Below are 115,343 nucleotides of genomic sequence, written 5' to 3' on the forward strand. Positions count from 1 at the left end.
AAACTTTAATGGATTCTAATAACGCTGCAATTCCCGCTTTATCGTCAGCTCCAAGAATCGTTGTGCCATCAGTTACGACATACCCGTCCTTAATAGAGGGCTTAATTCCTTTACCAGGAACAACTGTATCCATGTGACAAGTAAAATAAATAGGTGTTGCGCGCTTATTACCTTTTAAAGTACAAATAAGGTTACCCGCTCCATGCCCCGTTTTTTCCTTCGTATCATCTTCAATAACTTCCACTTCTAATTGTTGAAACTTTTCCTTCAATACTTTTGCAATTTCGGATTCATTCTTTGTCTCTGAGTCGATTTGTACTAATTCAAGAAATTCATCTAATAGTCTTTGGTCGTTAATCATCTAAGTGTCCTCCAATTTTTCATTGTTGTTTAATAAGAGGGTGTTCGAAAAGTCCGGGAAAAATTTATCCTCCTTTCTGAACACTCTCTATAAAGGAATATTACCGTGTTTTTTATGAGGTCTTTCTTCCGTTTTAGTACGAAGCATATCGAGAGCTTGGATTAATTTTATTCTTGTTTCGCGCGGATCAATAATATCATCTACCATTCCCCGAGCAGCCGCAACATATGGATTTGCAACCGTTTCTCGATATTCTTCCATTTTCTCCACTCTTGTTTTTTCAGGATCGTCACTATTTGAAATATCACGAGCGAAGATAATATTTGCTGCTCCATGAGGTCCCATGACAGCAATCTCTGCATTTGGCCAAGCGAATACAAGATCTGCACCAATTGCTTTACTATTAAGTGCTACATAAGCACCTCCGTATGCTTTCCGTAAAATGACCGTGATTTTAGGAACGGTTGCTTCTGAATAAGCATATAAAATTTTGGCTCCATGCCTTATGATACCGCCATGCTCCTGTTTAATACCAGGGAAAAAACCTGTAACATCTTCAAACGTAATAATCGGGATATTAAAAGCGTCACAAAAGCGGATGAATCGGGAAGCTTTATCCGATGAATCAATGTCAAGACTCCCAGCTATAAATTTTGGCTGATTACAAACGAGTCCAACTGATTCACCGCGAATTCTAGCAAATCCAACAACAATATTTCTGGCAAACTCCTTATGTATTTCCATAAAAGAATGCTCATCTACTATTTGGTTAATAACGATTCTTACGTCATACGGTCTTACAGGATCAAAAGGGATTAGATCCAATATTTCTGGCCGTAAGTCATCTTCGCCATCCCAGTCTCCAATAGCTGGTTTTTCCCGATAATTTTGCGGTAGATAGTCCAAAAGAGTACGAACCATTGTTAACACCTCTTGTTCACTACTCCCCCTAAAATGGGCATTCCCACTTATCGTATTATGTACTTTTGACCCACCTAAATTCTCAGACGAAATTTTTTCACCGGTTACCGTTTCAATCACTTTAGGTCCGGTAATAAACATTTGGCTAGTATGATCTACCATAAATACAAAATCTGTAATCGCAGGCGAATAGACGGCACCTCCAGCACAAGGTCCCATAATAACCGAAATTTGAGGAATGACTCCAGAATAAATAGCATTACGATAAAAAACATGCCCATATCCATCTAAGGACACAACGCCTTCTTGTATTCTTGCACCACCAGAATCATTAAGACCGATAAAAGGAGCACCGTTTTTTACAGCAAGATCCATCGTTTTTGCAATTTTTTCTGCATGCATTTCACCTAATGCACCGCCAAATACGGTAAAATCTTGTGAAAATAAAAAAATGAGCCTACCATTTATTTTACCATAACCGGTTACCACCCCATCTCCCGGATGCTTCACATTTTCTAAACCGAAATCTGTTGAGCGATGTTCAATAAATGGATTAAGTTCGACGAACGAGCCGGGATCTAACAGAAGATCTATCCGTTCCCTTGCAGTCAGCTTCCCTTTTTCATGTTGTTTACGAATCCTGTCATCCCCACCACCAAGCTCTGCTTTTCTTTTTCGATCGTATAGGTCATTGAGTTTTTCGTAAATATCAGTCACTGTCATTCTCCTTCAGTGGCTTTTTTTCACAAATCTCGTACAATACACCGTGTGTAGATTTTGGATGGATAAAAGCGATCATGGCACCGGCTGCTCCTTCTTTTGGTACATCATTTAGCATTTGAATGCCATTTTTTTTAAGATCGGAAATTCGTTTCTCAATAGAATCTACTTTTAATGCTAGATGATGAATACCTTCACCGCGTTTTTCAATAAATTTTGCTATGGAGCTATTTGAACTGGTCGCTTCTAATAATTCTATCCTAACATTAGATGCATCTAAAAAGGCAACATTAACATGTTCGGATGGGACGTTTTCAATTGCTGTACATGTAAAGCCAAGTATATTCTCATAGAAGGGAAGAGTTTCTTTTAATGACCGAACAGCTATACCAATGTGATCTACTTTTTTCATAAAAACCTCCAAAGTTTACAGTTTTGAAAGTCTATATTATCTTCGACATTTCCCCCCACCAATCCTGCTTATCCTTTTCTAACAATACAAGGATTGTATCAGGAGCGATTTCGAGATAAAATAATAGTAAATACGTTTGATCTAGGGGTGTATTTAATTGTCCAATAAAAAAATTCAACGAATTATCGTTTATGTTATGCTCTTCTCCATGATTGTCACTACTATTTTGGCCGGACTATCTTTTTTATAAGTAAAAAATCGCAATCCTTAGGAATTGATGAAAGATCAACAGTAAACTATTAAAGTTAAAATATAATACAAAGGTGAGGTTCCTCAAATTATTGGAGGAAGCCTCACCTTTTTTACATAACTCCTATTTCATATGCCAAGCTTTTAAAGGATTGGCCGGAATTAACAATAAGAATCTTTGTTCCGACTGGAATGTAATCATATAAAACTTCTAGTTGATTTTTCGGTAGTCGTATACAGCCCTCAGAAATATATTTTCCAATGGAGAAAGGATTATTGGTTCCATGCAATCCATAAATTCTTCCATCCGTCCCAAAAGCGTCAAATCCAATCCATCTTGTTCCTAACGGATTTTGCGGTTCCCCACCAGGTATATTCGCTTTACGATAGTATGGATTTTTCGCCTTCACTTTTACGGTGAATAAGCCTTCAGGCGTCATTTCATTCGTTTTTCCAGTTGCCACTTTTGTAACTAGTTGAACTTTCCCATCATTGATCCATGCAAGCTCATTTGTACTCTTGTTAATGATAACAAGAGTATCTCCTGGCAACACTTCTCTATCAAATGGCCAAAATGGTGAACCAACAATAAGAAGAAGGGTTAAAAATAGCTGCATTTGCATCTTCCTTTTCCTTTATTTTATGAAAAAGGATGAGTTTCATACAAAAATACCCTATAAGAGTCGAATGACTTCTTATAGGGTAAAAGGTTTTATACTTCTTCACAATATTGCTCAAAGTATTGCTGAAGCTTATTGACAACTGACATTGGATCATGTCCTTCAATTTCATGACGCTCAATCATCGTACAAATTTTCCCATCCTTTAATAGAGCAAACGATGGGGATGAAGGTGGATAATCAGTAAAAAAGCCGCGCGCCTTTGCAGTAGCTTCCTTATCTTGACCTGCAAAAACTGTGACAAGATTATCCGGACGCTTGTCATAATGGACCGAATGTGCAGCAGCAGGTCGTGCGATACCTCCTGCACAACCACAAACAGAATTAATCATAACGAGGGTTGTTCCTTTTTTATCAAAAGCTGCTTCCACTTCTTCCGGTGTAGTCAATTGCGTATAGCCAGCTCTTTCCATATCCTCGCGTGCTTGCTTTACAATATCATTCATATATAAATTAAAATCGATATTCATTTTTTCCACTCCTTTTTTATAGCTACCGATATCATAGCAATATTTCATACTGTATTTCAAATAATATATTTTTAAAAATTAATGGTTTAATTTTTTGAGAACTGGGTAAAATGAGACTACATCTAGATCCATACCCCTAAACTCCCTAGATGTTTTTGGACAGCAAGCTTAGCTGTCCTTTTTTTTATATTTTAAAAAGAGTGAATCCACAGCATCTGGTACTGTCTCAAGATCATTCATCACATTATATTCAATCTCAGGTAACATCTCTTGAACAATTTTATTTGAAAAAAAGTTAATTTCTAATCGTTCTCTTATTAAAGAAAATAGCCAATCTCTTATTTGCATTTGCCTGCGCTCTTTAAACACTGAAGAAGATTGTGTCTCTTCAATAAACTCCTGAATCTTCCTCCATACTTGATCAATACCATGACTGGTTATTGATGAACACATAATGGCTTTTGTCTTCCACCCAATCGTTGCAGGTTGAATAAAATGTAAAATTTGATTGTATTCACGCATCGTTTTTTTCGCTTCGTTAAGATTCTCACCATCCGCTTTATGAACTACAATCAAATCTACGAGCTCCAATATTCCTTTCTTCATTCCTTGCAATTCGTCTCCCGCACCGGTTAATACAAGCAATAAATAGAAATCGACCATGTCTCTAACAAAGGATTCACTTTGTCCAACACCTACAGTTTCAACGATGATGACATTAAATCCTGCCGCTTCACAAGCCAAGATCACTTCCCTTGTTTTCGAATGAACGCCACCGGGCACACCTCCTGAAGGAGAAGGACGGATAAACGCATTTGGATGTTTAGCTAGTTTTTCCATCCTTGTTTTATCCCCGAGAATACTTCCACCATTAATTGTCGAACTAGGATCCACTGCTAGGACCGCGACTCGGTAACCTTGCTCACACAATAAATGTCCAAATGTTTCTATGAATGTGCTTTTCCCTGCTCCAGGCACACCTGTCACACCGATTCTAATAGACTTTCCGGAAAGAGGTAAAAGTTCTTGTAAAATGGTCCGTGATTGTTCTTGATGGCGTATAGCACTACTCTCAAGTAATGTTATCACTTTAGCTAATACTGACCTATCTTTGTTCAATACTCCTTGAATCATTTCTTCAGAGATTCCTTCATTCCTTACCCGTTTGACAAACTTCCGCTTCTTTTTATCCATCGGTTATGGCCTCTTCTTCATATCCGAGTCGATCATATATTTCTTCTATTACTTTTTGAGCAGCTAATGGAATAACTGTACCTGGACCAAAAATCGCAGAAACACCTTTTTCCTTTAGAAATTCATAATCTTGAGCAGGAATGACTCCACCAACAACAACGATAATATCATCTCGATTAATAGCATTTAGTGCGTTCAATAATTTTGGGACAAGCTTTTTATGCCCCGCCGCCAGTGAACTTACACCAATTACGTGGACATCATTTTCAGCGGCTTGTTTTGCCGTTTCTTCAGGCTTTTGAAAAAGGGGGCCGATATCTACGTCAAAGCCTAAATCGGCAAAAGCGGTCGCAATTACTTTTGCACCTCGATCATGACCATCCTGCCCCATTTTCGCAATGAGAATCCTTGGACGTCTTCCTTCATTTTCTAAAAATTCATTTGTCATTTCTTTTACAATCAAAATTTCTTTATCATCCGTAAAATTAGAGCTATACACTCCATTTACAGTGCGAGTAAGCGCTTTATGCCTGCCGCTTATTTTCTCAATTGCTTCAGATATTTCTCCAAGCGTCGCACGACATTTCGCTGCTTTTATTGCAAGTTCTAATAAATTTTTTTCGGGACTTGCAGCTCCCACGGTCAATGCATCAAGTGCAGTACGTACTTCGCTTTCGTTGCGGTTTGCTTTAAGCATTTTTATACGCTCAATTTGTTTTTGACGAACCGCTTCATTGTCGATATCTAATATTTCAATTTGTGCGTCTTCATTAATTTTATAACGATTAACTCCAATAATCGTCTCTTTATTAGAATCAATATGTGCTTGTTTTCGCGCAGCGGCTTCTTCAATCCGCAGCTTAGGTAACCCTGTTTCAATTGCTTTAGCCATACCACCAATCTCTTCAATTTCCTTGATATGTTTCCAAGCACGGTCCATTATATCGTTGGTCAATGACTCTACATAATATGAACCGCCCCATGGATCAATTACATCTGTAATCCCCGTTTCCTCTTGCAAAAAAATTTGCGTGTTTCTAGCGATACGTGCAGAAAAATCCGTTGGCAAAGCAATGGCTTCATCAAGTGCATTCGTATGCAAGGATTGTGTATGTCCCATTGCCGCTGCATGTGCTTCTATTAAGGTTCGCACGATATTGTTGTATGGATCTTGTTCCGTCAAGCTCCATCCAGATGTTTGACTATGCGTTCGTAATGCAAGTGACTTAGGATTATTGGGTCCGAACTTACTTAATAGACTTGCCCACATTTTTCTAGCAGCACGAAGCTTCGCCACTTCCATAAAATAATTCATTCCAATTCCCCAAAAGAAAGAGAGCCTCGGCGCAAAATCATCAATTTTAATACCAGCCTTTAAACCTGTTCTGACGTATTCCAAACCGTTCGCTAGTGTATACGCAAGCTCCAAGTCAGCCGGTGCCCCAGCTTCTTGCATATGGTAGCCGGAAATTGAAATGCTGTTAAATTTCGGCATATAAGTGGACGTATATTGAAAAATATCTTTTATTATTCGCATCGACATATCCGGAGGATAAATATACGTATTACGTACCATATATTCTTTTAAAATATCATTTTGTATCGTTCCTGATAGCTGAGCTTGTTTTACACCTTGCTCTTCTGCAGCTACGATAAAAAAAGCCATAATTGGGATTACAGCACCATTCATCGTCATAGAAACAGACATTTGATCAAGGGGAATTCCTTCAAATAATATTTTCATATCCAATACTGAATCAATCGCAACACCAGCTTTTCCAACATCTCCATCAACTCTTGGATGATCAGAATCGTAACCTCTATGCGTAGCCAAATCAAATGCGACGGATAATCCTTTTTGCCCATTTGCAAGGTTGCGTCTATAAAAAGCATTGCTTTCTTCAGCAGTAGAATATCCTGCATATTGGCGGATTGTCCACGGTCTACTTACATACATAGTGGCATACGGACCTCGAGTAAATGGCGGGAGCCCAGGCATATCATTAAGATGATCCAATTTTTCTACATCAATTTTAGTATATAAAGATTTAACACGTATTTTTTCATTTGTTTCAAAGAATGATAAATGCTGCGGCTGATTTTTTTTAAAATGATCTTTAAAATCAAATGGATGAATCATTTGAAAATCGGGTTTATTTTCCATTAAAATCCCCCGCTTTCACTTTTTTCTGCAAGTCTAACCTGAACTAATGGTTCAATCTTCACTGTATCTTCCGGATTATCATATACAGGTTTAGATTTTTGCCAAGATGGTAAACTCGAATCTTGCTTAAACGCATTAACACCAATCATTACTTTTTTTCTTGTTTGAATATCTTCCAATCTTTTCGTCAAAACCTCTTTTACTATGTTCTGAAACCATCCACTTTGTAAAACGGAATATATTCCGCCTTTTTTATCAATCATCTGAAAAAGCTCCCAAGCCTTATCAACAAGATTAGTCGTTAGCACTTCAGTATAAAATGAGCCTCCGGAAGGATCGATTACTTTATCTAGATATGCTTCTTCACGAAGCAGTAATTGAGTGTTTCGGGCAATTCGCATCGCAAATTCATCTGTAGGATAGGAAACACTCTTAAATGGCTTTACATGTAAGAAGTTAACTCCACCAATCACGGCAGCAAAAGCTTCATTGCCTGATCGAAGAATATTCGTATATGCGTCTAATACAGATTTTGTAAAATTGGACGTTTCTGCACTGATCAAAGGAAAGCATAGTTCAAAAGGAACATTATAAGCAGAGGTAATGGTTTTCCATAATATTCGGAATGCTCTTAGTTTAGCAATTTCCATAAAAAAGTTGCTTCCTATCGAAAAATGGAAAATCATTTTTTGCATTGCTTTACGAGGTTCCCAGCCTATCTTTCGCAGTTCTTCAATAACCAATACTGCTTCTGACAATGAAGCAGCTAGTTCCTGAACAGCATTTGCCCCACTATTATGATAAGGAGTGCTATCGATTAATATGGTCCGCAAACTAGGAAATTTAGCTTCAAGCTTGGAAATCATTTGTTTCCACGCTTCCCATGATTGACCCTCTTGTTTATATAAATATCCTTGCTCCAGCTGTGATGAAATAATATCAAAAGCTACAGCTCCAGAAACATGATCAGCATTCATTTGTAAAAGTTGATGTGCAATTGATTGATAGTGGTAATTCGTAAAAATCATTATTGGAGTGCTACTTAAATTAAAAATCTTATTTATTTCGGCAAAATCCACTTTATGAATATCGTTTAAATGATCAGCATCAAAAGAAACTGTTTCTTGGCCGAGTTCTTTTGCTTCCAACATGAGACGTTTAAGATCATCCCAATTATGGCTACATAATTTTTGAGCAATTTTCCAATTGTTGTTTTCAAAAACTCCTCTAAAACACGAATCTTCTACTCTATTATCTATATCATTTTTTGTGTAAATGGGAGACAGCTTAATCTCTTCATACGTTTCTTTATAAAGCGCTTCCAAAGAATTGCTCTTTAATGTCTTTAAAGCAGCTTGTTCCCATGCTTCATAGCTAGCTTTTGGAAAAACTGCATTTTTAATATCATGAATGGACATGGAACTAACCAACCCCCAATCAATTTCGCCGATATCTTTATTTTAGTACAATAACTAATTCTGAGCAAAAACAAATTAAAAAGAAGCTGTTACCAGGTAACAAGCTTCTAATTGTTTAGCTATGATAAGTCAACTCTGTATAGCGAAGAAAATGGGCTAAGGGAGACTCCACAGGCGCTTCGGCGCTGAGGAGGTTCCCCGGCACGCCCGCGGAAAGCGAAGCCCCTGGAGCAACAAACCCTCTTTTAATATACAGATGTATTTTCTTTCGGAATATTTTCCAGTATTTCTTTTACACGTTGCAAGAAACGACCGCAAATGAGACCATCTAGGACTCTGTGGTCGAGTGAAAGACATAGATTCACCATATCCCGTATCGCGATTCCATCGTTGACGACGACTGGGCGCTTAATAATGGATTCAACTTGTAAAATCGCTGCTTGCGGATAATTAATTATCCCGATTGACTGAACCGAACCGAATGATCCGGTGTTATTAATCGTGAAGGTTCCTCCTTGCATCTCTTCACTTTTCAATGTTCCATTCCGAACTTTTTTTGCAAGATCTGTTATATCTCTTGCAATTCCTTTTATTGATTTTTCATCTGCGTGTTTAATGACAGGAACGAATAATTCTTCTTCTTTTGCAACTGCGATAGAAATATTGATATCTTTCTTCTGGATGATTTTATCCCCTGCCCACATCGAGTTGATCATTGGAAATTCCTTTAAAGCTTGGGCAACAGCTTTTACGAAGAATGCAAAATAAGTCAAACTGAAACCTTCACGCTCTTTAAATTCTGTTTTTAATTCATCTCGGTACTTGACTAAATTTGTTACGTCCACTTCCATCATCATCCACGCATGAGGAATTTCCGACTTACTGCGTAGCATTTTTGTTGCAATCGCTCTTCTAACACCTGATACAGGAATTTCAATATCTCCAGCCATCGTATGAACAGGTTCTGGTTTCTTGGCTGGGGCAATAGGTACCGCGCTTTCCTCTACTTTTGGAATCTCGTTCGCATCAATAAGTCTTTGCAAATCTTTTCTCGTAATACGACCTTCTTTGCCTGTTCCTTTGACTAAAGATAAATCGATGCCATGTTCTTGAGACATACTTAAAACGGCTGGTGAATACCTAGTTTTACCTATAGACTGCTGACCATTTATAGCGGTAATCGTGGAATGATCAACATTAGCTTCTTTATTTTCAACCGTCTTTTCATTTGTAGCATCTTCATCCGCTTCATCTGTTTGAATTGTACAAATTGTTTCTCCAACAGCAAGAGTGGTCCCTTCTTCGACTAACAACTGATCAATCGTTCCCGTAAAAGAGGACGGTATTTCTGCATTGACCTTGTCTGTCATTACTTCTGCTAATGGATCATATTTATTCACATGATCACCAGATTGAACGAGCCATCTGCTGATAGTTCCTTCCGTAACACTCTCACCGAGCTGGGGCATAGTAATGTTTTTTATTGACAATATGATTTCCTCCTTTTCGCCTCCAATGTACGGCTCAATATTCAGCTAACTCCCGCATGGCATTTTCAACTTTTTCAGGATTGACCATGAAAAACTTTTCTAATGGTGGAGAATACGGCATGGCAGGAATATTCGGACCAGCTAATCTCATGATAGGGGCATCGAGATCGAACAGGCAATGTTCTGCAATGATGGCAGAAACTTCACCCATGATGCTACCTTCTTTATTATCCTCTGTTAATAGCAATACTTTCCCTGTTTTTGACGCTGCTTCTATAATCGCTTCTTGATCTAGTGGATAGACAGTCCGTAAATCCAAAATGTGTGTTTCGATTCCATCTTGAGCAAGGCGCTCAGCAGCTTGTAAAGCAAAATGAACACAAAGCCCGTAGGTGATGACTGTGATATCATCTCCTTCACGTTTTACATCCGCTTTCCCAATTGGGAGTACATAATCCCCATCAGGTACTTCACCTTTTATTAGTCGATATGCCTTTTTATGCTCCAAGAATAGCACTGGATCATTATCACGAATGGCAGCTTTTAATAAGCCTTTTACATCATAAGGAGTGGATGGCATTACTATTTTAAGCCCTGGTTGATTGGCAAAAATAGCTTCCACTGATTGAGAATGATATAAAGCTCCATGAATTCCGCCACCATAAGGTGCTCTAATGACCATAGGGCAGCTCCAATCGTTATTTGAACGATATCTAATTCTGGCAGCCTCCGAAATTATTTGGTTGACCGCAGGCATGATAAAATCGGCAAATTGCATTTCTGCAATGGGACGATAACCATACATAGCTGCACCAATTCCCACACCCGCAATTGCTGATTCTGCCAGTGGAGTGTCTAAGACCCTTTGTTCGCCAAACTGTTCATAAAGCCCTTGGGTCGCTTTAAAAACCCCGCCTTTTTTGCCTACGTCTTCACCGAGAATAAAAACTTTTTCATCTCTTTCCATTTCTTCACGGATTGCCGCAGTGACAGCTTCAATATATGATATAACAGCCATTATTTATTCCCCCTATTACTCCGCAGCGTATACGAATGGTAAAGCATCCTCTGGATTTGGATATGGAGCTTTCTCCGCATAGTCCGTCGCTTCGTTTACTTGTTTCATGATACGATCATTAATTTCTTTTTTGCCTTGCTCATCTAATAATCCGTTATCACGAAGGTACGCTTCAAAAAGTAAAATCGGATCCTCTGATTTAGCCTTCGCCAATTCATCTTCAGTTCGATAGCTACGATCGTCATCATCTGAGGAGTGGGAGGTTAAGCGATGGCTTATCGTTTCGATAAGACTAGGACCTTCACCACGTCTTGCTCTCTCTACGGCTTCTTTCATAACCTTATAAACCTCTAGAGGGTCGTTCCCATCAACTGTTACTCCAGGCATGCCATATCCGATTGCACGATCAGATACTTTTTCACATGCAAGCTGTTTATGTACAGGCACGGAGATAGCATACTGATTATTTTCACATAAAAAGATTACAGGTAGTTTATGAACTCCTGCAAAATTTAATCCTTCATGAAAGTCCCCTTGGTTGGAAGAACCTTCACCAAATGATACAAACGACACAAGATCACTATTTTCCATTCGTGCAGCCAACGCAATACCAACTGCGTGTGGAACTTGAGTTGTTACAGGTGAAGAGCCCGTTACGATTCTATTTTTTCTTTGGCCAAAATGTCCGGGCATTTGACGTCCACCTGAATTTGGATCCTCTGCTTTTGCAAATCCCGAAAGCATAATCTCAGTAGGAGTCATCCCAAATGATAAAACAACACCTAAATCCCTATAATATGGGAGTATGTAATCTTTTTCCTTATCAAGAGCGAATGCTGCTCCGATTTGGGCTGCTTCTTGCCCTTGACATGAAATGACAAAAGGTATTTTTCCGGAACGGTTTAAAAGCCACATTCTCTCGTCTATCCGACGGGCTAGTAACATCATTTCATACATATCTAAAACTTGCTGATCGCTAAGGCCTAGTTCAGTGTGTCGATTTATTTGTCGATTTATTGCCATCATGATCCCTCCTTGTACACATTACAAACAAAAAATAACTTAATTATGAATGGACAATCCATCTACTGCCAATGCTGCTTCCCCAATAGCTTCACTTAATGTTGGATGTGGGTGGATGGTGTTACCTACTTCCCATGGAGTTGCGTCCAGTACACGGGCAAGTCCCGCTTCAGAAATCATATCCGTTACATGTGGTCCAATCATCTGAATTCCTAAAATATCATTCGTACGATCATCGGCTACAATTTTTACGAAACCTTCTGCATTTCCAACGACTAGTGCTTTACCTACAGCTTTAAAAGGAAATTTTCCTATTTTCACTTTATAGCCTTTTTCCTTCGCTTCTTTCTCAGTAATCCCGACACTGGCAACTTCCGGTGAACTATATATACATTTAGGGATGTTTTCATAAACAATAGAATCTGGATTCAAGCCAGCTATATGTTCCACTGCTTTTATTCCTTCTTGTGAAGCAACATGGGCTAATTGCAGACCACCGATTACGTCACCAATGGCATATATATGGGATTCCTTTGTTTGGAAAGAAGGATTCACTTTAATGGACCCATTTTTATTCAGTTCAATATCAGTATTTTGAAGCCCGATATTATCACTATTCGGTTTCCTGCCAACTGAAACTAGAATTTTTTCTGCTGAAAATGTTTGAATTTGTCCTTTTATTTCAGCATTGATTTGTACTTGCTCTTCTTTTATTTCAATGGATTCCGATAATACTTTCGCATTTGTCACTATATTTATACCCTTTTTTTGTAAAAGACGGGTAAGTTCCTTGATTATTTCCTCATCTTCATTAGGGATAATTTGCTCGGCATATTCAATAACCGTTACATTTACTCCAAAATCAGCAAGCATTGACGCCCACTCTATACCTATAACTCCCCCACCTATAATCGTGATAGATTGAGGTAGCTTCTCCATTTCGATTGCCTCATCTGAAGTTAACACGTAGGTCCCGTCAATCTCCAAACCCGGTAAAGAACTTGGTCGAGAGCCCGTCGCAATTATAATATTTTTTGGAATTAACATTTCATTTTCCGACCCATCTGCCATTTCGACAGAGATTGTACCAGGAATGGGAGAAAAAATAGATGGACCTAATATTCTTCCAAACCCATTATACGTATCTATTTTTCCTTGCTTCATCAAGTATTGAACGCCTTTGTATAGCTGATTAATAATACTCGATTTTCTTTCTTGAACCTTTTTAAAGTTAAGTTCAATACCAGTTGTGAATACTCCAAATTCCTCACTCTTTTTCGTTAAAGAGAAAACTTCTGCACTTCTAAGCAAAGCTTTACTTGGAATGCATCCTTTATGTAAGCATGTACCACCTATTTTTTCCTTCTCTACAATAGCTGTTTTCAACCCAAGCTGTGCTGCACGAATAGCGGCTACATAACCACCAGTTCCCCCACCTAGGATGACTAGATCATACTCTTGTGCCAATATTTATCCCTCCAATTACTTAAGACTAGCTAATGCTTAAAATGTTTTTCTCCATAGAAGAAGCTGTCCTTAAGCATTTTGCTTTTCTCCACCAATGTCAACGGGGAATTATCCAGCTTTCGGGACAGCTCTTTAATCAATCATCAAACATTCATTCGATTAGCCAATATATGCTTATTATTTAGAAGGAATTGACTTCTTGAACTTCTAATTTTTTCAATTCTTTCTTCTGCCATTCTGTCAGCAGCAACATATGTGGGAATACTATCCCGCTTTGATATTTCAATTACTTTTGCGACATTATTATAGATGGTTTCAACCTTTTTAAGTGCACGCTCTTTGTTATATCCATATAATTCATCAGCTACATTAATAACTCCACCCGCATTAATAACATAGTCGGGAGCATATACAATGCCCATTTCATGTATTTGGTCACCGTGCTTTGTATCTTTTAGCTGGTTATTAGCAGATCCCGCAATGACCTTCACCTTTAATTGTGGAATGGTTTGATCATTAATAATGGCACCAAGCGCACATGGTGAAAAAATATCGGCTTCGACTCCATAAATATCATTAGGGTCTACTGCTTTTGCTTGGAATGCTTCTACAGCACGATTGACGGCATCTTTATTAATATCAGTAACATAAAGGCGCGCTCCTTCTTCATGTAAATAACGGCAAAGCTCAAATGCAACATTTCCTACGCCTTGAACGGCAACAGTTTTACCTTCTAGAGAATCAGATCCAAACGCTTCTTTTGCAGCTGCCTTCATTCCAACATAACAACCATAAGCTGTTACTGGAGACGGATTGCCGGATGAGCCAAATGCTGGCGAAATCCCTGTAACAAAGTTTGTTTCTTCATGAATGATATCCATATCTTGAACAGTCGTTCCGACGTCTTCTGCCGTAATATATCGACCATTTAACCCTTGGATATAACGGCCGAAAGCACGAAACATTTCTTCATTCTTATCTTTCTTTGGATCACCAATAATAACGGTTTTTCCGCCGCCGAGGTTTAATCCTGCGGCAGCATTTTTATATGTCATCCCTCTTGCCAATCGAAGGGCATCTTCAATGGCTGCTTCTTCATTTTCATATGTCCACATCCGAGTGCCACCGAGTGCAGGGCCTAGAGTTGTATCGTGGATGGCAATAATTGCCTTCAAACCAGACTTTTCATCTTGGCAAAATAATAATTGTTCATAATCATACTTCACCATATATTCAAAGATTTTCATTTTTTACCTCCACTAATTTCTTATGACCTTATCATGATACCTAATCATAATTATATTGTAACGAAAAGGCAGTTCCTTGACAAATCTTACTGTTGTTATATGATTTTTTTAGTATGAGTTATAAGGAGTCGATATATCCGAATGGGAAGAGTTATTGCATTACTACTACTATTAATTCCCGGTATTTTTGCGGGCTACGGTATAAAATTAATGCGAGATATGCTTTTTGGGAAATTACAAGCCCCTTTTCCATATTTATGGATGCAGTTTCTCGCGGGACTTATTTTTTTTGTATTAGGTTTAGGTTTTATTGCAGGTTTTATTTTGCATCGTGACCGAAAAAGAAATCAAGTTCAGGAACGATTTAAACTGAAAAAACGCTAATTTTACAGAGGAGCATTGGCAATGGCCAAGCTCCTCTTAATTATTTTCCTCTTAGCTTTACTGCCCTTTCAGGATAGTCAGTAATAATGGCTGAACAATTTATTTGCAATAGTCGTTTGATATCACGTTCTTTATTAACTGTGTACGGGCGAACCGCAATTCCTTCATCCATTGTTGCTTTTATAATGGAATCTGAGACAGATTTATACTTTGGATGAATCCCTCTAGAACCTAAGCATTTTGCGTACTCCCAAGGCTTATATAAAAGATCGCTATAAAGAGGGGCCGTCTCAATTTCAGGCCAATTATTAACGATATAGACAAGTGAATAATGATTAAATGAAGAAATGATAATTCGGTCTTCATAATTAAACTCTTTAATTAACGCGATTACTTTTTCTTCCAATCCTTCATACGGTAGATCATTATTTTTCAGCTCGATGTTACAAATTAAATGATTTCCATCCATCCATTGAAATACTTCCCTTAATGATGGGATTCTAGCTGTTTTTTTGAAAAAATGCTTATAGTGATAATTCGCTTTTAATTTTTTTAATTCTTCCATTGTAAAATCAACTACTCTTCCGGTTCCATCAGTCGTCCGATCGACAGTAGTATCGTGAATAACCGCAATATCCCCATCTAGAGTTAAATGAACATCGAGTTCTATTCCATCAGCGCCAAAAGCTTCAGCTGCAATAAATGATTCCATTGTGTTTTCTGGATGTGTTCCAGCAGATCCTCGGTGTGCTAATATAATCGTCATCTTTGTCACCGCCTAATTGTGTATATTACCATCATACCCTGCATTCGCAAAAGTTGATAACAGTTTTTCAATAGAAATAAAAAAACCTGTCCAAGTGTATAAAGGACAGGTTTTTTATGTTGGAAACGTTTACGAAGCTTTATGTTCTAATCTTAGTTTATCAGCAACCATCGCAATGAATTCACTATTAGTAGGCTTCGCCTTCGACATACTTACTGTATAGCCAAATAAGGAAGATATGGAATCAACATTTCCTCTACTCCATGCCACTTCAATTGCGTGTCTAATCGCCCTTTCAACTCTGCTAGCTGTTGTATTGAATTTTTTTGCGATATCTGGATAAAGGACTTTAGTTATAGAGCCGAGCAGTTCAATATCATTATAAACCATTGAAATCGCTTCTCTTAAATATAAATACCCTTTAATGTGAGCCGGTACACCGATTTCGTGGATGACGGATGTAATACTTGCCTCTAAGTTTCTTGGCTTTGACTCTGAATGGCCTTTCGCAGAAGTTGAAGTTTTTCTTTTAACTTGTGTTGCTTTTCCACTTACTTGGCGAATATGATTTGCTAAGTGCTCCATATCAAAAGGTTTTAGAATAAAGTAAGAAGCGCCAAGTTCCACAGCTTTTGTAGTTACATCTTCTTGGCCAAAAGCCGTAAGCATAATTACATTTGGAAACGTTACGTTAGATTCACGTAGTTGTTCTAATACACCAAGCCCATCCAAATGAGGCATAATAATATCTAAAATTAACACATCAGGATTCGTATCTTCTACTAGTTGCAAGCAATCTTGTCCGTTGTGGGCTGTACCTACAACTTCCATATCTTCCTGAGATGAAATGTAATCATCTAATAATCCAACTAGTTCACGATTATCATCTACAATACAAACTTTGATTTTTTTCACAATCCATTTCCTCCTCAAATCCAAAAATAATTCAAAATAATGTCATTAATAGTTAAATACGCCAAAGATGATGAAATTCCTTTAAAATTTTTCAAAATAAATACAAAGTATTATAATATCTTAAATTTCCTTCCATTTGCTCCGTTTTTCGACAGCTTTTGATAAAAAGATATAGAATTGTCGAATAATCTTTATTTACCTCATTATGGCTCATTTAAACAATAAAAAAAAGAGGGTGAGCACCCTCAACTTGCTTTTTCAGATTTTTTATCGTAAATATTGATCCCTGCTTCATGAAGCATCCATTCAATGTGAACACCGTAACCAGAAGTTGGGTCATTTACAAATACATGTGTAACCGCTCCAATGATTTTTCCATTTTGAATGATCGGACTGCCACTCATCCCTTGGACGATGCCCCCAGTTTTGCTTAGTAATTTTGGATCCACTACTTTTATAACCATGCCTTTTGTAGCAGGAAACTTTTGTGGGATTGTGCTAACAACCTCAATGTCGTATTGCTCCACCTTATTTCCATCCACTACCGTTAATATTTTTGCAGGACCTTCTTGAACTTGATTCGATAATGCGATCGGCAGTGGCTTATCGATGATGCCATTTTTTATATTTTGTTTTAGTTCTCCAAAAATCCCAAATGGACTATTCGTCTTAATATTTCCGATTACATTTTTATTTGAAGAAAAACGAGCTAACTTCTCCCCAGGTGCTCCATTTTTTCCTTTTTCAATTGATGTAACGGTTGAATTGACAATTTGTCCATCGTCCACAACGATTGGTTTTTTCGTATCCATATCGGAAATGACATGTCCCAAAGCTCCATACTTTTTCGTTTTCGGATCATAAAAGGTCATCGTCCCTATACCAGCAGCTGAATCACGTATATACAAACCTAATTTATACGTTTTTTCTTTTTCATCCAGTAAAGGATCAAGAGATGCATCAAACGTTTCTTTACCTCTTTGAATTGTTATTTCGAGCTTTTTCCCTTGTTTCCCAGCCTCATTCACAAATGAAGCTATTTCAGCCATATGATTAATCTTTGTCCCGTTTATTTTCGTTATTATGTCTCCCACTTTAACCCCTGCTGCTTCACCAGGAGATAGTTTTTCATTATTCGCAGATACTAAATGGTGTCCGACTACGAGTACACCTAGAGTATTTAATTTTACTCCGATTGATTGACCGCCGGCATAAACTTTAAAGTCCTTTAAGACATTTACGTTGACTTGCTTGACAGGAAACCCAGCCATTTCTAAAAATATTTTATCTTTACCAGCTTGTTTCCCTTGAAGTGCAACAGCTTGCTTACTTTCTTCAAAATCAATATGTTCACTTGTTGAAGGTGCAGAAACATTTACTGCCTTTGTTTTTGAAATATGATATTTCTGTCCTTCAAACAAGGTAATTTGACTTGGAATTTGCAGATATTGTTGAAATGGCTTATAAACAATTAGCAATAAAAGTGAAACAAGGAGAATTCCACCTGTTATTTTTCTAATATTTTCAAACATCCTTTTGATCACTCTCCTCGCTTTCTAGCCCACAATTATAATTTAGCCTGCTTTAGGTTCATTTATAAGTGGAAGCAAGGAAAAAAGCTGTCCAATGAAGGATAGCTTTTCAAGTTAACTTTATAGTATAGGCAATATCTAGTAATTCTTTTGCATGTTTTTTTGTTAAATCCGTTATTTCGACCCCTGAAATCATTCGAGCAATTTCTGAGATTTTTTCATTCTTTCCTAAAATCGTCAAAGATGTTCTTGTTCTTCCTGAAATGGCTTCTTTTGAAATTAATAGATGAGTATCTGCCATTGCAGCTACTTGAGGGAGATGTGAAATACAAAGTACTTGAGAATGTTTTGATACTTGATAAATTTTCTCAGCAATTGCCTGTGCAACCCTTCCACTTACTCCTGTGTCAACTTCATCAAAAATGATGGATGTAATACCTTGATGTTTAGAAAAAATGGTTTTTAATGCAAGCATCATTCGAGATAATTCCCCACCTGAAGCTACCTTTGATAAAGGTTTTAACGGTTCTCCAGGATTAGTGGAAATGTAGAAGATGACATCATCCATTCCATCTTTGCCAAATTCCGAATTATTTACCGCATCCTTAATAAAAATTGGTTCAAAAATGGTTTTATCCATATACAGCTCTTTTAACTCCATATGGATTGCAGCTGTTAATTTATCAGCCCACTTTTTCCTTATATCACTTAACTGTTTTCCTTCAAGTGCCAAATCATCTTCAAGCGATGAAAGTTTTGATTCAAGTTCTCCAATTCGAGCATCTCGATTTACTAGCATTTCTATTTCTTCTTCTATTTTTGAACTATATTCAAGAATTTCTGAAACAGAGGATCCGTATTTTCTTTTCAACTGGTTAATTTCGTTTAATCTTCCTTCGATCACATTTAGTCGTTCTGGATCAAATTCTAAACGTTCTAGCTCACTTCTTAGTTTGTCTGCTGCATCCTCCAATAAATAATAACTATTAGCGACTGATTCCAAAACATCTTCATATTGCTTGTCTATGTCAGCTGCTGTCTCCAAATGACTCATTGTATGACTAATGAAATCAAGTCCATGCTGTTCCCCTTGGAGCCCTTCGTAACCAGCTTTTATCGCAGCAAATATTTTCTCAAAATTAGCTAGTTGTCTTCTTTCATCGTGTAAACTTTCATCTTCATTCATTTTCAAATCAGCTTGACGAATTTCTTGAAGTTGAAATTGTAATAAATCAAGCCGGTGTGCCATCTCTTGTTCATTGAGCTTAAGCTGTTTTATCTTTTTTAACGTTGTATCATATTGTCTATAAATTTCTCTATAATTTTTCAATGCTTGTCCTATTTCAGTACTTCCATATTGATCCAATAACGATAGATGGGAAGACTCGTCCATTAATTCCTGATGCTCGTGCTGACCATGAATATCAATTAAAGAACTTCCTATTTCTCGTAAAGTTGAAATAGTGATAAGTTTACCATTTACCCTACATACACTTTTTCCACTACTTGAGATTTCACGCCTTAAAATCATCATGCCTTCTTCAATTTCAATCCCAAATTCAGCTGCCTTTTTATTACAAGGGTGGTCTTTGTCAAGGAAAAATAGCCCTTCAATATCTGCTTTATGTTCACCGTGTCGGACAAATTCGGCTGAACCACGACCACCAACTAGTAAATGCAATGCGTCAATAATAATAGATTTTCCTGCACCGGTTTCACCTGTAAGGACGGTTAACCCTTTTTCAAAGGAGACGGTGACTTGGTCAATAATGGCAAAATTCTTGATAGATAGCTCTTGTAACAAGAGTGTTTCCCCTCACTTCCTACAGCATCTCTATAAACTTCTTGTTTATCGAAATCGCATCTTCATTTGTTCGACAAATAATCAGACATGTATCGTCTCCACAAATGCTTCCCATAATCTCATTCCAATCAAGATGATCAATCAATGCCCCAATTGCTTGAGCATTTCCAGGGAGAGTTTTCATAACGAGTAGGTTTTGTGCACAATCGATACCAACAAAAGAATCAGTAAGTGCACGCTTTAATTTTTGAAGTGGATTGAAGCGTTGATCCGCAGGTAAACTATATTTGTATCTACCATCAGGTAATGGAACTTTGACAAGGTGAAGTTCTTTTATATCTCTAGAAACGGTTGCTTGAGTGACGTTATAGCCATCATTTTTTAAGTTTTCGACTAACTCATCCTGTGTTTCAATTTCTTTAGTTCCAATCAATTCACGAATTTTAATATGACGTTGCCCTTTAGTCATCATTCATCCCATCCTTAAAATAATCACGTGCATTTTTATACTTATTTATTCATTATAAAAAATAAGATTAAAAAGGGCAATCCTTGTGGAGTGCCCTTTTTATGCTAGTTTTTTAATTGTAAATGTGCTTCTTGGACAATATCATGAATACTTACAGATAAACGATCTGTTCCTTGCTTTTCAATTTGATCGTTTTCAGACCATAGTAAATGCATTAAAAATTCGATATTTCCTTCTCCACCCGTTATCGGAGAATACGAAAGATTGAGGACATCGTAACCTTCTTGAAGAGAAAAATCCTTAATCTTACTAATCACTTCTTCATGTATTTTAGGGTCTCTTACAATTCCTTTTTTTCCAACTTGATCTTTCCCTGCTTCAAATTGTGGTTTAATTAAAGCAATGATATCACTTTCGTTACAGAGTAGTTGTTTTAATACTGGAAGAATTAGCTTTAAGGATATAAATGATACATCAATGGTAGCTAAGTTCGGCATTTCTTTAATAAAATCGGAAGGCTTTACATATCGGAAGTTTGTTCTTTCCATAACAACAACACGTGGATCGTTTCTTAACTTCCAAGCGAGCTGATTATAGCCAACATCAAGCGCATATGACGACTTAGCTCCATTTTGTAATGCACAGTCTGTAAAGCCGCCTGTAGAAGCTCCTATATCAAGCAAAATCTTGTTTTGAACATTAACATTAAATTCTTTTAATGCTTTTTCAAGCTTTAGTCCGCCTCTACTTACATAAGGTAAGATATTCCCTTTAATTTGTAAGGGAATATCTTCATTTACCTTTTCACCGGGCTTATCAAGTCTTGTTTCATTAGAAAAAACAATTCCGGCCATAATAGCCCTTTTAGCCTTTTCACGAGTCTCGCTTAAGCCTCTTTCGACTAATAAAATATCAAGTCTTTGTTTTTTAATTTTCATACGTTACGCCCTTTTTTTCTTCTCTGGCAACATAGAATGAAGCTTTAAAGCAATTTTATCAGTGGTCATGCCAATCTCATTCAAAAGTTCATTAACGTTGCCATGCTCGATGAATTTGTCTGGTATACCAACACGTTCAATCATTGCGTTATGGAATCCTTGATCGTGGGCATATTCCAATATGGCGCTTCCGAATCCACCTTGTAAAATCGCCTCTTCAATCGTTAATACTGGCATTCCTTTTTTAAAAATATTATAAAGCATCGCTTCATCAAGCGGCTTAATAAATCTAGCATTAACTACTTGGACAGATACTCCCTGCTTTTCCAATATTAAAGCTGCTTCCATTGCCATTGGGATTGTAGTTCCGAAAGTCAGGATTGTGGCATCCGTTCCTTTTCTAAGAATTTCCCACGTCCCAATTGGAATTTGTTTTAACTCGCTATCCATCGGAACCCCATAGCCATTTCCTCGAGGAAATCTTAAGGAAATAGGACCGTCGTCGTATTTCAAAGCGGTATACACCATATGTTGGCCCTCATTTTCATCCTTTGGCATCATTAACACCATATTAGGTAAATGCCTTAAAAATGAAATGTCAAATACACCTTGATGGGTTTCTCCATCCGCACCAACAAGACCAGCTCGATCAACTCCGATAAACACATTCAAATTTTGTCTGCATATATCGTGTAAGACTTGATCATAAGCTCTTTGCAGGAAAGTAGAATATATAGCAAGGAATGGTTTCATTTTTTGCGTAGCAAGTCCCGCTGCCATTGTGGCCGCATGTTGTTCGGCAATACCAACATCAAAAAAACGATCTGGAAATTCTTCTGCAAATTTCTCAAGTTTTGATCCAACAGGCATAGCTGGTGTGACTGCTACAATCCTCTTATCTTTACGAGCTAACTTTCGAACCGTTTCACTAACAAGCGAACTCCAAGAAGGTGCTGAATTAACGGACTTTATTATATCGCCTGTTTCAATTTTATATTGGCCAATTCCATGCCATGTACCAATTCGATCATCTTCCGCCGGACTATAACCTTTTCCTTTTTTCGTGATGACATGAAGAAGGACAGGTCCATCCGTTTTCTTAGCGTACTGGAAGTTTTCAAACAAATCGTTAAAATTATGACCGTCAATAGGACCAAAATACGTAAATCCCATTTCCTCAAAAAATACGCCTGAAGTAAGTAGGTACTTTAAGCTGTCTTTCACTTTTTCAGCAGTAGAAGCTAGCTTTCCTCCAACCGCAGGAATTTTCTTTAATAAATACTCAAGTTCATCTTTTGCCCATTTATATTTTCCTGCTGTTCTTAATTTCGATAATACGTTATGAAGGGCACCAACATTAGGAGCGATGGACATTTCATTATCATTCAGTATAACTGTAATATTTTTTTGACTATCCCCTATATGATTTAAAGCTTCAAGCGCCATACCACCAGTAAGCGCTCCATCTCCAATTACTGGGATCACGAAATTGGATTCGCCTTTAATATCGCGTGAAATCGCCATTCCCATAGCAGCGGAGAGCGATGTAGAGCTATGACCCGTTTCCCACACATCATGAATACTTTCAGACATCTTAGGAAATCCGCATAGACCTTTATATTGTCTAAGGCTATCAAATTGAGCTGCTCTTCCTGTTAATATTTTATGGACATACGATTGATGACCAACATCCCATAATATTTTATCTTGTGGGCTGCTAAAGCATTTATGAAGGGCAAGTGTCAATTCGACAACACCTAAGTTGGGGCCAATATGTCCACCAGTTTTTGATAATTTTTCTATGAGGAATTTCCTAATTTCTGAGCTTAATTCCTCAAGTTCTGCATTATTCATTTTTTTGAGAAATGAAGGGTCTTTAATTGATAAAAGATCCAAAAGGACCACTCACTTTCGTTTTTTGGAATTATTCTTTGTTTTTTTTCTCTTATTGTCCTTTATGATTGTGATATGAAATTTTTCTTCTAGAAATTGTAATAATTTCCCTACACGAAATATTATATCCCGGGAATATTTAATCGCAAATGATTTACCGAATGCTTTCCCACCTACTGTAACAGCTGCAATCAAACTCGTCAAACCAACGTTGATTCCATATTCTAAAGGCGAATTATTGGCTATTTCCATACTACTAGAAAGTTGAATAATAACGAGTGCTGCTGCTGTTCCACTGATGATTCCTGAAATATCTCCAATGACATCATTACAGAAGTTGGAGAATTTGTCAGCATTCCTTACAATCCTTATGGAATGTTTCGCTCCATAGACCTTCCTTGCAGCCATGGAGTGAAAAGGTGTTTCATCAGCAGCTGTGGAAGCTATTCCTATCATATCAAAAATAATTCCTATAAGGACAATGAAAAGAACAACAAGAAGTCCAAAGGTCCATGATACACCATGTAAGGCCCCAGTAGAAGCGATTGAAAAAATAGCCGCTAGCACAAATGTGATAACGGCTATACTAATACTCCATTTAATTGATTTATTTACCATTTCTTTCATAAAAGAATTTTTCACCATTTTCAGTAAGTATAGGTTAGATGGCCATAATAAGAGTAAAAATTACGGCTTAGGTCCAGTAGGTTTTCCCAGACAAGTACCAGATGTCGCCATCTTGGTGGTTTCCCATTAAACTCATCTTGACAGTGTCACCAGCTGTCAGACTGGATTGCCACTTAGTCCGCACTATAATCCTCATATTATGTCCGTAAGGAACAGTCTAGGAGATTTCCTCAACAATCTTTAACCTGATTCCTAGCCTCTTTTGCAAAACCGATTTCATATGGACGAAAGAAATCAGGACGATGGCCAACCGTTCCGAATTCCTATAACCATAATCCCCTCAAGCTTCACTCAAGGCAGGCTACGCTGCTTGTGATGCCCTCATCACGTCGCAGGTCTATACTTCGTTTTTCATGCATATGCATTTTAGCTAGCTGAAATGGACGAAGCCTCCGCGGTAAAGGGTCTACGCCCACATGCCTTTGTGGATCGCCCTTACACCTTTACTCCCAGCTCCGACCCAAGCCTGGGCGGCTCAAGCCGGAACAAGGAACTTCATCGATGTGCCCTTTAGTGAATTTTTAGGCCCACCTTCAGAACCGGTAGATTGACTAGAATACTGCACCATCCAACATTCTGCTCAAATTATATCATATTTTCAATTTATCTTCAATTTGACATGCGGTCAGTTTTATTAAGCTAAAACAATAAATACTCAAGAAGATATTAACTTTTTGAGAAGAAAAGAGCATACGTAAGATTATTACATTTCATGTAAATTATGTTTTGCAGGTTTTGTAAGAAGATATTTCTCCCCCATCATAAGATTGAACCAGTAATTGTGGTAGACAATTTTATTTATATTTGGACAAACGAATAAAACATCTCTTCAGCTTACGGACAAACTGTTGTATGTGACTTTGCCTTGCTTACATCATTTACACCGAGTAAATAAAGGTAATATTCAATTATCCATATATAGAAAGACTTTTTTTTAAAAAATACTATAAATTCTTTTGCTAAATCTGTTGACATTTTTTAGAATTTTAAGTAAATTAAAATTAAACTTACAGTTGTAATCCCTTGGAGGTGAAAAAGTGAAGGAAGAAGCTCCAAAAATTACTGAAGCAGAATGGTTTGTTATGCAGGTGTTTTGGAAATCCGATTCTTTAACGATGAGTGAAATTATTTATGAGCTCACGCAAAGCACGGACTGGAAACCGAAAACGATTCAAACGCTTGTCACCCGTTTAGTGAATAAAAAAGTAGTTGGTTATCAGCAAGAAGGAAGAAAACATCGATACTTTGCACTTGTTTCAGAAGAAGAGAGTATAAAAAACGAATCTGAATCTTTTTTGCATAGAATTTTCGGTGGATCGCTTCAACCTATGCTTGTTCATTTAGTTAAGACCAATAAACTGTCCCAAGATGATGTCGAAGAATTAAAGCGTTTACTTGACGAAAGGAGGGATTGAGATGGAACAGTTTCTTACCATACTCGTTCATTGTTTTAAATGGACGCTTGTTACTTCCTTACTATCGAGTATAATCGCTATATTTATTTTAATGATCCGTACTTTATTCAAGAAAAAACTTCAACCTAGATGGTTCGTCTCGCTTTGGCTCATCCTTGTCATACGGCTAATGCTACCTTGGATACCTGAGAGCTCCTTCAGTTTATTTAACTTATTTACGCCGAGTAAATCCGATGTATCTATACCCTTTCAATTAAATCATACCCTTTATTCTGAGCCATCATTTGTAACCCTTCAACCAAGAACAGAACTAGATACAAATACAACTTCCGGGAATCCCACTTCAAGTAATCTTCATCCTATAATTATAATTGCCGCTTTTATATGGCTGGCTGGCATGGTAATTGGAATCATTCAGCTTTATCGCTCTAATCGTCAATTCAGCAAATGTCTACATTCCGCTATATCAATTTCGGATACTTCTGTTCTAGAACTATTTAATATTTGTAAACAGAAATCAAAAACTAATTATGACATTCAACTTATGGCAAGCCCCGCAATATTTTCTCCTGCATTATACGGTTTGTGGAGGCCAAAGTTAATTCTGCCTTCCGAACAGTTGCAGGAGTATAGTAAGAAAGATTTAACCTGTATTTTTTATCATGAGTTGGCACATTTTAAGCATCGCGATATTGGTATCAATTGGTTAATGATGATTATGTTGCTGCTTCACTGGTTCAATCCTTTACTTTGGTATTGTTACTCTCGCATGCGTGAAGATCAGGAGCTTTCGAGCGATGCCTTTGCCCTATCAAAAATTGGGAGTGATGACCCAGTGGTGTATGGATACACCATATTAAAAGTAATTCAAAGTAATATGGATTTACCGCAATTTCCGAGAGTAGCAAATTTTATTTCCACCAAATCTCAAATGATGAGGAGAATGAAGATGATACGTTCATTTCGTAAAGAAAATCGTAGATGGTTTATAGTTGGTATTTTCCTTGTGGCGATAGTATCAGCTGTATCGTTATCAAACGCAAAAATATTTTCCAAATCTGTTACAGTGAGCATCCCTGCTGGATGGGAGGTTTTTCAACAAGCAGAAGCTGAAATGATTTATGTCCCGAAAGAACAGAGCGGCGAATATGGACCGTTGAACATAACTGTTGGGAATTATAAAGAACTAGAGAGAGAGACAGGAAATATGATAATGCAACTAGAACATTATAAACAGTCCGATAATCTAGAGTCCTGGCTAAAGAGGATGCGTGACTCTGCTGCCCGGGACGGAGTGGACCTTCAGCAGATAACTGACCCGGAAATAGGACCATTATTAATCCAGCAAGATGAGGACTATATTCATGTGCTTTCGTTTTTGTATGGATCGCAGCCTAAGGTCATCTCATTATTAGCTGGCGGAAAATATGCTGATTTAGATGTTATCAAGCAAGAAGGTGTTTATAAGATTTTTAAACAAATGGTATCTGAGGTACAGAAAGGCAGTAAATGATGAAAAAAGAATTATGGTTAATTATATTCTTTTACGCAGTACTATTAGCTGGATGCTCCCTTCTTTTCAATCACTTTTGGTATAATAAAAATGAAAAGGAATATAATTTGTCGGTTGGGCTAAATGAAACTCAAGAAACCAACGGTGTTAGATTGATATTATATCAAGTCAATTACAGCTATGAATGGAATTCACAACTACTTACAGTGTACTTCAAACTTGAAAATCAAGAGAACTCTCCTGCTATACTAACACTAAGGAAAAATGAAGATACATCGGAAAATGTTCTCCAATTGAGGAATCCGAAAGAGCACTTTCCCTTGTCAGGATATGGTTTGAATGATGATGTAGGAAAAAATGAAGATGAAACGGTTATTTTCTCTTTTTCAGCTGGAAAGGAATCCACTTTTGAAGCAACATACTTTTTAAAAGACATCAAGCTATTTGAGGATTTAGAATGTTACATCCCACTTTTTATAAACAATGAAAAAATAGAATTTAATTTTCCAATCCCTTCTCCTGAGCAAATTGAAGATTAAATACGGGAGAATGAATATGGACTAAACTGCCATGAAAACTTCTTTTATCAAGAATAAAATCCCCTAAAATCCACTTAGTTATGATATTGGGTGAATTTTAGGGGAAACCAATTAGAAAATATTACTATAAGAAAATTGGAATGAATCGAAATTATCGATCTCTCCCCGCTACAACATCCGTAAGGTATTGTAGTAAGTCTGTTTTTAGGTTTGTTTTAGAAAGCGTCTCTTTTGCTTCGTGAATATGATGAGCTAAATGTTCTTTTGCTCCTTCAAGAGAAAGTAAAGATGGGTATGTGCTTTTCTTTTTTTCAATATCACTGCCGATCCGTTTCCCTGTGATTTTTTCGTCACCGATCACATCTAGGATGTCGTCACTAATTTGAAAAGCGAGTCCAAGATGGCGAGAAAATTTCTCGAATAGATCCAGTTCATCTTCTGTTGCGCCGGCTATTTTCGCTCCTGCAATAATGCTGTAAGTGAGAAGGCGCCCTGTTTTATGATTATGGATGTATTCTAATTCCTTCAAATGCAATTCTTGATTTTCCGCTTGGATATCTGCAACCTGACCTCCAACCATTCCTTCTGGACCAGCACAAGTTGATAACATTTTCATCAGCCATATTTTTTGGTGATGATCTAAATGCTCATCTTCCGCAATAAGTTGAAAGCTATATGTCAAAAGTCCGTCTCCAGCTAATATAGCAAGGGCTTCCCCAAATATTTTATGATTGGTAGGTTTACCACGCCTTAAATCATCATCGTCCATACATGGGAGATCATCATGGATTAAAGAATATGTATGGATCATTTCCAATGCACAGGCCGTTGATAAGCCCTTTTCAGGATTTTTTTCATAAGCATCGATTGCAGCAAAAAGGAGAATCGGCCGAATCCTTTTTCCTCCTGCAGTTAATGAATACAACATTGCACCTTTTAATGCCTGTGGAGCGTTTAGCTTATGAATGGATGCAGATAGCTCCTTTTCAAGTATATCTTTATACTTGGATATGAATGTCTCGTGTTGGACTGTCAAGCTTAATCCTCCTCTTGAAGAAGAAAATCTTCCTCTCCATCATCGGTCAATATTTTCGTAAGCTGCTGTTCAGCTTTCTTCAGTTTATCGTGACAAAGCTTTGAATACTTGATCCCTTTTTTATATATTTCTAACGCTTCCTCTAATGGAATATCTCCTTCTTCAAGGCGCACGACAATTTTTTCTAGCTTGTTCATCGCTTCTTCAAATGTTAATTTTTCAGCCATCATTTTCACCTTTTTCTATATGATCAATTGTACAAAAAAACTCCCCATCTGTAACTTGTAAAGTAATCTTTTCACCTATATTGGCTTTATCGGTCTTATTCACAATATTTCCAGACTCTGTATAGGCAACACTATAGCCTCTTTTTAATATATTTAATGGACTTAACGCTTCCAATGTAGCAACTTTTGTAGAAAACTCACTTGATTTTTGATGCAAAACCATTTTTGCTTGTTGCAATAGTTGCTGCTTGATTCTAATAAACTTTTCTTTATGCATTTGCAGTTTCATTGCAGGGTGATGAGTGGCCAAAATTTTATGTAGTCGTTGAAATTGATCCATCTTTTGAAACAGAATTTTTTCTTGACCTCTTTGCAATCTATCGGTCATTCTGTCAACAGATTCCCATTTTTGCTCATATAACTTTCTTGGATTTCGTAATATATAGGAATTTTCTAATAGGTTTAGTTTACCTCTTTTTTCTTTCGTAATTTCAGCCATCCCACGATAAAGTCGATTTTTTCGATTAAGAAGTCGTTCCATTAGCTCCTCAATATGTGGCACAGCAAGCTCCGCAGCTCCTGTTGGCGTAGCAGCTCTTACATCGGCAACGAAATCAGCAATTGTAAAATCTGTTTCATGACCTACAGCCGAAATAATGGGAATACGTGATTTATATATTGCTCTTGCTACGTTTTCTTCGTTAAATGCCCATAATTCTTCAATGGAGCCTCCGCCCCTCCCTACGATTAGGACATCTGCCACTGATAGATCATTAGCTTTTTTTATTGCATCGGCAATCGATGCAGATGCCTGTTTACCTTGTACTAGTACAGGAAGAATAATAAGTTTCCCGATTGGATATCTTCGGTTAATGGTCGTAATGATATCTCTAATCGCAGCTCCAGTTGGTGATGTGATGATGCCAATCTTTTTTGGATACATAGGGATCGGTTTTTTTCTATCGGGATGAAATAAACCTTCTAGTTCCAGTTTGTTTTTTAACTGCTCATATGCAAGGAATAGTTCTCCAATACCATCTGGCAGCATTTCTTGAACGTATATTTGGTATTGTCCGCTCGACTCGTATACCGTTATGCTTCCACGAATTAATACATTCATCCCGTTTTCAGGAGTAAATTTCATAGACTGCGAGGAAGATGAAAACATAACAGCCATTATTCTTGCTGATTCATCCTTTAAAGTAAAATAAAGGTGCCCACTTGAATGTCTTTTAAAATTCGAAATTTCACCTTTTACATATACATTTGATAAATGTGGATCTACATCAAATTTTCGTTTTACATATTTTGTTAAAGCTTTTACGGATAAATATTGCCGTTCAGTCATATTCAACACCTCAGAAAGAAAAGCTGCATCCAATCTCTTTAGGATGTCAGCTTCTTTTGTAAGTTATCTTTATGTTACTATTTATTTACCTGAATTACGATTGGAAAGTACATTTTGAGCTGATTTTACAGTATTGTATAATAACATCGTAATGGTCATTGGCCCAACCCCACCTGGAACAGGAGTAATGTAGCCTGCCTTTTCAAAAACATCATTGTAATCAACGTCACCGCATAATTTACCATGATCGTCACGATTCATTCCTACATCGATGACTACGGCACCTTCTTTTACATAATCTGCGGTTAGCATTTTGGCTCGTCCGATAGCAGCTACCAAAATGTCTGCTTCCTTCGTAACAGAGGCAAGATTCGCCGTTTTTGAATGGCAATACGTAACAGTCGCATTTTCATTTAATAATAATTGGCCCGCAGGCTTTCCAACGATATTGCTTCTTCCGACAATGACAGCATTTTTCCCTTCGATTGGAAGTTCCATGTATTTTAACATTTCTAATACACCGAAAGGAGTGCAAGGCAGGAAAGTATCCTGTCCCGTCATCATTTTTCCAATATTAACGGGATGGAATCCATCAACATCTTTATTCGGAGAAATAGTTTCGATCACTTTGGTTTCCGAAATGTGAGCTGGAAGTGGTAGTTGAACTAATATTCCATGGATGTCATCTCGATTATTTAATGTCTCAATCTCATTCAATAATACTTGCTCTTCAACATCTTCAGAAAGCTCAATTAGCTCTGAATGCATACCAATTGCTTTACAACTCTTTTGTTTCGAAGTGACATAAGTTCTTGATGCTTGATTGTTTCCAACTAAAATAACAGCTAGTCCCGGCTTAATTCCATCTGCAGTTAGCTTGGTAACTTCTTGTTCTAGCCCTGTTCGGATATGATTTGATATTTCTCTTCCATCAATAATTGTTGCTGGCATCACGATTCCCCCTGTCTATTCTCCCTTTACCTTCGATAATATTCCATTAATAAACTTTCCAGATTTGTCATCACCAAATGTTTTTGCAATCTCAACAGCTTCATTGATCGCTACGTTATCAGGGACATCTTCGTTATATTTCATTTCATAAATGGCAAGCCTTAAAATATTTGCATCTACTTTAGATAGTCGATCGAATGACCAATTTTCTAAATGCTTGCTAATCTCCTGATCAATCTCATGAAGATGCTTCAATGTTCCTTCTACTAAATCTTGTAAAAATAAATCCGCTTTTTGGTCTTCTAAGACAAATTCGATTGCGTGAGAAGTTTCAGCTCCACTAATATCAATTTGATACAAGGCTTGCAAAGCTTTTTCACGAGCCATTCTTCTTTTCATGTATGTTGTACTCCTTTTAATGATTGAAAAAGCCAAAGGAATCTCCTCTGGCTTTTATTCTTACTTACGAAACTATAAAATGGGAACCTTGTCGATCATTTTTCAAGAAATAGGTCCCGACCAGCGAAAGCACCCTATCGACTAGCACACTTCTTGGCTTCCCCTGCCTTAAATCGCAAGGCTTTGGACAAGAATGGAACGTCGATTGGCAAGCTATTCCGCTGTCTAATTATTGCTCCTCAAATTCTTGGCTTTCCTGCTTTTGAGTCTCAAAAGCTACACCTACAATATGGACATTGACTTCTTCAGCTTCAAGTGCTGTCATATTATATAGCGTTTGACGGATATTGTCTTGAACCTTTTGAGCAACTGTAGGAATGGAAACACCAAAATTCATTAAGCAATACACATCTACTTTGATTCCTTCATCTGATAGCTCTACTCTGATCCCTTTACCGTGGTTTTTTTTGCCGAGTCTTTCAACAACTCCTGTCGCAAAATTTCCACGCATTTGAGCGACACCCTCAACTTCTGAAGCTGCTATTCCTGCGATTACTTCAATTACTTCCGGAGCAATTTCGATTTTCCCATGATTATGACCATTTTCCTGTGTCATTTCAAGCATGTTCAAATTCTCCTCCATTTAAAACACCTCCGCTTATTTTTGATGCATTACATCATGAATTTCAAGAAACTTTGTATTGAAATCTCCACCTACAAATGTTTCATTTTCAAGCAAATTCAAATGGAATGGAATCGTTGTTTTGATTCCTTCGATCACAAACTCTGAAAGGGCTCTTTTCATTCTAGCAATAGCTTCTTCACGCGTAGCCCCATATGATATAACCTTTGCTATCATTGAATCATAATATGGCGGAATTGTATAGCCAGGATATGCTCCAGAATCTACGCGAACTCCATACCCACCTGGCGGCAAGTACATTTCAATTTTTCCAGCTGAAGGGAGAAAGTTTTTCTCAGGGTTTTCTGCGTTAATTCTGCATTCAATTGACCAGCCACTGAATTCAACCTGTTCTTGTGTTAGAGATAATTTCTCACCTGATGCTACACGAATCATTTCTTTTATAAGATCGACTCCTGTCACCATTTCAGTAACGGGATGTTCAACTTGAATACGCGTATTCATCTCCATGAAATAAAACTTACGATTCCTATGGTCGTAAATAAATTCAATCGTTCCAGCACCTGAATATTCAACAGCCTTGGCAGCTTTAACTGCTGCTTCCCCCATCAATTCCCGTGTTTCAGAGTCTAGTGCTGGTGATGGCGTTTCTTCAAGTAATTTTTGTAGTCTTCTTTGAATTGAACAATCACGTTCACCCAGATGTATAACATTGCCAAAATTATCACCAATTACTTGGATTTCAACATGCCTAAAGTCTTCAATATACTTTTCTATGTATACACCTGGATTGCCGAATGCAGTTAACGCTTCCTGCTGGGTAATATTAATCCCTTTAATCAATTCTTCTTTGTCCTTAGCAACGCGGATTCCTTTCCCTCCGCCTCCTGCCGTAGCTTTGATAATGACTGGATACCCAATTTTTTCAGAAATTTCAAGGGCCTCATCAGAGTCATTAATAATTCCATTTGAACCAGGAACAATTGGTACACCGGCAGCTTTCATCGTTTCGCGGGCGACATCTTTAGTACCCATTTTTGAAATAGCTTCAGGACTCGGTCCAATGAAAATAATATTGCATAAACGGCAAAGATCAGCGAAGTCTGCGTTCTCAGCTAAAAATCCATACCCCGGATGTATCGCATCACAATTCGTTAGCTTTGCAACACTTATCACATTTGCCGTATTTAAATAGCTGTCTCTAGACAATTTTGGACCAATGCAATACGCTTCATCAGCTAATTGAACATGCAGTGCTTCACGATCTGCTTCTGAATAGACTGCAACAGTCTCAATATCTAATTCTTTACAAGCTCGAATAATTCGAACAGCTATTTCTCCTCTATTTGCGATTAATACTTTTTTTATCATAGGAAACGCTCCTTATCTTGGCTTTACTAAGTATAATGGTTGTCCATACTCAACAAGTTCGCCATTTTTTACAAGGACTTCCACAATCTCTCCATCTACTTCTGCCTCAATTTCATTAAATAACTTCATCGCTTCAACAATGCAAACAACCGTATCTGCTTTAACTTGAGATCCGATTTGCACATAAGCTGGACTATCTGGAGTTGGTGATTGATAGAACGTTCCAACCATTGGAGAAACAACTTGAAGATAGTTTTCGTTATTCGTAGTACCTTCTATTTTTGCTTCAACCTTCTCAGGAGCAGCAGCTGGCGTTTCAACTACAGCTTGTACTGGTGGTTGAACTGTTACTGGCTGTTGAACAATAGGTTGTTGCTGTGCAACAGGTACAAAACCTGTACGTTTCTTTAAGTTAATTTTTGAACCTTCATGCTCGAAACTGAATTCCTCAATATCAGATTGATCAATTAATTTTATGATTTCACGAATTTCTTGAATTTTTAACATAAGTGACACTCCTTCAAAATAATGAGTAGCTCCTAACATCATAATATAATACCTTATAAAAATTCAATGATGAAGACGGAATGTAATATTTTTTTATCATTTCGTGGTAATGTCTGGGAAATTATACCTTTGATTTCCGCTCCCATCATTCTCTTTTCTCATCGCCGATAAGCTTAGACGAATGAGGGAGTAAGAAGGCTCAACGAAGCCTCCGATGAGTAAATGTTTTGACGAATAAATCGCTTTTTGGGCTCTTGTTGCTTCTCGTTAATGACGTCTAGAGACTGGAGTATGCAGCTAAGACATAGCGAGATATATTAACTTACAGGTTATTTTTAGGGTAGCCTAAAATATAAAAAGAAAACGACGGATGGGTATATTCCCGTCCGCCATACACTTATTTCGTATCAAATTCAACCGTTGGAATAAATTGAGTTCCCATTTCATCTCTGACAAGTCTAAGGATTTCGACTGCATTAGCTTTCGAATGCTCGTCTGCTTTAACAGTAACGTATACTTGATTATCTTCAATTCTGACAAGAGAGTCGCTATACCCTAATGTTTTAATATAACTTTCTAGCGTTCTTTCCTTTACTCCCATTGTATCAATATCTTTCATCTGGTCATATAATTTATTTTTTTCATCAGCTGTTAAGTCAGGTGCTGCTACTTGTGTCGTTAATTCATCCTTCTCTTTACTTCGTTTGTCCATTAGATTTAGACGGACTGCTTCGTATGCTTCGTCGCCTGAAGCCTCTGTAATTACTTTCATATCTTCATCATTCATCTTTCCGCTCGTATCAGAAGCATTTTCCCCGTTTGTTGCTATATCCTTTACAGCTGGTTCGGATGTAACGTAGTAAACGGACAAGACGACAACGAGACTAAGCATTGTTAAGAGCCAAACAGTTTGCTTTTTTAAAAGCATTAAGAATCCCCCTTTGATTTTTTAGGCATGACTGCAACTTTATGGCTTGGAACATCTAAAACCCGTGTTACCGCTTCAATAATCCATTTTTTTACCTGTATGTTTTCGGCACCACCGGCAACTACTAGAACTCCCTTTATTTCAGGTTTCCTCGTTTCCATAACGAGAGGGATATCCTTTTCGCCTTCCCGGATTATGACGAGTTGATCTTCTTTTGATTGATCCTCTATTTGACGCTGTCCACCTTTTTCATCTTCTTCATGTGTCGTTTGATTTTTTAAAATGGTGTTTTTTTCATACACCTTTCTTTCTGTTGCTTGAACATTTACGATGACGGTTACACTATGAACACCTACAATCTCCTCGAGCGCTTCTTTAAGCTGGTTTTCATATTGCTCTTCAAAAACCTTCATGCCATCGTTATTGTCTGATTTCTTTACTCCAAATGTTTCTGAACTATTCTGATCTCCGTTGTTTTCGTTAAAAACAGCTTCATTAGGACGATCACCTGTCTCTTTCCAAATCGTACCCAACATCATAAATAGAGCGCCTAAAATAAGTAGAAAAAGCAGATAATATGGCTTTACTTTGTTTTTTTCGTTAGGAGTTTTATTAACGAATAATTTTTCTTTTAACCAATCAATCGGATTTGAATGTTTATTCTTCATTTCCTAGTTCCTCCCTCGAAACAAGTTCAATCAATGATTCTTGTATTTCCCAGTTGGAAGAGAACATTGATTTGATTGTTTCGTAGTCGGTTGTATCCACTTTTGCATCTGTTTCTTGAAAAGTAACATTTACTGGCTGAATGGCTTTGATCGACTTTTCTGAAGGCGTTAGATAAACGACCACATTATCTAATTCGTTGATTGTTCCATCACTATTTGGTTTGGCGAAAATCTGGATTTTATTAATATCTAAGCTATACTTCTCACTCAACTCCTTTTCTACCATTTTTTTCATTTGGACAGCCATTTGCTCTAATATATATGCATGCTGTGAAGCTTGTATCTCTTTTTTTTTCGTTTTCAATAAATTTTCAGTGGATGAATCTTCTATATCCATATTTGTACTAAAGGATGCAAGCACTTTTTCAAAATCGGTAGAAACTAATTTTAAGATTGGAGTTAAAATAATAGCCATTAGAAGCAGCCCGGTTGCGAGTTTTGTGTATTTTTTCATACTTGAATCAGGAAGAAGCATGTCAACAATCATGGCAAGAATTAAAAAAATAATGATGTTGAAAACCCACTCGTTCAAATACTCCAAGAAAGCTCCCCCCCTCTATCTATCTAACCATCATCGTTATATTTCCAGAAGTAATGATGATAGTTACGCTAATAAAGAACATAAAAGAAATGATTGCAAGGGATGCGAAAATATACATCACACTTTTACTTACTGCATCCAAACATGCAATGACAGGTCCATCTCCTAAAGGCTGCATGAGTGCTGCAGCCAGCTTATATATAAAAGAAATGACTAATATTTTTAATGCTGGGAATGCCGCAATTAATAAGATTATCGCCACACCAGCTATTCCTACAGTATTTTTTAATAGAAGGGATGCATTTAAAACAGTATCTGCAGCATCGGTAAACATTCGTCCAACTACAGGTACAAAATTACCTGCAACATATTTCGCAGTTCTAATCGCAACACCGTCTGCAACAGCAGAAGCTGCCCCTTGAATAGAAATAACACCGAGTATAATGGTGATTAATGCGCCAAGGATTCCAATACTAATCTTTTTCAATAAATTTGAAAGCTGGGATACTTTAAATTGAGCGTTTAATGTATTGGCAATACTCAATAAGGTTGCTAGAAATAGTAAGGGCAAGACAGTACTTTTAATTATAATGCTACTAATATTTACCAAAAATACGAGAACTGGGTGGAAGAATGCAGATGTCGCCACTCCCCCGGAGGAAGCGATTAATGCCAGCAATAATGGCAAAAGGGCAAGAATAAATTGACTCATTGCATCAATGGCTTCAATTGCATAATCAGCTGCCACTCTAAAGCTATTTAATGCAATCATGATTAACACCATAAAAATGATGGAATACGCGACTTTACTGACTGCACCTTGCTCAAAAGCTTGATGTAGCGACTGTAGAAACACACTAAGTATCGTCAATAATAAAAGTGAACCTAGCAATTTAATATTCAGGATGATTTCTTGCAAAATGAATGAAACAATTCCATTGAACCAATTTGAAAAAGAAAAGGACTTGTCTCCTTTTACAAAATCAAGCAATGTACCTCTTTTACTTTCAGGTAAATATCCACCATATTCATGTAAAATTTTCTCCCAATGTCCGGATAACTCATCTAGACCAAGATCTTCTATATACCGGTCCATTACTAAAGTATTTGTTTCATTATTATCATTTTCTAATTCTTCCGCTGCAACCGATGTATTTACGAAAAATGGAATGATACAAATAAAAAGAATCAGCAGCTTTTGTGACATGTATTCCACTCCGTTCAAATGCTTAGTCTAATGGACTGGCATAATATTGACGATCGTCTCAACCAACGCTGTCATAATGGGCACTGCTATTGCCAGTATTAAAATTTTTCCTGCTAATTCAACTTTCGCTGCCATCGACCCAAGTCCCGCATCCTTGCTAATTTGTGCCGTAAATTCAGCAATATAAGCAATACCGATTATTTTAAGAATTGTTTTTACGTATAGAGTGTTCACATTCGCAATGCCTGCAAGCTCCTCAATCATTAAAATGACTTTATGCACTTGATCTACGAGAAATAGAAAGATGCCCGCTCCTGCAAATAACACAAGCAAAAAGGCAAAATTCGGAGTCTGTTCCTTGATGGCCAGTACAAGAAAAGTGGTTATTAGGGCAATCCCCGCAATTTGTAAGATTGCAATAGCGATTTCCCCCTATCTATTGGAATAGAAAAACAGACTTGATTTTCTGAAATAATCCATCTACAATCGACACGACCATAAATAAAATATAAATAAACCCGAACAATGTAACCCATTGTGCATACTCTTTTTTTCCGACCTGATCCAGTATTGTATGGAGAAAAGCAACAACAATCCCTACTCCGGCTATTTTGAAGATGACATCCACTTCTATGCCCATATCATTTCCTCCTATCACTACAAAAGCAAAATGATGATAAGCAAACCGGTTAGGACTCCAAGGCTTTTCACCATTTTTTCATACTTTTTTTGCTTTTCGCGAGCAACCTCTTCTTCCCTTTCTAAGTTAGTAAGGGTCAACAATATTTGTTTCTGCTGCGTTTCGCGGTCATGTCTTCCTAAATTCTCACCAAATTGTAGCAACACTTCATATTCACTTTGTTTCAGAGAAGTAGATTCCCATATATCCTTTAAACTTTTCTCCCATGCAGATTTAACAATGGCATCTTCTTTTTTCAAGTAATTTGAAAATTTTTTGTAGTGTGTCGAAATAGGGTTAGGAATTTGTTTAGATATTTTTTCGGCTGCTTCTCCAAGAGGGGTATGACTATACATAATTTCCGCTTCCAATGTTTCAAGAGAATGTCGAAATAATCGTAAATTCTTTGGTCTCTCACTTAATTGTTTTGAAAACTCAAAGCCTGCCCACGTAGTAGTCCCAACAATAAAAATAGCTCCGATTATTTTAATCATGTAGGCCAGCTGCCCTTCTACTCATAACTACTGGAATCCCACTTGCATCCTTTATCGACATGATTGTTCCCGGGCCATCACTCCGGGATAATTCAATAAATCTCGCAAACACTCTTTGTTCAATAATTGGCTTTAGAAGAGGTCTTTTACTAACTTCCTCATAATTTTTCCCATGTGTTGTCATCATCAATATAATCCCTGCATTTACAGCCTCCATAATAGCCAAGCTGTCTTCTGCTCTTCCGATTTCATCTACAATAAGAACATTCGGACTCATTGAACGAATCATCATCATCATTCCTTCTGCTTTCGGGCAAGCGTCCAAAACATCTATCCTTGGTCCAAAATGGAGCTGAGGCACTCCATGTACACATCCAGCAATCTCTGACCGCTCATCTACAATTCCAGTTTTTAATGAAGGAATATTCCGGTCATGAACTCCGCTCGAAATGAGCCTCGCAATATCCCTTAACAAGGTTGTTTTCCCCGTTTGTGGCGGGCCAATAATCATCGTATTTTTCCAATCTTGATGAAACAAATACGGAATATACTTTTCGGCTGCGCCGACCTTTTCTCTTGCAATTCTAATATTGAATGAAGATAAATGTCTGATAGCTTTAACAAATCCATTTTCAAGAATAACTTTCCCTGCTAGACCAACTCGATGTCCTCCTTCAATCGTAATGTAGCCTTTTCTCAATTCCTCGTCTAAAGTGTAGAAAGAATGGTTGGCTAGCTTACTGATGAATTGATCTGCATCCTCTTTCGTAAAAAGATAAGGGAGAAAATAAGGATTACCATTGGATGCCACCTCCACTTGCCGATTAACCCTTAATCTAATTTCTTCGACTTCATCCAATTTCTTAGTAGGAATCTTCATTATTAATTCATTAATTCGAGCAGGCAACATTCGAAGCACTGATTTCAACGTGCACTCCTCCCTACACCTTCACTATCTAATATGTATTCAGCTTGTCTCTAAATATGAAAGTTAGATAAATAACCAATAAAAAAAACCAAGGAAAGTTATCCTTGGTTTTTTATTCATTATGCTCTTGATACATATGATCCTTCTGACGTATTAATGACTAACTTGTCTCCTGCATTTACAAAGAATGGTACTTGTACGATTAGGCCAGTTTCCATTTTTGCTGGTTTTGAACCACCAGAAGCTGTGTCACCTTTAATGCCTGGGTCAGTTTCAACGACTTCTAGTTCCACTGTATTCGGCAATTCTACGCCTAGTGTTTCACCATTATACATAATGATATGAACGATCATATTTTCTTGTAAAAATTTTAATTCATATTCAATTTGAGTAGCTGGTAATTCGATTTGTTCATATGTTTCATTATCCATAAATACATGCATATTTGCATTAGCATATAAATATTGCATTGTTTTATTATCAATTTGAGCTCTTTCTACTTTTTCTCCAGCTCTAAATGTTTTTTCTTGAATTGCACCAGTACGTAAGTTTCTTAATTTAGATCTAACGAATGCAGCACCTTTTCCCGGCTTAACGTGTTGGAAATCAATAACGCGCCAAATCCCTCCGTCAGTTTCAATCGTTAGTCCTGTTCTAAATTCGTTTACTGAAATCATCTATATTCCTCCTAAAAAGTACCTTATAAAATAATTAATTCTTTTGTCGAATGAGTCAATGTTTCATTGCCTGATGCCGTTATTAACGTATCATCCTCAATCCGAACGCCACCAATACCAGGTAAATAAATACCAGGTTCAACTGTAACAACCATTCCCGGTACAAGCTTTCCTTCAGAACGGTATGAAAGCCCAGGTCCTTCATGCACCTCAAGACCTATTCCATGACCTAAAGAATGACCAAAATGTTCGCCATATCCTTTTTCCGTAATATAATCCCTTGCAATGGCATCTGCTTCAATTCCACTCATCCCAGGTTTGATTTGCTCCATAGCTCTTAGTTGCGCTTCAAGAGTAATATTATATATTTCCTTTAATTTATCTGAAGGCTCTCCAATCGCTACAGTTCGGGTTATATCAGATACGTACCCCTTATGAAGGGCACCGTAATCCATCGTAACGAAATCACCTTTTTCTATGATCTTGTCGCTTGCTACCCCATGCGGTAAGGCTGCTCTCCAGCCTGATGCAACAATAATATCAAAGGATGACGAAGTAGCACCACATTTACGCATAAAAAATTCGAGCTCATTTGTGACTTCCAATTCTGTTTTACCTGGCTTGATAAAATCAAGAATATGTTTAAATGCCGCATCAGCTATATCTGCAGCTTCTTTTAAAATACTAATTTCATGAGAATCTTTAATCATACGAAGATTTTCAATGACATTTGAAATAGGGATAAGCTCTGCTTCTATGGCTTCCTCATATTGCTTCCATGCAGAAAAAGGCATATGATCCTGCTCAAATCCAAGCTTTTTAATTCCAAGCTCTTTAACTTTTTCAGCTACTTCTTGAGTAATTGGACCGGTATGCTTTACAATCTCATATCCTTCAGCTTGCTTAACAGCTTGCTCTGTATAACGGAAATCAGTAATAAATAGTGCTCGATCAAAAGATATTAGAGCCACACCCGCTGTACCCGTGAAATTACTCATATAGCGGCGATTATATGTACTAGTAATCAAAAAACCATCAATGTTAGATTGTTTAAATTGTTCCCGAAGTTTCTCCAGTTTCCCCACTATGCCTCTCTCCCTTTCACATATTCTTTCATCGCATTTAACGCCATTTCATAGCCATAAAATCCAAATCCTGCAATTTGCCCGATTGAAACAGGAGCGGTAACAGAATGCTTCCTAAACTCCTCTCTGGCATGAACATTAGAAATGTGGACTTCAATGACTGGAAGATCAATTGATGCGATCGCATCCCTTAGAGCTATGCTGTAATGGGTAAAAGCACCTGGATTTATTATAATCCCTACAAATCCATTATCAGCGGCTTGATGAATCTCATCCAGTAAAGCTCCTTCGTAGTTGGATTGGAAACATTTTATTTCTATCCCCAATTTTTCACTTGCATCCATAATACCTTTTTCAAGATCTGCTAAGGAATGGCTGCCATATATTCCCGGTTCACGCTTTCCAAGCATATTTAAATTCGGACCATTTAATACGAGAATTTTCACGAATGAATCACGCCCTAGTAAAGAATGATTACTAGAACATTCTACCATAAAATGAATAAATTCAACTAGCTATACTTTTTCAGTTTCATTGCTTTTCTCTACCTTGCTCCACATTAATTGTTCTTCATATTCATATGAGATAGAATAGCCGATAAAAAGCCCATAAAGAAGAAAAAAGCAAATCTCCGTGACGATAGTATTAAGATTATAACGGAACAACCATTCCACACCTGGAATCATTGGGTACAAAACGAGAAAAATGATGATAAAAATCAATATGCCATAAACCGCCCCCCATATTAGGGACTTTTGCTTTCTTAATGCCATATAGTATAACAAAGCCACCACAATAGATATTAATCCATTCAATATTGCCGTAACGACAAATCCGAGCCAGCCATCCGTCCATTTTCCAGTGAATGGTATTAAAATGACTTTAGGGCTCATTTCTGTAAAATTAAAGTAATGTACAAAAAAGGCAAATAGTGTACCTAGAACACCAGCTATAAAACCTGTTACACAAGCTAATTGTAAAACAGACATTTGATATTTTTTTATTGCTTCTTTTTCTTTTTCTTTTTCCATCATTTCCACCTCCATCATTATCATGTCCATGGACGGCCTCATTTGTGCATAAATTATTTTATCTGGTGAATTTCCTATTATTTTAGTAAGATAAATAGAGACATTTAAAATCTATAAGTTGGTGACAAGCTATGAAAAACACAAATAAACCTGCTTATGGTGGGCAGGCTGTAGTTGAAGGAGTCATGTTTGGCGGTAAACATCAAACCGTTACCGCAATTCGCCGTAAAGATCAATCGATTGAATATTTTTATTTGCCAAGAAAAACGAAGCCTATTCTTCAAACATTAAAAAAAATTCCGTTTCTTCGTGGAATTGTTGCCATTATTGAAGCAAGTGCAAATGGAGCCCAGCATCTGACATTTTCGACCGACCGATACGATGTAGACCCTAGTGATGACGGTAAGATCCAAGAAGAGAAGATGTCTAAAACGACATTAGTTTTGAGTGTCGCGGTACTTGGCGTTCTATCGTTTATTTTTTCTAAGTTTATTTTCACTCTAGTTCCCGTTTTCCTAGCAGCTCTTTTTAAACCGATTATTTCAGGCGATATGGCGCAAATATTGCTTGAAGGACTTTTTAAGCTAATTCTTTTGCTATCCTATATTTATTTTATCTCTATGACACCACTCATTAAGCGAGTGTTTCAATATCATGGAGCTGAGCATAAAGTTATCAATGCATATGAACATAATCTTGATTTAACCGTTGAAAATGTTCAATCCATGTCAAGACTTCATTACCGATGTGGAAGCAGTTTTATTCTCTTTACAGTTGTTGTCGGTGTATTCATATATATGTTTGTATCTGTAGATCCACTTTGGGTCCGTATATTGAATAGATTGGCACTCATTCCTGTTGTACTAGGTGTTTCATTTGAAGTTTTACAATTGACTAATAAAATGCGAAACATCCCAGTCCTTAAGTGGCTAGGTTATCCTGGGCTTTGGCTTCAGCTTATAACAACAAAAGAACCGACCGATGATCAAGTGGAAGTCGCGCTCGCTTCGTTTAATGAATTGCTAAAAGTGGAAAAGCAAAGTGAAGAAGATATAAAAATAGAGAAAATTATCTAAAAGAGTATATATCTAGTTCTTTTTGGGAAAAATGCACATTACTCCCGAGGAGGTGGCGCTCTTGAAAATACGTAATTGGTTGGTCGGAGTCATAACGGTAATTGCATTAATTGGACTGGGATCGTCTCTTATTCATAATCCACTCGGTCTAATTAAACAACTCTTTGTCATCGGGATAGTCGCTGTTGCTATTTATATTATTTATCGGGTATTGGTAGGAAGAAAACCCGAGCGAAGTGAAAGTAGATCATACGCAAGGGCTGCAAAACTTTCAAAAAAGCGGAAACGAGTATCCCAACAGACTAATAGTCAGATGCGTAAAAAACCGCTTCGAAAAAGAACGGCATCGCATTTGACTGTAATCGAAGGTAAAAAAAATAAGAAAAAAGACCGGGCTATTTTTTGAGATGCTAGTAGGACCATTTCTCTAAAAATTGTTTCGTGCGTATACGTCCTTTTTCGATAAGGGCGTGTTTTTTTTCTTCAGATAAAAAAAATTCAGACGAAAAACTTTCATCAATTGGGATAAAAATAATATCCTTCTCAAGTTTTCGAGATATATATCTTGCATCATGTGCATCCTTCATAGTACTAAATAAGGCTTCAAATAATGATAAACCATTCTTTATTACTCTTTTCGGCTGCTCCTCCAAATTGTAGCTAAGTTTTATACCTAATACTGGCCGTTCCTTTTTTGAGTAGTCATTTTGAAATAGCCACATAGGAAAATTACTTAGGATACCTCCATCTACTATAATATTTTCACCGGAAAGTGATCTTAATTTGACCGGCTCGAAAAAATATGGCACTCCACAGCTCATTCGTATGGCTCGTGCTACTGGAAAAGTCTCTTTAGGAATACCGTAATTATCTAAATCATCTGGTAACACGATTAGTCTTCCAGTAGAAAGATCTGAAGCAATTAGTCTTAGTCTTCCTTTAGGTAAATCCTTAAACGTATAAATACCTTTATCAGCCATTTTTTTACCAAGCCATTCTTCTAACTCATTTCCCACATACATACCCATTCTCCAATAAAGCAAAAGCCACTTTGCAAGCGCAAATGGAAGAATTGTTGTCCGCTGGTCTAAAAACTTTTTCATATCTGTTTCCGTTATAAGTACTTTTATTTCCTTGCTTGTGTATCCCGCGGCAATAAGCGCGGCCATTATCGCTCCTGCGCTTGTTCCGGCTAATCTTTTAAAGGTAAATCCTTTCTCTTCTAATACTTCATAAGCGCCTATTAAAGCAAGTCCCTTAATGCCTCCTCCAGAAAACACACCATCGATGTTCATCTGCACCCACCCCTTCAAAGGTCCTTATTTATCTTTAGGAAAAAGTGGGGGAAATTAGAACAAAAAACAGGCTCCCATAACTGGGATAGCCTGTTTTTTTAAAAAAATGTATTATAGACCACATTTCAATTGCGCATTACAGTTGTCGCATGTATTACAGCCGCCAATTTCTTTTACTTGGCCTTTTCTACATACAGGACAAGTGTTGCCAATTTCAGAACCAATTGTAACGCTTGTTGAACGTAAATCTTGGATTGTATCGACTAAAACAACTGGCTCATTAAAGGAAAGTTGTTCGCTCGTATCCAAATTATTTTCTTCGGCTTTTAATGTGAGAACTTGAGAATCACGGCTACCATCAACGTAAACTGTTCCGCCTTTAGCGCCACCTTTATATAAACGTTCATACACTTTTTCTACTTGTTCAACGGAATAGCCTTTAGGTGCATTAACTGTTTTAGATATGGAACTATCGATCCAGCGTTGGATTACACATTGAACATCAGCATGTGCTTCAGGAGATAGGCTCATTGCTGTTACAAACCAATGCGGCAAATTATCCGGATCTGCTTCTGGATGACGGCTCAAATATTCTTCAACAATATCTGCTTTTACTTCAATAAATTTACCTAAACGGCCACTGCGATAATACGTGAAGGAGAAATACGGCTCCAATCCAGTGGATACACCAACCATTGTTCCTGTTGATCCTGTTGGGGCAACAGTGAGTAAATGGGAATTACGGATTCCATATTTTAGGATTGATTCATTAATTTCCTCAGGCATTTTTTTCATGAAGCCTGTTTCTGTGAAAGCTTTACGAAGACGATTAATATCTTCTGTCGTTTCGCCTTCAAGGAATGGGAAGCTTCCTTTTTCTTTCGCTAGCTCTACTGAAGCTTCATAAGCTGTCGTAGCAATTGTCTCGAATACCTTGTCTACTAATTCATTACCTTCAGTAGATCCGTATTCTTTTTCACAGTAGATTAATAGATCCGATAGACCCATTACACCAAGTCCGACACGACGCTCTCCAAGGGCTTGCTTTTTATTTTCTTCAAGAAAATATGGTGTAGCATCGATTACATTATCTTGCATACGTACACCGATACGTACGGTTTCTTTTAACTTTTCGAAGTTAACGATTTTGTTTTCTTTATCAGCCATTTCAGCTAAGTTAACGGCAGCAAGATTACATACTGAAAATGGTGCAAGTGGCTGCTCTCCACACGGATTTGTTGCAACTACTTTTTGACCATACGCTTTCGCATTCGTCATCTCATTTGCATTATCAATGAAGAAAATACCTGGCTCAGCAGAATAAGTTGCACAAATATTAATGAGGTTCCAAAGCTCTTTCGCCTTGATTTTACGATATGTGCGTACTTTGTAACCGAGCTTTTCCCATTCGCGCACATCTCCAACCTTTTGCCACTCAGTATTATATGCATTCATTTCTTCAGGACTGTAAGTTTCTACATCTGGGAAGCGTAGTTCGTAGTCTCCATCGTTCTCAACTGCTTCCATAAATTCTTTTGTAAGACAGACAGAAATATTAGCCCCTGTTAGAAACTCAGGATTATGGACTGAATATGTACCGCCCTCAGACAATTTTTCCTCAGCTTCGCGGAATATTCTTTCGTTAAAGCCACCAAGACCTGGTATGTTTCGATAGTTGAGTACTCCTTGATACATCGAATCTTCTGTTTCTGTTAATGGTGTGAACTTCAACTTATCTTTCGCATGTTTCTTAATGACAGGATCCGTTGTATTGTCAATTAAGAATCTTAAAATACGCGGGTTTTGCATTTTAGAAATAATAAATTCAATAATATCAGGATGCCAGTCCGCGAGCATTATCATCTGCGCACCACGTCTAGATCCACCTTGCTCAACAAGGTGTGTTAGTTTCGCAATATCATCTAACCAAGATACGGAACCTGATGATTTACCATTTACCCCTCTTGCAAGTGTATTGCGAGGTCTTAATGTAGACCCATTCGTTCCTACTCCACCACCGCGGCTCATAATTTCCATCACTTGCTTGCGATGTTCAGATATTCCTTCACGTGAATCGGCAACAAATGGCATAACATAGCAGTTAAAATATGTTACATCCGTATCTGCACCTGCACCGTATAAAACCCGACCTGCTGGAATAAAGTTGAGACTTGATAGTTCTTTGTAAAATTTCTCGAACCATTCTTGTCTTTTTTCTTCTGTCTTTTCAACAGCTGCAAGTCCCGCTGCATTACGCTTTGCTATTTGTTCGTAGAAGATTTCCAGTGGCTTTTCGATAATATCAAGAGGGCGAACGATTAATCCTGTCTCTCTTTCTTTATCACTATCAAGGACACTACGGAATTCTTCTTCGACGATAACTTCTGCCGTCTTCTCTTCCCAGTCAATTGACTTTATAAAACCTAGCCCTCTTGCTGGAAACTTTGGATCTTCTTTAATGGTCAAAACGACAAAATCGCCTTCTGTTAAAGTAATCTTTTCTGTATCCTTAAAAGCATAACGGTCAATCATAACAAGCCTTGATACCCCTTTATGGGTTATCTTCATGTCAGGCGTAATTGGATGCACCGGCTTAAATAAACGGATATCTTGATTAAGTCTTTCTATATTGAGGCTTAGTTTCTGCGAAAATACTACAGACATTGCGTCAACTCCTTATACAAAATCATTCTATTAGTTACGTTACCATATGTTTAGCCACGAAATCAATGCTTAAACACTATATATTGTATTTTATTTTTCAACTCCCCTACTACATGTTGTGATGCAGTCGGGCTTTGTTTGATTTTGTCAAATTTAAAATAGGCAGTAAAAAATAGAATTTTAAAGATTTTATACGAAATTCCAACAAATAACACGATTTTTGAACAAAATTTGCATTTGCTCTTTTTATTTCCTCTTTCATTGTTTATATGATAAGGTTTAGTAGATAAAGTAATCAAAAAAATTTTTTCGCGATTTATATCTAATTCTAAAATTCCGTAAAAAAGATTTTGATTCATGACATCATGATGAATATAATAGAAATTAGGGCTATTTACTAGAAAGGGGAAGGAAGAATATTGGAGGCTTTATACACATTACTAATTTTACTGGGAGCAATCATCGCTTTTTCCCTATATAATTACTTCCATCAGAAAAAAATCTTAAAGACTTTGAAAGAAGATGAGTTTCGCGCTGGTTATCGGAAGGCACAACTGATCGATGTTCGTGAGCCAAATGAATTTGAAGGTGGACATATACTCGGAGCGCGTAATATTCCAATCTCTCAATTAAAAACACGTATGAAAGAAATTCGCCCTGATCAACCTGTCTATCTATATTGTCAATCTGGGTTGCGTAGCGGAAGAGCCGCTCAAACCCTTTATAGAAAAGGTTACAGAGAGTTGTATCATTTAGAAGGTGGATTTAAAAAATGGTCTGGAAGAATCAAAAAAAAGAAAACGTATAATAGCTAACAGGATGCCGCGGATTAACTCCGCGGTTTTTTGCAATCTAAAAAGGTGGTGGAAAGATGCTTTTAAAAGAAGTAAAGCTAATACAAAATCAAAATGATCGACAATTTCCTTTCACACTTCCAATATTAAGAGATTTTCATAAGCTTTCATTCAAGAAGCCTATTACTATTTTAGTAGGTGAAAACGGCAGTGGTAAATCTACCTTTCTTGAAGGCATTGCGGCATCATCTGATTTACCAGTCGCAGGTGGTGTTGAGTTATCACAAGATAAAGAAATGGATCATGCTCAAACATTAGCTAAAGCACTTAAATTAACATGGATGCAAAAAACAAAAAATGGTTTTTTCTTAAGAGCGGAAGATTTTATTTCCTTTGTGAGAAGAATCAAGCAAATGAAACAAGAGGCCGAAGAAGAATTAAGAAATATAGAGGAAGAATACAAAAATAAATCGGCATTTGCAAAAGGATTAGCTTCTATGCCTCATGCACGAACTATTGCAGAACTAAAACATTTATACGATGAAGGGTTGGATGTTCGTTCTCATGGTGAGAGCTATCTTGATTATTTCCAAGCACGTGTTAGACCAAATGGCCTTTATTTACTAGATGAGCCGGAAACGCCCTTATCTCCTATGAGACAATTAAGTTTAATAAGCATCATCTTAGATGCTGTCAAACAAGGTTCACAATTTATCATTATTACGCATTCACCGATTATCATGGCTCTTCCAGATGCAGATATATATAGTTTTGATGTTCATCCTCCTCAATTAATTCAATACGAAGAAATTGAACATGTACAGATTACGAAAAATTTCCTTGATTCACCTCAGTCTTTTTTAAGGCATTTATAAAAAACCTCTTTTAAAAATCATATTGTAAAAAATTGTTTTTTGCGTCTAGTTCCAGTGTCAATTGACTAGCAAAATTCTTGTCCTTTACATTAAATAAGTCATAGATCCCAAAGTTTGCTATTCGCTGAGGCGCTTTCCTTATCTTTTTGGGTTCCACCTTCCACCCCAATCAATAATTTCAAATACGGAAATAACTTTAACACATTCCTATAAAAAAGAGACAGGCTCATTGATTAAGCCTGCCTATTTTTCGTTATTCTTTTATATACCTTAATATTGGTTTTCTAGCCGCTTTCGTTTCGTCAAGTCGTTTGACTGTGGTCGTGTGCGGAGCTTCTTGAACGAGTTCAGGATTTTCTTCTGCTTCCTTCGCAATTTGAATCATTGCATCGATAAATGCATCAAGTGTTTCCTTTGACTCAGTTTCTGTCGGTTCAAACATCATACATTCTTCCACGTTAAGTGGGAAATAGATTGTTGGCGGATGATAGCCAAAGTCAAGCAATCTTTTCGCCATATCTAGTGTTCGTACTCCAAGCTTCTTCTGACGCTTACCGCTTAAAACAAATTCATGTTTACAATGGCGGTCATATGGAAGATCAAAATATGGAGCAAGCTTTCTCATCATATAGTTAGCATTAAGTACCGCATATTCTGTAACAGCTTTTAAGCCATCAGGTCCCATTGAACGTATATACGTATAGGCACGTACGTTAATGCCGAAGTTTCCATAAAAAGGTTTTACTCGGCCGATTGATTGAGGACGATCATAATCAATCACAAATTTTCCGTCTTTTTTCGTAATGACGGGCTTTGGCAAAAATGGAATTAAGTCTTCTTTCACGCCTACAGGTCCCGAACCCGGTCCGCCACCGCCGTGTGGTCCTGTAAAAGTTTTATGGAGATTTAAATGGACAACATCAAAGCCCATATCTCCAGGGCGTGCTTTTGACATAACAGCATTTAAATTTGCACCATCGTAGTATAGTTTACCACCAGCACTATGGACTATTTCTGCCATTTCAAGTATTTGTTCTTCAAATAAACCAAGTGTATTCGGGTTTGTCAGCATTAATGCCGCTGTGTCTGGTCCAACAAGTTCTCTTAAGTGATCCAAATCGACTAAGCCGTCCTCGCCAGATCTTACCGTTATCGTTTCCAAACCAGCTACAGTTGCGGATGCAGGATTAGTTCCGTGAGCAGAGTCAGGAACGATGACTTTCGTTCTTTCAGTATTACCATTCGCTTCGTGGAAAGCACGTATCATCATGAGTCCAGTCCATTCGCCATGGGCACCTGCTGCAGGTTGCAAAGTTACTTCATTCATCCCCGTAATTTCAATTAAATGCTGCTGCAAATCATACATTAATTCAAGAGCTCCTTGAACAGATGATTCTGGCTGTAGTGGGTGAATATGGGCAAAGCCTGGGAAACGTGCAACTTGTTCATTGATTTTTGGATTATATTTCATCGTGCAGGATCCAAGTGGATAAAAACCTGAATCAACACCGTGATTATGAGTAGAGAGTTCCGTGAAATGACGCATAATATCAAGCTCTGATACTTCAGGAAGCTCAGGTTCTGTTTCTCTTACATATCCTTCAGGCAAACATTCAGTGATATTGATTTCCGGTACATCCATTTCAGGCAAACTATAACCAATTCTCCCTGGTGTGGACATTTCGAAAATTAATTTTAAATCTTGATTACTCACAGCACTCCCCCACTTCCTTAACAAAGCTATCAATCTCATCCTTCGTTCTAAGCTCTGTAACCGCAACAAGCATATGGCTATCTAGTTCTGGATAATCTCGACCTAAATCATAGCCGCCAATCATTCCTTTTTGAAGTAATTTTTCATTAACTTCATTGACAGGTTTAGAAAGTTTCACGACAAATTCATTAAATTGGTAGCCATCGAACGGAATTTCGAATCCATTTTCTTTAAAAATGGTTTTTGCATAATGAGCCTTTTGAATATTTTGGACTGCCATTTCTTTTACACCCTTTTTACCTATAGCAGTCATAGCGACAGAAGATGCTAATGCATTTAACGCTTGGTTTGAACAAATATTCGATGTAGCTTTGTCACGACGAATATGCTGCTCCCTAGCTTGAAGCGTCAAAACAAATCCTCTTTTCCCGTTTTCATCAGTCGTTTGTCCAACTAAACGACCGGGAACTTTTCGCATTAATTTTGATGTTACTGCAAAATATCCGCAATGCGGTCCTCCAAAAGCGGCTGGTATCCCAAACGCTTGGACATCGCCAACAACGATATCAGCACCAAAATCGCCAGGAGGTGTTAGTGCTCCAAGTGCAAGAGGATTACTGGAAACAATAAACAATCCTTTTTGCTCGTGAATCAGTAGTTCTATTTCATTTAAAGGCTCAATTTGGCCAAAAAAGTTCGGATATTGAACGATGACAGCTGCTACATCATCGCCAAGTTCATTTTTAAGAGCAGCTACATCCGTTACACCATTTTGATAAGGAATTTCTATAACATCGATATACTGACCTTTTGCATATGTTTTTAACACATCTCTTGATTCAGGGTTGACTGTTTTAGATACAAGGATCTTTTTACGCTTTGTTTGACCTGCACTTAGCATGGCAGCTTCTGCAAGAGAAGTTCCCCCATCGTACATGGAAGAATTCGCCACATCCATTCCGGTTAGTTCACAAATCATCGTTTGAAACTGGAAAATAGCTTGCAGTTCTCCTTGCGAGATTTCCGGCTGATATGGGGTGTACGCTGTATAAAATTCAGATCTAGATATGACATGATCAACAATCGTCGGGATATAGTGGTCATATACACCTGCCCCTAGAAAAGAAACATTTTGTTTTAAATCGGCGTTTTTCCCTGCAAGGCTAGCAAGTTCCTTTAATAATGCTGGTTCCGATTTTGCCTTTTTAATATTGTACTCGCCTTTAAAACGAACTTTTTCCGGTATATCTGAAAATAAGTCTTCAATTGACTTTACACCTATCGCTGCAAGCATTTCATTTTGATCTTGCTCGGTCATCGGCAAATAGCGATGTTTAATCATATTTTTCTCCCCCAGCTTAATTTTTGTCTCTTTTATAAAAAGGAGTCGATACGACTACGGCTTTCAGTCGTTTTCCCCGAATCTCCACTGTAAGCTCATTTCCAAGTTCTTTATAGGCAGATTTTATAAGTGCGAGGCCGATATTTTTCTTCAAAGTGGGAGACTGAGTTCCCGATGTAATAAAGCCAATTTCCTCATCATCGACAAACACTTTATACCCATTTCTTGGAATCCCTCTATCAATCATTTCAATCCCAACAATGGATCGAGGTATACCGGCATCTTTTTGTTTTTGCAATGCTTTTTTACCGATAAAATCTTCTTCCTTATTCAGTTTTACAGCAAAGCCTATCCCTGCCTCCAGAGGGGTAATATGCTCAGATAGTTCCTGTCCGTATAATGCCAAGTTTGCTTCAAATCGAAGTGTATCCCTTGCACCTAGACCACAAGGCAACAACCCTTCTCCCGCTCCTGCTTGAAGGAGATCATTCCAAATCTTTTCTGCATTTGAGGCACTGCAATAAATTTCAAATCCATCCTCACCCGTATAACCTGTTCGAGAGATAAGAGTGCTTGAACCATTCACATCAACATTTTCTTTAAACTTAAATAATTTAATTTCTTTTAAATCTATACCATTTACTAATTTCTGTAAGATACTCTCTGCTTTTGGTCCTTGAATGGCGATGAGCCCATAATCATTTGATACATCTTGTATCTCAACATCGCCCTCATTATGATCATTTAACCATTTAACATCTGTCTCGGTATTTGCAGCATTTACTACAAGGAGGAAATCCTCTTCGGCTAATTTATAAATGAGTAAATCATCTACAACTCCTCCATCTTCATAACACATTGCTGTATATTGCGCACTTCCGATCTGTAGTTTAGAAACATCGTTAGTCATCATTTTTTGTAAAAAAGCTAGGCTGTCCTTTCCTTTTACCGATACCTCACCCATATGTGAAACATCAAAAATTCCAGCCTTCGTTCTTACAGCTTCATGTTCTTCTTTAATGCTAGAAAATTGGACTGGGAGATCCCATCCTCCAAAATCAATGGTTTTGGCACCCAATTCCTTATAAAGCGGATACAGCGGAGTTTTCTTTAATTCCGTCACGTATAAAACCTCCTTATATTTAGGTAATTATGTAGAAAAATGCAAAAAAGGACAGAGAAATCCCGTAGTCTAGGATTCTCTGTCCTGGCACCTGAGAGTTTCACCTTACGGCTTACCCCTTTGGTGGTTCTGAATAAATAAGAACACTCTCCAGAGTTGCGTCAAACAAGGGTCTTTTTGCCTGAGAGATTCACAACTTTGTTGCTTGCTCCTTCGGCGCTGCATTATGCAGTCTCTCCCCGTGTCATCATTCGCCAATATTATGTACATTTTATGGGCATACTAAAGATAGTTTTTCTTACCTTACACCGAGTCAACAACAACATCGTATCACCATTTCACTTAATTCTCAATGCTTTTCGTTATTTGGGAGGTAAATATGTCAATACGGGTAGTCTTTCAACAAGACTGGCAAAAAAACTTTTTGCAAAAGATAGATAAAGATGGGCCATGGGCAAATCGAGAATTATTTAAATTAGCGATACAAGCGGAGAAATATCTAAATGTACCCTCGTTTGAAGGATTAGTGGCACCAAAATTTCTTCCAAATTTAACGCCATTGCCACATCAGCTTGAAACCGCACGTCAGGTTGTTGAAAACATGAACGGAAAAGCAATTTTGGCTGATGAAGTAGGACTCGGAAAAACAATTGAAGCTGGCTTGATCATTAAAGAATATATGATACGTGGATTAGTAAAAAAAGTATTAATTCTTGTTCCTGCATCACTCGTCTCTCAATGGGTTTTTGAGCTCAATAATAAATTTTTTATCCCTGCTGTAGCTCAAAGAAAAAGCTATGTTTGGGAACAATATGATTGTGTTGTATCATCCATTGATACGGCTAAAAGAAGTCCACATAGGGAACTTATCGCCGAGCAAGATTATGATCTTATCATTATCGATGAAGCACATAAACTAAAAAATCATAAGACCAAAAACTATGAATTTGTTCAAGCACTTAAAAAGAAATTTTGCTTATTATTAACTGCTACACCGATCCAAAATAAAATTGAGGAAATTTTTTACCTTGTATCCCTCTTAAAACCTGGACATTTAGGAAGTCAAAGCGGCTTTTCAGATAAATATAAGGATAAAAATTTGTCCGTTCAGGAAGATGCTTTTTTAAAAGAACTAGTGAGTAAAGTGATGATAAGAAACAGGCGTGGAGACACAGGTATTGAGTGGCCAGAACGTCATGTAGAAACAATACCTATTGAGTTTACAAAAGAAGAACGAGAACTATATGACGCCATCGAAATGTTAAAAGGAACAAATTTTCCAGTTCACGGATTTTCGTTAATGACCTTGAAACGTGAGGCTTGTAGCAGCAGAGAAGCTGTCTATTTTACATTAAAAAATATGCTTGCAAAATATGAAAATCCTTCTGCACAGTTTATTGAATCTCTTCAATTCATTCAACAAAAAATTGATGCCATTTCGCTAAATTCAAAGGCAAATAAAGCATTGGAATTAATTAATTCGATTGATGACAAAGTCATTATTTTTACTGAATATCGAGCAACACAAATGTATTTACAATGGTTTTTAGGACAAAAAGGGATTCGTTCAGTCCCTTTTAGAGGTGGCTTTAAGCGGGGGAAAAAAGATTGGATGAGAGAGCTATTTAAAAATCATGCACAGGTTTTGATTGCTACAGAAGCTGGTGGAGAAGGCATTAACTTGCAATTTTGTTCCCATATCATCAACTATGATTTACCTTGGAACCCGATGAGACTTGAACAAAGAATCGGACGAATTCATAGACTAGGCCAAGAGAATAATGTTCATATATATAATTTTACGGTTTTAGACACCATTGAAGAGCATATTGTTAAACTACTTTATGGTAAAATCCAACTATTTGAACGTGTTGTCGGAGAATTGGATGAAATATTAGCAAGTCTCGATTTTAAGAATTTCGATGAGTATTTACGTGATATATTTGAGCAATCGAAATCTGAAGGTGAAATGAAAGTAAAAATGGGTAATCTATCCTCATTGATTCAATTTGCTGACAGCCTGCGAACGGAGGAAACAACCAATGTTGCAAAAGGAAATTCATCAATATCTTGAAACGTTTTTTACGGAAAATGATTGTTTAATTGAAGATAACGGTCCAGGACATCTAACTATACAATTAACCATTGATATGGATAAAGAATTGATGAATCGCCCCTTTTATTGGACGTATTTAGAGAAGACTGGTGGTATTCCTAATCCTATGAAAATTACCTTTATTACAGATCAAGAAAAAACACCAGAACATCTAAAGGGAGAAATCATCCATTTCGGGGCTCCTAGACTTCACCAAATTTTTAATGCAACAAAAAAATTATCAGCCTATATTCGATTATATGAAATCCCAAGTAAGGCAGATAGTACGCGACAAATCCCTCTTCATCCTTGGCTCATGCTAAATATAAAGCTCTCTTATCGCTGTGACAGGAAGAAGGACTTAATCAAATCAATCGGTCTAAATTTGATCAACGGCTCTCTGTTTGAAGATTTTTATGAAAAAGTAGAAGCCATACAGCTTCAACCAACAATACCGGACTATTGTTTTACCATTTCACCGATTATTAAACCGATAAGTGGACTAAAACGAATTGAAAATCATTTAAGCAATGAAGTAACAAGAGAAGAACATCATTGGGCTGATGAAGCAATAAAAAGATGGAGCGAGGATTTACAACTTTTAGATCATTTCTATGAGGATCATAGCGAGAAACCAGAAACATATGAGGTTGAAAAAGAAGCTTTAAAGGATCAATATGAGCCTGTAGTTCATATGGAGATCATTAATGGCGGGCTCTATTATTTGGCCACCCATCCATACAGCAACTAGACTAGGATTACAGGAGTGAAAGTAAATATCCAATAACGAATGTAAGAGGCTGCTATTAATCAGCCTCTTCTTTTCATTAGCATGCTTATAGAAATTGGAAGTAATCCAAACCAATTTGTCAAAACAGGAGGTCTCGCCATTTTCCTATTGAGTTTTAGTTGTTTTCGTTCGTCTTTAGGCATTTCAAAATGCTTTATAAATGCTTCCGTTATATATTTAACGTAATCATTTGTAGACATGGATACATTCCTTCTCTCCAATACTTATGTATTAGAGAGTATAGCCAATTTTTATAGATTCATTCTTTTCATAATGTAATCTGCCGCTTCTTCTATAGAAAAATCTGAAGTATCAATTGAAATGGCGGCACTCTCCAAGTATAAAGGCAATCTTTTTTCGTACATCTCACTAATTTCCGCTACTGTTTTATTCATAATAAGTGGCCTTGTTTGATCATCTTTCAGTCTATCTAAAAATACGTCTGGTCTACATTGTAAAAACACAACTCTTCCGGTTTCCTTTAGGAATTGGCGGTTTTTCTCCTTTAAAATGATCCCTCCACCAGTTGTAATGATGGATGGACGATTAGGGAGGCTAAGCAATATTTCTGTTTCCTTTTCCCGAAACCGTTCTTCCCCATATTGCTCAAAGAAGTCCCTTATCGCAATTCCTGTATATTCTTCAAATCGCTCATCCGTATCAATGACTGGAAGCCCCGTTTTTTCACCTAAAACTTGTCCAATTGACGTTTTTCCAGCCCCCATAAATCCTATTAAGTAGATTGTTTTTCTTTCCACTTTTGTCCACCTCTTTATCGTCTCCTTCCATTATATTATAGGTGGACCTTCATAACATCCTAATTTTCTATATAATCGTTAATAAGCAATTGGACAATCTTTTTCTCGTAATAATCTTTCATTTCTGTTATATACCCTATTTCTGTAATATAGATTTGCGTGATTTCATATATGACAAATAGAGAGAGGGTTGCCACCATGATAACTACTGGATAAGTGGCTCCTCTTTCATTTCTAATAATTGTAATTCCTCCTTTTCGGCTGGAATGATAAAACGTGCTTCTTCTTTTACACCATTCGTAAAGCTGACATTTACCAATAACATGTGATCTATTTTAGTAAAACTGACTGAAGAAACATGTTGTAGTACAATTTCATGTCCCTTTTCATTTACAGTCCTCCTAATCCTATTTCCGTGTGTTTCATATATGATCATAAGATTTTTTTCTATTAGGATTCTATTAGGATGGGTATTAACATAAACTTTTTCCGCATCCTCTAATTCATTCCGAAGCTGAATCAAAAATAAATTCCATTCAAAATCTTCATCAACTTTTATCGTTCGATCAATTACTGCAAACGAGTGAAAAAGTAATGGCATTAAAGACATGATAATAGTTAGAATGAGCATACAAAATATTGAATCCAGCAGTGTAAATCCCTTTTGATCATTCATAACATTTTTGACGTTTAGCATACTTCACACAAGCCTTCCAAAGATCATCTCCATTTTTTTCAATTGTTAATTCATATTGGATATTCCGAATTGTTCTTATTTCACTTAACGGACCATTGATGTGAAAATGTTGTTCAACATGTTCAAATAGCAGTCTACTTCCGATTAAATCTCTTTTTCCTTCACTCAAAATAAAAAGCATCTTAAAGAGCAATGGAAATAATAATACACAAATTAATATAGCGATACTTAGTGACAACAGTCCTTCCACCATCGTAAAACCCCCCTCATTGCTCCTCAACTAAGAACCGCCCCCTCCCTATATAAAACGTTATTTTCACTGTTTTTCCATTGACATTTAACATCATCGTACCAAAATTAGAAACATTCCCATCTGGGGTAATATAAAAGCTTGGAAGATTCGTTTCTTCTATCCTTATAGCAGCTGGGAGTTTTTTATTTATGAGCACTTTATTCGTATCTCTAGATACTGCCTCGTATTGATGGCTAATCCGTGAGAATCGAAAAAGAATGGTATCTTCACGATTGATGGCATAAGAATGTGCAAAATATATATCGGATTGTACTTGATTCAAAAACATATTTTTCTGCATCGTTGCCCAAAAGGATTTCAACGAGAAAAAGCTAATAGAAAGAATGATGGTCAATACAGAAAGGACAATTAATATTTCCAACAGTGTAAACCCATTTTGTTCTTTAGTTAACGATTCCATTTTCATCAATCGATAGAGTCACTCCATTGGGACATTTAAATTCAAAATCCTGATTTACATAATCACCTTTTAGCTCCTCTAAAGTTTCAGGGTATTTTTTCTTTTCCATATAATACGCCTGAACTTGTCCTTGGACCATTTGTGTCATCGCTTCACATCCTTTTTCGTTAATGCTTGAGCTATGCTTTGTCACATTTGGAAGCGCAACAAGAAGAATGATTGTAATGACTAATAGTACAATCATCATTTCTATTAGAGTGAATCCTTTTTCATTTTGATTAAAAAATTTATTCATTTTTACACATCTCCCTTATTATTATATGGCTCAGTTAAAGCTGATCTTATTGATTTTGCCGTTAAAGTTGATTGCAGTAGTAGGCCGCGAGACTCCTTCGGGAAATACGGTTAGGGAGACCTACATGCGCGTCAAGCGCCAAGGAGGCTCCCTAATCGCTAGCAGAAATGATAATAAACTTCCTTGTTAAAAAGAACTAATTAAATGGCATCCATCATCTGGAACATTGGGAAAAATATAGACATGTATATAACGACAATGACAATCCCAATGATAGAAAATATGACAGGCTGGATGATTAAAAAGATATTTTCCGTTTTCTCCTCTAGTTTTTGTAGACAGTGGTTACTGTAATAAAGTAGTTCCTTATCCATTCGACCGTTTTTATCACCGTGATTTACAATAAAGATCATTTCTCTTTCAATGAAACTTAAATTAGATAAAGCATCAGCAAATGAATGCCCTATGAGAAGCATTTTTTTCAATTGTTGAGCTGATTCATGCAATAGAGGTTTATACATTTGGCTCTCCATAATATTAATAATTTCATTAATGGAAAAACCGCTTCTAAGCAAATAGCCCCATTCCCTTGATATAAAAATGGTTTGGTATAGCTTATAAAAAGAACTGATAACAGGTAGGGATGAAAGAGTGGATGCAATTTCCAATGCAGATTTTTTTTGAAATATTTGTTTTACTATAAAATAAAGCACTGAACACAATATGAATAATAGTAGTAGATATGATGGAATGTTCTGCATTAGATGAAGGACTAGCTTTATCCCAACAGTAGGTTCATAACCCATTGACTGATAAAGATATTGAAATCGAGGCAACAACAACGTGTTAAGTAAAATAGCTACAAATAAGAGGATAAAGATTAAAATGAGTGGATACTGCATAAGCTTAATAAACTTTTTTCGTTCTTCGTCTTTTCTCTGTAAATACTCTCCGGACTCAAGAAGTGCTTCAGCTAAATATCCATGTTTTTCAGAAAAATACAATTGAATACAGGCACCTTGATCGAAATGATGCTTTAAAAATACTTCATGGATTTTGTGACCACTTTTCAAATCATCTATCATAGAAGCCATTAAATGGTAGTTCTTGTTATCAAGCTTACTGAAAAACTGCAGTACTTCTAATAAGGTAAAACCATTACTGAGCATATCGCTCGCTCTAGTTAAAAAGATCCCTTGCTCTTTAAATGTTAACTTTTTTATTTTCTTCAAAAATCCAACGGTCATATTCTTCTTGTGGCAAATAGCCCAGTGCAATCCCCTTTCTTATTAATTTTTGAAGTGTTTCATAATGGTACTCATCCTCTTCTTCTCTCGTTTCTTTAAGTGAATGCAATAGAGTTTTTCCGTGAAGAATCTCGTATACCCCCGTTCGTTTTGGACGATATTGGCTCTTGCAGTATTTAGAGCAATTCATTCCACAAAATGGGCAATTTATTGTCACTAGCCTTTGGGCAGTAATGGCTAATAATATTTGCTCTAATACTTGCCTTCCTATTCCAAATTCAAGGAGTCGATAGATCGCTCCCTTCGCATCTCTCGAATGCAGACTTGTCAAAACAAGATGGCCAGTCATAGCTGCCCTTGCTGCAATCATAGCTGTTTCAGCATCACGTATTTCACCAACAAGAATTACATCTGGGTCATGTCGTAAAATAGCCTTTAGACCGGTGCTGAAGCTAATTCCAGCTTTCTCGTTCACTTGGACTTGAAGAAGTTGATCATGAAGTTTTTCAACTGGATCTTCAAGCGATATAACGTGACGATCCAAATATTCGGTACAATACTGAGCCAGTGCATACATACTTGTTGATTTCCCTCCGCCGGTCGGCCCAGTGAAAATAATCATGCCAAAAGCTTGAACCATCAAAGATGTCAAAAGGTCAATACTATAAGGAAATAAAGATAAATTTTTAAGGGATAATATTTGTTGAGGTAATATGCGTATTGCCATGCTTTCTTTTGAGTGAGCGGAAGGTAAAGTCGAAATTCTGAGAGAAGTTTCTAATCCGGTGATAAGGGTTTGAAGGGAACCACTTTGTGGTTTTCTTGTTTCACCAATATCCATCGAGGCCATAAATTTAAAATGAGATATTAGTCTTTCCCCAACATCTAATGAAAAGTGTTTAATAGGACTCAACTTTCCATAAATCCGAAATTGAACGAGGTACTTTTCAGAGTTGGGTGTGATATGGATATCCGTTGCATAATCGTGTAATGCCTCTGAAAGAAGAAGATCTGCCTTACTTTTAATGTTCATACTTCATAAAACACCACCTTTATATTTTCGTTATGAGTTACATTCGACATAACTTTCCATTCTCCTGCAAAAAACTTAAATATTACATATTATTATTTTTATCTGTTATGAGGTATAATAATAAGGTGAAGAAATATGATAATATCACTCAATCGTCACAATCATTAGCGGCACATATATTTACATTATTAAGCTTATTCCTTTATAATAATGTATTGATGGACTTAAGACTGCAAAGGAGGGATACATATGGATCGTATGTACAGAGTTTTGGGTTTTTGGACTGGTATTTTTACAATTATGTTCTATCTTGGCGGCATGGAGAAAACCGCTTTGCTTTTCCTAGGACAAACGGGATTCTTTGTTCTTCTTAGTTATTTAAGATTATCTGAACGTATGTATATGTATGTGTTTGCCGCATATTTAACAGTATTTTTTGCTGGATTTACATACTATACATTGTTCCTAATGCCTCCAGGCGGTGGATTAGGTTAATCACAAAGTAAAAAGGCTGTACCTTATTTTTAAAGGTATAGCCTTTTTACTTTTTCAGCTATTGTAAAAACGGATTGCTATCTTTTTCTTCTTTAATAGTCGTAACGGGACCATGACCTGAAAGTACTTTAGTCGGTTCGGGACAATTAAATATCTTTGCTTTAATACTCGTAAGCAATTGTTCATGATTTCCGCCTGGTAGATCGGTTCTTCCTATACTTCCCGCAAAGAGAGTATCTCCTCCGAATAAAGCATTCGCCTCTTTTGAGTAATATGAAATACTGCCTGGAGAATGACCAGGAGTATGGAGAACTTGCAATAAAAATGGACCAATTTTAAGTGATTCTTCTTTTAAAATAAGATGATCTGCTGATCTTGCAGTGATATTGGCACCGTAGCGTGCTGATCCGTTTAAGGTTGAATTGGTTAACCATTCAGCCTCTTTTTCGTGAATATATACCGGGATTTCCCATCTATCTCTTACCTCATCAATCGCCCCAATATGATCGAAATGAGCATGCGTCATCAAAATAGCAAGTGGACTAAAGCCTTCATCCTGAATATAATTATTTAAATCCTTACCTTGATCGCCTGGATCGAATACGATACATTCCTTATCCGCATTATAAAGAATATAACAATTTGTTTGCAACGGCCCAAGTGGTATTTTCACCCATTTCATTTTTTCACCCTCGCTCTATTTTTGATATGTTAAAACCGATTGTTATTTTTGCCATAATGGTTGGACACGCAATTCCTTAAGGAAAAACGGGTCATGGCAGACCCCACACATATAAATTGCTAAGGAAGCTACTTCACTACCCGAGGATAGAAAGCGCCAAGTGTTGAAACCAACATACAGATTTTACAAATTCTATTTCATTATACATGAGCTGTTGTTTTTTTTTCACAAAAACGGACAATATAACTATACACATTCTTCACATTCATAGAAGTGTCACTTTTGAAACTCGACAAAGGCAGTTAAAAGTAATAAAATATGAAAGAGCACAACATATTCAAGTACATAGTATTTGCTGAATAATTTTTTCAGAAGGGAGCTTACAGTAAATATGGGTACAGCTATTATTTTCCTTTTAGTTGCTATACTTGCAGTCTTTAGTACTTTTAGTGCATTAAAAAACAAAAACGTTCTCGGAATCCTATTTGGAGGGGGTGCTATTGGTGTATTTGGCTTCTTTGCCATTATGACACTAATACATCTTCCAAAATCGCTTCCTCAATAAAAATGCAATAAAAAAGAGGTTATACCAATGCGGTATAACCTCTTTTTTATGTTCATGAATTAGTTAAGGGTAATATCTTCCCAGTATTTAAATCCAGAAGTTGTTCATATTGGTATCCATACAAACATAAATCTCCTTCTTTGGAACATAAAATTGGCTTATTCTCAATATTATTGAAAAGTACTGTTTTTTTATGTTCGTTTAAATCCACACTTATTAATTCGTAATCTTCGTTGTAAAGTTCTATACTGTCATGCTTTTTCGGTGCAAAAGTAAGAAAAGTTTTTGACTTTTCATTAAATGTATAATATGGAATGAGCCAATCTGAGTATTGTGTTATGTTGGGGAGTGTAATATCAAAGATTTTCTGCTGTTGCAAATCAAAAAATGTGTATTTTAATGCCTCAATATTATCTTCTTCCACTTTAATCGTCATTATGTTATTGGCAAAAATATCGAATCTGAATACGTCTTCGAAAACTTTCACAGGGTCTGTTGTTTCATATAAAGATTTTTTTAATACTGGAGCAAAAAAAGCTAAATCATCTACTTTCCAATCTTGTTCTAAAATTTGCTTATCATTATACCACTTTAAGAATGGCTGAACGTCTTCTACTTCTTCAACCTTACCAGTGTTAACATTAATCAGATGTACTTTATAAGACCAATCTTCAAAAAAGGCAGTGACAAGCATTAATGAAGGGTCCGTTTCATTCCATTCATAGACAAGCTCATACGAATCTATTTCTGTAGAAAACTCAATGTTCCCTTTAAAATCTGTAAAATATACGTTAGCAGAGTGAGAATATGGAGAGGTATGAATAAAAAGTTTCTTCGAATGTTTGTGGATTAAAACATTCATAATTGGAGCTTCTGAAGTAAAAATTACTTCATGGTGTTTAGAATAGAGTTGATCTGATTCTAAGACGTACTTTCCTTCATTTATATAGGAATAAAGTATCGTTTCATTATCTAACCAACCATATACTTTTTCAAAAGATCCATTTTGTATTTGGAGCGGCTCCGGGTGTTTGGTGCTTGCTTTCTCTTGCTTTTTATTTTCTTCAAAAGGATGCTCTACTTTAGGCGTATTAGAAGGGGGTGCATCTGTAACGGTTATGGAGCAACCTGAAACTAGTAAAGTAAAAACTAATCCTATCACAATATGAAAAATAACAAACTTACGCATTTGCACCCTCCTTTCAAATATTAACACACATACAATTATACGTTTTTTTTACTTAAATGTTTCATTTTCTTAACAAAAATTACAGATTTTTTACGGAAGTATTCATTTCCTTGACAAAAAAAAACCACAACTTTCGTTGTTGGTTTTTTTATTGAATTTGTTCCTCTCTATTTTCATAGAAACGAAGTAGGTCTCCGTAAATGATTTTATCAGAATAATCAAGTTCAACTTTTGATTTTTCTTTATATGGCTCACAAAATGATTCTTCGACGGGTTCCTCAGTTTCTTTTGAGTAGCAAGTATTATCTGTGTATACATAGTCTTTTGTAATAAAACTTCCATCTCTGAAAACGGCAAAGTCATGATGATTTTTTGAAAATAAGTCTTCACCAAATTGTATATCATTTTTAGTGTTTACTCCAAGGAGGTGAAGTAACGTTGGTTTCAAGTCAATTTGACCACTAACTTTTGAAATCGTCTTTCCTTTTCCATTGTCCGTTACGCCTGGGATATGAATGATTAAAGGGACTCTTTGCAGCTGTGTACTCACAAATGGCGTGACCTCTTTTCCTAAATATTGGGCCATAGCTTCATTATGATTTTCAGAAATCCCGTAGTGGTCTCCATACATGACGATGATGGAATTCTCATATAAACCTTCATCTTTCAGCTTTTGGAAAAACTCCTTTATGGCTTCATCCATATAGCGTACGGTTGTAAAGTACCTGTTTAATGTACCGCTTTTTGAATCATACTCTTGTATGAATTTATCCTCTTCGTCCAATTTAAATGGATGGTGGTTCGTCAACGTAATCATTTTTGTATAAAAAGGCTTATTCATTGTCTTCATGATCTCTACTGACTGATCAAAAAATGGAATGTCTTTCATTCCCCAGCCAACAGAAATTTCTGGGGTAATCTCATAATCTGTTGCCGAATAGAAATAGTCATAGCCTAATGCTTGGTACATAATATCCCGATTCCAGAAACTTTTATTGTTTGCATGCATCGTAGATGAGTAATAACCCTTTTCACTAAGCTTTTCGGCCATTGCATCATATTCATTTCCAGAATGGGTAAAAAAGACGGCTCCACGACTTAACGGATATAGGGAATTTTCAAGTATAAATTCGGAATCTGAAGTCTTCCCTTGTCCTGTTTGATGGTAAAACTCATCAAAGTAATAACTATCCTTTATTAAATCATTAAGAAACGGTGTAACTTCTTGACCGTACACATCATTATTAATAACAAAATTTTGTAGCGACTCCATCGAAACAACGATCAAGTTTTTATTTTCTGCAATCCCAAACATATTCTTATTTGGTTTAACATAATTCGCTTTAATATAGTTATCAATATCGATTAATTCACTGCCATCTGCCATCGCTCTTTGAGCAGAAGATTTAGACTGTAGAAAAATATCGTACAGATGATAATTATACGTTCCAATGTTTTTAACGAGCATTTCTCTATCAAATGTGCGAGTCAATAATTGAGGCCGTTCAGTTTCCGCTAGACCGATATTTAAAAATAGAATGGCCGCAGCAACAAGAAAATAGGCACGGCGATTAACCTTATTGATCGGTTTCATTTCTACATTTCTTTCTTTAAGCTTCATTATCAGGAATAATAAAACGACATCAATAAAATAAACGAAATCGAACCATTTGATTTCTGTAGCAGCACTATCTCCTAAATCTCCAAAATTACTAGTTTGGAATAAAACAGGTAGAGTCAAGAAATCAGTAAAAAAACGATAGAAAACAACATTTGCATATAAAACGAAACTTACTAGAAAACTTATGATTAATATATACCGATTTCGTGCTTTTCTTGATTTAAAAAATAGTGATAATCCAAAAATAAACAGCAAAAAGCTCAATGGGTTAATAAATAAAATAAGCTCTTGCATGAAGTTTTCAATTTTGATGTTAAAGCTTGTTTTGTAGACAATATAAGTTTTAATCCAGAGCATGACGACGGCTATTACTGGAAGAACTATATTGGCTTTCTTAAGCCTATTCACTTATATTAACCTCCTTACAAATAGAAAAGCTGAAGCGCCTTAGTCAACCTCGATATGTAAAAATTCTAGGGCAAAATGATCTCTTTTTTGACTTCTATTGCCGCGTTTTTGAACTCGAAGGGATAGGCGCCATAGCTATACATTAAATTAATTGATATTTCCATTTAATTGGAAAGGTCCTTAATAACTACCGACTATAATAATATGTTTCTTGCAAAAAATCAAATGCCCTACTTTTCAGTAAATATGAACAAAAGCGAAAGCGCCTGTCCATCGATCAGGTTCTGTGTCAGAACGAAGTGGATTTAGTCTACAATCTTAATAGCGCTAGACGTGAACTACCTATTAAAGATATCTACAATAATTTCAATTTATTAGCACCTGTAATGCAACCACAAAAGAATTTTATTCTTTATTCCTTATATATAGACGTCTAAAACATAAAAAAGTTTCATTTGTTGTCCAGAAACGGAAATTTCATACTTTTGACACATATAAAAAAAGGTGAGAAACTTGTTCTCACCTTTTTCCTTCATTAATTTTTATTTGCTGCTAGCCATGCAGCACCGGCTATACCAGCATCATTTCCTAATTGTGCTAAAACAATTTCAGTAGACTCTCCTACTGGTTTAAAAGCGTATTTCTTGAAGGCTTGTTCAATTTTACCTAGTAAAAAGTCACCGGCTTTTGATACTCCACCACCAATAACAATTCTCTCAGGATTAAATACACTTCCGATATTAGCAAGAGCGAGTCCAAGATGATCAGCCAACGTGTCTACAGTGCTTAACGCAAGTTCATCACCAGCTTGAGCAGAATCAAAAATATCTTTTGCTGTAATATCATTAAGTCCCTTTAATGGAGAATCTCCTGTGTAGTCTGCAAGCAATTCTTTCGCTGTACGTACGATACCTGTTGCAGATGCAACAGTTTCTAAGCAGCCAGCCTTTCCACAATTACACATATAACCGCCTTGAGGAACCGCTGTAATGTGGCCAATCTCACCAGCTGCGCCCTTTGCACCGTGGACGATATCTCCGCTAACAATAACTCCGCCACCAACGCCAGTTCCAAGTGTAATGGCAATTAAATCTTTTGCTCCTTTTCCAGCACCTTTCCACATTTCACCAAGTGCTGCTGAATTCGCATCATTTTCGATGGCAACAGGAACACCTACAGCTTCTTGCACTAAATCCCTAAGCGGGAAGTTATCTGGCCAGCCAAGATTAACAGCTTCAAACATTACACCTTTTTCTGTATCAATCGGTCCTGGTGCGCCAACACCTGCTGCTTTTAGGTTTTCATGCGGGATATTTAATTCCGCTAATTTTTTATGAACAGCTTCTCCAATATCTGGTATAATGCTACTTCCATTGTTTTCAATATTCGTTGGAATTTCCCAATTATGTACGATATCACCTTCTTCAGTTAAAAATGCCAATTTAACTGACGTACCTCCAATATCAATACCTAATAAAAACTTTTCATTAGCCATGTTATTCCCCACTTTTCTTTCTATTTTTTTCTATATTCATTTCATTTCTTATGATGTAGAGTGCATTATGCAAATCATTCTTATCAATAAGATTTGAAAAATATAAATCTTTCACTTCAGCTTCCATTAGTTCCAAATCCAACAATCTATTACCTAAATAAACAAATATCCCAAATCTTTTTAGTAATTGTTGTACATCGTATATCGTGTTCATTTTTTCACCACATTAAAAAAGTAGATAGCAAGTTAACTCTCTAGATATAAGAATATCTTCTTCCACATAATAGAGCAAGACTAATTATGATGATACCCTGTGTAAAATAATCCGCCTACGATCATGATAGCTGACAACAAAAATACTAATTGGTTTTTATGTTTTTGTTTTCGTGGAAAATGGACTGAACCTGTTGCTAAAAATCCCCCGATTAATCCTCCAATATGCCCAGCATTATCAATGCCTGTAGTGGTAAATCCGAATATTAGATTAATAATAATGACAGTGATTACATCCATACCCATTGTTCGAAAAAATATTTGCGGATAAGAAAACCCGAGATACAAAAGAGCACCGAAGCAACCAAAAATGGCACCGCTTGCACCGGCAGATAAAGAAGGGCTAAAAACAAAGCTTGCAAGCGTCCCCATAAATCCGGAAAAAAGATAAATAAAAACAAAACGCGAGTGACCAAACATTTTTTCTACTGCCGTACCTAAATAATATAGGGCAAGCGTATTCATTGCAAGATGAATAAATCCAATATGGATAAACATAGGTGTAACGAAACGCCACCATTCACCATTTAAAATAAGTGGATTGTATTTCGCTCCATATTTTATCAGTGTTTCCGTATTTGTGGTACCTCCACTCGCTTCCATCATCAAAAAAATTAGCACCTGAAAAACCATAAAGAAATAAGTGAAACGTGGTTTAGTAAACTCAAATAGCTTACGTTCGTCTTCTCCATCTTTGGAGGCTGCTTTCTTTATTGCACCTTGACGAATGACAAAAATTTCTGCTTCTTCGTATTCATCTTTTAGTAAAAAATCAATGTTTGTATTTAAGGTTTCAGCTACTTTCTTAATGGAACTATTATAATTTTCACGAGTTAATAAAATAGTTGAAACATTTGTCTTTCCCACTACTGAAACATTTTCTTCATGTGAAATTTGTTCTGCATCAATCGGAGCGTTTGCCGTAACGTAAATGTTTAAGGCGTTCAATGATCTACGAAATAACTGTTTTCTTAATTCTTCAGCCTGACTAGCCGCTCTTTGTTGATCTCTTATGAAAGGATTAGCCCAAGCTAAATCCGTTCTAATCAAACGAATGTACGTGGCATTTTTATTTTCCCTATTTTCTAGCCACATTCCAGTTTGTGCATCATTTAAATTGATTAATCGATATCCGCATTCGTCTATTAAAAAATACGCAAGACGCCAAAATAAAAAAGTTTCCCTTCCCACAATTCCTAATCCCCCTCAGGATCTCCATCTCCATACAAATTACTATAGCGAAAAAAACTGACTGTTGCAAAAATAAGTACAAAAGTCAACCGCCTTGCCCTTGACGTCAAAAATAGGTGTGGATATTTAATCAATATTCTTTTCGGGATAAGCGATATAGAAAACATAATGAGTCCGACAGTTCCTGACTTGAATTAACAAACGAAAAGGTCAAGAAGTTTACTAGCCGATAGCTGGTTACGGCGGACGAGAAAAAATATAAAAAAAGCTGGTCTATAATAGATCCAGCAATGTGATTTTTATTTTCTATTTTCGAAAGCTGTACCTATAAGTTTTGAACGTACACCTGGAATATTCATCATCGCATTTACACTTACACTTCGTAAAAATCGATTGCCAAAAAAAGTATTCAAAAGTTTATATCTAAAGCAATAAGCAGTTCCTAAGACAGCAAGTACTGAGAGCATTTTTATCATTAACCTAATCATATACTATCCCTCCTTGTCTTATGTTTACTTATCAGCTTATTTTTATGCGAACTTTCTCCTACTAAAATTCTACTGTGATCATCTCATTCTCCGTAATAATTTTATTTACAGGGATATCGTGATTTTCGATAGGAATATTTTCAGAAATTTGCATGGAAAAACAAAGTGAGATCGTATTTCCATTAAATTCGGTTAAAAACCGATCATAATACCCTCCGCCAAACCCTATACGATAACCCTGTCGATTGAAGACTAAACCTGGGACAAGTAATAAATCAATTTCCTTCTTCTCAGCCATCATTGTTTTCGTTTCAATTGGTTCAAATAAGCCGAAGAATACAGTTACCATTTGATCAAATGCAGTAATTTGTCTGAATTCCATTTTCTTATCAGATGGATAGCACTTCGGTATGACAATCTTTTTTCCCTCTTCCCATCCTCTCCTAATAAGCTGCCACGTATCGACTTCAGGAAAATGAGAAACGGTAATGCCAATCATTTCAGCATTTTTCCATTCATTGGTTTGAAAAAGCTTATTTGCTATCGTATACGATTGGTGTTCATATGTAATTCGATCGAGTGATTTTAACTTTTCTTTATACTTTTTACGAATTGATGTTTTATCCATATTCATTCAACTCCTTGCTTCATCATATCAAAAAAGCCAGAAACACTGTAAATTGAAGTGTTTCTGGCTTCTTGAATTAAGCTTTTAATGTTACTTTGTTTCGCGGTGCAAAGTAACTCGTTTTTCTCTAGGGCAATATTTTTTAAGCTCAAGACGGTCAGGGTTATTACGTTTATTTTTTGTAGAAATATAATTACGCTCACTGCAATCCGTGCAAGCTAATGTAATGTTAACGCGCATGTCTTTCCCTCCAAACTTCAATGCATTCTTCACTGTACATACGACTTTTTTATAATAGCACTATTTATTCCGAAATGCTAGTATCTATTTATTGTGCCAATTATTTTTTTATGAATAGAGGATATTTGAAAATTATGGTATAAATAGAATAAGTACAATACATCCGGGGTGGCATATGGAAACTATTATCGTTATTTTATTAGGTTTATCAATCGTATTATTCATCATTTCATTTTTCCAAACGGATAAGGTAAAGGTGTTAGAAAAAGAGATTGAGCAATTATCAATGAATGTTTTGCAAGACCATTACCTTTTGAAAAAAAGACTTAAAGTGCTTGAAGAGGAATTATTGATGGGGCAAAGTATAATTGATGATGTACCTAAGCGTGAGTTCGATCGAGAACCAAATGAAATATTAAAAAATCACGTATTAGCCTTATATAATCAAGGTCTCGAAATCAAACAAATTTCCAAACAGTCGTCTTTGTCTGTTGAAACAGTTCAAAACATTATAAATAGGCGGCAGGATGTTTTTGGAGGTATTTGAGGATGAATAAACAAACAACTAGGGCCTTCGCTTCTGGATTACTGATTTCTGCTTTGATTCTTTATGTGTATGTTCATTTTTTTCAAAAAAAACCTGAGCCTGTTCATGCTATCAAAGAAGGTTATATCGAAATGAAACAAAGTGATTATGATCAGTTAAAACAAGATACGGAAAAATGGCAAACTAAATATGAAACACTCGCTCAAAAGAAAGTAGAAAAACAAACACCAATCGTTACAGAAAAAACGGTTAATCACTATGAAATTGTTATTCCAGAAGGCATGTCTTCAAAAGACATTAGTATTGAGCTTGAAGATGCCGGCATTATTGATAATGCGGAAAACTTTAATAAATATTTAGCAAAAAAGAAATTGCAGCGATACATCCAATTCGGAACGTTCGAATTAAATGATACAATGTCTTATGAAGAAATATGTCATATCATTGCAAAAAAACCGTAAAAAAAGAAAGCAGATTACTGCTTTCTTTTTTATTCTTGTACATCCTCTTCTTCTTTAGAATTACCTTGTTTAGCTCTCTTTTCTTGAAGATCAAAATAAGCCTTCATAACCCTAGTACCAATCTCCATATTGACGTTATTCTCTGCCCCCCCTTTTACATATGCGGAAGGAACAACAACGGACATAGCTACTTGAGGCTTATCAAATGGAGCATATCCTACGAGTGATAAATTCCATACTCCCGTTCCTTGATCGACCGTTTCGGCAGTTCCAGTTTTACCTGCTGCATTAAAAGATCGATAATCAGGACCGTTAAATACTACGCCAGTCCCATATGATCTATGGAAAACGCCATAGAAAGCATTTTGAACATGTTGGATTTCATTATCACTCGCATCAATTCGATTTAATACTTTTGGCTTCATTTCTTGGACAACCGGACCGATATTCCCTTTCGCATCACCAGGGTCGCGAATTTCTTTTACGATATGGGCTTGCATTCGATAACCGCCATTTGCAATCGTTGACACATATTGGGCAAGCTGAAGTGGAGTAAAGGAATCGAATTGTCCAATCGCAAAGTCTAACGTTGTACCAGCGGGTGAAGTATCTACATTTCCTTTAAATCCAATTTGTTCTCCCGGTAAATCAAGACCCGTACGAACACCTAGTCCAAATTGGCTAAAATAATAGCGTAAATCATTAAAAACTTGGTATTTATCTATATTTAATTTTTGATAAGGTTGAGTATAAGTCATGCCACCCATCATCATAGCAACTTTAAACATATAAGCGTTTGATGAACGAACGATTGCATCATAATCCGATAACGTCATAGGACCTTTATAACTAAACCAAGATTTTTTAGGCGGCGTATCTTTAAGATAAATAACTTCATCCCTAAGTGGGCTGTAAGGTCTAATTACTCCCGACATATACCCCGTTAAAACCGTAGCCCCTTTTACAGCAGATCCTGGAACATAAGCTGTAGTGAAATTCCCTGAAGCAAAATCCTTAAATGTATATTTTCCTTCTTCTTCATCATAAGTATATTGTTTGCCCGATAAAGCTAAAATTTCACCAGTGTATGGATCCATCATTGTCACGAAAGCTCGGTCTAAAAGACGTGTTCCTGATTTTGCTTTCGTTTTGCGGATTTCTTCTTCTAGAATTTTATCAATTTCTTGCTGCAGCTCCATATCAATTGTGAGGATAAGATCTTTGCCACGTTCTCCTTCATGAACAGGAACACTTTCAATAATCTCGCCTGATTTCGTTATATTTTTTACTTTTTCTTTTTGCCCACGAAGTACATCTTCATATTGAAGTTCTATGTAGCTTTTTCCGACTCTGTCGTTTCTGCTATAACCTCTTGATTCATAGTAGTCCAACTTTTCTACTGGCAAACCAGGGGTAACATTCCCTAAAATTGATCTTAATGTATCTCCATATAAATATACACGTTCCCAATCAGTAGTTGTATCTACACCAGGTAAAATTCCAAGATGTTCATTAACTTCTGCGTATTCCTTCAATGTTACATCTTTATTTTTAACAAATTGAGGATCAAGTGCATATCCTCCCGTAAACTCTCGGTAAATAGCAAGAACTTCCAAATCATCATTAGTAAGGGTCGCGAGTTCTTCATCAGTCACTCGATCTCTTTGGAGTTTATATAACTCTTTTTCCTTACCTTTGTACGTCTCAATTTCTTTACTAGTTACTTTTGCTTTCGCTTCTTCAGGATTGAGCATAAGCCAAAAGTCTACTTTATCCCTATGTGTAATTTTATCGGTATCTTTATGGATAATTTTTGCGAGTGTTCGAGCGGTTTCCAACGTTTTCTTTGCATCAAATTGTTTCGGAGCTGTATAGGTAATGGCTTTCTGCGGTTCATTTTCAACAACTGGTTTATAGTTGCGATCATAAATTATTCCACGAGGAACAGATGTTTTAACCGTTACATCTTCCGTACGGTCAATTTCTCTTTTAGCATCCTCTCCACTTACGATCTGAACATATCCTAATCGAAGAATGAGCATCGAAAACATAATAAACACAACAAAAAACAACATGTTCATTCTTAAAGGAACATGAGTTTTTTTCTTTTTCTTTTTTTCCAATTTACCCCGTCCCCTTCTTTTCACCTTATCCCCATTGTAAAAGAAAAAAGAAGACAATTCCACCTTAAATTATTGACAGCACGTTGAACTTAATCCGTTTTTAATTTTAAAAGCATAAATGCTGCTAATGTATTACCTGCCCCAAGAAAAATGAGCAAAATTGGAATGCTAGTATTTGGAGTAAAATAATAAATGGCTGCAATGAATGCCAAAATGGAAATAACTCTTCCCATATTCAAGAACAACTCTCTAACAACGATATATTCAATTCTCATTTCAGCAGCGTTCCAGCTCTTACCAATCGCATCGTACGTCATAGAGGAATAAGGAACAAGCATAAGTGGATAGGCAATTCCAATGCAAGCGGCGTAAATGAGGAGTCGTGTGTATGTTGGATCAAAAACAATAATAAAAATGGCACCATATAAAAGCAAGCCACCAACAACCATGATTTTCTTTCTCATATCTTTTTTAATGAGCTTCGTTGCAAGCGTATAGATCATAAACGAGACGCCTGCATGTATTAATCCGAAGGTACCAAGTGCCAGCTCGCTGTTCGTTGCAATAAAAACAAAAACAGAAATGACAAATACAAACGTCCCTTCTCTTAAACCTTGAAGAAGATGTGCATTTGTAATTATTCGCCAATTATGATTATGTTTTCTTTCCTTATAAATTCTTGTAAATAAATATTGCCCTGAGGATGGCCTTCGATTTAAATAAAAACTTGTTAAGACTGCAGCAGAAAATAAACCTAACGATATTGCAAAAATAATGGTATAACCAACATTCGAAACAAACCGTGTAATGATAAACCCTGCCGAAATCGGCCCAATTACTCCTCCCGTTGATGAAAGTGCCCCCATAAATCCGTTGAAAAAATCCCTCGTATCGGGTTCTGTTATTTCAAATGTTAAAACATTGAATGCGAGCCAATAAAAACCATATCCGACACCGAGCAATGCACCAAGAAGGACTAGATGATGAGAGGATTTTTCTCCAAAAAGCAATACGACAATAAAAAAAATAGCGAGAAAGATCACTCCTAGACGTAGCACAATAACCCGATCGACTTTTTTAGCCCATCTTCCAGCAATGATGAAAATAATGGGTTGGATGACGACAATGGTTAAGTTATAAATAGCAAGATCGATAAAACTTTGTGACTGCTTCCATAAATAGACGTTAACAAATGTATTAGATAATGAAATACTTAAAGAATATAGCCCACCTATTAGTAATAAAAGCAATAAATCTCTCGTTACGTCAATATCATTAAATAGCCTCTTTATTTTCAGCATAATAAAACTCCCCTTTTTCCTCCTTTCTATCTTTAGTGAACAGAGAAGTTTTATACTATAAAATTAGGCGATTTTAGGAAATAACGATTTAAAATTCAAAAGTCGTATTAAAAAGAATTCATTAATTAGGCTCATATTTTAGAGCAAAAAATCAGAGATTCCTTCCCGAAGATGAGATCAACAGAAGGGTTTTACAGTAAAAAGGGCAACAAAAAAACGAATTGCTTGTAACGCAATTCGTTTTTTGTCTTCTTATTTTGCAGCGTCGTATAATTTTTGAACTTCATCCCAATTTACAACATTCCAGAATGCGCTCATATAATCAGGACGGCGGTTTTGATATTTCAAATAGTATGCATGCTCCCATACATCAAGTCCAAGTAAAGGTGTTTTACCTTCCATTACAGGGCTATCTTGATTAGGTGTGCTCATAATTTCAACTTCACCATTATTCAATGCAAGCCAAGCCCAGCCTGATCCGAAGCGTCCAGCTCCAGCAGCTTGGAATTGCTCTTTAAATTTATCAAAGCTGCCAAATTTGCTGTTGATTGCTTCCGCGATGGAGCCAGTTGGTTCGCCACCGCCATTTGGAGAAAGAAGCTTCCAGAATAATGAGTGGTTTGCATGTCCTCCACCATTATTTCTTACAGCTGTGCGGATGGATTCTGGAACAGAATCCAGATCTGCAATTAAATCTTCTACAGATTTGCTTGCAAGATCTGCATGTCCTTCAAGCGCATTATTTAAATTTGTCACATATGTGTTGTGATGCTTTGTGTGGTGAATATTCATTGTTTCCTTATCGATATGTGGCTCAAGTGCATCATATCCGTAAGGTAATTGTGGTAATTCATATGCCATGATAATTCCTCCTATGTAATTATTTTGAATCGTCTAACGATTCACGATCACATTAATAGATTACCAAAATTAGTAATCGCATACAAATAATTTGCTCGAAAAGTCATATATAAATTTTGCACTGTGACTAACTTGTCACTTGAAACGAACTCCCATTCACATCTAAACTAAATAGGAATGACTACGAAGGGCGTGACAAGGTGCAAAACAAATCTATTTTCACTATTTTTTTAAAAAGCTTATATTCATTTAAAGACATTGCCAAATTTAGATTTCTTGGTATCGGGAAAACCATTAAGTATACTTTTTTTCTTGTCTTACTGTATTTTTTACCTAGTCTTTATAACACTTTAATATTAAGAGGGGAATCTTCAAGCTTATTGCCTGACTTTGACACCGGCAGTATCGCCATTATGCTCCCAATCTTTATTATTTTTATGTACATTTTCAATACAGGAATTATCTATTTAAAAATATCGATATTAGCGGGTGTTGCTTTATTACTGGCCAATATGTTAAAAAGAAAACTTCCATATCGGCAAAGCTGGAGATTGACTGCCTTTAGTATTACTTTGCCTACTTTACTTTTCGGTTTAGAACCATTATTAAGTAAACCCATCCCATATGGTACATTTTTCGATGTCTTGATTAGCATCATTTTTATATTTTTTAGTATTAATAAAATACCTCGTCCAAAAAAGCTTTCATAATTTTCCCACCCTCTTCATATACTTCATACATCTTATGAAGAGGCGGGATAAATATGAAAAAATTCGCAGCATTCATCGCAACATCTATTCTTTTATATAGTGTGTATTATGATTTGACAATAGGAGTGATTCCAAGAAGTTCTGCCGAAACAGCTAAACTCGTTGATATTAATCCGATCCCTGTCGAACAAGAACAAGAACCTTTTACTAATATTGAAATTAAACCTGGCGATACAGTTATTTCTATTATGGAGGAGCTACAACAAGGTCCGTTGCCTGTTCCAATAAGTCAAATAGTTTCAGATTTCGAGGAATTAAACGAAGGAACGAAACCAGAGCAAATTCAAATCGGTAAAACGTATCAATTTCCTCTTTATCACGAACAAAATCGTTAAATATAGCCAATCTGTTGTCAATTTCACATAAAGATTGTTACAATATAAATGTATTTTATAATCAATAGAGATAGTAAATCTCTATCTTTTCAAAAGGAGAGAATTACCGTTGGGTGAAATTACACATCGTTCTAAAACGCGCCCGGTGAAAGTCGGTAACTTAACAATCGGGGGAAGCGATCAAGTTATTATCCAAAGTATGACGACAACAAAGACTCATGATGTTGATGCGACTGTACGTGAAATAGAGCGGTTAGAAGAAGCGGGCTGTCAAATCGTAAGGGTTGCCTGTCCAGATGAAAGAGCTGCAAATGCGATTTCAGAAATCAAAAAAAGAATCAATATTCCACTTGTAGTTGACATACATTTCGATTATCGTCTTGCCTTGAAAGCAATTGAAGGCGGGGCAGATAAAATCAGAATCAACCCTGGAAATATTGGTAAACGTGAGAAAGTAGAAGAAGTCGTAAAAGCTGCAAAAGCAAAAGGCATTCCAATTCGGATTGGTGTCAATGCGGGAAGCCTTGAAAGACATATTCTGCAGAAATACGGTTATCCGACGGCAGAAGGTATGGTTGAGAGTGCGCTACACCATATTCAAATTCTCGAGGATTTGGATTTTCATGATATTATCGTATCCATGAAGGCATCTGACGTTCGCCTTGCGATTGAAGCATATGAAAAAGCATCAAGAGCGTTTGATTATCCACTTCATTTAGGTATTACAGAAAGTGGAACATTATTTGCAGGTACGGTCAAAAGTGCAGCAGGCCTCGGTGCTATACTAAGCATGGGAATTGGTAATACGTTAAGAATATCTCTTAGTGCCGATCCAGTTGAGGAAGTAAAAGTAGCACGCGAATTATTGAAGTCTTTTGGACTAATTTCAAATGCTGCTACACTTGTCTCTTGCCCTACTTGCGGAAGAATCGAAATTGATTTGATTAAAATAGCAAATGAAGTAGAAGAATATATCCAAAATATTAAAGCACCTATTAAAGTATCTGTATTAGGATGTGCGGTTAACGGACCTGGTGAAGCCCGTGAAGCAGATATTGGTATTGCAGGTGCACGCGGAGAAGGACTTCTATTTAAAAAAGGAAAAACTGTAAGAAAAGTTCCTGAAGCTTTAATGGTCGAAGAGTTAAAGAAGGAAATCGACTTAATGGCTGCAGAATACTATAAAAAACAAGAAGAAGAAAAACAAAACGTAAATTAATACAAAAAGCGTAAATGCCTAGCCGTTTAAGTAAAAACTTTAATGCCTTTGACTTATCGTGTGGAAAAAGGACAAGAGGATTGCTAAGCGACGGCTTCTTACGCTAGAAAAATAAATGGAGCTGTCCTAGGACAGCTCCTTTATTTCAACTTAGTCCTACCAAAAAGGAGAATGATTTTTTAAATGAAAAAGAGATTTGGAATTGATATTGATGGAACAGTGACCTGCCCTACTTCACTCATTCCTCATATTAATAAACAGTTTAATTTAAATATTACCTTAGATGATCTTATTGAATACGAGATAACTGAATGTATACAAGTTGAAAAGGATGAATTTTATAAATGGTTTGTTAAATCTGAACCAATGATGTATGCCGAATCTCCTCTAGCTGATGGAGCAAAGCCTATCTTATCCAAATGGATACACGAGCATGAATTGTTCTTCATTAGTGCAAGAAGCCAGACCCTCCTTGATGTAACAACAACATGGTTCCATACACATGACATCCAATATCACCATATAGAACTGGTTGGATCTCATGATAAAGTCGGTACAGCGAAAAAATATAATATCGATTTATTTTTCGAAGATAAACACGATAATGCTGTAGATATAGCAGAGGAACTGAACATTCCGGTAATATTATTTGATACTCCATATAACAGAAAGCCTACTCCCAAAAATGTTATACGTGTCTATAGTTGGGAGGAAGCGGAACGATGGGTAGAAAACTGGATTAAAGAGGAAAATGAAATAAAAAAAGAAGCCAAGATTTACTAATATTGGGTTCGGTTGTATGGTGAAAATTACCAATTCACACCTTAGTTTGCAATCAAATTTAAGTAAATCCACATCAGAAAACGCACAGTAAATGGTCTACTGTGCGTTTTCTATGTTTATTAGTGTTACTTAAAGTATTAAAATGTCAGCATACATCTTTTTACTTGAAAAAGATTGTATCAATATTATGCCTGAAACAAGTTGTTGAGTCATATAAATAGCAAAAATGTAGATCAGTTTGATCTACATTTTTTCACATATTTTCTTTATGAAATATCTGTTATGTGATAAAAAAGTCGTTTACTGATAAACGCAATAACCATTCTTACACCGCTAATAGAAAATTGTTTTAAAAAGAAAGTTCTTTACTGGTTTCCTTCTTCAACGAAAGCACCCTTTCGATGAAGTACAATCCTTCACAAACTAACTTTAGAATAACAGAGGTGACGCAGCTACTTCATTTGTTCATTGAATAAGACTAAAAGTTTTTGATTTTCAACCATTCGTTTTCTAAAATACTCATTTCCCATAAACTCCAGTATGCATCACCGTTTTTTCTTGAATCTCGAAGTAAACCGTCTTTTATAAATCCTGCTTTTTCGTAACAGATTATGGCAGAAACATTAAAGTCAAATACCCCAAGACTAACTCTATGTAGTTGAAGTTCATCAAATGCGATTTTAAGGATTTCCTTAATCATTTGCTGACCTATTCCTTTACCTCTTGAGTTTTTATCACCGACTAATACTTTTCCAACTCTTGCAGATTTGTTTTTTCTATCAATTTTACCCAAAGAGATATGACCAATAGTTTCACCAGTCTCATTATCAATTACTTTATAAACCATAGTTTCTGCGTTTTCATTATTGGCATTCTCAATGTACTTTTCTAATTGAGTATCATTCAAGGGGTAATCAAACCCTGGACCTCCCCATTGAAGTAAGAAAGCAGGGGAATCAATCCAATTGATAAGTTGTTTGAAATCAGACCGCTCAAAATATTTTAGCTCTACTATAATACCTTCTCCCTTCATTTTTCACTTTACTACTTTATTACTTTATATAAATACAGCGTTACCTGATCAATCCTTGTTCTTCAAATAAACTGACCGTTGGTAAAAAGCCTCTCCACTTATTGCTGAAACGCACCCTTTAGATTAAGTACATTTGTTCACAAACTTATTACAGGAATGCGGCGGCGTTTGCTTAATGCTTGAAAAAATGCATTGACCTTACCAGAACAGCACATTCTTTGATATCATTTATTTTCATTATTAGAATTCAGTAATTCTGCCTCTATTTCTTCGTCTGAAACAAATACCTCTTCAATGTTTTGGATCTTACTTTTAGGAATTAGTAATAAAATGCCCAAGATTAAAACAATTAAAATTAGCAAAACAGAAATAGTATGCAGCCCTTGCCCTGCTGCTACAATTGAGGCTGTAAGCAACGATAAACTAATTATTAAAAGTCCAAACAACTTTGCATAGCATCCACCTTTCAACCTCTAGTTTACAAATTCGTTTCTGAATATTTATTCTAGAAAATAATTAGTTATCCTTCTTCAACTATCCTGCCCTTCAGTGAAAAAGCGACCTTTGATATCTAAAGATCACGCATGTTCCAAACAATTTCTCCATTCTCGTCCCATATACTATGGTGGCGAATGAAACCAATCTTTTCAAGAACTCGAAAGGAAGCACTATTCCAAGAACGCACAGTAGACCACAGACGTCGTCGTCCAGTATCGACCGCAGTTTCTATAATTGCTGAAGCGGCTTCAGTTGCATAGCCGTTTCCGTGGACTCTTTGGAACAGTTCATAAGCAATTTCCGGCTCTTCTATAGTAGAACGACCGATAATTAACCCGCAATATCCAATAAAATCTCCTTCATCTTTGCGTCGGATCGTGAGTAGACTTATACCACTTTCCAGTGCTCTTTCGCGAAAACTGATAACTTTTGAGCAGCTTCAAGAGTTGGCTTGGCAACGCCCCTTTCCCCAACAAGTTCCCTATACTAGGATGCATCTGATTCCTCCCACATACTCAAGTAAAGCCGTTCAGTTATTATTTCAAAATTCATTGCCGAGAATCTATTTGTCATTTTATAACCTCCTTTTCAAGTCATGATATTCTCACGAGAAGCATTTTATTTTACTTGTTAGTAGAAAATTAATTTAATTTTCTACTATATTTGTATCGAAAAAAACTTATATTCTCCATTAATTCCATACTTAATCGCATAAATAAAAAAAGCGGAATTTATCATTTTTGACATTTTTGTCGACTGATATGAGGAATGAGTGGCGGTTGTATTGGCTCAACTTTTCATTTTATACATAAATAATGGGGGCAATATTAAATGGTTTTGATAAAATAAAATCTATATTAGTTTTTTAATTGAATTTTTCGAATATTTTATATGGGATTAATGTTAAACTAAACCTAAGGAATTTGTGAAGTTTTACGCTTAATTTAGCAGTTCAATGTTAGTGGAATAAATGTTTTAAGATATGTATTAGTTTAATGAAGGTGGGAACGCTCATGATAATTTGGTTTCGACACTTACCACAGATAAGTATGGATTTATCAGAATGGACTCCTTTCATGGGGAATAATTGGATTCGAAAGCACTATATGAAGTTTGTATATCTACTTCAGATCACCATTTTTCTGATACCCTATTTCTATGGGACATTGTTCACTCATATCACTAAATTCTCTCTCATCTTAATAGGTATCTTTATCTTCATCATTCATGAATATCTTCACATTATTGTCATAAAGAAAAAAGGTGATATTAGCTTAACATTTAGCGGGATATTTTTTTGGCTACATACAAATGCAATCCTATCCAAAACGAGATTATGGGTCTTTATGAGCTTGCCCTTTATTGTATTATCAGTAGTGCCTGCCATTATGTCGTTCTATGTATCAGGAAATATCAAACCAATCATATTATTTATCAGTTGGATAAACTCATTGATTTCTTCCTCAGATATCATTAATTCATTTTTAATTGCAATTAAACCAAAGAACTCAGTTTTTTGCAGAGGCTATTATCGAGTGGAATAAATATTAAAAGGGTTACTCAAATACGTTTGGTGAACGTTAGTTTAAAATTACAATATTTGAATTAGGAAAGACCGATTAAGCATTCGGTCTTTCCTAATTCCTACTGCATATAGATTATATTTTTTGTTTGTAATTCCTAAATGTTGAGCAGAAGTTTCCATTACGCCATTTGATTTAGTTACAAAACAAAAGTTGTAATAAGTTCGGAGAATAATGAGTGCTATTTGAGCATATTAGTCACATTACTTTTCTATGCACTTTTGATTTTCCTACAATTTGGGCATTTCCCATAAATTTCAAATTTGTGGTCCGCCACATCATAGTCTTTTAAATCTTCGGTAACAAAATCCATTGGACATGCCTCAATTGCTTTCGTACTTCCACAATCGAGGCAAATAAAATGGTGATGGTGATCGTGAAGTGAACATGTGTAACGAAATTTTTTTTCGCCTGATAGTTCTGTTGATTCAAGAATGCCTAACTGATTAAATAGTGAGAGGTTTCGATAAATGGTATCAAAGCTAAGACCAGGATAATCATCATTCATAATTTCCAATAATTCTTTAGCTGTTAAATATTTATCACTTCTTGCAAAGATTTCAAGTATACGCTCACGTTTTCCAGTCACTTTATATCCTTTATTTTTAACGATTTGCATCGCTTCATTAATGTTCATTTTCTCACCTCAACTTTATGGGTCTTTGACCTTGATTACGTTTATAAAAAATAACCGCTAAAAGAATAAGAATCGAAATGACCACAATGGTCCCGCCAGGTGCAAGATCTAAATAATATGCACTGATTAATCCACCTATTACAGCAATTTCACCAAAAAATATTGATAAAAAGATTGTTTGTTTAAATCCTCTCGCTATCCGCATACTAGCAGCTACTGGCAGCGTCATGAGTGCAGAAACAAGTAAAATACCGACAATACGCATGGATGCAGCAATTACTAATGCAATCAAGACCATAAATAATAAATGTATACTTTTGGCAGGAATCCCAGAAACCTTGGCATGTTCCTCGTCAAAGGATAAGAGGAAAAGTTCTTTATATAAAAATAATATGACCAATCCAACAAAGACGCTAATTCCGATTATCACATATAAATCTACCCTGCTTACAGCACTTACGCTTCCGAATAAATAATTTAATAAGTCCGTATTAAATCCATCCGCAAGTGAAATAAAAATGACCCCTACTCCAATTCCGCCTGATAAGATAATGGGAATCGCCAATTCTTGATAATGTTTATATACCATTCTTAGTCTTTCAATCAGGATAGAGCCAAGAACTGAAAAGCCCATCCCAAAATAGAGAGGATTCATTCCAGCGAACAACATAGTTTTTTTGCTTAAAAATAAGCTTGCTGCAATCCCGGCCAATGTTACATGACTTAATGCATCAGCAATTAATGATAATCTTCTTACAACGATAAATGTCCCTAATAAAGGAGCAATTAGACCAATAATCAACCCTGTCAAAAATGTATTTTGTAAAAATTCATAATGGAAAATAGCAGAAATCATCTAGCCGTACCACCTTCTTCAATATGGACATGCTCATGGTCATGTGAAAGTAGATGGACATCGTGTTGGTAAATAGATGATACATCTTCATTACTTAGTTTTTCAAAATCCTCTACTGCACCATGGAAGTGCAATGATTTATTCAAGCATGCTACATGAGTAACTTTATTTGTAATTGTCCCAATATCATGAGTAACGAGTATTAATGTAATCCCACGTTCTTTATTCAACTTCTCCAGCATATAATAAAACGATTTGACGTTTTCTTCATCCACACCAACTGTAGGCTCGTCAAGAATTAGTACATCCGGCTTCGAGACAATAGCTCGGGCAATAAACACTCTTTGCTGCTGCCCTCCGGAAAGTTCTCCAATATTTTTTTTCGAAAATCTGCTCATACCGACTGCAGCAATGGCTTCCTTTATTTCTTTTTGCTGTTCTTTCCCAATAAATCGGAAGAGTCCTAACTTGCCGGTTAAACCGCTCGCTACGACTTCAAAAACGGATGCAGGGAAACCACTGTTAAATGAGTTTGCTTTTTGAGAAACAAAGCCGATTCGGTCCCAATCTTTGAATTTAGCTTGAGGATGACCAAATAAAAACACATCGCCAGTCTGGGGTTTAACTAGTCCAAGAATAATTTTTAAAAGCGTGGATTTACCAGACCCATTTGGACCTACCAGCCCTAGAAAAGCTCCTTTTGGTACATCAAGATTAATTTGTTCTAATACATTTTCTCTCTCATATCGAAAATTCACATCTGTTAGTTGGATAATAGGTTCATTATTCATTTAAAACATCCTTTTTTATAATTGCAATTTACTTTCAATAGTTATAATTCTTGATTTTCCAAAATAAGAATCATTACGATTTGTTCCCATAGAAATTATACACAATAACAATTTCTTTGTAAATTAAAGGTCACTTGTGACGACCATCCTACATACATTTTTGAATAGGGGTGAATAATAATGAAATTAATCCAAAATATGATCAATATGAAAGTAAATGTTATCACTGCCGATGAGCTGTTGAAATACGCTGGACAGTATAATATTAATATTTCTCGATCTCAAGCAGAAAAGGTTGCAGCATTTTTAAGAGGAAAAAATTTTGATATTTTTAATGATCAAACGAGGTCACAAATTATTAGGGAAGTTGCAAAAATAGCAGGACCGAAAACAGCTAAAGAGATTAATAAACTTTTTATACAGTTTACACGTTAGATATTATAAAAACGGCAAGCGCGGGAGGTGTATAGGAGCACAAACACTCAAAAAAAAAGACCTATAATAAATTTATACTCTTCTTAAAATAAAGGCTGTCTATTTGTCTCTTATACATATGTATAGACAAAACATTATAGACAGCCTTTTATTTATGACTCTTATTTTACAAAAGTTCCCATAATTTCCTCACGTAACTGCTCTTTGAAAATACCGTTTTTAATCATATCAATTTCATGCTTATATGGTGCTTTTTTATTATTTTTGTCTTCACCTACAAATGGTGTTTCCAATATTTTTGGTACGTTCATTAATTGAGGATGGTTAATAATATAAGTTAAAGCAGTAAAACCAATATGGCCGAAACCGATATTTTCATGCCTATCCTTTTTTGCGCCACGTTCATTTTTACTATCATTAATATGAAGTACTTTAATACGATCAATACCAATGTTTTTATCAAATTCCTCAAGAACTCCATCGAAGTCATTTACAATATCATAACCAGCATCATGTGTATGGCAAGTATCAAAACAAATTGATAGTTTATCGTTATGATGGACTCCATCTATAATTGCAGCTAACTCTTCGAAGGATCTTCCACATTCCGATCCTTTTCCAGCCATAGTCTCAAGCGCAATTTGGACATCTTCTTCCCCTGTTAATACCTCGTTTAATCCTTCAATGATTTTCTTTATCCCTTTTTCGGCACCTTCCCCTACATGGGCACCAGGATGTAGCACAATTTGTTTTGCTCCAATTGCAGCAGTTCTTTCAATTTCAGAGCGTAGAAAATCGACTCCTAATGCAAAAGTGGCAGGATTAACCGCATTTCCGATATTTATAATATATGGGGCATGGACAATAATTTCATCAATCCCATTTTCTTTCATATGAAGTTGCCCTGCATCAATATTCAATTCTTCAATTTTTTTTCTCCGAGTATTTTGAGGAGCTCCTGTGTATACCATGAAAGTGTTAGCACCATATGAAATTGCTTCTTCACTCGCTGCTAAAAGCATTTTTTTCCCACTCATCGATACGTGCGAACCTATTTTTAACATATTTCCCTCTCCATTCCTCTTATTTAAAGTAAAGAAAGTATAAGTTTTTTATAGTCTATATTTTTGAATTTAGGCTTTTGCTGTCAGGTTCCAGCGCCTATCGACTAGCAAACTTCTTGTCCTTCTCTTTTGCGTAAGTCAACATCGGCTCGTTCCTCGCCGTGTTTCCTTTATCTCAGTAGAAGGCCAAACAAGGAACGTCGACTAAAAACCGGCACGTCCTGTGCCAACGTCGACGGACCCTCATCCTGTGGGCCTGTACGTCGATGAGCAAGGCGCTTTCGCTTTTCTTATTATTTATTTCTATTTTTCATTTTTCTTTCTCTTCTTTTGATTTGCTCTCGTTGAGCTTGCATTTTCTTTTTATAACCCGGCTTTACTTTTTCTGGTTTTCTAACAAGTTGCCTAGCCTTCAATTCTCCTTCTGTTATTGTTTTGGTTCGATTTTTCCTACGATTACGTTCAGTTATTTCAACCCAGTTTCCTTTATGAAGATCCATATAGGAAAACTCAATACCCATTTTGTCTAAACGAACAAGTGCTTCCTCATCAGATGGTTCATAAATTGTAATGGCTAACCCTTTATTTCCTGCCCTAGCAGTCCGTCCAGTTCGATGGATATAAAAGTCTAGATCGCGTGGCAGTTCATAATTGATGATATGGCTAACGCCTTCTATATCGATCCCTCTTGCAGCCAGATCGGTAGCAACAATATATTGAAAATCTAAATTTCTAATTTGTTTCATTACTCTTTTACGTTCGCGTGGACTAATATCCCCATGCAGTCTTCCGACTTTCAAACCGCGTTCAAGCAGCTGATCAGCGATGTTGTCCGCCATTTCTTTCGTATTAACAAACACAATCGCTAAATACGGATTATACGAACGTAATATCTCAGATAATAACTCTATTTTCCCTCTACTTTTTAATGGCACTAAAATATGCTCAATATTTTTAGCGGATAATTGTTGAGGTTCTACTTGTTCAAAAATAGGGTTTTCCATATATTTTTTTAGAAAAGGTTTTAATTTCTCAGGAATTGTCGCTGAAAAGACGAGGATTTGTAAATCCTTTGGCATTTTTCCTGCAATTTGGTCAACGTCGTGAAGAAATCCCATATCAAGCATCAAATCAGCTTCGTCTACTACTAACAAGGATGCTGTATGAACAAACAAAGCTTGCTCCTTAATAAGATCATTAATTCGTCCAGGGGTTCCTACAACGACATGTGGCTGTTGTTTTAACTTCTCTATATCCCTTTTTTTATCTGTCCCACCAATATAACACTTTGCCGATATTTTATTTTCTTCATCGTGTTTTACGATTTTTAATATTTCTTGATAAATTTGATTGGCCAGTTCTCTTGTAGGGGCTGTAATAACAGCTTGCACTTGCTGAAGACTCGGATTGATGGATTCCAGCAATGGCAATAAATACGAGTGAGTCTTCCCTGTCCCTGTTTGAGATTGTCCGATTGCGCTTTCGCCTTTTAACACTACAGGTATAATTTTTCTCTGTATTTCAGTCGGGTTATGAAAACCGAGTTCCTCAATGGCATTATTAATAAATGTTTTGAAATTATATTGAGTAAAATTATTTTTATTCATTTCTTTCACTCCTTCATAGAGGGAAATCCCTCCGCACAATTATAAACTATAAAGTTAACATGTACAATTTATGTAAGTAATCCTGAATGAGTATTTTTAGACATTAGCCTTGTCTTTCCAATCGAATCACGGCTAATAACCAAACTTTTACTTTATTCCTGCATATTATATTAAGAGGAAGGGAGTGAAATTTATTATGTTGGGTAATCGAATGCCTCCCGGAAGAGGGATGCCTACGTTCCGTGGTCCTTCTATGGGAGGAAATCCTTTCGGTAGAGGATTTGGTGGGCGGCCTCCGGTTGGTGCAAATGCTGGTGGAGGTAATATACTTGCTAGGCTATTTCAAAGACAAGGAGGAACAATGGCTTCCCAAGCTCCACAGGCGGCTAACATGTTTGCTCGAGGAGCCGGCCAAACTTCATTTCTACAAGGCTTAACAAATACTCGGAATATCAGTGGTTTCTTGACCAATACACAACAAGTTTTAAATACTGCTAGGCAATTTGGTCCACTCGTCCAACAATACGGTCCAATGATTAGAAATCTTCCAGCAATGTGGAGGCTTTACAAAGGTTTTAAAAATTTACCTTCTACAGATTCAGACAATACAAATACAACGTCAGAGGAAACTAAAAAAGACCTACCAAAACCTAAAAATGAATCAGTGAAAAAAGTAAATGTAAGTGCATCTAAAACGGTGAGTGAACAAAGAAAAATTGTAAATCAATCAACAAAAAAAAGGAAAAAAGGTGAATCCGTTCCGAAGTTATATATACCATCATCTTGATAAAATCCTCCGCTCATTGGCTTTTTTACAGATGTCCTATATAATAAAGCTAAGAGTTCAATAGATTAAGGCTGTTGCCTCTAGTCAGGAGGATTTTAAATGAAACTTATTAAAATATCACCAAGAGGTTATTGTTACGGAGTAGTCGATGCAATGGTTATTGCGCGCAATGCCGCTTTAGATAAAACGTTGCCGCGCCCCATATATATATTGGGCATGATTGTTCATAATAAGCATGTTACAGATGCCTTCGAGGAAGATGGCATCATTACATTAGATGGTCCAAATCGTAAAGAGATTTTAGAAAAGGTTGATAGTGGGACGGTTATTTTTACAGCCCATGGCGTATCACCTGAAGTTAGGGAACTTGCCAAGAAAAAAGGTCTTGTTACGATCGACGCCACATGTCCTGATGTTACAAGGACGCATGATCTTATAAGAGAAAAAGAAGCAGAAGGCTATGATGTAATATATATTGGTAAGAAGGGACATCCTGAGCCTGAAGGTGCGGTAGGAGTAGCCCCACATGCTGTTCATCTTGTTGAAACAATGGATGATGTTGAAGAATTACAAGTTAATAATGATAATATTATCGTCACTAACCAAACGACGATGAGTCAATGGGATGTCCAAGCGATAATGGAAAGAGTAAAAGAAAAATATCCTCATGCTGAAAAACATAAAGAAATATGTCTTGCTACTCAAGTTCGCCAAGAAGCTGTTGCAGAGCAAGCAGGTCAAGCTGATGTACTTATTGTAGTAGGCGATCCTATGAGTAATAATTCAAACCGCCTTGCTCAAGTCTCGAAAGAAATTGCCGGGACAAAAGCATACCGAGTTGGAGACGTCTCAGAAATTAAAATAGATTGGATAAAAGATGCAAGCACAGTGGCAGTTACTGCAGGTGCTTCAACCCCAACTCCAATCGTTAGAGAAGTCATTCATTTTATTGAACAATTCAATCCACTGGATGAATCCACTTGGGTAAGGGAAAACAATGTACCTCTCAGCAAGATCTTACCTAAAGTAAGAAATCCAAAATTATCGGTAAAATAATCAAATATAAAACGAAAAGGTGCTATCCCAAAAGTTGTAGTATTTGACTTTTGGGATGCACCTTTCTTTTTTTGTTTATGCTCTACTGACCTGGATCGTTGATTTCCGTTACAAGCGCTCGCATTCGGCTGGGATTCGGTTCGATAATCCTTTTTCCCGCAGGAGTCTCACGCCTTTCGCTATAATTAACATTGTGCCAAAATCATTTATGAGCCTCGTATTGTATGGCTCGTTTTCATAACATTTTATTAAATGAAATGGAATGGATTAGTATCGATTTCAGAAGGAAAAATGGTTACGTCAAAATTCTTTTTCTCAATTAATTTCTTTAGCACTTTCACTGTACCTTTTTTCATGATTTTTTCAACATTATGGCCTGGATCAATCAAATTAATTCCTAAATTCATAGCATCATGCGCTGTATGATAATAGATATCTCCAGTTACATAAACATCGGCCCCACTAAATTTAGCAGAAGAATAGTATTTATTTCCATCTCCACCAAGGACAGCTACCTTTTTAATTTTATCATTCAAATTTCCAATTATCCTAACTCCTGGTGAGTCTAGTGCTTCTTTTACAATTGCTGCAAACTCCTTCAAATTCATTGGATTGTCTAATTCTCCAATTTTCCCTAATCCTAGCACTTTTCCTTTTTGAGATAATTCGTATATATCGTAGGCAGGCTCTTCATATGGATGAGCTTTTAGCATTGCGGAAACTATTTTTTTCTCCTTGTTCGAAGGAAAAACGGTTTCTATTTTTACTTCATGGACTGTTTCCATTTTTCCCATTTCGCCTATGTATGGATTTGTATTTTCTCCTGGTAAAAATCTTCCCGTTCCTTCTGAAGAGAAAGTACAATGACTATATGCACCGATAGCTCCAGCCCCCGCATCGCCTAATGCAGTAAGAAGGTCTGCTTCATTTTCCTTAGGTACATATACCGCAAGCTTTTTTAACGTTTCTTGATATGTGGGCACTAATACAGTAATGTTTTTTAGCCCCAATGCTTCGGCAAGCATATCATTAACGCCACCAGGTGCGACATCTAAATTTGTATGGGCTGCATAAACGGTAATATCATGCTTGATTAGCATCTCAATGATTTTCCCATTAGCGTTACTTGTATTAATGTTTTTCAAAGGACGATAAATGAGCGGATGATGAGCAATAATCAAATCTACTTTTTTTTCAATAGCTTCATGTACAACCTCTTCCAATACATCTAGTGCAATCATGACATTATGAATAGGTTTATTCAATGTACCGATTTGCAGCCCAATCGGATCACCTTCTAGAGCATATTCTTTTGGTGAGAATTCCTCAAATAATTGGATGAATTCATAACCATTTATTTTTTTCATCCCAGTTCCTCCATGACGATTGCAATTTTTTTACTTATTTCATCTTTTCTTGCGGAAACTTTATAGTTGTCACCCGCTTTTTCAAGTTCTTTTAAAATATTAATCCACTGGTTTAGCTCCAACTGCCACTTTTTAATAAAAGCTTCATTTTTATTTTTTAATAAAAATGGTCCAAGCAAGAATTCTTTTTTGAAATCTTTATATGGTATAGTGGGATCACCTATATCTGCAACAAGGATTTCATAAAACTTCCCATCCTCTTCCACTAACTTTTCATCTACTAGCTGCCAATTATGGTCATATAGCCACTTACGAATATTTTCAGCTCCAATATTAGGTTGGAGTATCAATCTTTTTACACCTTCTAGCTTGTTCATGCCTCTCTCTAAAATATCAGTTATCAACGCTCCGCCCATCCCTGCAATAATAATGCAGTCGACTTCGAAAGGACTAATAACCTCAAGGCCATCTCCTTTTCTAACATTAATTTGATTTGTTAAACCGGACTTTTTCACTTGTTGTAATGCGGATTGATAAGGTCCATCTACCACTTCACCTGCGATCGCGGATTGTGCGATCCCTTTATTTACAGCGTAACACGGCAAGTAAGCATGGTCAGAACCAATATCAGCAATCCTCATCCCTGTTTGTATAAATGAAGTTACCGTTTCCAGCCTTGTTGATAGCTTTTCTATGTTCATAAGAATACACCTCAATTATTACGATAAAAGAGTTCTCTGCAAAATGCAAAGAACTCTTTAAAAAGAAAGTAATTATTTTAAATTCGATACCCATTCTGCCATTTGATCAATGTTATCGGCTGGAATCAATCCTGCTGGCATTATGCCTTTACCATTTGTCAATATGTCAGCAACTTCTTCTTTAGAAAGACCTGTTCCATGGAGTGATGGTGCTGCTCCGCCGCCTTCTAGGTTTTCACCATGACATCCGATACATGTTTTACTTGCAGCTTCAGGATTAAATTCTGCGGCTACTTCTTCTCCGCCTTCAGCTTCTTTCGCAATTTCTTTAGCGTCGCCAATTCCTTTTATTCCAAGGAAAAATACGAGAACAAGTCCCATTACCATAATTAAAATATATGGAACAATTGGATTACGTTTCATGACTTACCCTCCTTATGTATGAACTACGTATAATATCAATTATGCAACAAACATCTATATTTTACTCGAAATAAGTCAGAAGGGAAAGCCTTTGCTCTTAATTTTCATTGTTTTTTCGATTTTTAGACAAACATTGTCTTATGTGCAACCTACTTCTCGAGCAATAACCATTCTTTGTATTTCTGATGTACCTTCACCAATTTCTAATAGTTTTGCATCTCTCATCATTCGTTCAACTTCGTATTCTCTCATATACCCATAACCACCAAGGATTTGAACGGATTGGCTAGTAATTTCCATGCATATTTCCGATGCATATAATTTGCAAATAGACGCTTCTTTAGAAAATATCCTTCCTTGATCTTTAAGCCATGCCGCTTTATATACCATATTTCTTGCTAATTCAATCTTCAAAGCCATATCTGCTAGTTTAAATTGTGTAATTTGAAATTGAGCCAATGATTTCCCAAACTGCTTTCTTTCTTTAGAATATGCCAATGCTTTATCAAAGGCTGCCTGTGCAATCCCTACAGCCATAGCACCAATACCAATTCGACCGCCATCCAATGTTTGTAAGAACTGTTTAAAGCCCTCCCCTTCTTTTCCAAGGAGATTATCTTGTGGAACCATTACATCTTCCAAGACCAATTCCGTCGTATTAGACGCGTTTAGCCCCATCTTGTCGTATGAATCAATGATGGTAAACCCATTAGCATCCGTTGGTACAATGATGGCACTGATCTCTTTTCTTCCATTTTTTTGCCCTGTTACAGCAGTTAAGGAAAGAAATTTTGCAAAACTGGCATTTGTGATAAAACATTTATTACCATTAATAATATACTCATTGTCCCTCTTTATTGCTGTTGTATTTGTGCCTCCTGCATCCGAGCCTGCATTTGGCTCCGTAAGCCCAAACGCTCCAATAGATTTTCCTATGCATAGAGGTACTAAATATTTTTCCCTCTGCTCTTCAGTTCCAAATAAGTAAATTGGAGCTGCGCCCAGGGAAATATGAGCAGAATATGTGATACCTGTTGAACCACATGCCCTACTTAATTCTTCCGTAACAATTGCGAAGCTAATTGTATCGGCACCAGCTCCACCATATTTCTCAGGAAAGGGCAAGCCCATTATTCCTAAACTAGAAAGCTGAGCAATAATGTCAATTGGAAACTTTTTGTTTCGATCTCGTTCGACTGCGCCCGGAGCAACTTCCTCTTGAGCAAATTCATGAATCGTTTTTTTGATCATCATTTGTTCTGGGGATAAATCAAAATTCATTTGCCTTTCCTCCTTCATGGTGAATACCGCATTTGTAATGCGTTCTGAAGTAAGGTGAGTTTTCCTACCCTAAACATATTCTTAGTATGTAGAAATAAGAACGATTCCCTATATGAACATAAAAATAATCAAAGTTCCAACAGCTAAAGTACCAGCGATAATAAAAAAAAGTTGCTTTCGCCATACACCGCCTATAATCCATACAATACAATTTATTAAAATCATAATATATAGGCTCTTTCTATTTGAAGAAAAGTAAGTGTCATTTATTTGAACGGTATAAAGAAGGAATATAAAAGCTCCCGTAATAAAAATAAGCAATTTGCTTTTTTTCATTTTTCGAAAAATGAATATGGAAAGAATTAACACGAAAACAAAAAATGTCAAAAAAAGCGTTTGCATTCCGAAAGAAACATCTGTAATATAAGTAATTACAATCGCTATTCCAATCATAAATAAAAATAACATACTAAAAAAGATGTCTATGTTTAGATGAAATTTTCTTTTGATCACTTTGTCTTGTAATTGCTCTTCCCCTTCCGTATATAAAGCAATTAAGTAATTGCAATAGTGTTCGGGTAGCATGTTATTTTGTTTCCAAAAAGTAATTTCTTTTAATATTATTTTTTTCCTTTTATCATCCATAGGGGACACATCCTATATAGGAGCTGTATTTATTGTAAGAAGACTCTTGATATGATTTATCACTTCAGAAAAGCGATATAGAAGCCAACTGGGTCTCCCTTGGCCAGCAATCAACAAAATAGCAACTTTTCAAAGCTTAACATAGTCAATAAGAAAAAAAGTTTACTTCCGAAAACAGAAGTAAACTTATAGTGCTTTCTACTTTTGTGAAAATCTTTATTCATTATTCTAAGAAGTCTTTAAGTCGCTTACTTCTACTTGGATGTCGAAGTTTTCTAAGTGCTTTTGCTTCTATTTGTCTAATTCTTTCTCTTGTAACGCCAAAAACTTTGCCGACTTCTTCAAGGGTGCGAGTACGTCCATCGTCAAGTCCAAAACGGAGGCGAAGTACATTTTCTTCTCTGTCTGTCAAAGTATCGAGGACATCTTCAAGCTGTTCTTTTAGCAACTCATATGCGGCATGTTCGGATGGTGATGTAGCTTCCTGGTCTTCGATGAAATCTCCTAAATGGGAATCGTCCTCTTCCCCAATTGGCGTTTCCAATGAAACAGGTTCTTGGGCGATTTTTAAGATTTCACGAACTTTTTCTGGTGTTAAATCCATTTCCTCTGCAATTTCTTCAGGTGATGGTTCCCGACCTAAATCTTGAAGTAATTGCCTTTGGACTCGAATCAATTTATTTATTGTTTCAACCATGTGAACAGGAATACGAATCGTACGAGCTTGATCCGCGATGGCACGGGTAATAGCCTGACGAATCCACCAAGTAGCGTACGTACTAAATTTAAACCCTTTATCGTAGTCAAATTTTTCAACGGCTTTAATCAGCCCCATGTTACCTTCTTGAATTAAGTCCAAGAATAGCATCCCACGACCAACATAGCGTTTTGCTATGCTGACTACAAGCCTTAAATTCGCTTCTGCAAGCCGTTTTTTTGCTTCTTCGTCACCTTTTTCAATCCGCTTAGCCAATTCAATTTCTTCTTCTGCTGATAATAGATCCACTCGTCCTATTTCTTTTAAATACATTCTAACAGGGTCATTAATTTTCACCCCTGGAGGCACGCTTAGATCATTTAAATCAAATTCCTCTTCATCTTTCTGGGATGGATTAGGAATTGGATTATCTCCATCTTCGTCTTCTTCTTCAAGTAATTCAATACCTTGATCAGTTAATTGTTCATAAAACTCATCCATTTGGTGGGAATCTAAGTCAAAATGGGATAACTTTTCTGCAATTCTTTCATATGTTAGAGTACCGCGTTTTTTTCCTTGCTCAATTAATTGCTCTTTCGATTGATCGAGGGTTAACTCAATATCTGTATCATTGGAACGTGCTGATTTTTCAGCCATGCGTCCTCCTCCTTCCGACATTTACACAATTACAAAGCTATTCAAATTAATAAAAAGTATTAATTACAAAGATTTACGAAGTTCAATGATTTCTTTTGCTATTTCAACTGCTTTTGCGAAATCGTTTTTTCGTTCAGCTGCCTTTTGTTCAGCTTGCTTTTCCTTTATCATTAACAACTTAGGGTGTTTCAACACGTGACTAACGTAATCATTTAATTCTTTTTCACTATATTCATGATTTATTGCCAACATTTCAATTTCGGATACAATGGCCCGAAGTTTTTTATCCGGTAAATAATTTAAGAAAAGACTTGGATCAGGACTTTTCCCCTCTTCGTAATACCCAAATAAATATGTTAGTATTGCTTGATGTTCATCTATATGGAAGGTGGTGTCACCTAACATCTCCATAATACGATATGCCAGATCTTCGTCGCGGAGCATTCTGGCTAGTAATTGTCGCTCTGCTACTAAATGAGCTGCTAACGGCTTATGGGCCGTCTTTGGTTGAGGAATATTTTGTTGATTGATGTTTTTTTGATCGATGTTTTTCTGTTGCTTTTTTTCCCTCGTTACATTCATCTGTGATTGCTGTTCAACGAGAGCTTCAAGTGACAAAGAAAATTCATCCGATAACTGCCGTAAGTATAATTCACGTTCTACGGCGTTTTCTAGCTTACCTATTTCTACCAATGCCTTTTCGATAAACCAGAGCTTTTCTCCTTCATTTTGGAGATTTTTCCCTTTGCGAAAATAGTGGAGCTTATATGCCATCCAAGTTTGCGCATTCCCTATTACATGTTCACGGAATTTCTCTGGTCCGTATTTACGAATGTAGTCATCGGGATCTAGTTTGTCCGGCAATATAACTACGTTAATTTCGATCCCATAGTTTGCAAGCATTTGACCGGAGCGATATGCCGCTTCGGCACCTGCAGAATCAGAATCGAAACAAAGTGTAACTGAATTGGTCAATCTATTTAGCAGCTGAATATGTTTTTCAGTTAAAGCTGTCCCCATGACGGCAACGCAATTTTTTACTTCAGCAGAATCTGCAGAAATAACGTCAGCAAAACCTTCAAATAAAACGACATTTCCTTGTCTTCGAATATGGGCTCTAGCATTGTAGTAGTTATATAATAATGAGCTTTTATTAAAAAGGACTGTTTCAGGAGTATTTAAGTATTTAGGTTGGTTTTCTTCAGTCAATGCACGAGCAGAAAAGGCTACGATTCTTCCTTTTGAATCATGAAGTGGAAACATTAACCTATCGCGAAAACGGTCAAAATAAGACCCATCCTTTTCACGAATACTTAATAACCCGGCTTTTTCCATTAAATCATGCGTAAAACCACGGTTTTCTAAAAATTTGACGGCAAAATCCCATTCAGGCAAAGAATAGCCAACTTTAAATTTTTGAATACTTTCTTTTGTAAAACCTCTTTTTAATAAGTAGTCGAGAGCTCTAGCCCCTTCATTCGTATTCATAAGCAAATGATGATAAAATTTTGCTAGCAATTCATGGGCTTCTATGATTAAGGAGTGTTCTTTTGGAAGATGATGATGGATATTGTCTCTAGATACTTCGATATCGAGTTCTATATTTCCTCTTTTTGCTATTTTCTCAGCTGCTTCCTGAAAAGAAATTCCTTCAATATCCGTTACAAAGGTAAAAACATTACCTCCTGCCCCACAGCCAAAACAATGGAAGATCTGTTTATCAGTTGATACAGAAAACGATGGTGTGTTCTCTCCGTGAAAGGGACATAAACCAAAGTAATTTCGTCCTTGTTTTTTCAACTGGACGTAGTCACTGATAACATCAACAATATCAACTGCTTGCTTGATTTCATTGATTTTCTCTTCAGGAATTCTAATTGCCAAAAAAAACATCCCCATTTATTAAATCTAACTTATATAATATTCGACACTAATATTTAAACTCCTTCAAATTTCGACAATAATCTTCGTAAATTTTTTTCAAAGTTGCAACGGTCTTGTGAAGTAAATCGTTTCGGACCTTTACCATAATGTCCGCGCTCTCTTTCCTTAGCGGCAAGATAACGAAAATCAAGTGCTGTCTGAATGGATTCTTCCTTATATTCAGATCCCCTATGCGAAAGGGCATAAACTCCTTTTGCTAAGGCTAGACTAGCAAGACCGATATCTTGAGTTATGAGTACATCTTCACGCTTAATGTGATTCAGGATATACATATCCGCAGAATCCTTTCCAGGATCTACAAAAATCCATTCACCGCTTTTCCCCTCCTGATTCGATATATGATCATAAGAAGCGATGAAATACACGTGCAACTCAAACTCTTTGGCAATTAAAGCAATTTCGGATTTTACAGGACATGCATCCGCATCTACGTAAATAGTGGTCGTCATGCGGTTATTATTAATAATTCTACATCACTCCTGTGATTCCTTCTTACTTTGGAAAGTCTTTAAGGAATCATGTCGTTTTTTCTCGTATCTCATTTTTATGCTGAACACAATAATTAGTTTATTCCTGAAATAACAAGTCTAAACCTTTTTTTATATTTTTCAAACACAATTTTTTATTATATCTTATCTTTGCGTTTTTTTCCATTATAAAATAGTAAAAACACAACAAAAAGTTGTGCCTTTACCTTTGTCTTCTGCTTTCAGCGCCATTCAACTACAAACTTGTTGTCCTTTTCCCTTGCGAAAAGCCAGCATCTGCTCGTATCTCGCCGTGTTTCCTTTATCTCAGTAAAAGTCCAGATAAGATACGTCTACTACCACGTACTATTGCAATACGGACGTACCCATATCTTATAAGTCTGTTCGTTGATGGACAGGCTCTTACGCTTTAGTCCTTTGCATGCAATTAATGATAATATTGGCAGTTTCCTCCACTGCTTTATTCGTCACATCAATAACTTTGCAATTCAATTTATTGGCTATCGTATCAAAATATTCAATTTCTCGTTTTATTCGTTCGATATTGGCATAGCTTGCCTTGTCATCCAGCCCTAAAGATATGAGTCTTTCTCTTCGAATATGATTTAATTTTTCAGGGCTGATTTTTAGACCGATACATCTTTTAGGATCTACTTTGAATAATTCTTCTGGCGGATCAATTTCCGGAACTACCGGGACGTTCGCAACTTTATAACTTTTTAAGGCAAGATATTGTGATAAAGGCGTTTTCGAAGTTCGTGAAACTCCTATTAAAATAATGTCTGCTCTAAGAAGTCCTCTAGGATCACGGCCGTCATCGTATTTTACTGCAAATTCAATAGCCTCAACCCGTTTAAAATAATCTTCATCTAGCTTTCTTACTAACCCTGGTTTATTTAGCGGTGCATTTTCAAACGTCTTCTCAAAGGTATCCATAAGAGGGCCCATGATGTCTATGCCGTTAATATTATGCAATTCAGTCATGGTTTTCATATAGTCTCTTATTTCAGGTTTTACTAATGTATAAACAATCATTCCGTGATCTTTCTTAGCTGACGTAATAATTTCGTCAATATGACTCCACTCTTCCACGTACGGAATACGCTTTATAACGGCATTAGATCCATTAAATTGGCTAATGGCCGCTTTCGTTACAAGCTCGGCGGTCTCTCCAACGGAGTCAGAGACTACATAAATTATAGGTTCTGCCATCATTATATCCTTTCTCTAATTTATACGCCCGTCTCAGCTAATTCCACAAGGACTCTTGTAATATTTGTTTTTGTAATTCTTCCAACTACTTCAAATCCATTAATAGTTTTATTCACGACTGGAATAGCATCAATTTGTGTTTTTATTAATTTTTCTGCAACCTCAATAAGTAAATCACTTTTTTGACACATCGTTATATTCGGCATTCTTGTCATAATAATATTCACCGGAATCGTTGTCAGCTTCTGTTGACCAATACTAGCCCTTAATAAATCTTTACGTGACAAAACTCCAACCAGATGAGCCTTCGCATCAGTGACAAAGAGTGTCCCAACATCCTCAGAAAAAACTGTAACGATGGCATCATAAACAGACACATTTTCATTTATAACAACAGGTGTCGATTCATGACCGTCAACTAGCATTTTTTTTAACTTTTCTGCGAGTAACTGATTGCTCGTTTTTCCTGTGTAAAAATAACCCACTCTAGGTCTGGCATCAAGAAAACCCGTCATCGTTAAAATGGCCAAGTCAGGTCTTAAGGTAGCTCGGGTTAAATCAAGTTTTTCTGCAATGCTTTCACCAGTAATCGGTCCGAAATCTTTGACAATTTGTAATATTTTATCCTGTCTATGACTTAATTCGATTGTACTCACCACCAATATGGAACCGGACTTGGGCTTATCAAGAAGCACAAGTCCTTTTCTTAATTGTCTAGCTCCAGCGCCTATCAACTAGCAAACTTCCTGTCCTTTTCCCTACGATAAGTCAACATCGACTCGTCTCTCGTCGTGTTTCCTTTATCTCAGTCAAAGGACGTGAAGTTGGTACGTTGATGAACGAGGCGCTTCCGCTTTTCTTTCTACTTTACAACAATTACATTCACGGATGCGTATGCTCCAATTATTTTTGCCAGTTCACTCATTAGAGCTAGGCGATTCCGTTTTATCTCTTCTTGGTCAGCCATTACCATTGTATGATCAAAATAAGCTGAAATGGCAGTTTCCAATGATGAGATTGCATCAAAACGTTCGCTACTTGATATAGTTGATTCAAAAATCTCTTTTAACTGTTTCCACTGTTCATTTAGATTTACTTCATAATCATTTTCAAATAAATCTGGATTGACTTGGACGCCTAATTCTGCTTTTCCAGCAATATTCAATACTCGTGAAAGTGACTCAATCGTTCCTTTAAATGAAGGTTGATCTTTTCTTTCCTGCAATGTTTCAGCACGATCAACAATATCCTTCACACTATTAAAGTCCCCACCTAATACCGCCTCGATAAGATCATAGCGGATTTCTTTTTCTTCAAGTAAGTGTTGGATCCTTAATTTGAAAAAGGCTTTTAGTTGCTGATAAAGCTCATCATTATGATCACCTTTTTCAACAACAATTACTTTTTTCAATAATTCACTAAGTGAGATGTTCCATTCATTTTCAAGTAATATTTGAATAATACCTGCAGCTTGTCTTCTCAATGCATAAGGGTCTTGTGAACCAGTTGGAATTAATCCTATAGCAAAGGATGAGACGATGGAATCTAGCTTATCAGCCATGCTTATAATGGATCCAATAGTTGTTTGCGGAACACTATCTTCAGCATGTCTTGGCTTGTAATGCTCGTAAATCGCTTTAGCTACTCCTGGAAGCTCTCCTTGTTGCAGAGCATATTTTTCTCCCATTACACCTTGTAATTCTGGAAATTCATTAACCATATTACTAACGAGATCAAATTTACAAATTTCAGCTGCGCGATCTGCCAGTTTCAATTCTTGATCCGTTAAGCTCACCATTCGCCCAATCTCTTCAGTAATATTTCTTATTCTTTTTACTTTTTCAGCCAATGTTCCAATTTTCTCATGGTATATGATCGATTCTAATTTTTTCAAATTATGCTCCATCGGAACTTTCTGATCTTCTTGATAAAAGAAATCAGCATCAGATAACCTTGCCCTTAACACTTTTTCATTTCCCTTCGCCACTGTTTCAATATGACGATGGTCCCCATTTCTTACAGCCACGAAATATGGAAGTAAATTTCCGTTTTTATTTTTCACCGGAAAATAGCGCTGATGTGATTTCATCGAAGTAATAAGAACTTCTTCTGGAAGTTTTAAAAACTCTCTGTTAAAAGTCCCGAAAAATACCGTCGGGTATTCAACTAGATTGGTTACTTCCTCTAAGAGATCTTCGTCTACAGGGATGATCCAATCTTGTTCTTCCTCAAGTCTTTTGATCTGCTCTAGGATGGCTTCTTTCCTTTCGTCATAATCGACAAGTACATACTGGCCAAGCAGCACTTTTTCGTAATCAATCGGGGCAAGCAACGGGATTGGTTCACCTAGAAATCGATGTCCTTGAGTAACATTGCTTGCTTGGACTCCAGCGATTTCAATTGAAACTGTTTCATTACCAAATAATGCTACAAGCCATCTTATCGGTCTTAAGAAACGTAAACTTTGACTGCCCCAGCGCATACTATTTGGAAAATGGAGGGAAGAAATTACGCTTGAAAGCTGTGGAAGCAATTTAATCGTTGCTTCACCTTTAATAAATTTATTTGCGTGTGCATATTCCACGCCTTTTATTTCCTTAAAGTAAATATCATCTACTGTTATTCCATTGGACTTCGTAAATCCTAAAGCCGACTTTGACCAATTCCCCTCATTGTCAAAGAGAATTTTTTTTGCTGGCCCCTTCACTTCTTCTTCTGTATCGCTTTGTGAAGTTGCTACTTCCTTCACCACGATAGCCAATCTTCTAGGAGTTGAAAATAATTTCATTTCAGTAAAACTAAGCTTATTGTCTTGAAACCAACTTTCAAGTTTTTCACTTAATTCACGAATAGCATTATTAACAAATCGTGCTGGCATCTCTTCTATACCGATCTCTAATAATAAATCTCGATTACTCATTTTCGGAGGTCTCCTCCTTTTTTGTATGATTTAATATTGGGAATCCAAGTTTTTCCCGTTCCTCGTAAAATGTTTTAGCCACTTGTCTAGCCATACTTCTCATTTTGCCAATATAAGCTGTTCGCTCTGTGACTGAGATCGCACCTTTAGCATCTAAAAGATTAAATACATGTGAGCATTTTAAAATATAATCATACGCAGGGTGAACAAGACCTAAATCCATTTGTTTTTTTGCCTCTTCTTCGTACGTATGAAAAAGGTTGAAAAGCATTTCTTGATTTGAAGTTTCAAAAGCATATTTTGAATGTTCATATTCTGGTTGATAAAAAATATCTCTTACTGTAAACCCATTTGTCCATTCCAAATCAAATACGTTTTCTTTTTCTTGGATATAAGATGCGAGCCTCTCAATTCCATATGTTAATTCAACTGAAACTGGTTTACATTCAAGCCCGCCTACTTGCTGGAAGTACGTAAATTGTGTAACCTCCATCCCGTCCAACCAAACTTCCCAGCCAAGCCCAGCACATCCAAGTGACGGATTCTCCCAGTTATCCTCAACGAAACGAATATCATGCTCTAAAGGATCAATACCAAGCGCTTTTAAGGAATCCAAATAGATTTCTTGAATATTGTCTGGAGAAGGCTTCATAATGACTTGAAATTGGTGGTGTTGGTATAATCGATTTGGATTTTCTCCGTATCGACCATCTGCTGGTCGTCTAGATGGTTCTACGTAAGCTACATTCCAAGGCTCCGGTCCAATTGCTCGTAAAAAAGTATAAGGGCTCATAGTACCAGCACCTTTTTCCACATCATATGCCTGCATTAATATACAACCATATTCAGACCAGTGCTTTTGTAATGCTAAAATCATTTCCTGTATATTCATATTACTCTTCCTTTCTCATCAAAATAAAAAACTCTCGTCCCTATGCCTCATAATAAGCATAGGGACGAGAGTTAACCCGCGGTTCCACCCTATTTGCCGCAACTAAACGGCCATCTTTCAATAAAGTTGCTCCAGAATGCCTTCATTAATGTCCATAACCCGGCTCACACTGTCCCGGATTCGCTTAATTAAGGAGTGTCATTAATTACTTCTTTCTTTCTCTGCAACAAAATATTAAATTATTCTTATACAAAAAATAGCTGATATTAGTCAAATTGTCAAATGCCTTTTCATTTATAATTGATCTTTTAACTTATCAAGTTGATCAAGAAATCGTTTTGATTTCAAATTTAGTCCAGAATACTCATCATAATAAAGTGAAATGACATCTTTTAATTCTTTTTTTGTTTCAGGCTTAACAGAAATGGAGCCGAGTCGATGGATATCAAAAAAGTAAAATATACGGAGCAGCTTTACGGTAGTTTGTGATAATGGAAAGAAATGAGGATCCTTTTCGAAACAATGATGACAGATCAATCCATTTTCTTTGATGGAGAAACCAAATTGAGCCTCTGTATTTCCACACACGGCACATTGATTCATTTCTGGATAAAAACCTAAGACATTGAGCATTTTCATCTCAAAAATATTCGTTACAATATCAGGATCATTATCATCATTAATGTATTGCAGAGTTTGCTGCAATAATTCAAATAAAAAAGGATTACGCTCTTTCTCACCCGTTGCTTTATCGATTAAATCAACGATATAAGTTGCATAAGCTGTTTTAAAAATATCCTCCCTAATCGCTCTAAGTGAAGAAATTAATTCTGCCTGCTGCATCGCTCCAATCCCACGATTTCCATAAATCATAAAATATCCATATGTAAAAAGCTGGGTAGGACCAGCAAGGCGGCTATTGGTTTTCTTTGCGCCCCTTGCCATTCCTGCAATTTTCCCAGCTTCTCGTGTATAAATTGTCACTATTTTATTGGATTCACCATAATCAATCGTTCTAATGACTATTCCTTCGTATTTTTCCACCATATATTCATTTCCCCTTTCGAATCTGGGGCAGAAAAATAAGATCTTATGTTACTGGGTAATCTATTTCATCCGAATTTTCCATATGCGGCAGAATATTTATATGCTCTTCTTTTTCAAGTTCCTTTAGAAGCAAGTACGTATCAACATTACCTGTCTCTTTAAAAACTTTCCACGTGAACTCATACATGTAAATCCCGCCTTTCAAAGTAGTTAAATCTTACTCATATTTTTTCACTAAAACTTGAGGTAATACTAAATAAAATTTGTTAAAGTAACCAATCATATTTTTTAGAATATGACCTTAATAATCATCTTCTTTAAATCCATAATCTCTTAGGTGGAATGCTTTATTTCTCCAATCCTTTTGAACCTTTACCCATAATTCCAAAAATACTTTTGATCCAAGTAAATTTTCAATATCTAATCGAGCTCGTTGCCCTATTTCCTTTAGCATCTTACCTTGCTTTCCAATAACAATTCCTTTTTGAGAATCGCGTTCTACAATAATAGTTGCCATTATATGAATGACATCCTGGCTTTGTTTATGCTCCATTTTATCAATCAATACTGCTAATGAATGAGGTACTTCCTCTCTTGTTAAATGAAGCGCTTTCTCCCTAATTAATTCAGAGACGATAAATCTTTCTGGATGATCCGTAACTTGATCTTCCGGATAATATTGAGGCCCTTCTGGTAAATAATGTTTAATTTGCATCAACAGTCTATCAATATTATTTCCTTCGAGTGCAGAAATGGGAATGATTTCTTTAAAATCGTACATTTCCTTATATTGATCGATAATAGATAAAAGTGTATCAGGTTGAATGAGATCAATCTTATTAATGACCAGAAATACTGGAGTACGGACACCCTTCAATTTTTCAATAATAAATTCATCGCCACGGCCAAAGCCTTCATCAGCATTGATCATACATAAAACTAGATCTACTTCTTTTAAAGTGTTAATGGCAATTTTCATCATAAAATCGCCTAATTTATGCTTTGGCTTATGGATTCCTGGAGTATCAATAAAGATCATTTGAGAATCATTTGTCGATAATACTCCTTGAACTTTGTTTCTTGTTGTTTGCGGTTTATCACTCATTATGGCAATTTTTTGTCCAATTACGTGATTTAAAAATGTAGACTTTCCAACATTTGGCCTACCAATAATGGATATAAAACCAGATTTGTACTGATTATTCTTTTGCAATTGATTATTCATGTAAATCCTCCGGTGAAAATGCAAAGGGCAATAATTCTTCGACGGTTAATTCTCTAATATCCCCTTTTTTGTTAGCTAAAACCACTTTCATGTCTTTTGGGCACAATTCTGCAATTACTTGACGACATGCACCGCATGGGGGAACAGGTCTTTCAGTATCTGCTATTACAGCAAGCATTGTAAAATCCCGATCGCCTTCTGAAACGGCTTTAAAGATAGCAGTCCTCTCTGCACAGTTTACAACACTATAAGCTGCGTTTTCAATGTTACATCCATGATAAACTTTCCCATCATTTGTTAGCAATGCAGCCCCAACAGGAAAATGAGAATAAGGAACATACGCTCTTTCTTTCGCTTTTATTGCTTCCTGCACTAGTTGCTCTTGATTCATTTTTTTCCCAACTTTCTTACATTTATTTTACTACATTTTCCCATAAAAAAGTGAAGTTCAGCATAAATTTTTTCAAAATTATAATTTTTAATCATCATGTAACAATGACTGTGCAATTATTTTAACTTACCAATCGAACAAGTTCAAATTAGTGAACGTCAAAAAATAAAAGCTACCTCTGGGCAGCTTTTATAAAGGCTAGTTTTAACCTGTATTTAGATTTCAGCTCTAAGCGCTCACTTTCGCTGGCAGTTCAGAAGCCTCATTGGCTCTTGACTTGTTGTCCATCTTCAGCTCCTAGAGTCAAACGTTCGTACACCGCTAAATCTTAGCATCCGCTTATCCTATTTGTATGGTCTCCTGCTAACCATTTTTCCTTAGTAGTCACGTGCTTTCCGCTCTAATCAAAGATTAATCAAAAGAATAGCTTAATCATTTTTGGTCCCAATATGACTATACCAATAATAACCGACATAATGGCATACACGAGTACCGCGGCGGCAGCAAGATCCTTCGCTTGCTTTGCTAAAGGTTTGATTTCTTTAGTAGCAATGTCAACAGCCCGTTCGAGTGCTGAGTTTATGAGCTCTAGTGATAATACGCCAAATATAGAAATAATAATAAACAGCCATTCCATTTTGTCGATTTTTAAAATAAAAGATAGAGCACTAACAATGATGGCACAGATGATATGAACTTGAAAGTTTTTTTCAACTTTGGATGCATGGATAATTCCTTCAATTGCATATTTAAAGGCGCATGCAATACGATCGATTGAAAATCCCCCTCTATCTCTCAAGGCCATAACCTTCAAGGAGTTCGTTTTGTCTCTTAAACATCTTTTTTTCATCAGCTTCTTCAATATGGTCATAGCCAAGTAAATGTAGAAAACCGTGAATTGTTAAAAATCCAAGTTCTCGAGTGAAGGAATGACCATATTCTATTGATTGTTCCTTTGCTTTATCAATAGAAATGATAATGTCACCTAACATACGAGGCATATCACTTCCCTTAATTTCCAGTTCATCTTCACCTAGTTCTTCCATTGCAAAGGAAATAACATCTGTAGCATAATCCTTTCCCCTATATTCCTTATTTATTTTTTGAATTTCGTCGTTAGACACAATCATTATCGATAACTCAGTACCATCCTCAACTTTCTCTTCTTTTGCTGCATAGTTCAATAAATTTTTTATCAGATTGCTATCTGATTCAGTCAATTCGTTAGTTTCATCAATTAAATCAATTTGCAGTGTCACTGCTAATCACCTTCTGTTGTTTTAAATCAGGGTACTCAATTCTTGAGTGAAATATGCCATTTAATGTTTCACAAAATCTTATCTTTACAAGTTCAATTTCCTTCAACGTAAGATCACATTCATTAAACTGCCCATCCATGATTCTATCTTGTGCAATATGATGAACAAGTGATCGAATCTCCCCTGGAGTTGGGTTTGCCATGGATCGAACAGCCGCTTCTACACTATCCGCTAAACTTATTACAGCTGCTTCCCTTGTTTGTGGCTTTGGTCCTGGATAACGATAGTCACTTTCCGGTATATCTTCATTTATTTTTTTCGCTTTGTAATAAAAATACTTAAGCAAACTTGTTCCATGATGTTGCTCTGCAATATCGACAATCTCTTTCGGCAATTTATGTTTCCGTAATTCCTTCGCTCCGTCTGCAGCATGAGAAATAATAATATCCTTACTCGTTTCAGGCGGAAGACGATCGTGAGGATTCTCTATATTCATCTGATTTTCAATAAAAAATGGAGGTCGCTTTGTCTTACCTACATCGTGATAATAACAGCCGACTCTAGCTAGTAAACCATTTGCTCCTATCGCTTCACATGCAGCTTCCGCTAGATTTGCCACCATTACACTATGATGATACGTTCCAGGTGTTTCAGTTAACAGTTTTTTCAATAAAGGATGATTTGGATTGGATAACTCGATCAATCTCATTGTCGACAATATTCCAAATCCTGCTTCAAAGAACGGCAGGAGGCCGATTGTAAGTACAGATGATAAGATTCCGGAAACAACCGAAAACAATCCAAAATAAAGATATTCTGTAAGAGTGAACTGTCCACCTCCAATTAACAATAAGAAAAAGATAAGCAGTAGATTAATACATGATACTAATAAACCCGCTCGTAATATATGGCTTCTCTCATTTCTTGATGAAACGAATAATACACCAGCCAACCCACTAAATAGAATATAAACAGCAATTTCGATATCTATTGTATCCGAAATTCCATCATGGAAAACAATACTGCCACAAGATGCTATAATAATCGTCATCATAAGAGCTAATCTCTCATTGATCATTGTTTTAATTAACATCGGGGCCATCGCCGCTGGGAAAATATAGGCGATTTTATTTAAATTATCGCCTTCCATTAAACCAATAATTTTCATAATAATGATTGAACAAATGAAAATTAAACTGGACAAAAGCAAATAATTTTGTTTTTTTTCATCGGATATAGACATCCGAGAAAAATAAATATAAATCGATCCAATTGTCAAAAGAACAAAAATCCCTAATCCGATAATCGGTTTTATAGTAGGATTACTTTTTAACAATCCTAGCATTTCCAACTGCCTATATGTCTCTCTGTCAATTAAATGACCTTCCTGTACAATGATTTGCCCTTGCAATATTTTTACTGGTTCGACATCTTCTTTAGCATGTTTTTTTCTTTCTTCCGTTAGAACAGGGTCGTATAAATCATTAGGAACGATAGCATACTTACCTAACTCTATAGCAGCGCTTTTCAGTTCATCCGTTAATCCAGACGTTTTAAGATGATCAGCTACTGCTTTTCTAGCTGCTTCGACTCCGTCTTCACGAATCTTTTCATTCATGACTGATTCCACATTCTGGACAACAATTTCTCTTGTTTTTTGCAGTTCTGCCCCATCTGTTTCCAATAATGCAATAAAAATTTGGTCAGAAATTGAACTTGTGATGTCTTCTGAAACATTTTCAGTAAGCTTTGTTTTAAGCTGCTTCAACCTAGTTTGTAATGTTATTGCAACTGACTCTTCGTTCTTCTTATCTGATGTATTCTCATCTATTATTTTATTGGATTCATAATTTGTATCCTTAACAAAATCAAAAATAGATGTGATTAAAGAAACACGATTTTGAGCCATTTCCTTTTTAAATACATAAACTTTGTCGATTTGATCAGCGGCATTTTCTCTAGCTTCAGCAGTCCTTATTTCATCCTCTACTGTCTTTGGGGATCGGATGGTTTTATCCGCTACTGAAAAAAGTTCGATATCATACGTTTCCGGCTTTACATTGTGATATAGAATGGTGAATAGTAATAATCCAAGTATGCAGTAAATAAGAGTTGTAAATACCTTAAAGCTAAGGAACGTTCGGATTTTGCTTATATATGCTTGAAAGTCCATAAAATCCTCCATACCCCATTATTGCTGACTAAATTCAGCATTATATTAAAATAATAACAGTTTTATAAAGCGAAAACACTCGAATTTTGTAATTGCTATTAAAATAAGCACTCTTCTATATATTAAGACGAAATGAATCAAAAAAAGTTCCTTAGAAAAGACGAAAGGAGTTCGAATTGGACAATAAATTAGATACTGCTATTTTTAAATCTCATTTTTAATTTGATACTATTTTTGGAGCGAGATCATATATAACAGATTGAGAAAAAATGAAAACCCCGCTATATAACGGGGTATGAATAGATTATCCAGGTAAGGAATCATGTCCCTCAAATGCTTCAATGATTTTGCCAACTAACGGATGTCTGACAACATCACTTTGACTAAGGTGAATAAACGAGATTCCAGGTACTCCATTTAAAATAATTTCTGCAGCCATTAATCCAGATTTTGCTCCTTTAGGTAGGTCTACTTGAGTAGAATCCCCTGTAATGACCATTTTTGATCCAAGTCCTAGGCGTGTCAAAAACATTTTCATTTGTGCCTGAGTTGTGTTCTGAGCCTCGTCCAAAATAACGAAAGCATCGTCTAATGTCCTTCCTCTCATATAAGCGAGTGGTGCAATTTCGATTGTTTCACGATCAATTAGTCGCTGTGTATGTTCTGCTCCTAAAACATCATGTAATGAGTCGTATAATGGACGTAAGTAAGGATCTACTTTTTCTTTTAAATCGCCAGGTAAAAAACCTAGGCTTTCCCCTGCTTCAATGGCAGGTCGTGTAAGAATGATTTTATTCACTTTATTATTTTTCAATGCATTCACAGCCATTACCACTGCAAGATACGTTTTTCCTGTTCCAGCTGGTCCAATCCCAAATACGAGATCTTGCTTACGTATGGCATCAATATACTGACGTTGTCCCAATGTTTTTACACGAATAGCTTTCCCTTTCGTATTCCGGGCAATTTCTTCTTCAAAAAGTTCGGTAAAATACTCGATTCGATTTTGTTTAGCCATTTTTGCAGCATAAGCAACATCTCTCTCGCTAATATGAATACCTCTCCGAATGACGTTTAGAAGCTGCTTTATTGTATCTTCTGCTTGCTCGATTGCTGATGGTTCACCAGATAAATTTACTGTTTCCCCTCTCGTTACAATTGTTACGTTAAATTGTTCTTCTAGCAATTTCAAATTGACATCTGCGTTTCCAAATAATACAAATGCCTCATCTTGATTTTCTATTTCAATTTTTGCTGTAGTAATTTCTGTTGACATTCGCTAGTCTCCTTGAATGATTGGTCTTTCCTCCGCAATATTTTCAATAACTTGAAAATTTATTGATATTTTAACTTTACCATTGTCAACTTCTTGTTGCAAAATATATTCTCCATCAACACGTGCTTCAGCAGGTATATTATTCTCCAAATCCCTTCTTGCTAATTCTTTTGCTGCCTCAATCGCTTCCTCCTTCGTCAAAGAACGTGGCAAATTTTCATTTTCTCTTATTGTTCTCTCGGAATAAACTATCGGAAGCTTCCATCCTAAAAAATATAGATCATGATCAATGGTATCTATCTCATATTGTTTAAAATCCACCTTTTTAAACCCCCAAAAAGGTAACTTTAATTTACCTATAACAACATAATGTCTTCTAATTTCTTCTCCACTATATACTTTAAAATTTGATTTTAAAGGGAATTCAACTTTCGTATTATACCAAGTAATACCCCAAACTTCCCCAGTAGCCGATACAAGTTTTGGCTTTGCTTCATTGCCAATTACGCCTGATACGAGAAGTTGTCCTTTTTCTACGTACTGATTAATTTTCACCATGGATTTTCCTTTTTCAACGAACACATCAGCAATAATAGCTTTTTTCTTAGCAACTAAATGGCTCGGACTTTTTAACTCTGGTTTTTTAGGTTCATTTTTTTGTACTACATTGAAATGGAAGGTTGTCCCTTTTAATTCCACACCTATCCATGTAATGTTATCAATTTTTTCGGTTAACTTTTGCTGAATGACATCTGGTTTATCGTTTAGCAAATGGAGAGAACCAACCTTAATGCCTAGATGTGTCAATTCTTTTCTCATTTTATGTTCAGTTTCAGGGTCTGCCCCCTTAATCTCAATTCCCCATGTAATATTTGATAGAATAAAGGCAATAAGGAAAAATAATACGATTCCTATTAGAAAACCACTATTTTTAATCGCTCTTCTCCATAAAAATGGTAAACCTTCACCTCGAATAAATGTAATCGAGCAATCCACTTTACGAGCAGCATTTCGAAATTTATGTAAATCCGGAAGAGCGATATAAAAAAGGACAGCTCCATTTTTCCTTTTTCTCACTTTCCACATGATAAGACCTGATTGAGCAAGTCGATTGATCAACCGCTCAATCCCTCTACCGTCTACTTTTACTAACACTCTTCCAGTAATAAACGACAACCACTGATTCTTCAACTATGCCACTCCTATTCGTCTAAATAATGGACTTCTTCTATTTTTCCTTCAAGTAATAGTTCATCTGGTAAAATTGTCTTGATGACAAAAGAATTTCCTTTTATAAGCAGTTGCCCTTGTTTTAACAATAGACGCAATTCCTTATCTGTAAAAACGAGAAGTCCTTTATGATTTTCAATATAAATGTGCAATTGTCCAACAATCGTTACTCTTGGCAAATCCATGACTACGTCTGCAGGAAGTTCCGTTTTGAATGCCATCCATTTTCGTAATTTGTTGGTCCATTTTTTGGCCATAAAAAAGAACCCCCTTTCCTCTCATATGTATGAGTGGAAAGAGGGTTTCATCACACTTTCTTATCAGAAAAGCGCCTGAGCTCTTATCATCGAAGTACATCCTCACTGGATGCTGGGCTGTCGAAGTTGGCGTGGGACGTTGCAGTCTTAGTCGACGGCTGATTACGCTAAACACCGAAAGCCTAATGATTAGTGCCTTTATATATAATAATTTATTCCCTTATAAACGTTTTATCTTTTCATAAGGTTTTAATGATCGAGGAGGTCCGAGTACCTCCGACATAACAATCCCTTTTAGAATATCATTCGCTTGAAATTGAAATTCTGGGACTTGTTCATGTTTATTATGTTGGTCGACCTGTTTAATTGTTTTCGCTCGCATCCGGTGCTTTTCTTCTTCTACCTTCAACTCTTCCAATTTTTTCTTTAGCTCTTCTTGCTTATCATTAACAGTTGGTTGAGTCTTTGTAATAAGAATATCAGCTACCTCTTTTAAATTACGAGCTTTCGTAAGCTCAGGAAATACTTGCTGCATTGGCTTAACAGGTTCTTCCTCTTGTTCAAAGTATGTTTGTATCGGCCTTGCAACTGGCGGGGGCATACGATGCTCCCGCTCCTCTTGTTGATTCGTGCCGCTTTTACGTTTAAAAATAAAACTGATTGCAGCTACTAGTATAAACAATAAAAATGTTTCCAAAGGAGTTACCCCCTTTCAATTCACGATACATATTATTCTGGCTTATTTTTATCTACTGGTTTTGTCATTTTCCCAATGGAGTCGCGCATATCAGTATCGGCTCCAATATTTTTCAATGAGAAGTAGTCCATAACACCTAAGTTTCCTGATTTCAACGCTTCTGCCATCGCTTGAGGAACTTCCGCTTCAGCCTCAACAACCTTCGCTCTCATTTCTTCAACGCGAGCCTTCATCTCTTGCTCATTTGCAACAGCCATCGCTCTTCTTTCTTCTGCTTTCGCTTGAGCAATTTTTTTATCAGCTTCAGCTTGGTCAGTCTGTAGTTGCGCTCCAATATTTTTACCGATATCAACGTCAGCAATATCAATCGATAGAATTTCAAAAGCTGTACCGGAATCTAAACCTTTTGATAGAACTGTACGGGAAATCATATCAGGATTTTCAAGGACCTTCTTATGATTATCACTGGAACCAATAGTGGAAACAACACCTTCACCTACACGGGCGATAACTGTATCTTCCCCAGCACCCCCTACAAGGCGTTCAATGTTAGCTCGTACTGTAATACGGGCTTTCGCTTTTACTTCAATACCGTCCATCGCAACACCCGCGATAAATGGTGTTTCGATAACTTTAGGGTTAACACTCATTTGGACAGCTTCTAACACGTTACGACCAGCAAGATCGATCGCTGCTGCACGTTCGAAAGTCAATTCGATGTTTGCACGTTGAGCCGCAATTAACGCATTGACTACCCTATCAACATTACCCCCTGCAAGATAATGACTTTCAAGCTGGTTTGTAGTTACTTTAATTCCTGCTTTATGCGCTTTAATCAATGGGTTGACAACTCGACCGGGAATAACCCTTCTTAATCTCATCCCAATTAACGTGAAAATTCCAATTTTAACTCCTGCCGCAAGGGCGGAAATCCACAGCCCGATTGGTACAAAAGTAAATAATACTGATAGTACAATGATTCCGATTACGATTGCTACAATTGCAAAAATCATTTCTGGACCTATTACCATACCTAATGCCATTCCGTTACCTCCTAGTTCTCAAAAAAAGTCGCTTATAATTCCCTTACTACGATGCGTGAACCTTCTACTTTCACGACTTTCACTTTTGTATTATTTTCGATAAAACTTCCTTCAGCAACTACATCAAGACGTTCTTCGTCAACTTTTACTGTGCCTGAAGGTCTTAAAGGTGTAACCGTAACCCCTTCACGCCCAATCAGTTCAAGACGATTCACATTTGAAACGTAGCCACTTTCTGTGTTTGTTGAATCAGTTAGGATAAGCTTCTTAAATATATTCATCCGTTTACCAAACACCTTTAACATTATAATAATTGCTAAAATGGATAAAAATAAAGCAATGACGATGGAAATGGCCATGTGTAATAGATTCCCACCTGCCATGATGATACTGCCGATTACAGCTACCGTTCCAAGTAGCCCGGCGATTCCACCCGCTAGAAAAAATTCCGCTGCGATCAAAATAATCCCTAATACAAATAGTATGATGGATTCATATCCAGCCAGTCCTGCAACATAATGTCCGAAGAAGAAAAGCAGCAGTGCACTCAAGCCCATCGCTCCTGGCACCCCAAACCCAGGTGAATATAATTCAAGCACAAGTCCCAAACTAGCTATTGATAGAAGAATGGGAACAACAACAGGGTGCGTAATAAATCTTGCAATTTTTTCAGCAAAGGTCAATTTAACTGTGTGAACATTGGCATCTTCAAAACCTAGTTTAATGAGAAGTGCATCTAAATTTTTTACGGTTCCTTCTGAGTAGTGCACTTGTACAGCTTGTTCAGCAGTAAGTGTCAATAGCTTTCCATTTTCTTTTAAATCAGGTAAGTCGATACTTTTAGTCACCATCGCTTTTGCAATTTCAGGATCACGTCCATGATCTTCCGCCACACCAGCCATTGCAGCTAGCCACATACTCTCCGCTTTTTCTCCCGCAGTATTACCAGACCCGTCAATAGGAGCAGATGCTCCCATAGTAGCAGTTGGTGTCATATAAATCTCATCTGAGTGAAACGCAATATATGCCCCTGCAGAAATAGCCAAAGGATTCACAAATGCTACAGTATCAGTATTCGTATTGGAAATTAAATTTCCTATTTTAAGGGCAGCGTCAACACTTCCTCCAAGAGTATCCATGTCAAAAATAATTAAATCTGCATTATTTTCTTCTGCTGTATTAATTGCTCTGTTCAAATACGCATATAATCCTTGTTCTACTGTTTCATCAATTGGTATTACATAAACGTTCGCTCCTTTGCCATCTGCTTGTGCAGGCAGTACAGATAGTATAACCGCTGCTAACATACAAATAGCAATTAACACTCTTCTCATCCAATCCCCCCTTCCGAAGCGTTTATAACAGTAATACGAATAAAATCAGATAAAGATTCAAAAAGATTATGGATTCTCTTTTTATTATACCTGAAAAATGTAAAAAAGCCGACAAGCATTACAGCTCATCGACTTTTCTTGACTGTTTATTACGATAAATGCCGTTGGACAAGCTTACTTACGAGTGATCCGTCTGCCTTTCCTTTTACTTTTGGCATAAGAATACCCATTACTTTGCCCATATCAGTTTTTGAAGTTGCACCTGATTGGGAGATTGCCTCTTTCACAAGTGATTCTACTTCTTCTTCTGATAATTGAGGTGGCATATATTTTTCCACAAAAGCTAGTTCCTGTTGAACTTTTTCGACTAGATCATCACGATCAGCTTTTTGAAATTCAAGGAGGGAGTCTTTGCGTTGCTTTACTTCGCGAGAAAGGACTGTCAATTCTTCTTCTTCCGATAATTGTTGTTGGCCAAGCTTTATGGCTTCATTTTGCAAGGCTGCTTTCATCAAACGGATGACGGAGAGTTTTTCTTTTTCTTTATTCTTCATCGCTTGTTTCATATCTTCGTTTAAACGCTCAAGAAGACTCATATTTACACCCTCTTTAGAACTTACGCTTTCTGGCAGCTTCTGATTTTTTCTTACGTCTTACGCTTGGCTTTTCATAAAATTCGCGCTTTCTGTATTCTTGTAAAGTCCCTGTTTTAGAAACTGTACGTTTGAAGCGGCGAAGAGCATCTTCAAGCGATTCGTTTTTACGAACTACTGTTTTTGACATCTCTCTTTCCCTCCCTCCGAACATAGCAATAACATGTTCATACATGGAAACCATGTACTTTGCAATTATAATATAAGGTTTTTGACAGGTCAACAATCTAATTTAATGAAAAGCGCAAGTATCGCGACGTTAATGGACAAGTAAGCAATTTTAAACGCTGTAAGTCCGCTTTTAGACTTATGCGTATGTCAAAAATCTTAAACCTGTGGCTCTTGATTCATAAAAAATATATACAATTTTTAACTTTGCATAAGTGAGACTTCGAGCATGTCTAACAATTACAATCATATATTTATTTTAGAGGTGAAGGACATGCTCTATATTCTTTTATTTATCATTCTTGCTGGGTGCTTTTTACTTGGGATGACGATGATGAGAATCGGTCTTTTTAATTTATCC

Annotated in this window: 126 protein-coding genes, 1 pseudogene and 1 riboswitch (2 of these 128 running past the window's edge); of the genes and pseudogenes, 24 read left to right on the forward strand and 103 right to left on the reverse strand. The window is 36.4% G+C overall.

Annotated features, from left to right (window positions below; translation table 11 throughout):
• The 4 genes from KHA93_RS07995 to KHA93_RS08010 form a co-directional block, all read right to left on the reverse strand.
• Positions 1-361, reverse strand: partial view of a M20/M25/M40 family metallo-hydrolase gene (locus KHA93_RS07995; protein WP_213110263.1) — the beginning only. It extends 758 nt beyond the left edge of the window; only the first 361 of its 1,119 coding nucleotides appear in the window; the start codon lies at positions 359-361; its stop codon lies beyond the left edge, outside the window.
• An 87-nt stretch (positions 362-448) separates the two neighbouring features.
• Positions 449-2,005 carry an acyl-CoA carboxylase subunit beta gene (locus KHA93_RS08000; RefSeq protein WP_213110264.1) on the reverse strand — a complete coding sequence of 519 codons (1,557 nt, stop codon included), beginning with the start codon at positions 2,003-2,005 and terminating at the stop codon, positions 449-451.
• A complete protein-coding gene (gene mce, locus KHA93_RS08005) occupies positions 1,992-2,414 on the reverse strand; it encodes a methylmalonyl-CoA epimerase (protein WP_213110265.1) in 423 nt (140 codons plus the stop codon). Before mce ends, KHA93_RS08000 begins: the two co-directional genes overlap by 14 nt.
• A 31-nt stretch (positions 2,415-2,445) precedes the next feature.
• Positions 2,446-2,592 (reverse strand): hypothetical protein, encoded by a 147-nt coding sequence (locus tag KHA93_RS08010; RefSeq protein ID WP_213113102.1) that lies wholly within the window; start codon positions 2,590-2,592, stop codon positions 2,446-2,448.
• 18 nt (positions 2,593-2,610) lie between these two features.
• On the opposite strand from KHA93_RS08010, the gene KHA93_RS23645 reads away from it, so the two are divergent.
• A complete protein-coding gene (locus KHA93_RS23645) occupies positions 2,611-2,664 on the forward strand; it encodes a hypothetical protein (protein ID WP_285891561.1) in 54 nt (17 codons plus the stop codon).
• A gap of 112 nt (positions 2,665-2,776) precedes the next feature.
• Here the strand turns inward: KHA93_RS23645 and KHA93_RS08020 are convergent, their stop codons facing one another.
• The 10 genes from KHA93_RS08020 to bcd all read right to left on the reverse strand — a co-directional run bounded on the left by KHA93_RS08020 (position 2,777) and on the right by bcd (position 14,834).
• The gene (locus tag KHA93_RS08020; protein ID WP_213110267.1) at positions 2,777-3,280 is read right to left on the reverse strand and encodes a L,D-transpeptidase; all 504 of its coding nucleotides are present in this window, start codon (positions 3,278-3,280) and stop codon (positions 2,777-2,779) included.
• Positions 3,281-3,375: 95 nt separating this feature from the next.
• Positions 3,376-3,813, reverse strand: coding sequence for a BrxA/BrxB family bacilliredoxin (locus KHA93_RS08025; RefSeq protein WP_213110268.1), 438 nt, complete (start codon positions 3,811-3,813; stop codon positions 3,376-3,378).
• 168 nt (positions 3,814-3,981) lie between these two features.
• Complete coding sequence (gene meaB, locus KHA93_RS08030; protein ID WP_213110269.1) at positions 3,982-5,007, reverse strand: methylmalonyl Co-A mutase-associated GTPase MeaB; 1,026 nt, start codon at positions 5,005-5,007, stop codon at positions 3,982-3,984.
• Positions 5,000-7,147, reverse strand: a complete 2,148-nt coding sequence (gene scpA, locus KHA93_RS08035) for a methylmalonyl-CoA mutase (RefSeq protein ID WP_432806343.1) — start codon at positions 7,145-7,147, stop codon at positions 5,000-5,002. The genes meaB and scpA overlap by 8 nt, the downstream gene beginning before the upstream one ends.
• A 23-nt stretch (positions 7,148-7,170) precedes the next feature.
• The gene (locus KHA93_RS08040; protein WP_213110271.1) at positions 7,171-8,589 is read right to left on the reverse strand and encodes a methylmalonyl-CoA mutase family protein; all 1,419 of its coding nucleotides are present in this window, start codon (positions 8,587-8,589) and stop codon (positions 7,171-7,173) included.
• 245 nt (positions 8,590-8,834) lie between these two features.
• On the reverse strand, positions 8,835-10,079 hold the full coding sequence (locus tag KHA93_RS08045) for a dihydrolipoamide acetyltransferase family protein (protein WP_213110272.1): 1,245 nt from the start codon (positions 10,077-10,079) through the stop codon (positions 8,835-8,837).
• Positions 10,080-10,113: 34 nt separating this feature from the next.
• Positions 10,114-11,097 (reverse strand): alpha-ketoacid dehydrogenase subunit beta, encoded by a 984-nt coding sequence (locus KHA93_RS08050; RefSeq protein WP_213110273.1) that lies wholly within the window; start codon positions 11,095-11,097, stop codon positions 10,114-10,116.
• Positions 11,098-11,112: 15 nt separating this feature from the next.
• Entirely contained in the window at positions 11,113-12,120 is a 1,008-nt protein-coding gene (locus KHA93_RS08055) for a thiamine pyrophosphate-dependent dehydrogenase E1 component subunit alpha (RefSeq protein WP_213112825.1), read from the reverse strand.
• 39 nt (positions 12,121-12,159) lie between these two features.
• A complete protein-coding gene (lpdA, locus tag KHA93_RS08060) occupies positions 12,160-13,587 on the reverse strand; it encodes a dihydrolipoyl dehydrogenase (protein WP_213110274.1) in 1,428 nt (475 codons plus the stop codon).
• A gap of 143 nt (positions 13,588-13,730) precedes the next feature.
• On the reverse strand, positions 13,731-14,834 hold the full coding sequence (gene bcd, locus KHA93_RS08065) for a branched-chain amino acid dehydrogenase (RefSeq protein ID WP_213110275.1): 1,104 nt from the start codon (positions 14,832-14,834) through the stop codon (positions 13,731-13,733).
• A gap of 141 nt (positions 14,835-14,975) precedes the next feature.
• Between bcd and KHA93_RS08070 the strand changes: the two genes are divergently transcribed.
• Positions 14,976-15,218 carry a DUF2627 domain-containing protein gene (locus tag KHA93_RS08070; RefSeq protein ID WP_213110276.1) on the forward strand — a complete coding sequence of 81 codons (243 nt, stop codon included), beginning with the start codon at positions 14,976-14,978 and terminating at the stop codon, positions 15,216-15,218.
• Positions 15,219-15,258: 40 nt separating this feature from the next.
• Here KHA93_RS08070 and KHA93_RS08075 read toward each other — a convergent pair whose 3' ends face one another.
• The 8 genes from KHA93_RS08075 to KHA93_RS08110 all read right to left on the reverse strand — a co-directional run bounded on the left by KHA93_RS08075 (position 15,259) and on the right by KHA93_RS08110 (position 24,162).
• Entirely contained in the window at positions 15,259-15,984 is a 726-nt protein-coding gene (locus KHA93_RS08075; protein WP_213110277.1) for a glycerophosphodiester phosphodiesterase, read from the reverse strand.
• Between the two features lie 129 nt (positions 15,985-16,113).
• On the reverse strand, positions 16,114-16,899 hold the full coding sequence (gene spo0A / locus KHA93_RS08080; RefSeq protein WP_213110278.1) for a sporulation transcription factor Spo0A: 786 nt from the start codon (positions 16,897-16,899) through the stop codon (positions 16,114-16,116).
• Positions 16,900-17,144: 245 nt separating this feature from the next.
• Positions 17,145-18,431, reverse strand: a complete 1,287-nt coding sequence (gene spoIVB / locus KHA93_RS08085) for a SpoIVB peptidase (protein ID WP_213110279.1) — start codon at positions 18,429-18,431, stop codon at positions 17,145-17,147.
• 109 nt (positions 18,432-18,540) lie between these two features.
• On the reverse strand, positions 18,541-20,235 hold the full coding sequence (recN, locus tag KHA93_RS08090; protein WP_213110280.1) for a DNA repair protein RecN: 1,695 nt from the start codon (positions 20,233-20,235) through the stop codon (positions 18,541-18,543).
• 19 nt (positions 20,236-20,254) lie between these two features.
• Positions 20,255-20,704, reverse strand: coding sequence for a transcriptional regulator AhrC/ArgR (ahrC, locus tag KHA93_RS08095; RefSeq protein WP_213112826.1), 450 nt, complete (start codon positions 20,702-20,704; stop codon positions 20,255-20,257).
• A 104-nt stretch (positions 20,705-20,808) separates the two neighbouring features.
• Entirely contained in the window at positions 20,809-21,642 is an 834-nt protein-coding gene (locus tag KHA93_RS08100) for a TlyA family RNA methyltransferase (RefSeq protein WP_213110281.1), read from the reverse strand.
• A gap of 3 nt (positions 21,643-21,645) precedes the next feature.
• A complete protein-coding gene (dxs, locus tag KHA93_RS08105; protein WP_213110282.1) occupies positions 21,646-23,538 on the reverse strand; it encodes a 1-deoxy-D-xylulose-5-phosphate synthase in 1,893 nt (630 codons plus the stop codon).
• Positions 23,539-23,547: 9 nt separating this feature from the next.
• The gene (locus KHA93_RS08110) at positions 23,548-24,162 is read right to left on the reverse strand and encodes a hypothetical protein (protein WP_213110283.1); all 615 of its coding nucleotides are present in this window, start codon (positions 24,160-24,162) and stop codon (positions 23,548-23,550) included.
• A gap of 1,097 nt (positions 24,163-25,259) precedes the next feature.
• Between KHA93_RS08110 and KHA93_RS08115 the strand changes: the two genes are divergently transcribed.
• From KHA93_RS08115 to KHA93_RS08125, 3 genes are read left to right on the forward strand one after another with little or no spacing between them, the layout of a single operon-like run.
• A complete protein-coding gene (locus KHA93_RS08115; protein ID WP_349772270.1) occupies positions 25,260-25,637 on the forward strand; it encodes a BlaI/MecI/CopY family transcriptional regulator in 378 nt (125 codons plus the stop codon).
• Between the two features lies 1 nt (position 25,638).
• Positions 25,639-27,150 carry a M56 family metallopeptidase gene (locus tag KHA93_RS08120; RefSeq protein WP_213110284.1) on the forward strand — a complete coding sequence of 504 codons (1,512 nt, stop codon included), beginning with the start codon at positions 25,639-25,641 and terminating at the stop codon, positions 27,148-27,150.
• The gene (locus tag KHA93_RS08125; RefSeq protein ID WP_213110285.1) at positions 27,147-27,689 is read left to right on the forward strand and encodes a hypothetical protein; all 543 of its coding nucleotides are present in this window, start codon (positions 27,147-27,149) and stop codon (positions 27,687-27,689) included. The genes KHA93_RS08120 and KHA93_RS08125 overlap by 4 nt, the downstream gene beginning before the upstream one ends.
• Positions 27,690-27,840: 151 nt before the next feature.
• Here KHA93_RS08125 and KHA93_RS08130 read toward each other — a convergent pair whose 3' ends face one another.
• The 20 genes from KHA93_RS08130 to KHA93_RS08225 all read right to left on the reverse strand — a co-directional run bounded on the left by KHA93_RS08130 (position 27,841) and on the right by KHA93_RS08225 (position 42,499).
• On the reverse strand, positions 27,841-28,725 hold the full coding sequence (locus KHA93_RS08130) for a polyprenyl synthetase family protein (protein WP_213110286.1): 885 nt from the start codon (positions 28,723-28,725) through the stop codon (positions 27,841-27,843).
• Positions 28,726-28,727: 2 nt separating this feature from the next.
• Entirely contained in the window at positions 28,728-28,952 is a 225-nt protein-coding gene (gene xseB, locus KHA93_RS08135; protein ID WP_213110287.1) for an exodeoxyribonuclease VII small subunit, read from the reverse strand.
• Entirely contained in the window at positions 28,945-30,300 is a 1,356-nt protein-coding gene (gene xseA, locus KHA93_RS08140) for an exodeoxyribonuclease VII large subunit (RefSeq protein WP_213110288.1), read from the reverse strand. Before xseA ends, xseB begins: the two co-directional genes overlap by 8 nt.
• An 81-nt stretch (positions 30,301-30,381) precedes the next feature.
• A complete protein-coding gene (gene folD, locus KHA93_RS08145) occupies positions 30,382-31,251 on the reverse strand; it encodes a bifunctional methylenetetrahydrofolate dehydrogenase/methenyltetrahydrofolate cyclohydrolase FolD (RefSeq protein ID WP_213110289.1) in 870 nt (289 codons plus the stop codon).
• A gap of 15 nt (positions 31,252-31,266) precedes the next feature.
• Positions 31,267-31,650, reverse strand: coding sequence for a transcription antitermination factor NusB (nusB, locus tag KHA93_RS08150; RefSeq protein WP_213110290.1), 384 nt, complete (start codon positions 31,648-31,650; stop codon positions 31,267-31,269).
• Between the two features lie 229 nt (positions 31,651-31,879).
• The gene (locus KHA93_RS08155; protein WP_213110291.1) at positions 31,880-32,293 is read right to left on the reverse strand and encodes an Asp23/Gls24 family envelope stress response protein; all 414 of its coding nucleotides are present in this window, start codon (positions 32,291-32,293) and stop codon (positions 31,880-31,882) included.
• A 15-nt stretch (positions 32,294-32,308) separates the two neighbouring features.
• Positions 32,309-33,664 carry an acetyl-CoA carboxylase biotin carboxylase subunit gene (gene accC / locus KHA93_RS08160; protein WP_213110292.1) on the reverse strand — a complete coding sequence of 452 codons (1,356 nt, stop codon included), beginning with the start codon at positions 33,662-33,664 and terminating at the stop codon, positions 32,309-32,311.
• Between the two features lie 12 nt (positions 33,665-33,676).
• Positions 33,677-34,171, reverse strand: a complete 495-nt coding sequence (accB, locus tag KHA93_RS08165) for an acetyl-CoA carboxylase biotin carboxyl carrier protein (RefSeq protein WP_213110293.1) — start codon at positions 34,169-34,171, stop codon at positions 33,677-33,679.
• Between the two features lie 397 nt (positions 34,172-34,568).
• Entirely contained in the window at positions 34,569-35,099 is a 531-nt protein-coding gene (locus KHA93_RS08170) for a SpoIIIAH-like family protein (protein ID WP_213110294.1), read from the reverse strand.
• Positions 35,099-35,767, reverse strand: coding sequence for a stage III sporulation protein AG (gene spoIIIAG / locus KHA93_RS08175; protein ID WP_213110295.1), 669 nt, complete (start codon positions 35,765-35,767; stop codon positions 35,099-35,101). Before spoIIIAG ends, KHA93_RS08170 begins: the two co-directional genes overlap by 1 nt.
• Entirely contained in the window at positions 35,757-36,368 is a 612-nt protein-coding gene (gene spoIIIAF, locus KHA93_RS08180; RefSeq protein ID WP_213110296.1) for a stage III sporulation protein AF, read from the reverse strand. Before spoIIIAF ends, spoIIIAG begins: the two co-directional genes overlap by 11 nt.
• A 19-nt stretch (positions 36,369-36,387) precedes the next feature.
• Entirely contained in the window at positions 36,388-37,575 is a 1,188-nt protein-coding gene (spoIIIAE, locus tag KHA93_RS08185; RefSeq protein ID WP_213110297.1) for a stage III sporulation protein AE, read from the reverse strand.
• A gap of 27 nt (positions 37,576-37,602) precedes the next feature.
• The gene (spoIIIAD, locus tag KHA93_RS08190) at positions 37,603-38,001 is read right to left on the reverse strand and encodes a stage III sporulation protein AD (RefSeq protein WP_213112828.1); all 399 of its coding nucleotides are present in this window, start codon (positions 37,999-38,001) and stop codon (positions 37,603-37,605) included.
• 10 nt (positions 38,002-38,011) lie between these two features.
• On the reverse strand, positions 38,012-38,215 hold the full coding sequence (gene spoIIIAC, locus KHA93_RS08195; protein ID WP_062104711.1) for a stage III sporulation protein AC: 204 nt from the start codon (positions 38,213-38,215) through the stop codon (positions 38,012-38,014).
• 17 nt (positions 38,216-38,232) lie between these two features.
• Entirely contained in the window at positions 38,233-38,748 is a 516-nt protein-coding gene (gene spoIIIAB, locus KHA93_RS08200; RefSeq protein ID WP_213110298.1) for a stage III sporulation protein SpoIIIAB, read from the reverse strand.
• On the reverse strand, positions 38,741-39,676 hold the full coding sequence (spoIIIAA, locus tag KHA93_RS08205) for a stage III sporulation protein AA (protein ID WP_213110299.1): 936 nt from the start codon (positions 39,674-39,676) through the stop codon (positions 38,741-38,743). Before spoIIIAA ends, spoIIIAB begins: the two co-directional genes overlap by 8 nt.
• Positions 39,677-39,795: 119 nt before the next feature.
• Positions 39,796-40,353, reverse strand: a complete 558-nt coding sequence (gene efp, locus KHA93_RS08210; protein WP_213110300.1) for an elongation factor P — start codon at positions 40,351-40,353, stop codon at positions 39,796-39,798.
• Positions 40,354-40,376: 23 nt separating this feature from the next.
• On the reverse strand, positions 40,377-41,438 hold the full coding sequence (locus KHA93_RS08215; protein ID WP_213110301.1) for a M24 family metallopeptidase: 1,062 nt from the start codon (positions 41,436-41,438) through the stop codon (positions 40,377-40,379).
• On the reverse strand, positions 41,438-41,932 hold the full coding sequence (gene aroQ, locus KHA93_RS08220) for a type II 3-dehydroquinate dehydratase (RefSeq protein ID WP_213110302.1): 495 nt from the start codon (positions 41,930-41,932) through the stop codon (positions 41,438-41,440). The genes KHA93_RS08215 and aroQ overlap by 1 nt, the downstream gene beginning before the upstream one ends.
• A gap of 21 nt (positions 41,933-41,953) precedes the next feature.
• Positions 41,954-42,499: a YqhR family membrane protein gene (locus tag KHA93_RS08225; RefSeq protein ID WP_233711082.1), complete on the reverse strand. Its 546-nt coding sequence runs from the start codon at positions 42,497-42,499 to the stop codon at positions 41,954-41,956.
• Between the two features lie 101 nt (positions 42,500-42,600).
• Between KHA93_RS08225 and KHA93_RS08230 the strand changes: the two genes are divergently transcribed.
• Both KHA93_RS08230 and KHA93_RS08235 read left to right on the forward strand, forming a co-directional pair.
• Positions 42,601-43,545 carry a DUF1385 domain-containing protein gene (locus tag KHA93_RS08230; protein WP_213110303.1) on the forward strand — a complete coding sequence of 315 codons (945 nt, stop codon included), beginning with the start codon at positions 42,601-42,603 and terminating at the stop codon, positions 43,543-43,545.
• 61 nt (positions 43,546-43,606) lie between these two features.
• Positions 43,607-43,951, forward strand: a complete 345-nt coding sequence (locus KHA93_RS08235; RefSeq protein ID WP_213110304.1) for an SA1362 family protein — start codon at positions 43,607-43,609, stop codon at positions 43,949-43,951.
• A 4-nt stretch (positions 43,952-43,955) separates the two neighbouring features.
• On the opposite strand, the gene KHA93_RS08240 is transcribed toward KHA93_RS08235, so the two are convergent.
• Together KHA93_RS08240 and KHA93_RS08245 are read right to left on the reverse strand one after the other, a co-directional pair.
• A complete protein-coding gene (locus KHA93_RS08240; RefSeq protein WP_213110305.1) occupies positions 43,956-44,840 on the reverse strand; it encodes a patatin-like phospholipase family protein in 885 nt (294 codons plus the stop codon).
• Between the two features lie 111 nt (positions 44,841-44,951).
• Positions 44,952-47,504: a vitamin B12-dependent ribonucleotide reductase gene (locus KHA93_RS08245; RefSeq protein ID WP_213110306.1), complete on the reverse strand. Its 2,553-nt coding sequence runs from the start codon at positions 47,502-47,504 to the stop codon at positions 44,952-44,954.
• A gap of 419 nt (positions 47,505-47,923) precedes the next feature.
• On the opposite strand from KHA93_RS08245, the gene KHA93_RS08250 reads away from it, so the two are divergent.
• Together KHA93_RS08250 and KHA93_RS08255 are read left to right on the forward strand one after the other, a co-directional pair.
• Positions 47,924-48,319, forward strand: a complete 396-nt coding sequence (locus tag KHA93_RS08250; protein WP_213110307.1) for a rhodanese-like domain-containing protein — start codon at positions 47,924-47,926, stop codon at positions 48,317-48,319.
• Positions 48,320-48,375: 56 nt separating this feature from the next.
• Positions 48,376-49,173 carry an AAA family ATPase gene (locus KHA93_RS08255; RefSeq protein WP_213110308.1) on the forward strand — a complete coding sequence of 266 codons (798 nt, stop codon included), beginning with the start codon at positions 48,376-48,378 and terminating at the stop codon, positions 49,171-49,173.
• A 253-nt stretch (positions 49,174-49,426) separates the two neighbouring features.
• Here KHA93_RS08255 and gcvPB read toward each other — a convergent pair whose 3' ends face one another.
• The 3 genes from gcvPB to gcvT are packed head-to-tail and all read right to left on the reverse strand — an operon-like array spanning position 49,427 to position 53,352.
• Entirely contained in the window at positions 49,427-50,926 is a 1,500-nt protein-coding gene (gcvPB, locus tag KHA93_RS08260; RefSeq protein ID WP_233711083.1) for an aminomethyl-transferring glycine dehydrogenase subunit GcvPB, read from the reverse strand.
• Positions 50,880-52,226: an aminomethyl-transferring glycine dehydrogenase subunit GcvPA gene (gcvPA, locus tag KHA93_RS08265; protein ID WP_213112830.1), complete on the reverse strand. Its 1,347-nt coding sequence runs from the start codon at positions 52,224-52,226 to the stop codon at positions 50,880-50,882. The genes gcvPB and gcvPA overlap by 47 nt, the downstream gene beginning before the upstream one ends.
• Before the next feature lie 19 nt (positions 52,227-52,245).
• A complete protein-coding gene (gene gcvT / locus KHA93_RS08270; RefSeq protein ID WP_213110310.1) occupies positions 52,246-53,352 on the reverse strand; it encodes a glycine cleavage system aminomethyltransferase GcvT in 1,107 nt (368 codons plus the stop codon).
• A 159-nt stretch (positions 53,353-53,511) separates the two neighbouring features.
• Positions 53,512-53,603: riboswitch (glycine riboswitch) on the reverse strand.
• Between the two features lie 128 nt (positions 53,604-53,731).
• On the opposite strand from gcvT, the gene KHA93_RS08275 reads away from it, so the two are divergent.
• Together KHA93_RS08275 and KHA93_RS08280 are read left to right on the forward strand one after the other, a co-directional pair.
• A complete protein-coding gene (locus KHA93_RS08275) occupies positions 53,732-55,426 on the forward strand; it encodes a DEAD/DEAH box helicase (protein WP_213110311.1) in 1,695 nt (564 codons plus the stop codon).
• Positions 55,395-56,198, forward strand: coding sequence for a YqhG family protein (locus KHA93_RS08280; RefSeq protein ID WP_213110312.1), 804 nt, complete (start codon positions 55,395-55,397; stop codon positions 56,196-56,198). Before KHA93_RS08275 ends, KHA93_RS08280 begins: the two co-directional genes overlap by 32 nt.
• A 59-nt stretch (positions 56,199-56,257) precedes the next feature.
• On the opposite strand, the gene KHA93_RS08285 is transcribed toward KHA93_RS08280, so the two are convergent.
• The 9 genes from KHA93_RS08285 to comGA all read right to left on the reverse strand — a co-directional run bounded on the left by KHA93_RS08285 (position 56,258) and on the right by comGA (position 60,980).
• On the reverse strand, positions 56,258-56,437 hold the full coding sequence (locus KHA93_RS08285; protein WP_213110313.1) for a YqzE family protein: 180 nt from the start codon (positions 56,435-56,437) through the stop codon (positions 56,258-56,260).
• A 51-nt stretch (positions 56,438-56,488) separates the two neighbouring features.
• The gene (locus KHA93_RS08290; RefSeq protein ID WP_213110314.1) at positions 56,489-56,995 is read right to left on the reverse strand and encodes a shikimate kinase; all 507 of its coding nucleotides are present in this window, start codon (positions 56,993-56,995) and stop codon (positions 56,489-56,491) included.
• 59 nt (positions 56,996-57,054) lie between these two features.
• Positions 57,055-57,195 (reverse strand): hypothetical protein, encoded by a 141-nt coding sequence (locus KHA93_RS08295; RefSeq protein ID WP_213110315.1) that lies wholly within the window; start codon positions 57,193-57,195, stop codon positions 57,055-57,057.
• Positions 57,196-57,200: 5 nt separating this feature from the next.
• Positions 57,201-57,671 carry a competence type IV pilus minor pilin ComGF gene (comGF, locus tag KHA93_RS08300; RefSeq protein WP_213110316.1) on the reverse strand — a complete coding sequence of 157 codons (471 nt, stop codon included), beginning with the start codon at positions 57,669-57,671 and terminating at the stop codon, positions 57,201-57,203.
• Positions 57,664-57,945, reverse strand: a complete 282-nt coding sequence (locus KHA93_RS08305) for a hypothetical protein (protein ID WP_213110317.1) — start codon at positions 57,943-57,945, stop codon at positions 57,664-57,666. The genes comGF and KHA93_RS08305 overlap by 8 nt, the downstream gene beginning before the upstream one ends.
• Positions 57,946-57,958: 13 nt before the next feature.
• On the reverse strand, positions 57,959-58,405 hold the full coding sequence (comGD, locus tag KHA93_RS08310) for a competence type IV pilus minor pilin ComGD (RefSeq protein ID WP_213110318.1): 447 nt from the start codon (positions 58,403-58,405) through the stop codon (positions 57,959-57,961).
• Positions 58,389-58,700: a competence type IV pilus major pilin ComGC gene (gene comGC / locus KHA93_RS08315; RefSeq protein WP_213110319.1), complete on the reverse strand. Its 312-nt coding sequence runs from the start codon at positions 58,698-58,700 to the stop codon at positions 58,389-58,391. Before comGC ends, comGD begins: the two co-directional genes overlap by 17 nt.
• A 200-nt stretch (positions 58,701-58,900) precedes the next feature.
• Positions 58,901-59,947 (reverse strand): competence type IV pilus assembly protein ComGB, encoded by a 1,047-nt coding sequence (gene comGB, locus KHA93_RS08320; RefSeq protein WP_213110320.1) that lies wholly within the window; start codon positions 59,945-59,947, stop codon positions 58,901-58,903.
• Positions 59,904-60,980, reverse strand: coding sequence for a competence type IV pilus ATPase ComGA (gene comGA / locus KHA93_RS08325; RefSeq protein WP_213110321.1), 1,077 nt, complete (start codon positions 60,978-60,980; stop codon positions 59,904-59,906). Before comGA ends, comGB begins: the two co-directional genes overlap by 44 nt.
• Before the next feature lie 249 nt (positions 60,981-61,229).
• On the opposite strand from comGA, the gene KHA93_RS08330 reads away from it, so the two are divergent.
• On the forward strand, positions 61,230-61,475 hold the full coding sequence (locus tag KHA93_RS08330; RefSeq protein ID WP_213110322.1) for a DUF2626 domain-containing protein: 246 nt from the start codon (positions 61,230-61,232) through the stop codon (positions 61,473-61,475).
• A gap of 58 nt (positions 61,476-61,533) precedes the next feature.
• Here the strand turns inward: KHA93_RS08330 and KHA93_RS08335 are convergent, their stop codons facing one another.
• Positions 61,534-62,157, reverse strand: a complete 624-nt coding sequence (locus KHA93_RS08335; protein ID WP_213110323.1) for an MBL fold metallo-hydrolase — start codon at positions 62,155-62,157, stop codon at positions 61,534-61,536.
• 391 nt (positions 62,158-62,548) lie between these two features.
• Between KHA93_RS08335 and KHA93_RS08340 the strand changes: the two genes are divergently transcribed.
• The gene (locus KHA93_RS08340; protein ID WP_213110324.1) at positions 62,549-62,722 is read left to right on the forward strand and encodes a DUF2759 domain-containing protein; all 174 of its coding nucleotides are present in this window, start codon (positions 62,549-62,551) and stop codon (positions 62,720-62,722) included.
• A gap of 52 nt (positions 62,723-62,774) precedes the next feature.
• Here the strand turns inward: KHA93_RS08340 and KHA93_RS08345 are convergent, their stop codons facing one another.
• The 8 genes from KHA93_RS08345 to rpmG all read right to left on the reverse strand — a co-directional run bounded on the left by KHA93_RS08345 (position 62,775) and on the right by rpmG (position 70,255).
• A complete protein-coding gene (locus KHA93_RS08345; protein WP_213110325.1) occupies positions 62,775-63,938 on the reverse strand; it encodes a YqgU-like beta propeller domain-containing protein in 1,164 nt (387 codons plus the stop codon).
• Between the two features lie 121 nt (positions 63,939-64,059).
• Positions 64,060-65,940, reverse strand: coding sequence for an LTA synthase family protein (locus KHA93_RS08350; protein ID WP_490710548.1), 1,881 nt, complete (start codon positions 65,938-65,940; stop codon positions 64,060-64,062).
• Positions 65,941-66,475: 535 nt separating this feature from the next.
• Positions 66,476-67,435: an ROK family glucokinase gene (locus KHA93_RS08355; RefSeq protein WP_213110326.1), complete on the reverse strand. Its 960-nt coding sequence runs from the start codon at positions 67,433-67,435 to the stop codon at positions 66,476-66,478.
• A 1-nt stretch (position 67,436) separates the two neighbouring features.
• Positions 67,437-67,649, reverse strand: a complete 213-nt coding sequence (locus KHA93_RS08360; protein WP_213110327.1) for a YqgQ family protein — start codon at positions 67,647-67,649, stop codon at positions 67,437-67,439.
• Between the two features lie 80 nt (positions 67,650-67,729).
• Positions 67,730-68,899 (reverse strand): rhomboid family intramembrane serine protease, encoded by a 1,170-nt coding sequence (locus KHA93_RS23695; RefSeq protein ID WP_213110328.1) that lies wholly within the window; start codon positions 68,897-68,899, stop codon positions 67,730-67,732.
• A gap of 299 nt (positions 68,900-69,198) precedes the next feature.
• A complete protein-coding gene (locus KHA93_RS08370; protein ID WP_213110329.1) occupies positions 69,199-69,387 on the reverse strand; it encodes a hypothetical protein in 189 nt (62 codons plus the stop codon).
• A gap of 61 nt (positions 69,388-69,448) precedes the next feature.
• On the reverse strand, positions 69,449-70,015 hold the full coding sequence (locus KHA93_RS08375; RefSeq protein WP_213110330.1) for a 5-formyltetrahydrofolate cyclo-ligase: 567 nt from the start codon (positions 70,013-70,015) through the stop codon (positions 69,449-69,451).
• A 90-nt stretch (positions 70,016-70,105) separates the two neighbouring features.
• A complete protein-coding gene (gene rpmG / locus KHA93_RS08380; protein ID WP_114744861.1) occupies positions 70,106-70,255 on the reverse strand; it encodes a 50S ribosomal protein L33 in 150 nt (49 codons plus the stop codon).
• Positions 70,256-70,430: 175 nt separating this feature from the next.
• Here rpmG and KHA93_RS08385 point away from each other — a divergent pair, with 175 nt between their 5' ends.
• Both KHA93_RS08385 and KHA93_RS08390 read left to right on the forward strand, forming a co-directional pair.
• Positions 70,431-70,802, forward strand: a complete 372-nt coding sequence (locus KHA93_RS08385) for a hypothetical protein (protein ID WP_213110331.1) — start codon at positions 70,431-70,433, stop codon at positions 70,800-70,802.
• Positions 70,803-70,804: 2 nt separating this feature from the next.
• Positions 70,805-71,263 carry an endolytic transglycosylase MltG gene (locus KHA93_RS08390; RefSeq protein WP_213110332.1) on the forward strand — a complete coding sequence of 153 codons (459 nt, stop codon included), beginning with the start codon at positions 70,805-70,807 and terminating at the stop codon, positions 71,261-71,263.
• A 29-nt stretch (positions 71,264-71,292) separates the two neighbouring features.
• Here KHA93_RS08390 and KHA93_RS08395 read toward each other — a convergent pair whose 3' ends face one another.
• From KHA93_RS08395 to sodA, 3 genes are all read right to left on the reverse strand, one after another.
• Positions 71,293-73,386: a peptidoglycan D,D-transpeptidase FtsI family protein gene (locus tag KHA93_RS08395; RefSeq protein ID WP_233711085.1), complete on the reverse strand. Its 2,094-nt coding sequence runs from the start codon at positions 73,384-73,386 to the stop codon at positions 71,293-71,295.
• A gap of 89 nt (positions 73,387-73,475) precedes the next feature.
• On the reverse strand, positions 73,476-74,687 hold the full coding sequence (locus KHA93_RS08400; RefSeq protein ID WP_213110334.1) for an MFS transporter: 1,212 nt from the start codon (positions 74,685-74,687) through the stop codon (positions 73,476-73,478).
• Between the two features lie 252 nt (positions 74,688-74,939).
• On the reverse strand, positions 74,940-75,548 hold the full coding sequence (sodA, locus tag KHA93_RS08405; protein WP_213110335.1) for a superoxide dismutase SodA: 609 nt from the start codon (positions 75,546-75,548) through the stop codon (positions 74,940-74,942).
• 200 nt (positions 75,549-75,748) lie between these two features.
• Here sodA and KHA93_RS23700 point away from each other — a divergent pair, with 200 nt between their 5' ends.
• From KHA93_RS23700 to KHA93_RS08425, 4 genes are all read left to right on the forward strand, one after another.
• Positions 75,749-76,258: a DUF1189 family protein gene (locus KHA93_RS23700; protein WP_213110336.1), complete on the forward strand. Its 510-nt coding sequence runs from the start codon at positions 75,749-75,751 to the stop codon at positions 76,256-76,258.
• A 53-nt stretch (positions 76,259-76,311) separates the two neighbouring features.
• Positions 76,312-76,653, forward strand: coding sequence for a hypothetical protein (locus KHA93_RS08415; RefSeq protein ID WP_213110337.1), 342 nt, complete (start codon positions 76,312-76,314; stop codon positions 76,651-76,653).
• 118 nt (positions 76,654-76,771) lie between these two features.
• Entirely contained in the window at positions 76,772-77,872 is a 1,101-nt protein-coding gene (gene ispG / locus KHA93_RS08420) for a flavodoxin-dependent (E)-4-hydroxy-3-methylbut-2-enyl-diphosphate synthase (protein ID WP_213112832.1), read from the forward strand.
• Between the two features lie 183 nt (positions 77,873-78,055).
• Complete coding sequence (locus tag KHA93_RS08425; protein ID WP_213110338.1) at positions 78,056-78,655, forward strand: hypothetical protein; 600 nt, start codon at positions 78,056-78,058, stop codon at positions 78,653-78,655.
• Between the two features lie 478 nt (positions 78,656-79,133).
• Here the strand turns inward: KHA93_RS08425 and KHA93_RS08430 are convergent, their stop codons facing one another.
• The 3 genes and pseudogenes from KHA93_RS08430 to KHA93_RS08440 all read right to left on the reverse strand — a co-directional run bounded on the left by KHA93_RS08430 (position 79,134) and on the right by KHA93_RS08440 (position 80,759).
• A complete protein-coding gene (locus KHA93_RS08430) occupies positions 79,134-79,688 on the reverse strand; it encodes a GNAT family N-acetyltransferase (protein WP_233711087.1) in 555 nt (184 codons plus the stop codon).
• Positions 79,689-79,912: 224 nt separating this feature from the next.
• Positions 79,913-80,158: a hypothetical protein gene (locus KHA93_RS08435; protein ID WP_213110339.1), complete on the reverse strand. Its 246-nt coding sequence runs from the start codon at positions 80,156-80,158 to the stop codon at positions 79,913-79,915.
• Positions 80,159-80,259: 101 nt separating this feature from the next.
• Positions 80,260-80,759: pseudogene (locus tag KHA93_RS08440) on the reverse strand (GNAT family N-acetyltransferase).
• Positions 80,760-81,235: 476 nt separating this feature from the next.
• On the opposite strand from KHA93_RS08440, the gene KHA93_RS08445 reads away from it, so the two are divergent.
• Positions 81,236-81,730, forward strand: a complete 495-nt coding sequence (locus KHA93_RS08445) for a DUF3267 domain-containing protein (protein WP_213112834.1) — start codon at positions 81,236-81,238, stop codon at positions 81,728-81,730.
• A gap of 250 nt (positions 81,731-81,980) precedes the next feature.
• Here KHA93_RS08445 and KHA93_RS08450 read toward each other — a convergent pair whose 3' ends face one another.
• The 3 genes from KHA93_RS08450 to KHA93_RS08460 are packed head-to-tail and all read right to left on the reverse strand — an operon-like array spanning position 81,981 to position 84,053.
• Positions 81,981-82,406: a Fur family transcriptional regulator gene (locus KHA93_RS08450; protein WP_213110340.1), complete on the reverse strand. Its 426-nt coding sequence runs from the start codon at positions 82,404-82,406 to the stop codon at positions 81,981-81,983.
• A 4-nt stretch (positions 82,407-82,410) separates the two neighbouring features.
• Entirely contained in the window at positions 82,411-83,262 is an 852-nt protein-coding gene (locus tag KHA93_RS08455; protein WP_213110341.1) for a metal ABC transporter permease, read from the reverse strand.
• On the reverse strand, positions 83,259-84,053 hold the full coding sequence (locus tag KHA93_RS08460; protein WP_213110342.1) for a metal ABC transporter ATP-binding protein: 795 nt from the start codon (positions 84,051-84,053) through the stop codon (positions 83,259-83,261). Before KHA93_RS08460 ends, KHA93_RS08455 begins: the two co-directional genes overlap by 4 nt.
• Positions 84,054-84,233: 180 nt before the next feature.
• On the opposite strand from KHA93_RS08460, the gene KHA93_RS08465 reads away from it, so the two are divergent.
• Entirely contained in the window at positions 84,234-84,488 is a 255-nt protein-coding gene (locus KHA93_RS08465; RefSeq protein ID WP_213110343.1) for a DUF2624 domain-containing protein, read from the forward strand.
• A gap of 161 nt (positions 84,489-84,649) precedes the next feature.
• On the opposite strand, the gene KHA93_RS08470 is transcribed toward KHA93_RS08465, so the two are convergent.
• Together KHA93_RS08470 and KHA93_RS08475 are read right to left on the reverse strand one after the other, a co-directional pair.
• A complete protein-coding gene (locus tag KHA93_RS08470) occupies positions 84,650-85,552 on the reverse strand; it encodes a deoxyribonuclease IV (protein WP_213110344.1) in 903 nt (300 codons plus the stop codon).
• A 293-nt stretch (positions 85,553-85,845) separates the two neighbouring features.
• Positions 85,846-87,159, reverse strand: coding sequence for a DEAD/DEAH box helicase (locus tag KHA93_RS08475; RefSeq protein ID WP_213110345.1), 1,314 nt, complete (start codon positions 87,157-87,159; stop codon positions 85,846-85,848).
• A 184-nt stretch (positions 87,160-87,343) separates the two neighbouring features.
• Between KHA93_RS08475 and vrrA the strand changes: the two genes are divergently transcribed.
• Both vrrA and KHA93_RS08485 read left to right on the forward strand, forming a co-directional pair.
• Positions 87,344-87,946, forward strand: coding sequence for a VrrA/YqfQ family protein (vrrA, locus tag KHA93_RS08480; RefSeq protein WP_213110346.1), 603 nt, complete (start codon positions 87,344-87,346; stop codon positions 87,944-87,946).
• A gap of 99 nt (positions 87,947-88,045) precedes the next feature.
• Positions 88,046-89,002 carry a 4-hydroxy-3-methylbut-2-enyl diphosphate reductase gene (locus tag KHA93_RS08485; protein ID WP_213110347.1) on the forward strand — a complete coding sequence of 319 codons (957 nt, stop codon included), beginning with the start codon at positions 88,046-88,048 and terminating at the stop codon, positions 89,000-89,002.
• Between the two features lie 248 nt (positions 89,003-89,250).
• Here KHA93_RS08485 and KHA93_RS08490 read toward each other — a convergent pair whose 3' ends face one another.
• From KHA93_RS08490 to rpsU, 27 genes are all read right to left on the reverse strand, one after another.
• Positions 89,251-90,369 (reverse strand): Nif3-like dinuclear metal center hexameric protein, encoded by a 1,119-nt coding sequence (locus KHA93_RS08490; protein ID WP_213110348.1) that lies wholly within the window; start codon positions 90,367-90,369, stop codon positions 89,251-89,253.
• Positions 90,366-91,070, reverse strand: coding sequence for a tRNA (adenine(22)-N(1))-methyltransferase (locus KHA93_RS08495; protein ID WP_213110349.1), 705 nt, complete (start codon positions 91,068-91,070; stop codon positions 90,366-90,368). Before KHA93_RS08495 ends, KHA93_RS08490 begins: the two co-directional genes overlap by 4 nt.
• Before the next feature lie 72 nt (positions 91,071-91,142).
• On the reverse strand, positions 91,143-91,493 hold the full coding sequence (gene cccA, locus KHA93_RS08500) for a cytochrome c550 (protein WP_213110350.1): 351 nt from the start codon (positions 91,491-91,493) through the stop codon (positions 91,143-91,145).
• 138 nt (positions 91,494-91,631) lie between these two features.
• Entirely contained in the window at positions 91,632-92,774 is a 1,143-nt protein-coding gene (locus tag KHA93_RS08505) for an acyl-CoA dehydrogenase family protein (RefSeq protein ID WP_213110351.1), read from the reverse strand.
• 108 nt (positions 92,775-92,882) lie between these two features.
• A complete protein-coding gene (locus KHA93_RS08510) occupies positions 92,883-93,419 on the reverse strand; it encodes a hypothetical protein (RefSeq protein ID WP_213110352.1) in 537 nt (178 codons plus the stop codon).
• Positions 93,420-93,642: 223 nt separating this feature from the next.
• Positions 93,643-94,773 carry an RNA polymerase sigma factor RpoD gene (rpoD, locus tag KHA93_RS08515; protein ID WP_213110353.1) on the reverse strand — a complete coding sequence of 377 codons (1,131 nt, stop codon included), beginning with the start codon at positions 94,771-94,773 and terminating at the stop codon, positions 93,643-93,645.
• A 63-nt stretch (positions 94,774-94,836) separates the two neighbouring features.
• The gene (gene dnaG, locus KHA93_RS08520) at positions 94,837-96,657 is read right to left on the reverse strand and encodes a DNA primase (RefSeq protein WP_213110354.1); all 1,821 of its coding nucleotides are present in this window, start codon (positions 96,655-96,657) and stop codon (positions 94,837-94,839) included.
• Between the two features lie 53 nt (positions 96,658-96,710).
• Positions 96,711-97,166 carry a YaiI/YqxD family protein gene (locus KHA93_RS08525; RefSeq protein WP_213110355.1) on the reverse strand — a complete coding sequence of 152 codons (456 nt, stop codon included), beginning with the start codon at positions 97,164-97,166 and terminating at the stop codon, positions 96,711-96,713.
• A gap of 441 nt (positions 97,167-97,607) precedes the next feature.
• Positions 97,608-98,417 (reverse strand): pyruvate, water dikinase regulatory protein, encoded by an 810-nt coding sequence (locus KHA93_RS08530; protein WP_213112835.1) that lies wholly within the window; start codon positions 98,415-98,417, stop codon positions 97,608-97,610.
• Between the two features lie 20 nt (positions 98,418-98,437).
• Entirely contained in the window at positions 98,438-99,073 is a 636-nt protein-coding gene (ccpN, locus tag KHA93_RS08535; RefSeq protein WP_213112836.1) for a transcriptional regulator CcpN, read from the reverse strand.
• 206 nt (positions 99,074-99,279) lie between these two features.
• The gene (gene glyS, locus KHA93_RS08540) at positions 99,280-101,337 is read right to left on the reverse strand and encodes a glycine--tRNA ligase subunit beta (protein WP_213110356.1); all 2,058 of its coding nucleotides are present in this window, start codon (positions 101,335-101,337) and stop codon (positions 99,280-99,282) included.
• Complete coding sequence (gene glyQ, locus KHA93_RS08545; protein ID WP_213110357.1) at positions 101,330-102,229, reverse strand: glycine--tRNA ligase subunit alpha; 900 nt, start codon at positions 102,227-102,229, stop codon at positions 101,330-101,332. Before glyQ ends, glyS begins: the two co-directional genes overlap by 8 nt.
• Positions 102,230-102,523: 294 nt before the next feature.
• Positions 102,524-103,276, reverse strand: coding sequence for a DNA repair protein RecO (recO, locus tag KHA93_RS08550; RefSeq protein WP_213110358.1), 753 nt, complete (start codon positions 103,274-103,276; stop codon positions 102,524-102,526).
• A 43-nt stretch (positions 103,277-103,319) separates the two neighbouring features.
• Positions 103,320-103,463 (reverse strand): YqzL family protein, encoded by a 144-nt coding sequence (locus KHA93_RS08555; protein ID WP_213110359.1) that lies wholly within the window; start codon positions 103,461-103,463, stop codon positions 103,320-103,322.
• A gap of 114 nt (positions 103,464-103,577) precedes the next feature.
• The gene (era, locus tag KHA93_RS08560; protein WP_213110360.1) at positions 103,578-104,501 is read right to left on the reverse strand and encodes a GTPase Era; all 924 of its coding nucleotides are present in this window, start codon (positions 104,499-104,501) and stop codon (positions 103,578-103,580) included.
• Positions 104,494-104,892 carry a cytidine deaminase gene (locus tag KHA93_RS08565; protein ID WP_213110361.1) on the reverse strand — a complete coding sequence of 133 codons (399 nt, stop codon included), beginning with the start codon at positions 104,890-104,892 and terminating at the stop codon, positions 104,494-104,496. Before KHA93_RS08565 ends, era begins: the two co-directional genes overlap by 8 nt.
• A 415-nt stretch (positions 104,893-105,307) precedes the next feature.
• On the reverse strand, positions 105,308-105,697 hold the full coding sequence (locus KHA93_RS08570) for a diacylglycerol kinase family protein (protein WP_213110362.1): 390 nt from the start codon (positions 105,695-105,697) through the stop codon (positions 105,308-105,310).
• The gene (gene ybeY, locus KHA93_RS08575) at positions 105,681-106,151 is read right to left on the reverse strand and encodes an rRNA maturation RNase YbeY (protein WP_213110363.1); all 471 of its coding nucleotides are present in this window, start codon (positions 106,149-106,151) and stop codon (positions 105,681-105,683) included. Before ybeY ends, KHA93_RS08570 begins: the two co-directional genes overlap by 17 nt.
• Positions 106,135-108,324, reverse strand: coding sequence for an HD family phosphohydrolase (locus KHA93_RS08580; RefSeq protein WP_213110364.1), 2,190 nt, complete (start codon positions 108,322-108,324; stop codon positions 106,135-106,137). The genes ybeY and KHA93_RS08580 overlap by 17 nt, the downstream gene beginning before the upstream one ends.
• A 304-nt stretch (positions 108,325-108,628) precedes the next feature.
• Positions 108,629-109,600, reverse strand: coding sequence for a PhoH family protein (locus tag KHA93_RS08585; RefSeq protein WP_213110365.1), 972 nt, complete (start codon positions 109,598-109,600; stop codon positions 108,629-108,631).
• A gap of 3 nt (positions 109,601-109,603) precedes the next feature.
• Positions 109,604-110,791 carry a sporulation protein YqfD gene (gene yqfD, locus KHA93_RS08590; protein ID WP_213110366.1) on the reverse strand — a complete coding sequence of 396 codons (1,188 nt, stop codon included), beginning with the start codon at positions 110,789-110,791 and terminating at the stop codon, positions 109,604-109,606.
• 11 nt (positions 110,792-110,802) lie between these two features.
• Positions 110,803-111,087 (reverse strand): sporulation protein YqfC, encoded by a 285-nt coding sequence (yqfC, locus tag KHA93_RS08595; protein WP_213110367.1) that lies wholly within the window; start codon positions 111,085-111,087, stop codon positions 110,803-110,805.
• Positions 111,088-111,307: 220 nt separating this feature from the next.
• The gene (locus KHA93_RS08600; RefSeq protein WP_213110368.1) at positions 111,308-111,784 is read right to left on the reverse strand and encodes a YqfB family membrane protein; all 477 of its coding nucleotides are present in this window, start codon (positions 111,782-111,784) and stop codon (positions 111,308-111,310) included.
• Positions 111,785-111,816: 32 nt separating this feature from the next.
• Positions 111,817-112,815: a flotillin-like protein FloA gene (gene floA / locus KHA93_RS08605; protein ID WP_432806344.1), complete on the reverse strand. Its 999-nt coding sequence runs from the start codon at positions 112,813-112,815 to the stop codon at positions 111,817-111,819.
• Positions 112,816-112,859: 44 nt separating this feature from the next.
• Positions 112,860-114,161 (reverse strand): NfeD family protein, encoded by a 1,302-nt coding sequence (locus KHA93_RS08610; RefSeq protein WP_213110369.1) that lies wholly within the window; start codon positions 114,159-114,161, stop codon positions 112,860-112,862.
• A 149-nt stretch (positions 114,162-114,310) separates the two neighbouring features.
• Entirely contained in the window at positions 114,311-114,757 is a 447-nt protein-coding gene (locus KHA93_RS08615; protein WP_213110370.1) for a GatB/YqeY domain-containing protein, read from the reverse strand.
• Between the two features lie 13 nt (positions 114,758-114,770).
• Complete coding sequence (rpsU, locus tag KHA93_RS08620; RefSeq protein ID WP_057983047.1) at positions 114,771-114,944, reverse strand: 30S ribosomal protein S21; 174 nt, start codon at positions 114,942-114,944, stop codon at positions 114,771-114,773.
• Between the two features lie 312 nt (positions 114,945-115,256).
• Here rpsU and KHA93_RS08625 point away from each other — a divergent pair, with 312 nt between their 5' ends.
• Positions 115,257-115,343: the 5' portion of a Na/Pi symporter gene (locus KHA93_RS08625; RefSeq protein WP_213112838.1), read on the forward strand. Its footprint extends 840 nt past the window's final position; 87 of the gene's 927 nt are visible here — the first part of the coding sequence; the start codon lies at positions 115,257-115,259; its stop codon lies off the right edge, out of view.

The organism is Lederbergia citrisecunda, from assembly GCF_018343695.1.
GTDB lineage: Bacteria > Bacillota > Bacilli > Bacillales > Bacillaceae_C > Lederbergia > Lederbergia citrisecunda.

Excerpts from the sequence above, each read along its gene's own strand:
- folD (WP_213110289.1), bottom strand. The coding sequence starts at position 31,251 with ATGCCAGCAACAATTATTGATGGAAGAGAAATATCAAATCATATCCGA.
- KHA93_RS08445 (WP_213112834.1), top strand. The coding sequence starts at position 81,236 with ATGGATTTATCAGAATGGACTCCTTTCATGGGGAATAATTGGATTCGA.
- KHA93_RS08555 (WP_213110359.1), bottom strand. The coding sequence starts at position 103,463 with ATGTATGAGTTCACGTGGAAAGTTTTTAAAGAGACAGGTAATGTTGAT.
- xseB (WP_213110287.1), bottom strand. The coding sequence starts at position 28,952 with ATGGCTGAAAAATTAACATTTGAAGAAGCGATGAACAAGCTAGAAAAA.
- recO (WP_213110358.1), bottom strand. The coding sequence starts at position 103,276 with ATGGTGGAAAAATACGAAGGAATAGTCATTAGAACGATTGATTATGGT.
- spoIVB (WP_213110279.1), bottom strand. The coding sequence starts at position 18,431 with ATGTTTGAAAATATTAGAAAAATAACAGGTGGAATTCTCCTTGTTTCA.
- KHA93_RS08075 (WP_213110277.1), bottom strand. The coding sequence starts at position 15,984 with ATGACGATTATATTAGCACACCGAGGATCTGCTGGAACACATCCAGAA.
- accC (WP_213110292.1), bottom strand. The coding sequence starts at position 33,664 with ATGATAAAAAAAGTATTAATCGCAAATAGAGGAGAAATAGCTGTTCGA.
- accB (WP_213110293.1), bottom strand. The coding sequence starts at position 34,171 with ATGTTAAAAATTCAAGAAATTCGTGAAATCATAAAATTAATTGATCAA.
- KHA93_RS08375 (WP_213110330.1), bottom strand. The coding sequence starts at position 70,015 with ATGGATAAAACATCAATTCGTAAAAAGTATAAAGAAAAGTTAAAATCA.
- KHA93_RS08255 (WP_213110308.1), top strand. The coding sequence starts at position 48,376 with ATGCTTTTAAAAGAAGTAAAGCTAATACAAAATCAAAATGATCGACAA.
- xseA (WP_213110288.1), bottom strand. The coding sequence starts at position 30,300 with ATGACTGAACGGCAATATTTATCCGTAAAAGCTTTAACAAAATATGTA.
- KHA93_RS08400 (WP_213110334.1), bottom strand. The coding sequence starts at position 74,687 with ATGCTGAAAATAAAGAGGCTATTTAATGATATTGACGTAACGAGAGAT.
- KHA93_RS08355 (WP_213110326.1), bottom strand. The coding sequence starts at position 67,435 with ATGGCTAATGAAAAGTTTTTATTAGGTATTGATATTGGAGGTACGTCA.
- KHA93_RS08585 (WP_213110365.1), bottom strand. The coding sequence starts at position 109,600 with ATGTCAACAGAAATTACTACAGCAAAAATTGAAATAGAAAATCAAGAT.
- KHA93_RS08040 (WP_213110271.1), bottom strand. The coding sequence starts at position 8,589 with ATGTCCATTCATGATATTAAAAATGCAGTTTTTCCAAAAGCTAGCTAT.
- comGC (WP_213110319.1), bottom strand. The coding sequence starts at position 58,700 with ATGAATAAATTTTTTAATCAAAATGAAAAAGGATTCACTCTAATAGAA.
- KHA93_RS08280 (WP_213110312.1), top strand. The coding sequence starts at position 55,395 with ATGTTGCAAAAGGAAATTCATCAATATCTTGAAACGTTTTTTACGGAA.
- bcd (WP_213110275.1), bottom strand. The coding sequence starts at position 14,834 with ATGAAAATCTTTGAATATATGGTGAAGTATGATTATGAACAATTATTA.
- scpA (WP_432806343.1), bottom strand. The coding sequence starts at position 7,147 with ATGATTCATCCATTTGATTTTAAAGATCATTTTAAAAAAAATCAGCCG.
- KHA93_RS08170 (WP_213110294.1), bottom strand. The coding sequence starts at position 35,099 with ATGCTTTTAAAAAAGCAAACTGTTTGGCTCTTAACAATGCTTAGTCTC.
- KHA93_RS08530 (WP_213112835.1), bottom strand. The coding sequence starts at position 98,417 with ATGGCAGAACCTATAATTTATGTAGTCTCTGACTCCGTTGGAGAGACC.
- efp (WP_213110300.1), bottom strand. The coding sequence starts at position 40,353 with ATGATTTCAGTAAACGAATTTAGAACAGGACTAACGATTGAAACTGAC.
- glyS (WP_213110356.1), bottom strand. The coding sequence starts at position 101,337 with ATGAGTAATCGAGATTTATTATTAGAGATCGGTATAGAAGAGATGCCA.
- KHA93_RS08460 (WP_213110342.1), bottom strand. The coding sequence starts at position 84,053 with ATGAATAATGAACCTATTATCCAACTAACAGATGTGAATTTTCGATAT.
- KHA93_RS08100 (WP_213110281.1), bottom strand. The coding sequence starts at position 21,642 with ATGAAAATTAAAAAACAAAGACTTGATATTTTATTAGTCGAAAGAGGC.
- mce (WP_213110265.1), bottom strand. The coding sequence starts at position 2,414 with ATGAAAAAAGTAGATCACATTGGTATAGCTGTTCGGTCATTAAAAGAA.
- KHA93_RS08580 (WP_213110364.1), bottom strand. The coding sequence starts at position 108,324 with ATGGACTTTCAAGCATATATAAGCAAAATCCGAACGTTCCTTAGCTTT.
- spoIIIAE (WP_213110297.1), bottom strand. The coding sequence starts at position 37,575 with ATGTCACAAAAGCTGCTGATTCTTTTTATTTGTATCATTCCATTTTTC.
- KHA93_RS08330 (WP_213110322.1), top strand. The coding sequence starts at position 61,230 with ATGGATCGTATGTACAGAGTTTTGGGTTTTTGGACTGGTATTTTTACA.
- KHA93_RS08240 (WP_213110305.1), bottom strand. The coding sequence starts at position 44,840 with ATGAACATCGATGGTGTGTTTTCTGGAGGAGGCATTAAGGGACTTGCT.
- KHA93_RS08370 (WP_213110329.1), bottom strand. The coding sequence starts at position 69,387 with ATGATTAGGTTAATGATAAAAATGCTCTCAGTACTTGCTGTCTTAGGA.
- KHA93_RS08225 (WP_233711082.1), bottom strand. The coding sequence starts at position 42,499 with ATGGACATGATAATGATGGAGGTGGAAATGATGGAAAAAGAAAAAGAA.
- KHA93_RS08455 (WP_213110341.1), bottom strand. The coding sequence starts at position 83,262 with ATGATTTCTGCTATTTTCCATTATGAATTTTTACAAAATACATTTTTG.
- KHA93_RS08340 (WP_213110324.1), top strand. The coding sequence starts at position 62,549 with ATGGGTACAGCTATTATTTTCCTTTTAGTTGCTATACTTGCAGTCTTT.
- aroQ (WP_213110302.1), bottom strand. The coding sequence starts at position 41,932 with ATGGTAGAATGTTCTAGTAATCATTCTTTACTAGGGCGTGATTCATTC.
- gcvPB (WP_233711083.1), bottom strand. The coding sequence starts at position 50,926 with ATGAGATTGATAGCTTTGTTAAGGAAGTGGGGGAGTGCTGTGAGTAAT.
- KHA93_RS08465 (WP_213110343.1), top strand. The coding sequence starts at position 84,234 with ATGAAATTAATCCAAAATATGATCAATATGAAAGTAAATGTTATCACT.
- spoIIIAG (WP_213110295.1), bottom strand. The coding sequence starts at position 35,767 with ATGAAGAATAAACATTCAAATCCGATTGATTGGTTAAAAGAAAAATTA.
- rpsU (WP_057983047.1), bottom strand. The coding sequence starts at position 114,944 with ATGTCAAAAACAGTAGTTCGTAAAAACGAATCGCTTGAAGATGCTCTT.
- yqfC (WP_213110367.1), bottom strand. The coding sequence starts at position 111,087 with ATGGCCAAAAAATGGACCAACAAATTACGAAAATGGATGGCATTCAAA.
- KHA93_RS08110 (WP_213110283.1), bottom strand. The coding sequence starts at position 24,162 with ATGAAAGAAATGGTAAATAAATCAATTAAATGGAGTATTAGTATAGCC.
- KHA93_RS08055 (WP_213112825.1), bottom strand. The coding sequence starts at position 12,120 with ATGGCAATAAATCGACAAATAAATCGACACACTGAACTAGGCCTTAGC.
- KHA93_RS08120 (WP_213110284.1), top strand. The coding sequence starts at position 25,639 with ATGGAACAGTTTCTTACCATACTCGTTCATTGTTTTAAATGGACGCTT.
- cccA (WP_213110350.1), bottom strand. The coding sequence starts at position 91,493 with ATGAAACGTAATCCAATTGTTCCATATATTTTAATTATGGTAATGGGA.
- KHA93_RS08275 (WP_213110311.1), top strand. The coding sequence starts at position 53,732 with ATGTCAATACGGGTAGTCTTTCAACAAGACTGGCAAAAAAACTTTTTG.
- KHA93_RS08020 (WP_213110267.1), bottom strand. The coding sequence starts at position 3,280 with ATGCAGCTATTTTTAACCCTTCTTCTTATTGTTGGTTCACCATTTTGG.
- KHA93_RS08415 (WP_213110337.1), top strand. The coding sequence starts at position 76,312 with ATGAAAAAATTCGCAGCATTCATCGCAACATCTATTCTTTTATATAGT.
- KHA93_RS08335 (WP_213110323.1), bottom strand. The coding sequence starts at position 62,157 with ATGAAATGGGTGAAAATACCACTTGGGCCGTTGCAAACAAATTGTTAT.
- KHA93_RS08295 (WP_213110315.1), bottom strand. The coding sequence starts at position 57,195 with ATGGTGGCAACCCTCTCTCTATTTGTCATATATGAAATCACGCAAATC.
- ahrC (WP_213112826.1), bottom strand. The coding sequence starts at position 20,704 with ATGACTAAAGGGCAACGTCATATTAAAATTCGTGAATTGATTGGAACT.
- KHA93_RS08485 (WP_213110347.1), top strand. The coding sequence starts at position 88,046 with ATGAAACTTATTAAAATATCACCAAGAGGTTATTGTTACGGAGTAGTC.
- KHA93_RS08430 (WP_233711087.1), bottom strand. The coding sequence starts at position 79,688 with ATGAAGGGAGAAGGTATTATAGTAGAGCTAAAATATTTTGAGCGGTCT.
- KHA93_RS08155 (WP_213110291.1), bottom strand. The coding sequence starts at position 32,293 with ATGGAGGAGAATTTGAACATGCTTGAAATGACACAGGAAAATGGTCAT.
- KHA93_RS08070 (WP_213110276.1), top strand. The coding sequence starts at position 14,976 with ATGGGAAGAGTTATTGCATTACTACTACTATTAATTCCCGGTATTTTT.
- comGA (WP_213110321.1), bottom strand. The coding sequence starts at position 60,980 with ATGAACATTAAAAGTAAGGCAGATCTTCTTCTTTCAGAGGCATTACAC.
- comGF (WP_213110316.1), bottom strand. The coding sequence starts at position 57,671 with ATGAATGATCAAAAGGGATTTACACTGCTGGATTCAATATTTTGTATG.
- KHA93_RS08000 (WP_213110264.1), bottom strand. The coding sequence starts at position 2,005 with ATGACAGTGACTGATATTTACGAAAAACTCAATGACCTATACGATCGA.
- rpoD (WP_213110353.1), bottom strand. The coding sequence starts at position 94,773 with ATGGCTGAAAAATCAGCACGTTCCAATGATACAGATATTGAGTTAACC.
- KHA93_RS08495 (WP_213110349.1), bottom strand. The coding sequence starts at position 91,070 with ATGAACATAGAAAAGCTATCAACAAGGCTGGAAACGGTAACTTCATTT.
- KHA93_RS08470 (WP_213110344.1), bottom strand. The coding sequence starts at position 85,552 with ATGTTAAAAATAGGTTCGCACGTATCGATGAGTGGGAAAAAAATGCTT.
- KHA93_RS08475 (WP_213110345.1), bottom strand. The coding sequence starts at position 87,159 with ATGAATAAAAATAATTTTACTCAATATAATTTCAAAACATTTATTAAT.
- KHA93_RS08230 (WP_213110303.1), top strand. The coding sequence starts at position 42,601 with ATGAAAAACACAAATAAACCTGCTTATGGTGGGCAGGCTGTAGTTGAA.
- spoIIIAC (WP_062104711.1), bottom strand. The coding sequence starts at position 38,215 with ATGGGCATAGAAGTGGATGTCATCTTCAAAATAGCCGGAGTAGGGATT.
- spoIIIAB (WP_213110298.1), bottom strand. The coding sequence starts at position 38,748 with ATGATTAAAATAATCGGAGCTATTTTTATTGTTGGGACTACTACGTGG.
- KHA93_RS08505 (WP_213110351.1), bottom strand. The coding sequence starts at position 92,774 with ATGAATTTTGATTTATCCCCAGAACAAATGATGATCAAAAAAACGATT.
- KHA93_RS08610 (WP_213110369.1), bottom strand. The coding sequence starts at position 114,161 with ATGAGAAGAGTGTTAATTGCTATTTGTATGTTAGCAGCGGTTATACTA.
- KHA93_RS08390 (WP_213110332.1), top strand. The coding sequence starts at position 70,805 with ATGAATAAACAAACAACTAGGGCCTTCGCTTCTGGATTACTGATTTCT.
- KHA93_RS08525 (WP_213110355.1), bottom strand. The coding sequence starts at position 97,166 with ATGACGACCACTATTTACGTAGATGCGGATGCATGTCCTGTAAAATCC.
- sodA (WP_213110335.1), bottom strand. The coding sequence starts at position 75,548 with ATGGCATATGAATTACCACAATTACCTTACGGATATGATGCACTTGAG.
- KHA93_RS08050 (WP_213110273.1), bottom strand. The coding sequence starts at position 11,097 with ATGGCTGTTATATCATATATTGAAGCTGTCACTGCGGCAATCCGTGAA.
- KHA93_RS08285 (WP_213110313.1), bottom strand. The coding sequence starts at position 56,437 with ATGTCTACAAATGATTACGTTAAATATATAACGGAAGCATTTATAAAG.
- KHA93_RS08490 (WP_213110348.1), bottom strand. The coding sequence starts at position 90,369 with ATGAAAAAAATAAATGGTTATGAATTCATCCAATTATTTGAGGAATTC.
- KHA93_RS08510 (WP_213110352.1), bottom strand. The coding sequence starts at position 93,419 with ATGGATGATAAAAGGAAAAAAATAATATTAAAAGAAATTACTTTTTGG.
- KHA93_RS08450 (WP_213110340.1), bottom strand. The coding sequence starts at position 82,406 with ATGAACATTAATGAAGCGATGCAAATCGTTAAAAATAAAGGATATAAA.
- floA (WP_432806344.1), bottom strand. The coding sequence starts at position 112,815 with ATGGTAATAGGTCCAGAAATGATTTTTGCAATTGTAGCAATCGTAATC.
- KHA93_RS08360 (WP_213110327.1), bottom strand. The coding sequence starts at position 67,649 with ATGAACACGATATACGATGTACAACAATTACTAAAAAGATTTGGGATA.
- nusB (WP_213110290.1), bottom strand. The coding sequence starts at position 31,650 with ATGAAAAGAAGAATGGCTCGTGAAAAAGCTTTGCAAGCCTTGTATCAA.
- KHA93_RS08425 (WP_213110338.1), top strand. The coding sequence starts at position 78,056 with ATGAAAAAGAGATTTGGAATTGATATTGATGGAACAGTGACCTGCCCT.
- meaB (WP_213110269.1), bottom strand. The coding sequence starts at position 5,007 with ATGGATAAAAAGAAGCGGAAGTTTGTCAAACGGGTAAGGAATGAAGGA.
- glyQ (WP_213110357.1), bottom strand. The coding sequence starts at position 102,229 with ATGAATATACAGGAAATGATTTTAGCATTACAAAAGCACTGGTCTGAA.
- rpmG (WP_114744861.1), bottom strand. The coding sequence starts at position 70,255 with ATGCGCGTTAACATTACATTAGCTTGCACGGATTGCAGTGAGCGTAAT.
- KHA93_RS08245 (WP_213110306.1), bottom strand. The coding sequence starts at position 47,504 with ATGTCTGTAGTATTTTCGCAGAAACTAAGCCTCAATATAGAAAGACTT.
- KHA93_RS08615 (WP_213110370.1), bottom strand. The coding sequence starts at position 114,757 with ATGAGTCTTCTTGAGCGTTTAAACGAAGATATGAAACAAGCGATGAAG.
- era (WP_213110360.1), bottom strand. The coding sequence starts at position 104,501 with ATGAATAATCAATTGCAAAAGAATAATCAGTACAAATCTGGTTTTATA.
- KHA93_RS08570 (WP_213110362.1), bottom strand. The coding sequence starts at position 105,697 with ATGGCCTTGAGAGATAGAGGGGGATTTTCAATCGATCGTATTGCATGC.
- KHA93_RS08305 (WP_213110317.1), bottom strand. The coding sequence starts at position 57,945 with ATGGTGGAAGGACTGTTGTCACTAAGTATCGCTATATTAATTTGTGTA.
- comGB (WP_213110320.1), bottom strand. The coding sequence starts at position 59,947 with ATGACCGTTGGATTTTTGAAGAAAATAAAAAAGTTAACATTTAAAGAG.
- KHA93_RS08125 (WP_213110285.1), top strand. The coding sequence starts at position 27,147 with ATGATGAAAAAAGAATTATGGTTAATTATATTCTTTTACGCAGTACTA.
- KHA93_RS08025 (WP_213110268.1), bottom strand. The coding sequence starts at position 3,813 with ATGAATATCGATTTTAATTTATATATGAATGATATTGTAAAGCAAGCA.
- KHA93_RS08385 (WP_213110331.1), top strand. The coding sequence starts at position 70,431 with ATGGAAACTATTATCGTTATTTTATTAGGTTTATCAATCGTATTATTC.
- KHA93_RS08565 (WP_213110361.1), bottom strand. The coding sequence starts at position 104,892 with ATGAATCAAGAGCAACTAGTGCAGGAAGCAATAAAAGCGAAAGAAAGA.
- comGD (WP_213110318.1), bottom strand. The coding sequence starts at position 58,405 with ATGGAATCGTTAACTAAAGAACAAAATGGGTTTACACTGTTGGAAATA.